Genomic DNA, 113,541 nt, shown 5'->3' with positions numbered 1-113,541 from the left:
ACCAGGTACCGACCGCTGCCGTCGGGCTGGTGCTGATGACCGCGGCGCACGCCGTCGGGTGGCCGTTCGCGAGGGGCGGGTCGCAGCACGTGGTCGACGCGATGACGTCCTACCTCCGCTCACTGGGGGGCGAGGTGGTGACCGGGCACCGGGTCGAGCGGATCGAGGAGCTCGACGGGGCGGGGGTGGTGCTCCTCGACGTCGCCCCGCGTCAGCTGCTGGCGATCGCGGGTGAGCGGTTCTCGCGCCCCTACCGCCGCGCCCTGCGCCGGTACCGTCACGGGCCCGGCGTCTTCAAGGTCGACTGGGCGCTGTCCGGCCCGATCCCGTGGCGGGCGGAGGGAGCGCGACGCGCGGGGACGGTGCACCTCGGCGCGACCCTGGAGGAGCTGCTGCGCTCCGAGGACGACGTCAACCGGGGCCGGATCCCCGAGCGGCCCTTCGTGCTGCTCACCCAGCCCACGGTCCACGACCCCAGCCGGGCCCCGGCGGGCGGCCACGTCGGCTGGGCCTACTGCCACGTCCCCGCCGGCAGCGACGTCGACATGACCGATCGGATCGAGGCGCAGGTCGAGCGGTTCGCGCCCGGTTTCCGCGACCTGGTGCTGTCCCGGTCCACGAGGAACGCCCCCCAGATGGAACAGGGGAACGCCAACTACGTGGGCGGTGACATCAACGGCGGCGTGCAGGACCTGCGGCAGCTGTTCACCCGGCCCGCGATCCGCCCCAACCCCTACACCACGCCGGACGGGCGGCTGTTCCTGTGCTCCTCCGCCACCCCTCCTGGCGGCGGCGTCCACGGCATGAGCGGGTACTTCGCGGCGCAGGCCGCGCTACGGCGGCTGGGGGGCCGCTGAGGCGGACACCAAGCCCGCCGAGGCGCGACCCGCTGATCGCTCCCGTTCGTACCGCGGTTCATCCGGCCGGGCCAAGGAGGTGGACCTGGAGGCGGGACCTGTCCGGGTCGCCCGTGGGCACGATGCGGACCTGGCCGGACGCCCCCTCGTGGGCACCCGTGCCACCGGTGATCGATGCGGTGATCGGTGCGGTGAGGTCGGTCGTGGTGCCGAGCTCGATCGTGGAGTCGGGGAGCAGGAGCGTTCCTCGGCACTGGTACAGCGCTCCGGGCACCTGGGTGCAGCTGCTGGCGAACCGCCCGGCGTTCGCGGTGTCGTCGCGGGTGCGCAGACGATTGGTGAAGAACACGACGTCACCCGGGCTGGCACCGGGGTCGCCGACGTCGAGCTCGAAGACCTGGTCCCGGACGTCGAGGAATCGCAGAGACGTCGCGTCCCGGGAGCGGTGCGATGCGGTCTCGGAGGGCGTCCCGAAGTCCGCCGGCGTGGCGGGCTCGGCCGGTGCAGCGGCCTCGGTCGGCGTCGTGAAGTCAGCAGGCGTCGGGCTCGCGGTGGCGTCACCGCCGAGCAGCGCAAGGGCTGTCAGCGGGAGGGTCGCGACGACGAGGTGTTTCCTGTACATGGTTCCCATCTCCTTCGGTCGGCTGCCGGCTTGTCCGGCCCGTCGAACGTAGGAGGCGGCAGGGGCGGCGAGCATCGGTGAACTCCCTCATCCCCGCGGACGGGCGTATCGTGAGGTCGTGTCCGCGCATCCGTTTGTCGGGCGGGACACGGAGTTCGCCCGGCTCGGCGACCTGATCTCCCGCAGCCATGCGAGGTCGCGGCTCGCGGTCGGTCTGGTTCGCGGAGAGATGGGGGTCGGCAAGTCCCGGCTCCTGGCCGCGATCCCGCGGTTGGCGGGTTCCTCCCTGGTGTTGACCGTCGACGGGTGCGAATGGGAGCGGATGGTCCCCTTTGCCGGCGTAGCCACCATGCTGCGCACGCTCGGTGAGGTCGATGGGGAGCGGTCGAGGGTGTCCGAGCTCCTGGAGGAGCCGGTCCGGCAGCTCGAGCCGGTGCAGGTCCTGGAGGCGACCCGACGCTGTGTCGCGGACGCGGGTCCGGTCGTCGTGCTGGTCGACGACCTGCACTGGGTGGATCGCCTGAGCCTGGCGTTGCTCCACTACCTGCTGCGGGACGCGGAGGCAGCCGGGCGCCCGCTCAGCCTGGTGGTGGCGTCGCGGCCGGGGCCCGCGATCAACGGCTTCGATCTGACGGTACGGCGCCTCCTGGACGATCCCGGGCGGATGTGCGACCTCGAGCTCAGACCGCTCGGGCGTGACGACGCCCTGCGGCTGGTGTCCTCCCTGCGCCCGGACCTGGCCCAGGAGGCGGCGGCGGCGCTGGTGGCGCGCGCCGGGGGCGTTCCGTTCTGGCTGACCGAGCTCGCTCGTGCCGAGGACCCGGAGGTGGAGACCACGAGGCTGGTCCAGGCACGACTGGCCCAGCTGCCGCCGGATGCGCTGCGGTACGCGGCCGTGCTGGCACTGTGGGCCTCACCGGCCGACATCGAGACCATCGCTCAGCTGCTCGGCTGGACGCCCGGCAGGTGTGCGACGGCACGCGGTTCGGTGGTCGACCTCGGGCTCGTCATCGAATCCGGAGGCACCTCGCGGCTGGCCCACGACGCGTTCGGGGACGCCGTACTGTCCGGCACGTCCGCCGAGCTCCTGCGTGAGCTGCACGCCGCGGTGGCCTCCCACCTCGACGCGGATGCCGGGGAGGACACCGTGCGGCTGCGGCGGATCCTGGTACACCGCCAGGCAGCGGGGCAGTCCGGCGTCGAGCTGACCCGACGGCTGCTGCGGTCGCCGCATCGACGGCTTCTCGGACCGGAGGACGTCGAGGAGTGCGCCGAGATCGCCCGGTCCGCGGCGGACCCGGACGATGCGCGCAGCCTGCTGAGGGCGGTGGCGCGGCTCGCATCCGAGATCGGCCATCCCGCCCTTGCCCTGCAGTACTGGACGACGCTCATGGTGGAATCGAACACCTCCCCGGAACGCGCAGTGGCGCGGCTTCGGGCCTCCCAGTGCGCACTTGCCAGCGGCGATCCCGACCATGCACGAGCCCTGCTGCACGACCCGGCTCCGGCCGGGCTCGACCTTGCCGCGCGCATCGAGTGGGAGGCACACGCGTCCGAGGTCGCCGCGACCAGCGGAGCCGAGTCGCGAGTACCGATGCAACGTGCAGGTCGCCTGAGCCGCACCCTGGTCGACCTCCGGGGCGGGGAGCAGGAACTGAGCCCGGACGAACGGGCCGCGCTGGTGTCCGCTCTGCATGCGCAGTTCTACTACGCCCTGCGGACCGAGAAGACAGACCTGATGCTGAGCACGGCCGAACGGATCGCCATCTCAGCGCTCGCCAGCGAGGATCGCCTGCGCAGCGCCCTGCATGCCGCGATCGCCCATCGGCTGCTCGGGCAGTACCTCGAGGCCGAAGGAGAGGCACGTGCCGTGCGGTTGGCCGCCGTGCGCGAGCCGCTGCCGGCCATCGCCTTCGAGTCAGGCTTCATCCTGGCGGTCACCCTGTACTCGTTGGGTCGGCTGACGGAGGCCCGCGCTGCCGCCGAGGAGCTGTCGGCGGTGGCAGACCGGGCCCCGGTCGTCGTACCGAGCTGGCTCTCAGCGCCATGGGTGGACGCGCTGGGACCGGAGATCGACGTGTCGTTGCGTGGGTGGTTGGCCGGTCGCAACCGCCTCATCGACCTGATCCACGCCGAACCGCACCCGCACTCCCGGCTCCACATTCGGCTGGCCCACGCACAGTGGTCGGCCCGACTGGCCCATCCCTCGGGTGACGACGACGTCGTCGCCGGCATGGCGGCCGCACGTGAGGACGCCGACAGGGCCGGCTGCGATCGGTGCCGAGCCGAGGTCGACCTCCGGATGGCCGAGGCATACGCCCGCATCGGACACCGCGAGGCGGCATCCGAGGCACTGCTGCGCTGGGAGGCCACCCACGTCTCCGCGAACGGGCAGAGCCGACTCTGGCGAGATCGGGCGCGGGCGTTGATCCTCGGCTCCGAGGACGCCGACGCGGCGGCTGCTCAGATGGCACAGGTAGGCACGCTCGCCCGGTCGATGCACGCCGGGCTGGAGAGCGTCTGGGCGGACCTGGACCTGGGGCTGCTCCTGAGCCACACCGACCGCGCGCGTGCGGTGCCGGTCCTCCGGCGCGCCGCCGAGAGCGCCCACGAGATGCACGCAACCGCCGAGCGGCAGCGCGCCCTGCAGCTGCTCCGGGCGTGCGGGGCACGAACCTGGCATCCGGGCAGGCGACCGGCCGACGACGGTGACCAGCTGACCGAGCGCGAACGCGCCGTCGTGGAGATGATCCGGGCCGGGGCCAGCAACCCCGAGATCGCTGAAGCGCTCTTCATCTCCCGCAAGACCGTCGAACGCCATGTCTCGAACGCACTCGCCAAGACCAGCACCCGCAACCGCGCTGAGCTAGCCGTCCGCGCCGCCGCAGATCTTCCTGTGCCCCTCGAGTCCGCCGACACTTAGTCCGCGCCCGACCTCCTGGTCGCACGGCACGGCCGGCACACCTCAGTCGTCCGTGGTCGTCTCGTCATCCGACCGGATGTCGATCCGCCAGCCGGTGAGCCGGGCTGCGAGCCGGGCGTTCTGGCCCTCCTTGCCGATCGCCAGCGAGAGCTGGAAGTCGGGCACCACCACGCGGGCCGAGCGCTCGGCCTCGGAGACGACCTGGACCGAGGTCACCTGGGCCGGCGAGAGCGCGTGCGCGACCATCTCGGCGGGGTCGTCGGACCAGTCGACGATGTCGATCTTCTCGCCGTGCAGCTCCGACATCACGTTGCGGACCCGCTGCCCCATCGGCCCGATGCAGGCACCCTTGGCGTTGACCCCCGAGACCGTCGAGCGCACGGCGATCTTGGTGCGGTGGCCCGCCTCGCGGGCGATCGCGGCGATCTCGACCGAGCCGTCCGCGATCTCGGGCACCTCGAGCGCGAAGAGCTTCTTGACCAGGCTGGGGTGGGACCGGGACAGGGTGATCTGGGGACCGCGCATGCCCTTGCGGACCGACACCACGATGCACTTGATCCGGGTGCCGTGGTCGTAGCGCTCCCCCGGCACCCGCTCACCGAGGGGCAGCAGCGCCTCGAGCTTCCCGAGGTCGACCATCACGTCGTCGGGGTTGCGGCCCTGCTGGATCACCCCGGAGATGATGTCTCCCTCCTTGCCGGAGAACTCGCCGAACCTGATGTCGTCCTCGGCGTCACGGAGCCGCTGGAGCATGATCTGCTTCGCCGTGGTCGCGGCGATCCGGCCGAAGCCCTGCGGGGTGTCGTCGTACTCCCCGACCTGGGTGCCCTCGTCGTCGAGCTCGGCCGCCCACACCGTCACGTGCCCCGAGCGCCGGTCGAGCTCGACCCGCGCCTCCTCCCGGGCGCCCGGCGTCTTGTGGTAGGCGGTGAGCAGCGCCTGCTCGATGGCCTCCACGAGCACGTCGAAGGAGATCTCCTTCTCACGCTCGAGCATCCGCAGGATGTTGAGGTCGATGTCCATCAGGCCTCCTTCGCGCCGGGACGGTTGAACTCGATCTGGACCATCGCCTTCTTCACCTCGGCGTAGCCGACTGCGCGACGCCGTCCGCTGACGTCCAGCTGGGCGGCCGTGTCGTCGCACTCCACGATGCGGCCCGTGAGCACCTCGCCGGAGGCGAGGGTCACCTTGACCAGCCGTTGGGCGTTGCGCCGCCAGTGGCGAGGGAGGGTGAGCGGCCGGTCGACACCGCGCGAGGTCACCTCGAGGGTGTAGGGCTGCTCGCCCATGACGTCGGACTCGTCGAGCACGCGGGAGACCTCACGGGTGGCCTCGGCGACGTCGTCGAGGGTGACGCCGCCGTCCTTGTCGACAGCGACCCGCAGCATCCGGCGCTTCGCGACCGGGGTGATCTCGACGGCCTCGACGTCGAGGCCCTGCGCACTCAGGGGTCCGGTGAGCTCCGCCTCGATGCGGTCACGGATGGCGTCGGGTGTGCCGGTGCTCACGGGGGGCGACCTCCTTGTGCAGTTGGAAGGTGGCCCACGATACCGGCTGGTCCGGGGCGGGCCACCCCGGCGATAGGGTCGCGCCGTGACCCGACGCCTCGTGACCCACGCCTCCCGGCGTGGGCTCCTCGGAGGCGCCCTGGTCGGGCTCACGGCTGCCGCCGGGTGCGAGGTGGACCCGGCCGCTGACGAGCCGACGGATCCCACGCCCGGGCCCGACGCGGCGGAGTCCGCGTCCGCCGAGGACCCCGATGCCGAGCTGGTGCGGCGCGTCGTCGACGACCTGGGCGGCGCCCTGGCGCTGGTCACGGGGGTCGCCCGGGCGCGCCGCCCGCTCGCGGCGGAGGTCGCCCCGTGGCGGGTGCAGCACGCCGCCCACCTCGAGGCCCTCGAGGCGCCAGCCCGCGCACAGCCGCTCCGGGTGCGCGGCACGGTCCCGGAGCTGCAGGCCCAGGTGCGCCGCCGTGAGGCCGCCCTCCAGCGCAGCCTGGCCGGCGCCGCGGTCTCGGCCCGCAGTGGTCCGTTGGCCGCGCTGCTCGGATCCATGGCGGCCGCCGTCGCCCAGCAGCTCGCCGCCGACGCCGAGGGGAGGGACCGATGAGCCCGGTGACCGCGCTGCAGCGGGCCCTGGCCGCCGAGCACGCCGCCCTCCACGTGTACGGCACGCTGGGAGCCCGTACGTCGGCCTCGGCGACGCCGACGCTCTTCACCGACGTGACGGCTGCCTACACCTCGCACCGCGCCCGCCGTGACCAGCTCACGGCCCTGTTGCGCGACCACGGTGCCGAGCCGGTGGCGGCCGAGGCCGCCTACGAGCTCCCCTCGCCGCTGGACACCCCCGCCCAGGTGACCGGGGCGGCCCTGGACGTGGAGCAGTCGTGCACGGCGACGTACGCCTGGCTGGTGGGCCAGACCAGCGGGGCCGACCGGCGGTGGGCGGTGACCGCCCTGACGGACACAGCGGTCCGCGAGCTCACCTTCCGGGGAAGTCCCGAGATCTTCCCCGGACGAGGCGAGCACACGGACCGCTGAGGGCCGTTCTCACGGCGAGGAGCCGGAAGCCGAGGGGTGGGGGACGGCGTCCGTGCTTCCCTGTTGCACAAGTGTGCAGGCCGGGTCCGGCGAGCGCGAGCGGACGGCTTCCCCACCTTTGTGCATTGCAGGTTTCTGCAGCGCCTGCCGGCGGTCAGGCCCACCGGCCGATGACGTCGGCCACCTCGGCGAGCGACTGGACGACGGCGTCGGGCGTGCCCTCGGTGTGCCCCACCTGGCTGCCGGGGATGGTGCTGTGCGGGATGTGCACCGTCCGCATCCCGACGTTGCCGGCGCCCCACACGTCGTCGAACAGCCGGTCACCGACGTAGACGCACCGGGTGGGGTCGGCCACCCCGACCGCGGCCGTGGCGGCGCCGAACGCGCGGGGCGACGGCTTCGTCCAGGGGATCTCGCTGGTGTAGACGTCGCCGTCGACGAGGTCGAGCACGCCGTCGCGGCGGAAGAAGCCCTCGTGCCAGGACCGCGGCCAGATCGTGTTGGAGAGCACGCCGACCTTGATGCCCCTCCCCCGCAGCCGCTCCCAGAGGGGCTGGACCTCGGGGTCGGTGGCGGTGTGCGGCTCCCAGAAGGCCAGGTAGGCATCCAGCAGCGCCGGCTCGTGGGCGAGGCCTGCCTCGTCGAACAGGTCGGCGATGGTCGCGCTCTGCTGGTGGTCCCGGCTGCGGCCCCAGATGGTGTCCCCGGCCGCGTGCAGGCGCGCCGCCCAGGCGTGGTGGTCGTCGTCGTGGGACGGCGTCCGCGCGACCGCCTCGGCGAGCGCCAGCGACTCGGCGTGGAAGTCGATGTCGTGCCAGCGCGTCAGGGTGCCGCCCCAGTCGAAGATGACGGCGTCGACGGCGCGCTCAGCCACGGACGACGCCCTCGAGGTGGGCGGCGGCCTCGCCGACGGCGACGTCCTGCCGCTCTCCGGTGGCCCGGTCGCGGACCTCGACGACACCCTCGGCCAGCCCCCGGCCGACGGTCACGATGGTCGGGACGCCGATCAGCTCAGCGTCCTTGAACTTCACCCCGGGGCTGACCTTGCCGGTGCGGTCGTCGTAGAGCACGGTGAGCCCGCGGGCGGCGAGGTCGTCGGCCAGGCGGGCGGCGGCGTCGAAGACCTCGCCGTCCTTCCCCGCGGCGACGATGTGGACGTCGGCCGGCGCCACCTCGCGCGGCCAGCACAGGCCGATCTCGTCGAGGGTGTTCTCGGCGATGGCGGCCACCGCGCGGGACGGCCCGATGCCGTAGGAGCCCATGGTCACCGTGACCAGCTTGCCGCTCTCGTCGAGCACCCGGAGGTCCAGCGCCTCGGCGTACAGCCGGCCGAGCTGGAAGATGTGTCCCATCTCGATGCCCCGGGCGGCGTGGAGGGTGCCGCCGTCGGTGTGGCCGCACCGCGGGCAGGCGTCGCCCTCACGGACCTCGGCGGCCTCGATGGTCCCGTCGGCGGTGAAGTCGCGACCGGCGACGAGATCGACGACGTGGGAGCCGGCCACGTTGGCGCCGGTGACCCAGCGGGTGCCGTCGACGACGCGCGGGTCGACCAGGAAACGGATTCCCGACTTGCTCTGGGTCCCGAGCACCTCGGGGCCGATGTACCCCTTCACCAGCGCTGGGTGCCGCTGCATCTCGGTCTCGTCCATGGCCTCGACCTCGATCGGCTCGAGCTGTCCGCTCAGCCGCCTGAGGTCGACGTCGCGGTCACCCGGGACGCCGATCGCGAGCGGTTCGCGGGTGCCGTCGGGGTGGTGCAGGACGACCATGACGTTCTTGAGCGTGTCGGCGGCGGCCCAGGCCCGGTCGTCGCGGGGGAAGGCCTCGTTGAGTTGGTCGACGAGCGTCTCGATGGTGGGGGTGTCGGGCGTGTCCTCGGCGTGCGCGGCGGGGACGCCCTCGGCGGAGACCGGCTCGGGGACGTGCACCTCGACCGCCTCGACGTTCGCGGCGTAGTCGCAGCGCGAGCAGCTGACGTAGGTGTCCTCGCCGACGTCGGCCCGGGCGAGGAACTCCTCGGACGCCGAACCCCCCATCGCCCCGGAGGTGGCCTTCACGATGACGTACTCGAAGCCGAGCCGGTCGAAGATCCGGATGTAGGCCTCGCGGTGCCGCTGGTAGGACGCCTCGAGGCCGGCGTCGTCCACGTCGAAGGAGTAGGAGTCCTTCATCACGAACTCGCGCCCGCGCAGCAGCCCGGCGCGCGGCCGCGCCTCGTCCCGGTACTTGGTCTGGATCTGGTAGATCGACAGCGGCAGGTCCTTGTACGAGGAGTACAGGTCCTTGACCAGCAGGGTGAACATCTCCTCGTGGGTGGGACCGAGGAGGTAGTCGCCGTCCTTGCGGTCGGTGAGCCGGAAGATGTTGTCGCCGTAGTCGGTCCATCGGCCGGAGGCCTCGTAGGGCTCCTTGGGCAGCAGCGCCGGGAACAGCAGCTCCTGGGCGCCGATCGCGTCCATCTCCTCGCGGATCACGTTCTCGATGTTGCGCAGCACCCTCAGCCCGAGCGGCAGCCAGGTGTAGATGCCCGGGGCGGCGCGGCGGATGTAGCCCGCGCGGACCAGCAGCCGGTGGCTGGGCACCTCGGCGTCCGCCGGGTCGTCGCGGAGCGTGCGCACGAAGAGGCGGGACATCCGCAGGACGCCGTGGGGTGCGGTCATGCGGGGAAGGCTACTTGTGGGCCGTCGGGGTCCGCGAACCAGTTGCGGCGCCGTCGAGCAACCCCCTGGGCGCCACCGCCCCGGCCGCTCGACCCGCGCCGCCGTCAGAACATCACGGTGGCGAAGGTGGCGGTGCGGGTGAACCCGACCCGCTCGTAGACCCGCCGCGCCGCCCGGTTGTAGTCGTTGACGTACAGCGACACGACGGGCGCCAGGTCTCGGAGCACGTGGTCGACCACGGCTGCCATACCGGCGACCCCCAGCCCCTGGCCGCGGCGTTCCGGCGCCACCCAGACGCCCTGCACCTGCGCGGCATGCGGCGACAGCGAGGCGACCTCGGCCTTGAACACCACCTCGCCGTCGTCGATCCGGGCGAACGACCAGCCCCGCGAGACCAGCTGGTGGACCCGGGCACGGTAGAGGTCGGGCCCGCCCCCCGCCTCCGGCGAGATGCCGACCTCCTCGGTGTACATGGCCACGCACGCCGGGTAGAGCACGTCGGCGTCGGCCATCGACGTGGTCCGCACCCGCGGGTCGGGCTCGACCAGCGGCGCACAGCCGATCTCGAGGTGCGGCTGCCCCCAGCGCTGGTCCCGCGGGGTCCCCCACGCCTCCGCGACGGTCTCCCAGAAGGGGCGGACCGCGTCCTCGGGGCCCACGATCGTGGTGACGGTGCGCCCCCGGGCCAGCGCCCGCTCGGCGAAGACCCGGGCGTCGTCGGGCGTCGCCTGCACGGGGACCAGGTTGGCCCCGACGTGGCAGGCGGCTGCCAGCTCGCCGTCGACGAAGCGGCCCCACACCTCTCCCCCGAGCCAACGCGGCTCGAGGTTGGTGGTCCGGGCCCGGTAGGCCGCGAACACGTTGACGACAGGGTCCTGCGCGGCGAGCCGCTGGAACGCGTCCAGGTCGGACGCGCCGAGCACCCGGACACCGTGTCGCGTCGTCAACACACCGGGAGCCTAGGACACTCCGGCGCGGCGGCTCCGCGAGTGCGGCTACGGGCGGACATCGACCCGCACCCCGTCCTCCTGCTCGGGCAGCAGCACCAGGACGGCCCCGTTGTCCCGGCGCCAGCCCACCGGGAGCAGGATCCACCGCTCGCCCGTGTGGGCGAGCACCCGCAGGCCCGTGTGCCGGAAGTGGAAGCCCGCACCAGGGGGCAGCCGCTCCACCTCGACGCCGTACCCCGACACGGCCAGCGGCCTCGTGCTCAGCACGACGGCCTCGCTGCGCACCACGAGCGACCCCTCGATGGCCCGGGCCGTGGCCAGCCCGTTGGAGTTCGCCACGTTGGCGGTCCACCAGAACAGCGCGAGCAGCACCACGGCAGCGAGCACGCCGCCGCGCAGGAAACGACCCTGGTGGAGCGTCGCCCGGACGGGCTCCGGGACCTTCTCGTCGGCGGCGAGCATCCAGACGGCGTACTCGAGCAGCGCGGCACCGGCCCCGAGGCTCAGCGCGCCGGCCACCGGCTGGAGGGGTGGGAGCCGGGCGAGCGCGGCGACGCCGAGCGCGAGCAGCACGAGGGCGACCACCGCGGTCGCGACGGTGGCACGCCGCCACCAGGCGGGGTGTCGGGCGGCGGCGCGGCCGAGCACGAGCTGGTGGGCCAGCACCACGACCAGCGTGACGACGAGCAACGACGCCAGGGGCGTGAAGATCGCCTGGGTGCTGCGGAGCACGTAGTCGGTGGTGGTGAGGTCGAGTGTCCCGACCGGCACCCCGAAGTACGCGTAGAGCGCCCGTTCGCGGACGTACCCGAAGTAGTAGAGGACCCCTGTGACCGCCCCCAGCGGGACCAGGACCTGACCGACGACGCCGGCAGCACGGGCCAGGAGCCCCTTCGCGTCGGCTGAGCTGGTCGTCGCCACGGCGCTACTGGGTCGTGGCCTCGGACGTCGCCTCGTCCGTCGACGTCGGTGAGGCCGGTGACGACGACTCCGTCGGGCTCGGGGTGTCGGTCGTCGTGGTCTCGGTGGGGGTCGGGTCGGTCGTCGTGGGCTCCGTCGGGCCGGGGTCCACCACCCGGGTCAGCGCCTCGGAGCTCAGCCCGACCCGCAGGCACACGCCGTCGGGTCCCTCCTGACACAGCGACCGGTCACTGTCACCCTCCACGACCTCAGCCCAGCCGGCGAACGGCGCGTCGGCGCTCTCCGCGTCGTAGACCCGGACGCAGAACTCGAACGGCGGCTCGCAGTCGCTGAAGCGGAGCTCCATCAGCGTCACGCACGACTCGCCACCCTCCAGCGGGACCGCCTCCGCGTCGCCGCACTCCTCCTCCAGCCGGCGCAGGTCCTCCTCGGTGACGGCGTACTCGCCGACCACCGTCGCGTTCGCCCGGACGTCGTCCTCGACGACCACGGCGGACTCCTGCAGCGGGAGCGGCTCGGTCTCGGAGGTGGACGCACAGGCCACGGCTGCCGTCAGGGAGACGGCAACGATCACACCCCGGCCACGACGTCTCATGGCACCCTCCGCCACCAGTGTGCTCCCGAGGCGGGGCCGCCGCCACCGCGGCGCAGGTGCTAGGACACGGTGACCGTGGGAGCCGCTCCGTCGACGGGCTCGTCCATCTCGTCGGCGATCCGCATCGCCTCCTCGATGAGGGTCTCCACGATCTGGCTCTCGGGGACGGTCTTGATCACCTCGCCCTTGACGAAGATCTGTCCCTTGCCGTTGCCGGAGGCGACGCCGAGGTCGGCCTCGCGGGCCTCGCCGGGACCGTTGACGACGCACCCCATGACCGCCACCCGGAGCGGGACCTCGAGGCCGTCGAGCCCGGCCGTGACCTCGTCGGCGAGCTTGTAGACGTCGACCTGGGCCCGCCCGCACGAGGGGCAGGAGACGATCTCGAGGCGGCGGGGCTTGAGGTTGAGGCTCTCCAGGATCTGGATGCCGACCTTGACCTCCTCGACCGGTGGCGCCGACAGGCTGACCCGGATCGTGTCACCGATGCCCTGGCTGAGCAGGTGGCCGAAGGCCACCGCCGACTTGATGGTGCCCTGGAACGCCGGGCCGGCCTCGGTGACCCCGAGGTGGAGCGGCCAGTCGCCGGCCTCGGCGAGCATCTCGTAGGCGCGGACCATCACGACCGGGTCGTTGTGCTTGACCGAGATCTTGAAGTCGTGGAAGTCGTGCTCCTCGAACAGGCTCGCCTCCCACACCGCGCTCTCGACGAGCGCCTCCGGGGTGGCCTTGCCGTACTTCTCCAGCAGCCGCTTGTCGAGGCTGCCGGCGTTGACGCCGATCCGGATCGACGTCCCGTGGTCCCTGGCCGCCTGGGCGATCTCCTTGACCTGGTCGTCGAACTTCCGGATGTTGCCGGGGTTGACCCGGACGGCGGCGCAGCCGGCCTCGATCGCGGCGAACACGTAGCGCGGCTGGAAGTGGATGTCGGCGATGACCGGGATCTGGGAGTGCTGGGCGATCGCGGGGAGCGCGTCGGCGTCGTCCTGGCTGGGGCAGGCCACCCGCACGATGTCGCAGCCGGACGCCGTCAGCTCGGCGATCTGCTGGAGGGTCGTGTTGACGTCACTGGTGAGCGTCGTGGTCATCGACTGCACCGAGATGGGGTGGTCGCTGCCCACGCCCACCTTGCCGACCTGGATCTGACGGGTCGGGCGGCGCGGCGCCAGCACCGGAGGCGGTGGCGCGGGCATGCCCAGGTCGACGTCGGTCATGGCGCCAGTCTAGGAGCCCCGAGCGGGAGCGCCGAACCCGTGCCGGACCCGGCTCGCGGCACCGATGAGTTCCCGCCGGCCACACGGTCTCTCCTCACGAGCGGCCCCCACGGGGAGGGTCCCCGGAGGCGAGGAGTGGTCATGGCATCGGTACGCACGCACCTGTGGTTCGGCAACGACAAGGCCGTCGAGGCGGCCACCTTCTACGCCGAGCACATCCCGGACTCGTCCGTCGGCCGGGTGATCACGGCCCGCACCGACCCCGACAGCCGTGTCGCCGACGTCGTGGAGTTCACCGTCGCCGGTCACGACGTGGTCGGGCTCAATGCCGGACCGGAGCTCCACCTCGACGAGGCGTTCTCGTTCTACCTCCGCGTCGACGGGCAGGAGGAGGTCGACCACTACTGGGAGATCCTGACTGCCGACGGCGGCGAGCCGGGGCCGTGCGGCTGGTGCAAGGACAAGTTCGGCGTCTCCTGGCAGGTCATCCCCCGGGAGCTCGAGGACCTGTCCGGCGACTACTCCACCGCGGCCAACCAGCGTGTCTGCCGGGCGATGCTGACGATGGGCAAGATCGACGTCGCCGCCCTGCAGGCCGCCCACGACGGCACCTGAACCCGCCCCTAGGGTGGGGGCATGGCGACCGTCAGGGAGTTCCAGGTCACGTTCGACTGTGCCGAGCCCGAGCGGGTCGCCCGCTTCTGGTGCGAGGTGCTGGGGTACGTCGTGCCGCCGCCGCCCGAGGGGTTCGCGAGCTGGGCGGAGCTCGATCGCACGCTGCCGCCCGAGCAGCAGGGGTCGGCGTTCGCCTGCGTCGACCCGACGGGGGTCGGGCCGCGATTGTTCTTCCAGCGCGTCCCTGAGGGCAAGGTGGTCAAGAACCGGGTGCACCTGGACGTGCGGGTCGGCACCGGGCTGGTGGGAGAGGAGCGCCTGGCCGCCCTCGAGTCGGAGTGCGCGCGGCTGCTCCCGCTCGGGGCGCAGCGCGTCCGGCTGCTGGTGGCCGACGAGCACAACGAGTCGTGCCTGGTGATGCAGGACGTCGAGGGCAACGAGTTCTGCCTGGACTGAGGGGCGACGCGGCGCGACCTCAGAAGGGGAGCTCCACCGGGACGAAGATGTCGGCCAGGATCAGCACCACGCCCATGACCAGGAGGCCGCTCGCCACCACGTAGGCCACCGGCAGCAGCCTGGCCGCGTCGACGTAGCCGGGGTCCGGCCTGCCGCGCAGCCTGGCGACGCCACGCCGTACCGCCTCCCACAGGGCGCTGGCGATGTGTCCGCCGTCGAGCGGGAGCAGCGGGATGAAGTTGAACAACCCGATGAACAGGTTGAACGTCGCGATCGCCATCGCCAGGCTCGCGGCCTTCTCGGACACGACGAACTCGTCGGACGACGCGATCTCACCTGCGATCCGGCCGCCGCCGACGACGCTCACCGGACCGTTGGGATCCCGCTCCTCCAGGCCGACCAGCGCCTGCCCGACGTTCCAGACGCTCACGGGCAGCTTGCCGATGGCCACGACCACGTGGGCGGTGCTCTCGGCCATGAAGTCGGTCGTGTAGAGCGGGCCGCCGGTCGCGTAGACCTCGTTCTGCACCGGCATCACACCGAGGAAGCCCACCGGCGTGAGCTCACCGGGGTTGTCGGCGTCGAGCGGCCGCGGCGTGACCTCGGTGACGACCTCGACCTGGCGGACCTCGCCGTCCCGCTCGATCCCCAGGGTCGCCGGCTCGGAGCCGTTCCCGCGGATCGCGGAGCGGATCTCCTCCCAGTCACTCACCGGCTCGCCGTTGAACGAGACGAAGCGGTCGCCCGGCTCGAGCCCGGCCACCCGGGCCGGCGTCGGGTTCTCGCGCAGCTCGGCGGCCGTGCAGGCGCGGCCGTCCTCGTCGGCGGGGACGATGCAGGGGATCACCTCGTCGACGACCGGCCGGGTGTCGACGCGCTCGACGTAGCCGATCGTGGAGAAGACGCCCCAGAACAGGAAGAACGCGATGAGGAGGTTGACCGTGGGGCCGCCGGCCATCACGATCACCTTCTTCCACCACGCCATCCGGTAGAAGAGCCGGTCCTCGTCGCCGGCCTTGACGTGCTCCCACTCCGCGGCCCGGGCGTCGGACACCATCTGGGCGAAGAGCCCGGTGTTGGACCGGCGGAGCCGGATCACCCGCTCGCCGTCCTCGTCGAAGATCGGGTGGTCGCGGTCCTCGTCGAGCTGCTCGGCGCCCGGCGGGAGCATGCCGACGATCTTCACGTAGCCGCCGAGCGGGATCGCCTTGAGGCCGTACTCGGTCTCACCGATCTGCTTGCTCCAGACCGTGGGCCCGAAGCCGATGAACCACTGGGTGACCTTCCCGCCGAACTTCTTCGCCGGGATCATGTGGCCGAACTCGTGGAGCCCGATCGACGCCAGGATCGCGACGAAGAAGATCACCACACCCAGGGTGTAGTAGACGGCGGTCATGCGGGGTCCCCGCGGAATCGTGGCCCGGAGGAGCGCAGCGGGGGAAGGCTGCGATTCCGTGGGGTGCTCATGCGGTGTCGGGTCCTTCGATCATGGCGGCGGCGGTGGCACGGGCCCACGCGTCGGCGGCGAGGACGTCGTCGACGGTGAGCTGTTCCTCCGAGGGTACGTCGTGGGCCGCGAGGGCGCGGGCGACTGTGGGGACGATCTCCACGAAGTCGAGCCGGCCGGTGCGGAACGCCTCGACGCACACCTCGTTGGCGGCGTTGTAGACCGCCAGCGCGGTGCCGCCCCGCCTGCCGGCCTCGCGGGCCAGCGACACGGCCGGGAAGGCCTCGTCGTCCAGGGGCGTGAACTCCCAGGTCTCGGCGCGCGTCCAGTCGACGGCGGGCGCGGTGCCGGGCACCCGCTCCGGCCAGGCCAGTCCGAGCGCGATCGGGATCAGCATCGTGGGCGGGCTCGCCTGGAGCAGCGTCGAGCCGTCGACGAACTCCACCATCGAGTGCACGACGCTCGTCGGGTGGACCACCACCTCGATCGCGTCGAACGGGATGCCGAAGAGCAGGTGGGCCTCGATCACCTCGAGTCCCTTGTTGACCAGGGTCGCGGAGTTGATGGTGACGACCGGGCCCATGTCCCACGTCGGGTGGGCCAGTGCCTCCTCGACGGTGACGCCGGCGAGCTGGTCGCGGGTGCGGCCGCGGAACGGCCCGCCGCTCGCGGTGAGCACGAGTCGGCGTACCTCCTCCGGCGCGCCGCCGCGCAGGCACTGGGCCAGCGCGGAGTGCTCGCTGTCGACGGGCACGATCTGGCCGGGCGCGGCCCGCCCGGTGACCACCGGCCCGCCGATGATCAGGCTCTCCTTGTTGGCGAGCGCGAGCGTCGTCCCGGCCTCGAGCGCGGCGAGGGTCGGCCGCAGCCCGACGGCACCCGTGATCCCGTTGAGGACGACGTCGGCCTCCATGCCGGCCGCCTCGACGCTGGCCTCCTCCCCCAGCCCGGAGTACGCCGGACGCAGCTCGGCGACCTGCTGCTCGAACAGCTCGGCGTTCGAGCCGCCGGCGGTCAGCCCGACGACCCGGAACCGGTCGGGATGGGCCCGCACGATGTCCAGCGCCTGGGTGCCGATGGACCCGGTCGAGCCGAGCACCACCACGTCGCGTCGTGTCACCCGGTCATCCTCGCAGTCCGGACCCGGCCGTCCCGAAACGCCGGGGACACTACGATCGGGGCGTGCGGCTCGAGCCCTTCCCCGCTGCGCAGGCGGCGCTGGTCAGCGGCTGGGCACCGACGCCCGGCGAGGTCCGGTCGTGGTGCGCCCGCAGCGAGGCGCCGGTTCCCCCGGAGGTCGTCGCGTCGTGGGGTGAGGCGGACGACGTCGAGGCCTTCCTGCTGGTCGACGACCACGGCGTCCCCCTCGGGTACGGCGAGCTGTGGCTCGACGACGACGAGGGCGAGGTCGAGCTCGCCCGGCTGCTGGTCGACCCCGCCCGTCGCGGCGAGGGGGTCGGCCGACGGCTGACCCGGCTGCTCGCGGAGCAGGCGCGCGACGCGCACCCCGACCTCCCGACCGTCTGCCTCCGGGTGCTGCCCGACAACGTCGCCGGCCACCGCGCCTACGAGGCCGCCGGGCTGGCCTTCGTCGACCCCGACACCGAGGCGGCGTGGAACGCCGGCCAGCCGACGGCGTACCGCTGGATGGTGCTCCGCTAGCTGGTCGAGCCGGGCGCCTGGGGCTCCCCACGCGTGAGCTGGTCCTCCTCGGCCGCGAGGTCGGCGTCGACCCGCGGGTCGCCGGCGTCGGCGAAGTAGTCACCGGGCCTGGTGGAGTCGCGACCGTTGGGCACCCTGAGCGCGTTCAGCGCCAGCGTGATCACGACGGCCACGGCGATGTTGAGCGCGAACGCGGTCATCGCGATGTAGCCCATCTCGCCCAGGCCCGGGATCTCCGCGAGCGAGCCGCCGAACCGCTTCCCGGTGACCGGGTTGATCACGTTGTAGGCCGACCAGGTGCCGTAGGCCATGCCGACCGCCCAGCCCACGAGCAGGCCCCAGCGGTGGAACCAGCGGGTGTAGAGGCTGAAGACGATCGCCGGGAAGGTCTGCAGGATCCAGATGCCGCCGAGGAGCTGGAAGTTGATCGCGTTCTGCTTGTCGAGCGTGAGCACGAACACCAGCGCGAACGCCTTCACGACCAAGGAGGCCAGCTTGGAGACCTTCGCCTCCTGGGCCGGGGTGGCGTCCTTCTTCAGCCACTCCTTGTAGATGTTGCGGGTGAAGGTGTTGGCCGCCGCGATCGACATGATCGCCGCCGGCACCAGCGCTCCGATCGCGATCGCCGCGAAGGCGACGCCCGCGAACCAGCTCGGGAAGGAGTCCTCGAACAGCTGAGGGATCACCAGCTGGGGATTGGGCTCACCGTCGACGCCGATCGGCTCGGTGCCGGCCGCGATCGCTACCCAGCCGAGGAGGGCCAGGAGGCCCAGCACGAAGGAGTACGCCGGCAGGATCGCCGCGTTCCGGCGGATCGTGTTCCGGCTGCCGGAGGAGAGGCTGGCCGTGACCGAGTGCGGGTACATGAACAGCGCCAGGGCCGACCCGAGGGCGAGGGTCGCGTAGGCCCACCCGGTGCCCTCCCCGGGGATGAACGACCCGGTGGGCTCACCCGTGGCCTCGTTGGTCGTCGCCATCTTCTCCTGCGCCGCGCCGAAGACCGCGTCCCAGCCGCCGACCTGCGAGGGCAGGTAGACGATCGCGACGATGATCACCAGATAGATCAGGGTGTCCTTCACGAACGCGATGATCGCCGGGGCGCGCAGCCCCGAGGAGTAGGTGTAGGCCGCCAGCAGGGCGAACGCGATGAACAGCGGCAGGTCCTTCGCGAGCAGGCTGTCGCCGCCGCCGAGCCCGACGACCTCGAGCACCGCCTGGATGCCGACCAGCTGCAGCGCGATGTAGGGCATGGTCGCGACGAAGCCGGTCACCGCCACAGCCAGGCTGAGCCCGCGGTCGTCGTACCGACCACGGACGAAGTCGGCGGTGGTGACGTAACCGTGCCGGTGGCTGACCGACCAGAGGCGGGCCATGAAGATGAAGATGATCGGGTACAGGATGATCGTGTAGGGGACGGCGAAGAAGCCGGCCACCGATCCCAGGGCGAACATCGCCGCCGGGACCGCCACGAACGTGTAGGCCGTGTAGAGGTCGCCGCCGAGGAGGAACCAGGTGACCCAGGTGCCGAACTTGCGACCGCCCAGGCCCCACTCGTCGAGGCTGTCGAGGCTCTCGGCGCGACGCCAGCGCGAGGCCAGGAACCCCATGACCGTGACGAGCAGGAACAGCGCGACGAGGACGGCGAGCGCGACGCCGTTCACCCCGCTCATCTCCGCGCCGCCAGGACCAGCTTGTAGGCCGCCCAGGTCATCCCGGAGCAGAGGAAGACCCAGAGGAACTGGTACCAGAAGAAGAAGGGGAAGCCGAACAGCTCGGGCTCGTCCCGCGCGTACGACGGCACCCACATCAGCGCCACGATCGGGATCAGCAGCAGGATGCCCGCCGCGACCAGCTTGCCCTTGTCGGTGTGGGGGACCTCCGGGTCAGACCGGTGGTCCTGGGGGTTCCCGAGACTCATGGTGCGGCACGTTACCGATGCCGGCCCCTCTCCGCACTAGGCAGTCGCGTCGAACGCCTCCGCGACCACGTCGAAGGCCTCCTCCAGCAGCGCGTCGGAGATCGCCAGCGGCGGCAGGAACCGGAACACGTTGCCCCAGGTGCCGCAGGTCAGCGTGACCACGCCCTGCCGGTGGCAGTACGCCGACACCGCCGCCGCCCGGGCGGCGTCCGGTTCGATGGTCCCGGGGGCGGTGAGCTCGATCGCCTGCATCGCCCCGCGGCCGCGCACGTCGCCGACCACCGGGTGCCGCTCGCGGAGCTCGGCGAGGCGACGTCCGATGAGGTCGCCGATCGCGGCGGCCCGCGAGACCAGGTCGTGTGTCCGCATCTCCTCGATCGCCCCCAGCGCGGCCGCGCACGCCACGGGGTTGCCGCCGTAGGTGCCGCCGAGGCCGCCGACGTGCACGCTGTCCATCAGGTCGGCCCGACCGGTGACGCCCGCGAGGGGCAGCCCGCCGGCCATCCCCTTGGCGGTGGTGACCAGGTCGGGGACCACGCCCTCGTGGTCGCAGGCGAACCAGTCGCCCGTGCGGCAGAACCCGGACTGGATCTCGTCGGCCACGAACAGGACGCCACGCTCGCGGCACCACTCGGCCACGGCCGGCAGGAACCCGTCGGCCGGCACCACGAAGCCACCCTCGCCCTGGATCGGCTCGACCACCACGCAGGCCAGGTTGTCGGCGCCGACCTGCTTGTCGAGCACGTCCACGGCCCGCGCGGCCGCCTCGGCGCCGGACAGGCCGTCGCGGAACGGGTAGGACATGGGTGCCCGGTAGACCTCGCCCGCGAACGGCCCGAAGCCGTGCTTGTAGGGCATGTTCTTGGAGGTCATCGCCATCGTGAGGTTGGTGCGCCCGTGGTAGCCGTGGTCGAACACGCCCACCGCGTCTCGCCCCGTCGCGACCCGGGCGATCTTGACGGCGTTCTCGACCGCCTCGGCCCCGGAGTTGAACAGCGCCGACTTCTTGGCGTGGTCGCCCGGGGTGAGCTCGGCCAGGGTCGCGCACACCTCGACGTAACCGTCGTACGGCGTGACCATGAAGCAGGTGTGGGTGAAGGCGTCGACCTGCTCGTGCACCCGCCGGGTCACCTCCGGCGCGGCGTTGCCGACCGTGGTGACCGCGATGCCGGACCCGAGGTCGATGAGCGAGTTGCCGTCGACGTCGACCAGGACGCCGCCGCCCGCCGCGGTGACGAACACCGGCAGCACGGTCCCGACGCCGTCCGCGACGTGGGCCTTCTTCTGCTCCAGCCGCGCCTGCGAGGCGGGCCCCGGGATCTCGGTGACCAGTCGCCGCTCCTGCGGCAGGGCCGGCCCGCCCGTCGCGGCGCTCACGGCTGCAGCTCCTGGATCCCCCAGGGCGAGCCGTAGTCCGCGAGCAGGTCGAGGAACGGTACGGCGTCGAACGCCTCCGGGCCGAGCACGCCCGCGCCGCTCCAGGCGCCGGTGGCCAGCAGCTCCAGTGCGACGACGGGGTTGACGGCGGTCTGCCACACCACGCACTGGTGGCCGTACTCCGCCATCGACCACTCGTTGTCGACCACGTGGTGCAGGTACGTCGACCGCGGCCGGCCGTCCTTGCCGGTGCCGGTCACCCAGAGGCCGGCGCAGGTCTTGCCCTTCATCCGCGGCCCGACGGTGGCCGGGTCGGGCAGCACCGCCGCCACCACGTCGCGCGGGCTCACCTCGACGCCCTTCACGGAGACCTTCTCGGTCGAGTCGAGGCCGAGGGTGTGCAGCACCTTGAGGACGGTGATGAACTCGTCGCCGAGGCCGTACTTGAAGGTCGCCCGCTGGCAGTCCACCCAGCGGGGCATGAGGAGGACCTCCTCGTGCTCGACATTGACGCACTCGACCGGCCCGATCCCCTCGGGGAAGTCGAAGACCTCGGGCTCGCTGAACGGGGGCGTGGTGAACCAGCCGCCGTCGACGTCGGCGCGGGCCCGCTCGTAGATCACCGGCGGGTTGAGGCACTCCTCGATCGTGGTCCACATCGAGAACGACGGCGCGAAGATCTCGTTGCCGGCGTCGTCGGTCACCACGAGGTTGGCGCCGTCGCGGGTGCCGAGCTCGTCGATGTCGGAGAAGAGGTGATCGGCGGCGTAGCGCGCGAACACGTCGGACAGCCCCGGCTCCACGCCGATCCCCACCAGCGCCAGGCGACCGGCCTCCTCCCACTGCGGGGCGACCGCGAACTGCTCGTCGCCGAGCTTGACCCCGCACTTGGAGTACGGCGCGTCGGGGTGTGGCTTGCTCAGGGACATCGCCATGTCGAGGTAGTCGGCACCCGCCGCGAACGCCCCGTCGAACACCGGCATGTCGAACACCGGGTCGACGGCGTTCATCACGTGGGTGATCGAGTGCTCGCGGCACAGGGCGGCGACGGACTCGGCGTCGGACGCGTCGATCCGCGCCGCGACGTACCGCTCGTCGGCCGCGGCAGCCTTCTCGGCACGCGCGAGGTCGTAGTCGGCGACCACGATCGTCTCGAAGAAGTCGCGGCGCGCGGCGATGGCGGTGAACGCACCGCCGACGCCGCCGGCACCGACCAGGAGGATCCTCACGTCACTCGCCGATGTAGCTCATGACGTGCTTGATCCGGGTGTAGTCCTCGAGCCCGTAGATCGACAGGTCCTTGCCGTAGCCGGAGTGCTTGAACCCGCCGTGCGGCATCTCGGAGATGAAGGGGATGTGGGTGTTGATCCAGACGCAGCCGAAGTCGAGCCGCTTGGACATCCGCAGCGCACGGGCGTGGTCCCGGGTCCACACGCTGGAGGCGAGGCCGTACTTGACGCCGTTGGCCCAGCGCAGCGCCTCCCCCTCGTCGGTGAACTTCTGGACGGTCATCACCGGGCCGAAGATCTCGTCCTGGATCTGCTCGTCGTCCTGCTGGAGGCCGGCGAGGACGGTCGGCTCGTAGAAGTAGCCCTTGTCGCCCCAGCGCGAGCCGCCGGTCTCGACCCGGGCGTGGTCGGGCAGCCGGTCGACCATGCCCGAGACCCGGTCGAACTGGTTCTGGTTGTTGAGCGGCCCGTAGTAGGTGTCCGCGTCGGCCGGGTCACCGGTCGGCATCCCCTTGGCGGCCTCGCTGAGAGCGGCGACGAAGTCGTCGTGGACCCCAGGGCCGGCGAGCACCCGGGTCGCGGCGGTGCAGTCCTGGCCGGCGTTGAAGAGACCCGCCCCGGCGATGCCCTCGGCGGCCTTCTCGACGTCGGCGTCGTCGAAGACGATGACGGGTGCCTTGCCGCCGAGCTCGAGGTGGACCCGCTTGAGGTCGTGGGCGGCCGAGCCGGCGACCTCCATGCCCGCGCGGACCGACCCTGTGATCGCCACCATCTGCGGGGTGGGGTGCTCGACGAGGGTGCGGCCGGTGTCGCGGTCGCCGCAGACGACGTTGAACACGCCCGGCGGCAGGAACTCCTGGGCCAGCTCGGCGAACAGGGTGGTGCTGGCCGGCGTCGTGTCGCTCGGCTTGAGGACGATGGTGTTGCCGGCGGCGAGGGCCGGCGCGACCTTCCAGACCATCATCATCAGCGGGTAGTTCCACGGCGTCACCTGGCCCACCACGCCGATCGGCTCGCGACGTACCCAGGAGGTGTGGTCGGCCATGTACTCACCGGCGGACCGACCCTCGAGCACCCGGGCCGCCCCCGCGAAGAACCGGAAGTGGTCGGACGCGTAGGGCATCTCCTCCTCCATGGTCAGCCCCCGCGGCTTGCCGGTGTCACGACACTCCACCTCGTTGATCTCCTCGACGCGCGCCTCGACGGCGTCCGCGATCTTGAGCAGCGCTGCGGCGCGGTCCTGCGGCGTGGACTCGCCCCACGTCTCGAAGGCGCGCGCGGCCGCCTCGTAGGCGCGGTCGACGTCCTCGGGCCCGCTCATCGGGGCGTGGGCGTAGACCTCGCCGGTCGTCGGGTCGATGACGTCGTAGGTCTCGCCGGACGCCGAGTCGACCAGCTCGCCGTTGATCACGTTGCGGAAGGTGGTGTCAGCCATGTCGGCACCCTAAGGCTGGGACGACGGAATCGGTAGGCCCTCGGGTGGTGGAGTGCCGGATTTCGTCGCCACGACCCCCTTCGGGGGGTGAGGTGCGAGGCGGGCCGCCCCTCCCCACCGGAGGTTGAGGTGCCAGGCCGGCCCTACCGGAGGTTGAGGTGCCAGGCCGGCCCTACCGGAGGTTGAGGTGCCAGGCCGGCCCACCGGAGGTAGAGGTGCCAGGCCGGCCCACCGGAGGTAGAGGTGCCAGGCCGGCCCCACCGGAGGTAGAGGTGCCAGGCCGGCCCACCCGGAGGTTGAGGTGCGAGGCCGGCCACGGCCGAGCCTCGAAACCGCCGCATCGCCCGCAGGGCCTCGACCACCGGAGATCGAGGCCCTGCATCGGTCCCGGGGTTTCGAGGCTCAGGCGCAGAGCGCCTTCGCACCTCAACCTCCGCCGGCAGGGGCTTCGAACCTCAACCTCCGGCAGCACCTCGACCTCCGCCGGCAGGGGCTTCGAACCTCAACCTCCGGCAGCGCCTCAACCTCCGGGGGTGCCGTGGACGCACTCGCCGTCGATCCACGTGGAGACGACGCGCGCCGCGCCGATCTCCTCCGGCGGACCGGCGAAGGGGTCGCGGTCCAGCACGGCGAGGTCGGCCACGAAGCCCGGCCGCAGCACGCCGGCGTCCTCGCGGTGGTTCACCCACGCGCTGCCGGAGGTGTACGCCGCGAACGCGGTGGCGAGGTCGACGGCCTGCTCGGGCAGGAACGGCTCGGTGCCGGCCCGGCCGGGTTCGCCGTACGCCGTGCGGGTGACGGCGGTGTGGATCGCCGCGAGCGGGTCGGGCGTGCTCACCGGCCAGTCGCTGCCCATCACCAGCCGCGCACCCGACCGGTGGAGCCCGCCGAAGGGGTACTGCCAGCGGGCGCGCTCCCCGCCGAGGAACGGAATCGTCAGGTCGGTCATCTGGTCGTCGTGGCACGCCCACAGCGCCTGCGCGTTGGCGGCCACGCCGAGGGCCGCGAACCGCGGCACGTCGTCGGGGTGCACCAGCTGCAGGTGGGCGATGTGGTGGCGCCGGGCGGGGTCGGTGCCCTCGAACGCGTCGAGGGTCTCGCGCGTCGCCCGGTCGCCGATGCAGTGCACGTGGACCTGGAAGCCGGCCGCGTCGAGGGCCCGGACCGCCTCGCGCAGCGCGGCGGCCTCGACGAAGGAGTGGCCCGTGTTGGAGGTGGGCCGCCCGTCACCGTCGAGGTACGGCGAGGTCATCGCGGCCGTGAAGTTCTCAGCGACGCCGTCCTGCATGATCTTCACGCTCGTGGCCCGGAACCGTCCGCCGGTCATCGCCTCGCGCCGCCCGACCAGGTCGGCCACCTGCTCGACGCCCTGCCGCCGCTCCCACCAGAGCGCCCCGACCACGTGGGATCGCAGGTCGCCGTTCGCGGCCGCCGTGACGTACGTCGACGCCGGGTCGTCCATCCCGGAGTAGGCGCCGACGATCGCGTCCTGCCAGCCGGTGACGCCGAGGGAGTGCAGGTACGCCTGCCCCTCCATGAGCGCCGCGTGGTAGTCCTCCCCCGTCGTGCGCGGCAGCAGCCGTGCGACCAGGGACGTCGCCGCCTCGTGGAGGGTGCCGCTCGGCCGCCCGTCCGGGTCACGCTCGAGGCGCCCGCCGGCGGGATCCGGGGTGTCACGGTCGACGCCGGCCAGCTCGAGGGCCCGCGAGTTGACCCACGCCCCGTGGTGGTCGCGGTTGGGCAGGTACGCCGGCCGGTCCGGGACCACCGAGTCCAGGTCGGCCGCGAGCGGGGTGCCGCCGGGGAAGGCGGCCATCGCCCATCCGCCGCCGACGATCCACGGCAGCTCGGGGTGGTCGGCGGCGTACCGGCCGATCGCCTCGAGGTAGTCCTCGCGGGTGCTCCACGGGGTGAGGTCGCAGCGCAGCCGCTCCAGCCCGCCCTGGATGGGGTGCACGTGTGCGTCGGTGAACCCGGGCGACACCAGTCCGCCCGCGACGTCGACCACCTCGGCGCCCCGCGCCCGCTCGGGGGGCACCTCGCCGACGGCGGCCACCCGGCCCTCCTCGACCAGCACCGAGGCCGCGCCGAGGTGCCGGTACCCGTCGAACACGGAGCCGCCGGTGAGCAGGAGTGCCGTCATGGCGACTTCCTATCAGGAGGTGGGAGGGCGCCGCCACGACGGAATCCGAACAAGGGACGCGCCGTTGGCGACGGATTCGCTTGCCAAGCCCCCGATCGCCCGCGCATGATGACGCCATGGCGCTCGACCACGACCAGCTGCAGAAGTCCGCCCACGACCATCTCTGGATGCACTTCGCGCGCCACTCCACGTACGACCAGTCCGACGTGCCGGTCATCGTGCGCGGCGAGGGTGCCTACATCTGGGACTCGAAGGGCAAGCGCTACCTCGACGCACTGGCCGGGCTCTTCGTGAGCCAGCTCGGCCACGGGCGGACCGAGCTCGCCGACGCCGCCGCCGCCCAGGCGAAGGAGCTGGCGTTCATGCCGCTGTGGTCCTACGCCCACCCGTCGGCGATCGAGCTGGCCGACAAGGTGGCGTCGTACGCCCCCGGCGACCTCAACCGGGTGTTCTTCACCAGCGGCGGCGGCGAGGCCGTCGAGACCGCGTGGAAGCTCGCCAAGAACTACTACAAGCTCGTCGGCAAGCCGATGAAGCACAAGGTGATCAGCCGCGCGATCGCCTACCACGGCACTCCGCAGGGCGCGCTGTCGATCACCGGGCTCCCGCTGCTCAAGCAGCAGTTCGAGCCGCTGGTCCCCTCCACCTTCCGGGTGCCCAACACCAACTTCTACCGCGCCCCCGAACGCGCCGACGACCTGGAGGCCTTCGGCCGCTGGGCCGCCGACCAGATCGCGGTCGCCATCGAGAACGAGGGACCCGACACGGTCGCGGCCGTGTTCCTCGAGCCGGTGCAGAACGCCGGCGGGTGCTTCCCACCGCCCCCGGGCTACTTCCAGCGGGTCCGCGAGATCTGCGACGAGTACGACGTGCTGCTGGTCTCCGACGAGGTGATCTGCGCCTTCGGTCGGCTGGGCCACATGTTCGGCTCCGAGCGCTTCGACTACCAGCCCGACATGATCACCTGCGCCAAGGGCATCACCTCCGGCTACGCCCCGCTGGGCGCGATGATCGCCACCGACCGGCTGATGGAGCCGTTCCTCAAGCCCGGGGCGATGTTCGCGCACGGCTACACCTTCGGCGGCCACCCGGTCTCGACGGCCGTGGGCCTGCGCAACCTGCAGATCTTCGAGGACGAGAAGGTCCTGGAGCACGTGCGCGACACCGAGGCGGCGTTCCGCGCGACCCTCGACCGGCTCCGTGACCTGCCGATCGTGGGCGACGTCCGCGGCGAGGGCTACTTCTACGGCATCGAGCTGGTCAAGGACCAGGCGACCAAGGAGACCTTCTCCGACGAGGAGTGCGAGCGGATCCTCTACGGCTACGTGTCCAAGGGTCTCTACGAGGAGGGGCTCTACTGCCGTGCCGACGACCGGGGCGACCCGGTCGTACAGCTGGCCCCGCCCCTAATCTGCGAGCAGGAGCACTTCGACGAGATGGAGCAGGTGCTCCGGGTCGTGCTCGACAAGGCGTACTCGATGCTCTGAGCCCAGCCGACGCGGCGCAGCCGCGGTGGCGTGGGGCGAAGAGGTTGAGGGATCGCGGCAGACCCGAGCCCGCGAGGGACTGCCGACCGATCGTCTCGAGACCTGAGCCAGGTGGGCGCGTCGAGCCCGGGAGGGGGCTCACTCACGCCGGGACCCGTGCTCTCGCGCGGTCTTGACCTCACGTGCACTTCAACGAGCACGATCTCCGGCATGACCACCCACGACGAGGCCACCGGGCATCTCCCGCCCGACCCTGAGGAGGCGATCGCCGCCCTGCGCGAGCTGGTCGCGGCCGTGGAGCGTGCGCAGCAGCGCGAGCTCGTCGACGACTTCATCGCCCTGTTCCGCGAGGACGCGATCTGGACCACCGGCCACGGCCGTCGGCTGTTCGGCCGCGACGCGATCGCCGAGTTCACCGCAGGGGTGCTGCCCGGCTCCAGCAGGCAGGGCAGGACGACGTACGAGCTCGAGCACGCCCTGTTCATCCGACCCGACGTGGCAGCGGTGAAGGTGCGCCAGCGCTCCTTCACCGACGACGGCACACTCGCGAGCGAGGGGTCGCCGATGTACGTGGTCGCCCACGAGGACGGCCGCTGGCTGCTCACGGCCAACCAGAACACCCCGGTCCTCAGGGCGTGAGCCGTCCGGGGCCTCCTACCGCGCGCCGGAGCGGGTACGGCCGGGCGTGGCCACGGGGACCGTGGCGCCGTCCGGCACGCGGAACAGGACCCAGGCGAAGGCGAGCAGCCATGCACACCAGAGCACGTAGCCGGCGAAGTTGCTGAGGCTGGCCGGCTCGAACAGCGGGACCAGGATGCCGGTCGCGATCAGGCCGGCCGCGGCGTACCCGAGCGTCCCCATCCATCGGGGCATCAGGGTGCCGCGCAGCGCCGTCACCACGAGGATCGTGAAGGTCGCGGTCAGGGCGTAGCCCACGGTCTCGCCGATGGCCTTGCCCAGCACGACGTGGAGGAGCTCGAACCGGTGCTCGGCGGCAGCCCTGGTCGCGGGGTCGAGCGCGTCCTCGCTCACTCCCGGGACGAGGGTGATCCACCTCTGCAGGCCGATCACCTGGACGGCGGCCGCAGCCACGCCGACGCCGGTGATCCAGTGGCCGAGCCGCCCTCCCACCAGCCGCCCGAGCCAGTACCCGGCAGGAGCGAGCAGGGCCGCGCTGACCACGAGCACCCCGAACCAGGCCATCACGGTCGACTGGTGCTCCCGGTAGAGCGCGAGGATGTCGGCGGTGGGGTCCTCGAGGACCTGCGGGTACTCGAAGACGCTCCCCAGGACGGTGAAGCCGGCGATGGCCAGTCCCGAGGCGAGGGCGAGGGCGGCGCCCGCGAGCCGGGCGGTGCGGCGGTGGGGCGTGGCGGTGGTGGCGTCCATGGTGATTTCCTCCGGTTGTCGCGGGTTCAGTGGGCAGGAGCCGGGGCGCGGTCGGCGTACCACCTGACGGTGGTCGCGAGTGCCTCGTCCAGCGGGGTCGCCGGGTTCCCGAAGGCGGCCCGGAACTTGCCGTCGTCGACGACCCAGTGGTCGGTGAACTGGTAGAGGGTGTGGAGGTACTCGCGCATCTCGGGCTTCAGGATCCCGAGCGCCCGCAGGGTGACCCGGCCCGCGGCCACGATCCGGGGGGTGGTCTCGGCCAGCCGGGAGACCTGCTCGATGACCTGGCGGGTGGTGCGCGCCTCCGCGACGGGCAGGTGCCAGACCTGCCCCGCCGCCTCCGGCCGGGTGCCGAGGACGATCAGACCAGCGGCGACGTCCGGGGTGTAGGAGTAGCTGTGGGACCGGTCGGGGTTGCCCATGACCTGCGCGGACCTGCCGGCGAGCGCGCGACCGAACACCGACTCCCCCAGGGCGGATCGGGTGGCCCCGGGTCCGAAGTAGTCCGAGGCTCGGCCGATGGCGACCTCGACACGACCGCGGCGATGCGCCTCGAGCAGCTCCTCGGTCATCGCGGCCCGGGTGGCGGACTTCGACGACGTCGGGTTCGGCTCCATGGACTCGACGAGCACCCTGCCCCGGGGCGGTCCGTAGGAGTAGAGGTTGTCGAGCACGACCAGGCGCGCCCCGGCCCCGGCGGCCCCGGCGACGACACCACGCTGCAGGGGCGGGAACTCCTCGCTCCACCGCTCGTAGTTCATCGCGTTCAGGCAGAAGTGGACGACGTCGGCGCCCGCGCACACGCGGGTGGTGAACGCCGGATCGGTGGCGTCGCCGCCGACGACCTGCGCCCCGGGGAAGCTCCCCCGTCCGTCGCGGTTGACGGCGATGACGTCGAACCCCTGTGCGACGAGCTGCTCGACGAGCGGGTGCCCGACCTGGCCTGTTCCGAAGACGACGTGGCGGCTCATGACTGGTGCTCGTTGGCGGTGGTGGCGGTGCGGGCGAGCTGCAGCGGGAGGACGGCGGTGAGGAGGGCGACGGTGAGGGCTCCCGCCGATCCGAACACCGTGAACTGCTCGTCGACCCGGACACCGATGGCCGTGGTCACCGCCCAGCCGAGGGCCCACGTCGCGGCCAGGTAGGCAGGCCATCCGAACGCGAACCGACCGAGTCGTGACCAGAGCACGACGCCCTGCGCCGCCCCGACGGCCAGGCCCGACACGGCGCCCTGGACGACGAGGTCGCCGAGGCCGGTCCGGAAGTCGACGAGGGACCCGCCGACCGCCAGACCCGTGGAGAGTCCGACCACGGTCGCGGCCACCCACCGGACGGCGAAGCGACGTCCGACGCGCAGTCCCCACGACTGGACGAGTCCGAGGACCGCACCGGTGGCGAGGCCGCCGCCGATCGCCGCCGCGAGGTCGTCCACGGGTCCGGTCAGCACCATGGCAGCGACGCCGCCGAGCGGGAACCCCGCGAATGTCAGCAGCCAGCGGAGCAGGTTGCGGAGGGCCGAGGACGCGTCGCTCGCGGCCTCCGGCCGGGTGTCGAGGTGGGACATGGTGCTACTCCTTGGTTCGGGCGGCGATCCAGGCCGCCAACAGGTGGTCGGGGTGGTCAGCGAGGTGGTCCCGCACGAGCACGTCGAGGAGCTCGGCGTCGCCGCGCAGGTGGGCGTCCGCGAGGGAGACGAGCTGCCGCTCGCGGACGGTTCCGGCCCGCGCCGTGGCTCGCGCGACGTACGTCGCGTCGCCGGACAGCAGGGCGGCGGCGACCAGCAGCGACGCGCTCTCGGAGCCGGGGGCCAGCGCGAGCACGCGGTCGACCGCACCCGGGTCGCCACCGACGAGCCTGCGCAGCAGGAGCGCCTCGGATACGTCCCGGTGGTGGGTTGCCTCGTGGTCGGTCACGGGACGACGGTGGCGCAGCACGCTGACGCGACGCTGACGGCGGCTGACGAAGGCTGACGGGCCGCCGGTCCTGGACCTACGCTCGACGGGTGCTCACCGTCTCCCTTCTGGGACCGGTCGAGGCTCGGCTCGACGACCTGCTGCTCGACGTGCCCGCGGGCAAGACGACCGAGCTGCTGGCGCGGCTCGCGCTGGACGCGAGTGTCCGGGTGCGTGCCGACACCCTGCTCGAGGAGCTCTGGGGCGGGCCGACCGGACGCAACACGCTCCAGTCCAAGGTCTCCCAGCTCCGTCGGGCACTTCGTGACAGGAGCCTCGTCGCCGGCAACGCCGACGGCTACCTGCTCGCCGTCGCACCGGAAGCGGTCGACGCCTCCCGAGCCGTGGCCCTCGCAGCGGAGGCAGGAGAGGCACGGAGGACCGGGGACGCCGCCGCGGCAGAGATCTGCGCGCGGGAGGGCCTCGCGCTCTTCCGGGGCGACGTGCTGGTCGACGCCGGCGCCTGGGCCGAGGTCCACCGGGCGCGGCTGGAGGAGGTCCGGCTCGGCCTGCTGGAGGACCTGGTGGCGGCCCGTCTCGACCTCGGCGCCGGGAGCGAGCTCATCGCCGAGCTGGAGTCGGAGGTCACGCAGCACCCGTTGCGCGAGGGGCTGTGGGCGTCGCTGATCACCGCGCTCTACCGGGCCGGCCGGCAGGCAGATGCCCTGGCCGCGTACGCGCGCGTCCGTCGGCTCCTGGTCGACGAGCTCGGCATCGAGCCCGGCCCCGAGCTCCGGCACCTCGAGGACCAGGTGCTCCAGCAGAGCGTCGAGCTGGGCGAGCCCGCCCGCCGCGGGGTCGCCGTCCCGGGCAACCTTCCGGAGGAGACCGGTGCGCTGGTGGGCCGGGTCGAGGACCTGTCCCGGCTCCAGCGTCTCGTCACGGAACGGCGGCTCGTGACGCTCACCGGCCCGGCGGGCGTGGGCAAGACCAGGCTGGCCACCGAGGTCGCCCGTGGCGTGGAAGCCGCCGGCGGCGTCTGGCTCGTCCGCCTGGACGCGGTCGACGCGGATGCCGACCTGGCGCAGGTGGTGGCGGAGGCGCTGCACGTCACCGGCGGCGCACCTGCCCTGCTCGAAAGGCTCGGCGGTGCGAGCACGCTGCTGGTCCTGGACAACTGTGAGCACCTGGTCGGCCCTGTCGCGGGGTTCGTCCACCAGCTGCTCGCGGAGGCACCGGCCGTCAGGATCCTGGCGACCAGCCAGGTCCCGCTCGGGGTCGAGGAGGAGCAGGTGCACCCGCTCGAGCCGCTGCCCCGGGACGAGTCGGTCGACCTGTTCGTCCTGAGAGCCCGGCAGTCACGCCGTCACCTGTCCCTGGACGCCCGGACCACCACCCTCATCGAGGAGATGTGCGGCTCCCTGGACGGGCTGCCCCTGGCCATCGAGCTCGCGGCCGCCCGGGTGCGGTCGATGTCCGTGCCCGACATCGCCCGCCGGCTGGACGACCGCTTCAGCCTCCTCCGCGACCCGTCGAGCCAGGGGCCGGAGCGTCGTCGTGCCCTCGCCGGTGCCATCGCCTGGAGCTACGAGCTGCTGTTCCCCGACGACCAGCGCGGGCTGTGGGCGCTGTCCGCCTTCGCGGGGAGCGCCGGCCTGGACGCGATCGAGGACGTCCTGGCCGCGCTGGGGGTGCCGTCCGGATCCGTGCCGGACACCATCACCCGGCTGGTGGACCGGTCCCTGGTCGCGGTCGACGCGGCCGCGAACGGCGACGTCCGCTACCGACTGCTCGACAGCATCCGGCTCTTCGCCGGCGCCCGACTGGAGGACGCGGGCCTCGCGCCCGTCGTCGCGCGGGCCCACGCGCAGTGGTACGCCGAGACCGCCGAGTGGTGCGACGAGCACGTCCGGACCGCTCGACAGCCCGAGTGCGTGCAGACCGTCCGCAGCGAACGGGCCAACATCGACGCCTCGCTCACCTGGGCCACCGCGCACGCGCCGGAGCTGGCCGCCCGGATCGCCCTCGGATTCGGCTGGACCTGGGTGGTCCTCGGCGACGGGACGGCCGGAGCGTCACGCGTCCGGGGGGCGATGACCTCCTCGGCGTCCGCAGCCCAGCAGCTGACCGGGGCCCTGCTCGCAGGATGGCTCGAGGCGTCGGCCGGGGACGTGACCCTGGCCCAGGCCGACCTCGACCACGCCCGTTCGCTCGCCGGTGAGGTCGGGGACGAGGTGCTCGTGGCGGACGTCGACCGGCACCAGGCCTTCGTGGCCATCCAGCAGGGCCGGGCCGAGCTGGCTCGGTCCAGCGCCGACGCCAGCCTGGCGACGTATGGGCGGCTGGAGCTCCCGTGGCGCACCGCGGGCAGCCTGTTGCTGGGCGCGTACGGATCGCTGATGGATGGTGACACGGCCACGGCGACGCGGGACGCGGGAGAAGCGCTGCTGCTGCTGACTCCGCTCGGCGACGGGTGGGGCCTGGTGCACGCGAACGCGATGCTCGGTGGGATCGCCCAGGCCGAGCACCGCTTCGCCGAGGCGGCGCGAGCGCTCGAGGACGCCGCCGACACCTCACGGCTGCTGGGCTTCCCGGGGCAGGCGGCGCTGCACCGGGCGACGCTGGCCCGCGTCCAGATGCGCGCGGACGACCCGACGGCCGAGGCGTCCTTCGAGCGCGCGATCGACGACGCCCAGGCGGTCGGCGACGGACGCCTGGCCGCGACGGCGCGGCTGCACCTGGCGCGGCTGCACCGCGCGCGTGGTCACCACGCCGCAGCCGTCGCGCTGCTCCAGGAGAACAGTCGGTGGTACGCCGCGGCCGGGGGCGGGGACTACGCGCTGCTCACCCGCTGCGTCCTGGACGCGGAGCTCGACGACGCCGACGGGCTGGCCGACGTGCTCGCCGAGGCCCGCCGGACCGGCAACCTGGAGGTCCAGGTGTACGCGCTCGACGCCCTGGCGCGCCTGGCAGCGCAGGTGGACGACGTCGCGGCCGCCACTGCCCACCTCGCCGAGGCCGACGCGATCGCGGAGGGGCTGCGCCACGTCGTGGACGAGGCGGACCGGCTCGACGCGGCGGCCGCGCGCGGACGCTGGCCGTGATGCCCGGCCTGGCTCAGCTGTGGCGAGGGAACCCGAGGTCCACGCCCCCACGCTCGGCAGGGTCCGGCCACCGGGAGGTGACCACCTTCTGGCGGGTGAAGAACGAGATGCCCTCGGTGCCGTGGGCGCGGGTGTCGCCGAACAGCGACGCCTTCCAGCCGCCGAAGGAGTAGTAGGCCATCGGCACGGGGATCGGCACGTTCACGCCGATCATGCCCACGGTCACCTCGCGCTGGAACCGGCGGGCGGCACCGCCGTCGGTGGTGAAGATCGCCGTGCCGTTGCCGTACGGCGAGTCGTTGACCAACGCCACGGCGTCGTCGTACGTCTCCGCCCGCACCACGCTGAGCACCGGCCCGAAGATCTCGTCGTCGTAGACCGACATCCCGGGCCGCACGTCGTCGAAGAGCGTCGGGCCGAGCCAGAACCCGCCCGCGGCACCCTTGGGCTCCACGTCGCGCCCGTCGACGACCAGCCGCGCGCCGTCGCGGACGCCCGCGTCGAGGTAGGAGGTGACCTTGTCGCGGTGGGCCCCGGTGACCAGCGGCCCCATGTCGGCGCCCTCGCGGCCGTCGCCGGTGGTGAGCCCGCCCATGCGGGAGGCGATCGCCTCGACCAGCTCGTCGCCGACCGGGTCGACGGCGACCACGACGGAGATCGCCATGCACCGCTCCCCCGCCGAGCCGAAGCCGGCCGAGACCGCGGCGTCGGCCGCGCCCTCGAGGTCGGCGTCGGGCAGCACGACCATGTGGTTCTTCGCGCCCCCGAGCGCCTGCACCCGCTTGCCGTGGGCGGTGCCCGTCTCGTAGACGTAGCGGGCGATGGGGGTGGAGCCGACGAAGGACACGGCGCCCACGTCGTCGTGGGTGAGCAGCGCGTCGACGGCGACCTTGTCGCCCTGGACGACGTTGAACACGCCGGGCGGCAGGCCGGCCTCGGCCCAGATCTCGCCGAGCAGCAGCGAGGCGGAGGGGTCCTTCTCCGAGGGCTTCAGGATGACGGCGTTGCCGCAGGCGATCGCGATCGGCACGAACCACAGCGGCACCATGGCCGGGAAGTTGAACGGTGAGATCACCGCGACCACGCCCACCGGCTGACGGAACGAGTAGACGTCGACGCCGCCCGACACGCCGTCGCTGAAGCCACCCTTGAGCAGGTGGGGTGCGCCGCAGGCGAACTCGGCGACCTCCAGCCCGCGCTGCACCTCGCCGAGCGCGTCGTCGAGCACCTTGCCGTGCTCGGCGGTGATCACGGCGGCCAGCTCCTCGCGTCGCCGGGAGAGCACCTCGCGGAACGCGAACATCACCGACGTACGGCGGGTGAGGGACGTCTCGCCCCACGCCCGGCCCGCCACGACGGCCCCGGCGACGACCGTGTCGACGTCGTCGCCGTTCGCGAACGCGACCCGCCGGGCGACGGCGCCCGTCGCCGGGTCGTACACGTCACCGAACCGGTCGGCGGAGCCCTCCCAACGCGCTCCGTCGCGCCAGTGCCCCACCACGTCGATCTGCTCGGTCATCTCGTCTCCTCCTCCGCGGATCGGGTCGTCCACCCATCCTGACCACCCACCCGGCCCGCGGCGCCGCCGGGTGGGCCGTGGTCAGACCCGCTGGCGTCGGGCGCGCAGCTCCGCGCCCAGCACGATCACGATGGAGATCGCGAACATCAGCGTGCCGATGACGTTGACCTGCATCGGCACCCCGCGTTGCGCGACGCCCCAGACGTACATCGGGAAGGTCGTGGTGGTGCCGGCGTTCAGGTTGGTGATGATGAAGTCGTCGAAGGACAGCGAGAAGCTGAGCAGCGCCGCCCCGAGGATGCCGGGGAAGACCAGCGGGAAGGTGACCCGCCAGAAGGTCTGCGACGGCGTGGCGTAGAGGTCCATCGCGGCCTGCTCCAGGTTGTCGCTCATGCCGGCCAACCGCGCCCTGACGGTGACGACCACGAAGGACAGGCAGAACATGATGTGGGCGATCAGGATCGTCAGGAACCCGAGCTGTCCGCCGTAGCCGGCGGCGACGAACAGCGCGAGCAGCGAGGAGCCGAGCACGATCTCGGGCACCGCCATCGGCAGGAAGATCACCAGGTTGGTGGTCGAACGGCCGGCGAACTGGTGCCGCACCAGCGCGAACGCCGCCAGGGTGCCGAGGATGGTCGACACCAGTGTCGCGAGCAGCCCGATCTCGATGCTGCGCACCACGGCCTCGCACATGGAGGGGTCGGCGCACGGGTTGAGCCAGTTGTCGAGGGTGAAGGCGTCGAAGCGGTAGACCACCCGGCTGGCCGGGTCGTTGAAGCTCATCAGCACCACGACGGCGATCGGGATGAAGGTGTAGGCCAGCACCAGCAACCCGAGGATGAGCACGAGGTGCTCTCGCAGCCACCTCATGATGCCTGCCCTCCTGCCGGGTGGGCGCTGTCGCGGGGTGTCCTCACAGGAGGTCCTCCGTCCCGGCTCGTCGGACGTAGAACAACACCATCACCACGACCAGGACCACCAGGATCATCGACATCGCCCCTGCCGCGGGGTAGTCGTTGGCGTCGGTGAACAGGTTCTGGATGACGTTGCCGATCATCCGCTGGTTCGGACTGCCCAGCAGCTGGGCGTTGATGTAGTCGCCGGCGGCGGGAATGAAGGTGAGCAGCGTCCCCGACACCACGCCGGGCAGCGAGAGCGGCCAGGTGACCTTGAAGAAGCCGACGATCGGCGAGGCGTAGAGATCGCTGGCCGCCTCGATCAGCCGGTGGTCGATCCGGTCGATGCTGGCGAAGAGCGGCAGCACCATGAACGGGAGGAAGTTGTAGGTGAGACCCGCGACGACCGCGACCGGCGTCGCCAGCAGCCTGCCGTCGTCGCCCAGGATCTGGAGGAACTGCAGCGTGTTCACGACCAGGCCGTCGTCCTCGAGGATCAGCTTCCACGACAGGGTCCGGATCAGGAAGCTGGTGAAGAACGGGGCGATGACCAGCACCAGCATCAGGTTCTTCCAGCGTCCCGCCTTGAAGGCGATGGCGTACGCCAGCACGTAGCCGAGCACGAGGCAGAACAACGTGGCGATGGCGCCGTAGACCAGGGATCGCACGAGCGGCACCCAGTACTCGGCCAGGGCGTCGGGGTAGTTCTGCCAGGCCCACGACATCTCGTAGCCCCGGAAGATGGAGCCGTCCGGGTCGTAGAGGCTGGTCGCGACCAGGGAGTAGAAGGGGACGACGAAGAACAGGGCGAGCCACACCAGCGCCGGGAGCAGCAGGATGTAGCCGATCGTTCCCCGCCGGCGCGTGGTCTCACTCACCGGGCGCGTCCTCCTGCTCCGCGCCCGCCCGGGCGTCCTGGCTGTGGTCGAGGAGGAAGGCGTACTCGGGGCGCCACGAGAGCTCGACCCGGTCGCCAGTGGTGAAGATGCGTCTCCGGCCGGTGTTCTGCTCGAAGACCTGGAGCTCCTGCCCCCACGGCATCCGGACGAGGTACTGGGTGCTGACGCCGAAGAAGCTGACGTCGGTCACCACACCGCCCGGCACCGTGTTGCCGGGGGCGTCGAGGGCCTCGCCCTCCTCGCCGATCAGCACCTTCTCGGGACGGATCCCGATCCAGCCGCGGTCGCTGTCGGCATGGGCGCGCTCCGAGGGGATGGACACCGAGGTGCCGTGCATGTCGACCGTGACGAAGTCGGACGCCCGGTTGGTCACCCGACCGTCGATCAGGTTCGACTGGCCCAGGAAGTTCGCCACGAACGTGGTGCGCGGGTTCTCGTACAGCTCGGCGGGCGCCCCCATCTGCTCGATGACCCCCGCGTTCATGACCGCCACGGTGTCGGCCATCGTCATGGCCTCCTCCTGGTCGTGGGTGACGTGGATGAACGTCAGGCCGACCTCGGTCTGGATCCGCTTGATCTCCAGCTGCATGGAACGGCGCAGCTTCAGGTCCAGGGCGCCGAGCGGCTCGTCGAGGAGCAGCACCTGCGGCTGGTTGATCAGGGCCCGGGCGAGGGCGACCCGCTGCTGCTGGCCGCCGGAGAGCTGGGCCGGCTTCTTGCGGGTCTGGGCGCCGAGCTCGACGAGGTCGAGCATCTCGGTCACCCGCCGGTCGACGTCGGACTCCTTGCGACGGCGCAGGCCGAAGGCGACGTTCTCGAACACGTCGAGGTGGGGGAAGAGCGCGTAGTTCTGGAAGACCGTGTTGACCGGACGACGGTACGGCCGGGCGTAGGTGATGTCGGCCCCGCCCAGCGTGATCGACCCCGAGGTGGGCGTCTCCAGCCCGGCCACCATCCGCAGCGTCGTGGTCTTGCCGCAGCCCGAGGGGCCGAGCAGGGCGAAGAAGGCCCCGCTCGGGACGTCGAGGTCGAGCGAGTCCACGGCCGTGAAGGCGGCGAACCGCTTCGTCAGGTCGCGGAGCCGCAGCCCCTCGTCGGCCCCGTCGGCGTCGCGGGCCTGCGCCTCGCGGTCAGCCACCTGTGACATCGGACCAGTCTCCTTCGTACTGAGTTGTCTGCGCGTCGTCGAGCGGCATGAAGTCGAACGTGTCGGCGAGGATCTCCTCGTCGGGGAAGATGAGGGTGTTGTCGACCAGCGAGGGGTCGATCTTCTCCATCTCCTCGCGGGCACCCTCGACCGGGCAGATGTAGTTGACCCACGCGGCGAGCTTCGCCGCCACGACGGGGTCGTAGTAGTAGTTGATCCACTCCTCGGCGTTGGCGAGGTGGGTCGCCTTGTTGGGCACGATCATGTTGTCGCTCCAGAGCGACAGGCCCTCCTCGGGGGCGACGAACCGGATGTCGTCGTTCTCGAACTGCGCCTGGATCACGTCGCCCGACCAGGCCTCGCAGGCGGCGATGTTGCCCGCCGTCAGGTCCTGGATGTACTCGTTGCCGGTGAACGCCCGGACCTGGCCGTTGGCGACGACCTCGTCCAGCCGGTCGATGGCCTGGGCCCACTCGGCGTCGGTGAACTCCTGCGGGTCGGCGCCGACCACCCGCAGCATGAAGCCCATCGTGTCGCGCATCTCCGACAGCAGGGTGATCCGACCCTTGAGGTCGGACCGCTCGATCAGCTCGGTGAAGCTCTTGACCTCGCCGGTCTCGGCCGCGTTGTAGGCGATGCCGGTGAGCCCGCTCTGCCACGGCGCGTGGAACTGGAGGTCTGGGTCCCACTGCCGGTTGCGCAGCGGCTCGATCAGGTTGTCGTGCAGGTTGGGGACCCGCTGGGGGTCGATCGGCTGGATCCAGCCCAGGTCGATCATCCGGGCCGCCATCCAGTCGGTCAGCATCATCATGTCGCGCCCGATCGGCTCACAGGCGCCGAGCTGGTTGCGGACCTTGGCGAAGAACTCGGCGTTGTCGTTGACGTCGTCGGTGTAGTCCACCGTGATACCGGTCTGGTCCTGGAACACCTGCAACGTGGAGTCGGCCTGGCGGCGAGGGTCGATGTACGCCGGCCAGTTGGAGATCACGAGGCGGCGCTCGGACTCGGACACGTCCTGGGCGAAGCACTCGGCCGGGTCCTGCTGCGCGCCGGGGATCCCGAACCTGGGGAGCACGGCCGCGCTGCCGACCACGAAGGCGGCGATGCCGGCACCTTGCAGGACCGTCCGCCGGGACATCCCACGCTGCTGAGCCATCGAGCTCCCTTCCACCACCCCCGGTCGGCTCGGATCGTGTCACGATTGCCGACGCCGGACAAGGGATTCCGCAGCACGTCGACCGCTTCACGACGGAAATCGTTACCTCGCTGTGGCCCACGAGTTGGTTTCTGTGGAACCATGCGCGCCATGGGCCGCAGGCAGGAGCGCAACGGGGCGGTGCTCGACGACGTCGCGAAGGCCATCATCGAGCAGCTGCAGCAGGACGGACGTCGTTCCTACGCGGCGATCGGCAAGGAGGTCGGCCTGTCGGAGGCCGCCGTCCGACAGCGGGTCCAGAGACTCATCGAGAACGGCGTGATGCAGGTGGTCGCGGTCACCGACCCGCTCCAGCTGGGCTTCGCCCGGCAGGCCATGGTCGGCATCGAGGTGAAGGGGCCGCTGGAGCCGGTGGCCGACGCCCTGGCCGCGATGGAGGAGGTCGACTACGTGGTGATCACCGCGGGCTCCTACGACGTGCTGGCCGAGGTGGTCTGCGAGAGCGACGAGGCCCTCCTGCAGCTGATCTCGGAGAAGATCCGCAGCATCGAGGGGATCACCCGGACCGAGACGTTCATGTACCTGACGCTGCGCAAGCAGACCTACTCGTGGGGTGTGCGCTGAGGCACTCCGGCTCGCTCTGGGCTGACACCGCTCCGGCCGCGGCGACGTACGCCGCCCTCCCCGGTGACACCTCGGTGGACGTCGCGGTCGTCGGCGCGGGCTTCACCGGCCTGTGGACCGCCTACTACCTCGCCCGCACCGACCCCTCGCTGCGGATCGCCGTGCTGGAGGCGGACACCGTCGGCTTCGGCGCCTCCGGCCGCAACGGCGGCTGGTGCTCCGCGCTGTTCCCGGCCTCGCTCGACAAGCTGGCCCGGCTGGGCGGCCACGACGCCGCGCTCGCCCTGGACACCGCCATGCGCGAGGCCGTGGACGAGGTCGCGCGGGTGGCGGAGGACGAGGGCATCGACGCGCAGCTCGCCAAGGGCGGGACGATCGCGCTGGTCCGCAACCGCGCACAGCTCGCCCGGGCCCGGGACGAGGTCGACCACGCCCGTCGCTGGGGCCTCGGCGAGGAGCGGCTCCGGCTGCTGGACGCGACCGGGGCGTGCGAGCGGCTCGCCGGGACGCGGACGCTGGCCGGGCTCTACACACCCGACTGCGCCGCGATCCACCCGCTCCGGCTGGCCCGCGGCCTCGCCGCCGCCGTGGCCGCCCGCGGTGTCCGCGTCCACGAGCACACGCGGGTCACGCGGATCTCTCCCGGCCGGGTCGACACCGCGGCCGGGACGGTGCGGGCGGGGACGGTCGTGCGGGCGACCGAGGGCTACACCGCGGGCCTGGTCGGCGAGCGCCGGACCCTGGCCCCGGTCTACTCGCTCGTGATCGCGACCGAGCCGCTGTCCGCGGAGACCTGGGCGCAGATCGGCCTGGCGCGGCGGGAGACGTTCACCGACCTGCGCCACCTGATCATCTACGGCCAGCGCACCGCCGACGACCGGCTGGTCTTCGGCGGCCGCGGGGCGCCGTACCACTTCGGGTCGCGGGTCTCCCCCGGGTTCGAGCACGAGGGGAGCGTCTTCGCCGCGCTGCGCGCGACGCTCGTCGACCTGCTGCCGGTGCTGCACGACGTCCGGGTCACCCATACGTGGGGCGGTGCCCTGGGCATCCCGCGCGACTGGTGCGCCTCGGTGGGCCTCGACCGGGCCACCGGCCTGGGCTGGGCCGGCGGCTACGTCGGCGACGGGGTGACGACGACCAACCTGGCGGGCCGCACGCTCCGTGACCTGATCCTCGAGCGCGACACCGCGCTGACGACGCTGCCCTGGGTCGGGCATCGCTCCCGCCGCTGGGAGCCCGAGCCGCTGCGCTGGCTCGGCATCAACACCGGGCTCCGGGCGATGGCGTTCGCCGACGCCGAGGAGCGGCTGACCCGACGCCCGAGCGTGGTGGCACGTGCGGTACAGCCCCTCATCGGGGGTTGAAACCTCCGGCAGCAGGGCCATGCTGGGTCCATGCCACGCGCACTCGTCCGACGACCGGGCCCCCGTCTCGCCGACGGACTGCTGACCCACCTCGAACGCACGCCGGTCGACGTCGACCTCGCCCAGCGGCAGTGGGCGGCGTACGTCGACGCGTTGCGGGCCGAGGGCTGGGAGACGGTGGAGGTGCCCGCGGCCGACGACTGTCCGGACGCGGTCTTCGTCGAGGACACGGTGGTCGTCTACGGCGACCTCGCCGTGATCACCCGGCCCGGCGCCGACGAACGGCGTCCGGAGACGGCGGCCACCGAGGAGACCTTGCGCGACCTCGGGTTCCGGATCGCCCGGATCGAGCCGCCGGGGACCCTCGACGGCGGCGACGTCCTCAAGTACGGCGGCACCGTGTGGGTGGGGCTCGGCGGCCGGACCGACCGCGACGGGGCCGACCAGCTCGCCGGACACCTCGGTCCGCTCGGTGCCCGGGTGGTGCCGGTCCCGGTCACGAAGGTGCTGCACCTCAAGACCGCGGTCACCGCGCTGCCCGACGGGACGGTGGTCGGACACGAGCCCCTGGTCGACGACCCGACCGTCTGGGAACCGTTCCTGCCCGTGCCCGAGGAGTCCGGCGCCCACGTCGTGCTGCTCGGCGGCGACACGGTGCTCATGGCCAGCGACGCGCCGCTCACCCGGGCGCTGTTCGAGGAGCGGGGGCTGCGGGTCGTGGCCGTCGACATCTCCGAGTTCGAGAAGCTCGAGGGCTGCGTGACCTGCCTGTCGGTGCGGCTGCGCTGAGCGTTACGGGACCACAAGCCCGTTCTCGACGGTGCGTTCGGGCCGGGTCCTGCTGTGGATCCAGGCGTCGAAGAAGCCGTCGAGGTCCTCGTCACTGACGTCCTCGGCCATCTGCTCGAACTCCGCGGTCGTGGCGGTGCCGTTCTCGTGCTCGCTGACCCACTGCCGGAGCAGGGTCCAGAACTCGTCGTCGCCGATCCGGTTGCGCAGCGCCTGGAGGGTCATCCCGCCGCGGTAGTAGACGGCGCCGGCGAAGATCCGGGAGGCGCCCGGGTCGGCGATCTCGACCTTCCAGAACCCGCTGCGGGGGCCGCGCCGCTCCCACTGCCGCTGCAGCCACGCCCCGGGGTCCAGGTCGCGGTTGAGCTCGCGGTGGCGGACCTCCATGAACGTCGCCGGCCCCTCGTTGAGCCAGATGTCGCTCCACCGCTCGATCGCCACCGAGTCGCCGAACCACTGGTGGGCCTGCTCGTGGACGACGAGCCAGTCCCAGTTCCCGCCGCCGACCCAGAAGTACGTCGGGATCGTCTGGTTCTCGAGCGCGAACCCGACCGGGAGGCTGGTCACCAGTCCGCCGGCAGCGGAGAACGGGTAGGCGCCGAGGTCCTGCTGCAGCTCACGGAGCAGCGCCGGCGTACGACGGAGCATCCGCAGGCTGGCCCGGTAGCGGGAGCCGGACAGCCGCTTCGACACGGCGAGGCGCACGGGCAGGTCGCCGACCTGTCGGCGTACGACGTGGAAGGGACCGGCCGCGAACATCGCGAGGTAGGTCGCCATCGGCTCGTCGGCCCGCCAGTGGTGGGTGGTCAGACGGCCCCGGCGCTCGCGGTTGACCGGCGACCCGTTGGCGAGCACCGTCTTGCCGCGCGGGACCGTGATCGAGATGTCCATCCGCGCCTTGTCGGAGGGGTGGTCGTTGGAGGGGAACCACCAGGGCGCCATGTGGGGCTGGTTCATCGCCACCACCTCGTGGTCGTCGGCGAGCCAGTTGCTCTCCCCGGCGTAGGAGTACCGACCTGGACGTCCTGAGTAGGACACCCACACCGTGAAGCGCTGGCCATCGGTGAGCGGCTCGTCGGGCACGATCCGGAGCTCGTGCCGCCGCGGGCGCGACACCCGGGCGCGCTCGCCGTCGACACGGACCTCCCGCACCGGCAGCAGGAAGTCGAGGTGGAACGACGAGAGGTCCCGGGTGGCGACCACCGTCAACCTGGTCCGGCCGGAGAGCTCGCCGCTCCCGAACCGGTAGCGGTCGTGGACGGCGTAGCGCCGGACGTCGATGCCGCGGTTGCCGTCGATCGGGAAGTAGTCGTCGCCGATGCCCGGGCCGCCGGGTGCGGGTGCGGAGCTCGCCGCCGGGGCGACGAGGACGGCCGCCACGACGGTCGCGAGGACGGTCGCGAGCAGGGCGACCAGCGCGGCTCGGGCCTGTGTGATCACGGCCACGAATCTAACCGACACGGCGTGGGTGGTTGGACAAGGTCCGGGTCATGTGGTCAAACTCTACTGACTTACTATTCTTAGATGCAGGAGTGCCCGTGCGGATCGTGACCATCCCCCTCCCCCAGCTCGGCAACCGTTGCCACCTGCTCCACGACGGCAGCCACGGCGTCGTCGTCGACCCGCCACGAGACCACGCCGTGGTCGAGAGCGCGGTGGAGGAGGCCGGGGTGGTCCTGGCAGCCGTCGCGGACACCCACGTCCACAACGACCACGTGTCGGGAGCGCCCGGCCTGGCTCGTCGGCACCGGATCGACTACCTGGTCTCGGCGTCGGAGACCCTGGCGGTGCCCCACACCGGGGTCCGCGGAGGCGACGTGGTCGAGCTCGGCCACCTGCAGCTCGAGGTGCTGCACGCCCCGGGCCACACCGAGCACCACCAGGCGTTCCTCGTCGGCGACGTCACCGGGCCGGCCGCCCTGCTCTCCGGAGGCAGCCTGCTCCACGGGACCGTCGGTCGCACCGACCTGGTGTCCCCCGCCCGGACCGCCGACCTGGCCCGGGCGCAGTGGTCGACCGCGCGCCGGCTCGCGGAGCTGCCACGGAGCACGGTGCTGCTGCCCACCCACGGGTTCGGCAGCTTCTGCGCGAGCGGGGTCGCGGACCAGAACGACGAGGGCACGGTCGGGGACGAGCACCTCGTCAACCCGGCCCTCGCGCTGGACCTCGACACCTTCGTCTCCGACCTGCTGGCGGGCTACGGACCGGTGCCCTCCTACTACCGGCACATGGCCGACCTCAACCGGGCGGGCGCGGGGGACTCGCCCGGCAGGCCGGCCGTGCCGGTCACCGTCGAGGGGGTCACCGATGCCGTGCTCGCCGGACAGTGGGTGATCGACGTACGCCGACGCCCGGCGTACGCCGCCGGGCACTTCGCCGGCAGCCTGAACGTCGAGCACGGCGACCAGTTCGCGACGTACGTCGGGTGGCTGGTGCCGTGGCAGGACGACATCGTGCTGCTCGCGGACGACCGGACCCGGCTCGAGGACGCGGTCACCGACCTCGCGGCCATCGGCATCGAGGGGGTGGGGTCTCACCTGCTCGCGCCGGAGACCATGCTGCCCGCGCGACACCGGCGGGTGACGTGGGAGACGCTGCGCGAGCTCGACGAGGCCCCGACGCTGCTCGACGTGCGTCGCCACGACGAGTTCGACTCCGGCGCGGTGCACGGCGCGCGCCACGTGCCGCTGCACGAGCTCGAGGACAGGATGGACGAGCTGCCTGCGGGCGAGATCTGGGTCTACTGCCGCTCGGGATTCCGCGCCGGCATCGCCGCCAGCCTGCTCCAGCGCGCGGGACACCCCGTCGTCCACGTCGACGACGACCTCTCGCGCGCCGCCGAGCTGCAGCTCCCCGTACGCGGCGTCGTCGCCGCCTGAGCCCACCCACGTCCCGCGCGACGGAAGGAGCCGCCGGCCACTGACAGCGCCACTTCGCAACCTGGTCCGGGCGAGAACTCCCGGGCCGGGGCCGGCCCTCACGCAGGGCAGCACCGAGGGCTCCCCCGACAACAGAGGGGGCGGTGCTCGTGGGCACGAGCGCGGGGAACGCTCGCCTGCCCGGCTCCGGCCCGGGAACTGACACCCGGGTGCGACAAATCGCTTGCCGTCGCGCGGCCCCACCGTCACCATGGTGGGGCCGCGCGGCGTTCCGCCGTGGTGTGCTCGACGAGAGGAGGCGTGTCGTGACGACCACTGTCGTTGGCCTGTCCGCAGACCACACCCCTTCTCTCACCCGGAGCACCGTTGACCTTCCACGAGTCACTCTCTGACACCCACCCCTACGAGGGCATCGACCCTCGCTTCGTCTTCGACTTCCAGTCCTACGACGACCCCGACGACGAGTCGCAGCGCTGGACCACCTGGTACGACGTCGAGCCGCTGTGCCGCGGTCCCGAGCCACGCCCCGACTGGGTCGTGACCTCGCGCGGGGCGATCGACACCGAGCTCGGCGTCCTCAAGACCGGCAAGGAGGCCGACGTCTTCCTGCTCGAGCGCGCCGACCCCCACGTCCCGGACTCGGGAGTCGTCATGGCCGCCAAGCGCTACCGCGGCGAGGAGCACCGCAGCTTCCACCGCTCCTCGGCCTACACCGAGGGCCGCAAGGTGCGCCGCTCCCGCGACAACCGGGCCATGGCCAAGAAGACCGCCCACGGCCGCGCCGTCGCCGCCGGCCAGTGGGCCTTCGCCGAGTGGTCGGCCCTGGTCCGCTGCCACGAGCTCGGGCTGCCGGTCCCCTACCCGGTCCAGATCGACGGCACCGAGCTGCTGATGGAGTGGATCACCGTCGACGGCGACTCGGCACCACGGCTGGCCCAGACCCGACCCGACGGCGAGCTGCTGGCGTCGTACTTCGACCAGCTGCGCGACGTGCTGGCCGAGCTGGCCCGGCACGGACTGGTCCACGGTGACCTGTCGCCGTACAACGTCCTGGCAGCCGGCGAGCGGCTGGTCGTGATCGATCTGCCCCAGATGGTCGACCTGGTCGGCAACCCCGCCGGGATGGACTTCCTGCTGCGCGACTGCACCAACGTGTGCCGCTGGTTCCGGGCCCGGGGGCTCGAGATCGACGAGCACGCGCTCTTCGGCGAGCTCGTCGCCCACGCGTTCTGACGGTGGCACCCGAGGGCGGACTGTGGCTAGGGTGTGAGGCGGCTCACGTATCTCGGGACCGGCCCGTGCTGCTGGGCTCGGGAGGCAGCGACCATGAAGGCACGACTCGGAGTCGCCGTGGTGACGGCACTCGCGGCGGCAGCGGTGGGCATCGGGGTGTCCTACGGCGGCGGAGACGACCGGAACAACAACCGGCACACCGCTGCGGGATCCGAACAGGCCAAGGAGTTCCGTGAGGTCGCGGGCCAGGACACCCGGGCGGCCAAGCGCGTCGACAGCACCGCCGAGAAGTGCAGGAACGGCCAGGCAGGTGAGTTCGAGTGTGACGGCATCGACATGCTCAGCCACGTCCCGCGGGAGGACCTCGGGCTCAGCTTCGTCAACGACATCTGGGGCTGGAGCGACCAGGTCCGCGGCAAGGGCAAGGGCAAGGGCGGGACCCACCACTACGCCCTGATCGGCGGCACCGAGGGCACCGTGTTCGTCGACATCACCAAGCCGAAGCGCCCTGACATCATCGGGACGCTGCCCAGCAACTCGCTCGAGGGCGGTGGGTTCTGGCGCGACATCAAGGTGTACGACGACCACGCCTTCATCGTGTCCGAGCACGACGGCCACCAGATGCAGGTCTTCGACCTCACCCAGCTGCGCGGTGTCACCGGCGCACCGGTGACGTTCGACGCCACGGCGGTCTACGACGTCGGCGGTGCCGGCAACACCCACAACCTGAACATCAACGAGGACACCGGGTACGCCTACCTCGTCGGCACCAGCACCTGCAACAGCGGGCTGCACATGGTCGACATCAACGACCCGGCCAACCCGGAGTTCGCCGGCTGCTTCGAGGACCACGGCTACATCCACGACGCCCAGTGCGTGATCTACAAGGGCCCGGACCGCGAGCACCGGGGCCGGGAGATCTGCTTCAACGCGAACGCAGAGTTCGTCGGGCCTACCATCGAAGACATCGAGAACACGCTCTCGATCGTGGACGTCACCGACAAGGAGAACCCCGAGCCGCTCTCGCGGGTGTTCTACGGCGAGGACGGCTACAGCCACCAGGGGTGGACGGACTCCAAGCAGGAGTTCTACATCCACGGTGACGAGCTCGACGAGGACCTGCGGGGCATCAACACCCGCACCCGGGTCTGGGACGTCCGCGACCTCGACGACCCGTCGGTGGCTGGGGTCTTCACCAACGAGACAACCTCGATCGACCACAACCTCTACACGAAGAGCGGGAAGTCCTACCACTCCAACTACACCTCCGGGCTGCGGATCTACGACAACAGCCGGCTCGACCAGGGCAAGTTGTCCGAGGTCGCGTACTTCGACCTCTACCCGGAGAACGACGCCCCGACGTTCGAGGGCGGGACGTGGAGCAACTACCCGTACTTCAAGGGCGAGAGGTTCGTGGCGGTGAGCTCGATCGACCGGGGCCTGTTCGTGCTCAAGCCGACGGGCTCCTCGCGCGGGTAGCCGAGACCCGGCGCCGACCACGTCACGCGGCCCGTAGGAGGATCCTCTCCTACGGGCCGTGGCCTGTCGGCCGACGTGGCCGACCCACCGGTGACCCAGCCAGGAGGAGCCCTGTCCGACCAGTCCGTCCTCGCCCACGGCATCGGTGGCGCGAAGGACCTGCCCATCCCGCTGTCGTTCATGCTGGTGGGGGCGGCCGTCGCCCTGGTGGTCTCCTTCGTCGTGCTGGCCTTCGCCTGGCGGACGCCCCGGCTGGACGGCGCGCACGCCGGCCGGGAGCTGCCGGTGTGGGTCGGCGACGCCGTGGACTCGGCCTGGGTGCACTGGCCGCTGCGCCTGTTCGGGCTGGCGGTCACGGCCTACACGGGCTGGGCGGCGCTGGCAGGCGTGGACGCGGCGGCGAACCCGACCCTGGGCGTGTTCTACATCTACCTGTGGGTGGGTCTGGTCCCGCTGTCGCTGGCGCTCGGCAACGTGTGGCCTCTCCTCTCCCCCGTCCGGACCCTCCACGAGGTGACCTCCCGTCTGCTCGGCAGCCCAGCCGACCGGGGCATGCTGGGCTACCCGGCCTGGCTCGGCCACTGGCCCGCCGCCCTCGGCTTGTTCGCGTTCGTGTGGACCGAGCTGGTGAGCCCCGACGCCGAGCTGGTCACGACCGTCGTGCGGTGGTTCCTCGTGTACGCCGGGGTGATGCTCGTCGGGGCCGCCGTCTTCGGCGACACGTTCCTGGCCCGGGCCGATCCGTTCGAGGTGTGGTTCGGCCTGGTGGCCCGGCTCTCACCGTGGGGCCGTCGCCCGGACGCGCAGGGACGCCACCGGGTGGTGCTGCGCAACCCGCTCCAGAGCCTCGACACCGTCCAGCCCACTCCCGGCCTGCTCGCCCTGGTCGCGGTCCTGCTGGGGTCGACGGCGTACGACAGCTTCAGCACCTCGATCTACTGGCTGCGGGTGACCGCCACCCCGGGATCACTCGACCCGACGCTGCGGGAGTCGATGGTGCTCCTCGGCTTCATCGCCTTCGTGCTGCTCACCTTCACCGGCGCCTGCTACATCGGCGCCGGCCTCCCCTGGCGCGAGCGACGCCTGCTCCCTCGGCTGCTCGCCCACTCGCTCGTGCCGATCGGTGTCGGCTACGTCTTCGCCCACTACCTCACCCTGCTCCTCGAGTCGGGCCAGGCCTACCTCGTCTTCCTCTCCGACCCCCTGGTGACCGGTGAGGCCGACTACCTCGGCACCGGCTCCTGGACCGTGGTCTACTTCCTCTCCACGCGGGCCGAGCTGCTCGCCGTCCTCAAGGTCGGCTTCGTGCTGCTCGGGCACGTCGTGGCCGTGGTCGCGGCCCACGACCGGGCCGTGAGGGTGCTGCCCGAAGGCCACCGAATGTCGGGGCAGGTCGGGATGCTGGGCCTGATGCTGGTGTACACCGTGGGCGGCCTGCTCCTGCTGTTCAGCGCGTGAGGTCCGGGGCTCGGGTCCCCCTCCCGAGGGACGGCCGACCCTAGGCTGCCGCCATGAAGCACCGCCGTGGCCGGGTCGTGGAGGTCGACGACCTCGACGACTTCGACCGGCGGCTCGATGCGGGCGCCCTCGACCTGGCCGGCTGGCGGTGCCGGTCGCTGGACCTGCGCGACCGCGGATCCCGGCTCCGGTCGTGCCGTGTCGCCGGCGCGGTGTTCCTCGGCTGCCGGTTCGCTGACGGCGTCGAGGCCGACATCGAGGCGCGGGGGGCCGTCGTCTTCCCGACCCTGCCCGACGTCCCGCTGTCGACCTACCGGGGCGACCTCTACACCGCGTCGGAGCTGTACGGCGACGGCGACTACCCGGAGAGCCCGGACGCGCGGGCCTACGCGTGGACGCAGTCGGGTCTCGGCCCCGACGGGCTGCTCGCCGCGACCCTCCACGACCACGCGATCGACCGCGCACTCGCCCGCTGGCTCTCGGGCCGCTCGGTGGTGGGCGTCATGGGCGGCCACGCGCTCGCCCGTGGCACGGACGGCTACGGGGACGCCGCCCGTCTGGGCCGACTGCTCGGCGGGCGGCACGTCGTCGCCACCGGCGGCGGGCCCGGCGCGATGGAGGCGGCGAACCTCGGGGCACGGCTGGCGGGCGCGGGCGACGACGACGTGGCCCACGTGCTGGCCGCCGTGGCGCAGGTGCCGGACTACCGGGGTGACGTGGACGCGTGGGCGCGCGCGGGGCTGCGCGCCCTCCAGCACCTCCCCACGACCGACACGCTCGGCGTCCCGACGTGGCACTACGGGCACGAGCCGTCCAACGTGTTCGCCTCGGCGATCGCCAAGTACGTCCGCAACGCGGTGCGCGAGGCCGTGCTGCTCGACATCTGCGATGCCGGCATCGTCTTCCTGCCGGGGGCGGCGGGCACCGTCCAGGAGGTCTTCCAGGACGGGTGCGAGAACTACTACGCCGACCCCGCGTCGGTGGCGCCGATGGTGCTGGTCGGACGTCGCTACTGGACCGAGGAGCTGCCCGTCTGGCCGCTGCTGGAGCGGCTCGCCCGGGACCGCGCGATGTCGGGCCACGTCCACCTCGTCGACACGGTCACCGAGGCGGTCGGCGTCGTCGGCGGCTGACCGGGCGTCGTCAGGCGTCCGAGGCGGCGAGCTGGCCGCAGGCGCCGTCGATCTCGCGGCCGCGGGTGTCGCGCACGGTGGTCGGGATGCCGCGCGCCTCGAGCCGGCGTACGAACTCACGCTCGTCGGCCGGGTCGGAGGCGGTCCACTTCGATCCCGGCGTGGGGTTGAGCGGGATCAGGTTGACGTGGACCCAACCCCGGTCGCCCGCCGCGAGCAGCACGTCGGCCAGCAGCTCGGCCCGCCACGCCTGGTCGTTGATGCCCCGCATCATGGCGTACTCGATGGAGACCCGGCGCCGGGTGACCTGCGCGTAGTTCCACGCCGCGCCGACGGTCTCGGCGACCGAGAAGCGGGTGTTGATCGGGACCAGCTCGTTGCGCAGCTCGTCGTCGGGTGCGTGCAGGCTCAGGGCCAGCGTCACGGGGATGCCCTCGTCGGCGAGCTGGTGGATCCGGGGCACCAGCCCGACGGTCGAGACCGTCACGCCGCGGGCCGACATGCCGAGCCCGGCGGGGGTCGGGTCGGTGAGGCGACGTACGGCGCCGATCACGGCGCGGTAGTTGGCGAGTGGCTCGCCCATGCCCATGAACACGACGTTCGAGACCCGGCCGGGACCGCCGGGGACCTCGCCGCGGGCCAGCGACCGGGCGCCCGCGACGACCTGCTCGACGATCTCGGCGGTCGACATGTTGCGCTGCAGCCCACCCTGGCCGGTCGCGCAGAACGGGCAGGCCATGCCGCAGCCGGCCTGGCTGGACACGCACATCGTGGCCCGGCCGGGGTAGCGCATCAGCACCGACTCGACCAGGGCCCCGTCGAAGAGCTTCCACAGGGTCTTGCGGGTGGTGCCGCGATCGGCCTCGAGGGTGCGCAGCGGGGTCATCAGGGGCGGCAGCAGGGTCGCCACCAGGTCCTCGCGCTGCGAGGCCGGCAGGTCGGTCATCTGGGCCGGGTCGTCGACCAGGCGTCCGAAGTAGTGGGTCGAGAGCTGGCGGGCCCGGTAGGCGGGGAGGCCCGCGTCGGTCGCGGCCTCCGCGCGCTCGGCCTCGGTGAGGTCGGCGAGGTGCCGCGGCGGCTTCTTCCGGCCGCGCGGCTCGGCGAGGACGAGCGGCAGCGTCCTGGTGGGTTCGGTGCTCTCGGACATCGGTCGACGATTCTCCCACGCGCCGGCCGGGGCGCCGATTCGCCGACGAGCCGCGGTCAGCCCTGCTGCTGGCGGACCATCACGTAGAGGACCAGCGAGGCCACGGCCACGACCACGAGTGCGGTCAACGCCATGCCGATGACCATGTAGATCCCGAACCGGCGGGTGCGGGCGTTGGCGACCAGCACCGCGGGCACCACCAGCATGACCGCCACGATCGGGAACAGCCGCTCGGCGGTCTCGAAGGTGAACAGCAGCCGCAGCACCCCGATGAACCCGCCGGGGACCACCGTCACGAACAGCATCCCGGTGAAGAAGCCGGTGAGCGCGGTGAACGTCGGGTGGTCGCGGTGCCACCAGTCGGTCGACGACCCGGGTGTCTCGTCGACCATGCCGGCGGGTCCCGAGTCCTCGGTGGTCTCCGTGGTCATGCCCTCAACGGTACGCCGGGCCGGGCGGTCGGTCAGGCAGGCACCACCGGTGGGCTGGACCGCTGTGACGGGCGACACCGTCGCTCAGAAGACGGTGTAGTGCAGCAGCAGCCAGACCGGCGCGATCGTGGCCAGCAGGGAGTCGAGGCGGTCCATCAGCCCGCCGTGGCCGGGGATGACCTGGCTCATGTCCTTGACGCCGAGGTCGCGCTTGATGACCGACTCGCACAGGTCACCCAGGGTCGCCATGACGGCGGCGATGAGGCCCAGCACGACGCCGACCCACCAGGCGCCGTCGAGCAGCTGGACCACCAGCACGGTCCCGACCGCGACGCACGACACCACCGAGCCGGCCAGGCCCTCCCAGGACTTCTTCGGCGAGATCACCGGCGCCATGGGGTGCCGGCCGAACAGCACGCCGGCGGCGTACCCGCCGATGTCGGAGGCGATGGTGACCAGGATGAACACCAGGATCCCGCGGACCCCGTCGTCCCAGCGGTCGAAGTCGGTCGCGCCGCCCTCGGCGAGCAGCAGGGCGACGAAGGACCCGAGGAACGGCACGTAGACGAGGGTGAAGATCGATGCCGTGGCGGTCTCGACGTAGCCGGGTACGCCGCGCCGCAGCAGCCACAGCATGGTCACCAGGCCGGTGACCGCGGTGGCGGTGACCAGCGCGGGGGCACCCCAGAAGTAGGCCACCACGACCATCACGACGCCGCCGACCATCAGCGGCTGCTCGGGGAGGTCGATGTCGCGGGTCAGCAAGCCCTGCCGGAGCTCCCAGATCGCCACCACGACGGCAGCCGCGACGATGAGGAGGAACGCGGTCTTCCAGAACGCCAGCGAGGCGCCGATCGCGGCGAGCAGGACGGCTGCGGAGCCGATCGCCGCCGGGAGGTTGCGGCCGGCGCGACCGTGGTCCTTCGGCGGGGCGGGGGTGGAGGTCATCTAGACCTCCAGCAGCTCGGCTTCCTTGTGCTTGAGCAGCTCGTCGATCGCGTCGGTGTGCTTCTTCGTCGCACCGTCGAGCCGCTTCTCGGCACCGGTCACGTCGTCCTGCCCGACCTCGCCGTCGTGTCCCAGCTTCTCGAGGTGCTGCTTGGCGGTGCGGCGCAGGTTGCGGACCGCGACCCGCCCGTCCTCCGCCTTCGCGCGGGCCACCTTGATGTACTCCTTGCGGCGCTCCTCGGTGAGCTCGGGGAACACGCACCGCAGCACCTTGCCGTCGTTGGCGGGGTTGACGCCGAGGTCGGAGTCGCGGATCGCCTTCTCGATGTTGGCCATCGCGCCCATGTCGAACGGCGCCACGATGATGGTGCGCGCGTCCTGGGAGGTGAAGGAGGCCAGCTGCTGGAGCGGCGTCTGGGTGCCGTAGTAGTCGGCGGTGAGCTTGGCGAACATGGCCGGGTTGGCGCGCCCCGCCCGGATCGCTGCGAACTCCTCACGTGTCGCGTCGACCGACTTGTCCATCTTCTGGTCGGCCTCGGCGAGGATGTCGTTGATCACGGAACGCTCCTGTGTCTCAAGTTCTCACGCTGGTCAGCTGACCAGCGTGCCGATCTTCTCACCAGCCACGATCTTCGCGAGCGCGCCCTCCTCGGCGCCGAACACGATGAGCGGCATCTTGTTCTCCATGCAGAGGGCGAAGGCGGTGGCGTCGGCGGCCTTCAGTCCCTGCATCAACACGTCCTGGTAGCTGATCTCGTGGTACTTGGTGGCGGTCGGGTCGAGCTTGGGGTCCGCGGAGTAGAGGCCGTCGACACCCTGCTTGGCCATCAGGACCACCTCGCACTTGGTCTCCAGCGCCCGCTGGGCCGCGACGGTGTCGGTCGAGAAGAACGGCATCCCGGCGCCGGCGCCGAAGATCACCACCCGGCCCTTCTCCAGGTGGCGCATCGCGCGGCGCGGGATGTACGGCTCGGCGACCTGGCCCATCGCGATCGCGGTCTGGACCCGGGTCTCGATGCCCTCCTTCTCCAGGAAGTCCTGGAGCGCCAGGCAGTTCATCACCGTCCCGAGCATGCCCATGTAGTCGGCGCGCGCCCGGTCCATGCCGCGTTGCTGCATCTCCGCGCCGCGGAAGAAGTTGCCTCCGCCGACCACGATGCACACCCCCACGCCCTGCCGCGCGACCTCGGCGATCTCGCCCGCGATCGAGGCCACGACGTCGGGGTCGACGCCGACCTTGCCCCCACCGAAGACCTCGCCCGAGAGCTTGAGCAGGACACGCTTGTACCTGGTCACGCGGCTCCTTCCGCCGTCGCTGCCGACCTGCGCGACCCTACCTTGCTCGCGACGGCCCCCGTGAGCCGTCCTCCCGGGCTCTGGCGACCCAGCGCGCTCAACAGCACGGACCGGCCGGATCTGGTGATCCGGCCGGTCCGTGCGGGTGAGGTGCGCGTCAGGCGCCGACCTCGAAGCGTGCGAAGCGGCTCACGCTGGTGCCGGCCTCGTCGAGGACCGCCTGGACCGACTTCTTGCTCTCGGTCACCGACGGCTGCTCGAGGAGGACGACCTCCTTGAAGAAGCCGTTGAGCCGGCCCTCGGTGATCTTGGCGATGGCCTGCTCGGGCTTGCCCTCCTCGCGGGAGGTGGCCTCGGCGATCTCGCGCTCCTTGGCGACCTGGTCGGCGGGGACGTCGTCCCGGGTGAGGAACTTGGGACGCATCGCGGCGATCTGCATCGCGGCGCCCCGGGCACCCTGCTCGTCGCCGTCGTACTCGACCAGCACGCCGACAGCCGGAGGCAGGTCGGCCGCACGCTTGTGCATGTAGGAGACGACGTTGCCGCCGAAGTAGGCGACCCGGCCGAGCTCGATCTTCTCGCCGATCGTGATCGCGAGGCTCTCGACGACCTCGCCGACGGTCTTGCCGTCGAGCGCGACCGCCTTGAGCGCCTCGGTGTCGCCGGCCTGCGCCCGGGCGGCCGCCTCGGCGATCCGCTGCGCGGTGGCCACGAACTCGTCACCCTTGGCGACGAAGTCGGTCTCGCAGTTGAGCTCCACGAGCGCACCACCGGACGTGGCGACCAGCCCGGCCGAGGCCTCGCGCTCGGCACCGCGGGCCGCCATCTTCTTGCCCAGCTTGATCCGGATCAGCTCTGCGGCCTTGTCGAAGTCGCCGTCGGCCTCCTCGAGCGCCTTCTTGCAGTCCATCATCCCGGCGCCCGTGAGCTCCCGGAGCTTCTTGACGTCAGCGGCTGAGACAGCCATGTCGATCCTCTTCCCTCGTGCTCGTCAGTGGTGGTGATCCGTGCCGGGGCCCCACTCGGGCCCCGACCGGCGCAGGCCTCAGGCCTTCTCCTCGGCCTTCGCCTCGGCGTTGACGAAGCCGGCCGCCTCGGCGTCCTCGGCGGTGCGGAACCACACCTCGGCGTTGGTCCGGTCGTACCAGGGGCTCGACGGAGCGTGGAACTTCTTCGAGGACTTGTTGCCCTTGATCTCGAATCCGGCCGGCGCGTCACCACTCTCGAGGGGAGCAGCGGAGCCGGGGCCGAACTCGCCCTCGACACCCTCGACGGGGGCCGCGGGGGCCTCCGCCGTAGCGGTCTCGGTCGCAGCCGTCTCGGTCGCGGCCGTCTCGGTCGCGGCGGTCTCGGTCGGAGCCTCGGTGACGGCCTCCGCAGCGGCCTCGGCCGCCGGGGCCTCGGTCGCGGCACCGGTCGCTTCGGCAGCCGGGGTGTCCTCGGTAGCCGTGTCGCCGCCGGTCGCTGCGACGGCCGCCTTGTCGGCGTCGCCCTGCAGGAGCTCGCGCTCCCACTCGGCCAGCGGCTCGTCAGTGGCGACGTCGTCGCCGGAGGCGGCGGTGTCGGACTTGGCGCCCGAACGGGCCATCAGGCCCTCGGCCACGGCGTCGGCGACCACCCGGGTGAGCAGGCCGACGGCGCGGATCGCGTCGTCGTTGCCCGGGATCGGGTAGTCGACGAGATCGGGGTCGCAGTTGGAATCGAGGATGCCGATGATCGGGATCCTCAGCTTGCGGGCCTCCTCGACGGCGAGGTGCTCCTTGTTGGTGTCCACGATCCACACGGCCGACGGGGTGCGCCCCATCTCACGGATACCGCCGAGCGACTTGTTGAGCTTGTCGCGCTCGCGACGCATCTGCAGCAGCTCCTTCTTGGTGCGGCTGCTGCTGGAGACGTCCTCGAAGTCGATCTCGTCGAGCTCCTTGAGGCGGTTGATCCGCTGGTGGACGGTCTGGAAGTTGGTGAGCATGCCGCCCAGCCAGCGCTGGTTGACGTAGGGCATCCCGACCCGGGTCGCCTGCTCCGCGATGGCCTCCTGGGCCTGCTTCTTGGTGCCGACGAACATCACGGTGCCGCCCTTGGCGACGGTCTCCTTGACGAAGGCGTAGCAGCGGTCGATGTAGGCCAGCGACTGCTGCAGGTCGATGATGTAGATGCCGTTGCGCTCGGTCATGATGAAGCGCTTCATCTTCGGGTTCCAGCGACGGGTCTGGTGCCCGAAGTGCACGCCGCTCTCGAGAAGCTGGCGCATGGTGACGACTGCCATGTGATCTCCTGTGGTCGCAGAGCGCTCTCCCCACGTGCCCGACCTTGGACAAATCGCTGCAGGTCGAGCGGGGTCACGCGCCGCATCGGGGTTTTCAGTTGCTGCCTCGGGCGGGTGCCGTCGGCCCTGACGCTCGCGCGCGACCCGACCCGACCGGTGTCGGGACCGAGGATCGACGCCCACGGGCGACCGGAGCCAGGGATGCACTCCGTCGTGGTCTGCGAACGTGCGAAGTCAGCCCGCACGGGGCTGCTCCGCACAGGATAGTCGACGTCCGCGCGGGGCCGCCAATCGACCGTGACCGGCCACGATGCGTCCACAGACAGGCGTGGGGACGGGGCCGTCCACAGCCCGCTCGGCGGGGCTCGGCACGGACGTCGGTGCGCCTGATGCTGACCGGGTGACGTCTCCTTCCCGCCTGTCCCTGTCGACCCTGGTCGCGCTCACCCTCGCACTGGTCCTCGCGCTCCCCGCGACCGCTGCGGTCGATCCGGTCGGCGAGTGGCCGCTGGAGCCACCCGAGGTGGTGGCGGGCTTCGATCCGCCGGAGACGACCTGGGGGGCGGGACACCGGGGTGTCGACCTCGCCGGCAGGCCCGGCCAGCCGGTGAGGACAGCGCTGGCCGGCCGGATCGCCTTCGTCGGCACGATCGCTGGTCGCCCGGTGGTGACGGTGAGCCACGGGGACACCCGCACCACCTACGAGCCGGTCACGACCTCACTCCCCCGCGGCACGCGGGTCGCGGCCGGCTCGGTCATCGGCAGCCTGGGGGTCACCGGCTCCCACTGCTTCCCGGCCGCCTGCCTGCACTGGGGCTGGCTCCGCGGCGAGACCTACCTCGATCCACTCAGGCTGGTCGGCGGCGGGCCGGTCCGACTGCTCCCGCTCGAAGGCCTCGGCCCGGCTCCCGGTGACCTCGGGTCGCAGACCGCGCTGCCACGCACCTCGCCGTACGCCGGGTGGGTCCCGCCGGCCACGGGGCTGCGGCTGTGGCCGTGACGTGTCAGGCCCGAGGGTGGGCCTGCTGGTAGGCCTTGCGCAGACGGTCGGTGCTCACGTGGGTGTAGAGCTGCGTGGTGGCGAGCGAGGCGTGGCCGAGCAGCTCCTGGACCGACCGCAGGTCGGCCCCACCCTCGAGGAGGTGGGTGGCAGCGGTGTGACGGAGCCCGTGGGGTCCGAGGTCGGGGGCGCCGGGGACGTCGGCGATGCGCCGGTGCACCAGGCTGCGGACGGCGCGCTGGTCGATGCGGCGGCCCCGGGCGCCGAGGAACAACGCCCCGCCGGCACCCTCGGCCAGGAGCGCGGCGCGTCCGTCGGCCAGCCAGCGGTCGAGGGCGCGTGCCGCGGGACGGCCGTAGGGCACGGTCCGCTCCTTGCGGCCCTTGCCGAGCACGCGCACCACCTGGCGCTCGCGGTCGAGGTCGTCGACGTCGAGTCCGACCAGCTCACCCACCCGGACCCCCGTCGCGTAGAGCAGCTCGAGCATCGCGACGTCGCGGAGCCCCACCGGTGAGCCGTCGTCGGCGAGCCGGGCGGCCGCCTCGACGAGGGCGCGGGCCTCGTCGGCCCTGAGGACCGACGGCAGGGTTCGGTGGGCCTTCGGGGAGCCCAGGCTGGCGCCCGGGTCGGCCGGCACCCGTCCCGTGCGGGCCAGCCAGGCGGTGAACACGCGGGCGGCCGTGGCTCGCCGGGCAAGCGTGGTCCGGGCCCGGCCCCGGGTCTGCTGATTGGCCAGCCAGCTGCGCAGCGTCCGGAGGTCCAGCTCGTCGAGCCGGGCCAGGCCGAGGCGGTGGGCGTGCTCGAGCATCGACTCCAGGTCGCCGAGATAGCTCCGGACGGTGTGCGAGGAGACGTCCCGCTCGGCGCGCAGGTGGCGCTCGTAGTCGCCCAGGGCTCGGACGAACTGCTCCGGGAGGGCCTCGGCCACGGGCTCCTCGGTCATGGGCCGATCGTAGGCGGCTCATCAGTCCGATCCGGGGAGCTCCGGGCGGGCGGTGTCCCCGAGTCGCCACCCACCGCCGTCGCCCACGACGTAGCCGCGTTCGGAGAGATAGCCGAGGGCTCGCTGTGCGTCGAGCAGCGCGATGCCGGCCGTCGCGGCGATCGAGTCGAGCCCGGCCGGCCTCCGGACCGGCACGGCCTCGAGCACCTGGCGGTGACGTCGGCTCAACCGGTCCCGGGCTCGTTCGGGGCCGCGGGGCACCTCGGCGAGGTGGTCACCCGCCGCCCCCACCATCTCCAGCACCTCGGCGGCACTGGTGACCAGCGTGGCCGCTCCGCTGCGGATCCGCTGGTGGACGCCCTGGGACGGGGCGCTGGTCACCGGGCCGGGCACTCCCATCAGCGGTCGGTGGAGGCTGGTCGCCCAGGTCGCCGTGTTGAGGGCGCCACTGCGGGCCGCGGCCTCGACGACGACGGTCCCGCAGGTGAGGCCGGCGATGAGCCGGTTGCGCGCCAGGAACCGGATCCGGAGCGGCGCACACCCCGGTGGCAGCTCGGAGACCACCGCCCCGACGGTCGCCATGTGGTCGATCAGGGTGCGGTGCTCGGCGGGGTAGGGCCGATCGACTCCGCAGGCGAGCACCGCGACCGAGGGGCCGTCGAGGGCCAGGGCTCCCCGGTGGGCTGCCTGGTCGATGCCGAAGGCCGCGCCGCTGACCAGGCACCGCCCGGCCCGGGCGACCCCTGCCCCCAGCTCGCGGGCGACGCCCTCGCCGTAGCTGGTGGCGGAGCGGGACCCGACCACGGCGACCGACTCGGCGACCTCGTCGAGGCGGAGGGGTCCGCGCACCCACAGGCCGAGGGGTGGACCGCCCAGCTCGGAGACCGGTGTGGCGCGGCCGAGGTCGTCGAGCTGGACCGGCCACTCCTGGTCGCCCGGGATGACGAACCGGATGCCGAGCCTGGCGGCCTGCTCGAGCTCGCGCTCCGGGTCGAGCCGGGCGAGCCTGCCCGAGGCGTCGGCCACCAGCTCGGCATCACCGCGGTGGCCGAGGACGTCGTCGTAGAGGCGGAGCGCCCCCACCTGGGCCAGCGCCCCCGCGACCCTGAGATCGGCCGGCTCGGTGAGGCGGCTCAGCGCCGCGCGGGCCAGCCGCTCGTCGGTCACGACGCCGCGCGCCGCAGCGCCGAGGACAGCAACGGCTCGCCGGTGCGGAGCCGCAGCGCCGTGCGGGTGTCGTCGACGGACGGCGCCGCTGCGCCCCTCAGGTCGGCGACCGTCCAGGCCATCCGGTGCACGCGGATCGCTCCCCGCCGACTCAGCTTGCCGTCGTACATCCGGTCGTCGACGACGGCCTGCGCCTCGGCCGTGAGCGGCCAGTCCTGCGCAAGCGCGGGACCCGGCGCCTGCCCGTTGAGGCGCCAGCTCCGGCCGGCGAAGCGCTCCTGCTGACGCGCCCGGGCAGCCGAGACCCGTTCGCGGACCGCGGCCGACGACTCGGGCGTCGCCCACCGGTCGCGAGCGTCGTGGGGACGCAGCGGCTCGAGGTGGCGGGTGATGTCGATCCGGTCGGTGATCGGGCCACGGACCCGGCGTCGGTAGTCCTGGCGCTGGACCTCGCGACAGCTGCACCGGTTGCCACCGGGATCGGCCCGGTAGTCGCCGCAGGGGCACGGGTTGGCGGCGAACACGACCAGCCCCCGGGCGGGGTAGGTCACCGCGTCGTCACCCCGCGCGATGGTCACCTCGCCGCTCTCGAGCGGCTGGCGGAGCGCGTCGATCACGTCGGTGCGCAGCAACGGGAACTCGTCGAGCAGCAACACCCCGCAGTGGGCGCGGCTCACCTCGCCGGGCCTCACCCGGCCCGATCCGCCACCCACGATGCTCGCCTTGCTGGCGTCGTGGTGCGGGGCCGAGAACGGTGGGCGGCTGATCAGCCGGTCGCCCTCCTCGAGGGCGCCGGCGAGGGAGTGGAGGGCGGTGACCTCGATCGACTCGTCGATGGTGAGGTCGGGCAGGATCGACGGGATCCGTTCCGCGAGGGTGGTCTTGCCGCACCCCTTGGGGCCGCTGAGCAGCAGGTGATGGCCTCCGGCGGCCGCCACCTCGGTCGCGAACCGGGCGTCGGCCATGCCGAGCACGTCGACCATGTCGACCTCGTCGAGCCGCTCCTGCCCCCGCCACGAGAGCAGGTGGCTGCCGGACATCGGGGCGACGGGTGGCGCCTCGGGGACCTCGCCCCCCTCGAGCTCGGCGACGACCTGCCCGAGGGAGCGGACGCCGAGGACCTCCACGTCGGGGACCAGTGCCGCCTCGTGGGCCTGGGGCTCGGGCACGAACACCCGCCGGTAGCCGCGCCGGGCGGCCGCGAGGGTCATCGGCAGCACCCCCGGCACGGACCGCAGGCCGCCGCTGAGGGTCAGCTCCCCGATGAACACCGACCCCTCCACCTCGGCCGCGGGCAGCCGGCCGTCCGCCTTGAGCACGGCCAGCGCGATGGCGAGGTCGAAGTGCGTGCCGCGCTTGGGCAGGTCGGCGGGCGAGAGCAGGATCGTGACCCGCTTGCTCGTGGGCCACGGCAGGTGGGTGTTGTGGACGGCCATCTGGCAGCGGTGGTGGGCCTGGTTGAGCGAGACGTCGCACCGGCCGACCATCGTCAGCCCTGCCTGGCCGGGCGAGACGTCGGCCTGGACGTCGACGAGGTGGCCGATCGCACCGTCGAGGGCGATCGTCGAGGTCACGGAGACGGGCATCAGCCGATCCCCCTCACGTGGTCGACCTCGGACCTCCCCTTGCGAGGGCGCAGCACCGCCACGAGGTCGACCCGGGTCTCGGGGGGACGGACCCCGTGGTCGTCGACCCAGCGCACCACCAGCCGTCGCAGTCGAGCGAGCTTGGCGTCGGTGATCGCCTCGTGGGGGGTGCCGTGGTCGAGGCTGGTGCGGGTCTTGACCTCGCACGCCACCAGGGTCGGTCCGTCCTTGAGCACCAGGTCGAGCTCGCCCTCGTCACACCGCCAGTTGCGGTCGAGCACCACCATGCCCTGGGCGACCAGGTGGTCGGCGGCGAGCCGCTCGCCGTAGCGCCCGAGGGCCTGGTGGTGGGTCATGGCCGTGTCCGTCATCGCAGGTGAACCTCCTGCGCGACACTCTGTCCGGAGCCCCCGACGTCAGGTCGGGCGTGGCGGGACACCTGTGGAGAAGTCCCGCCCGACGAGCGCTGTGGACGACTCGTGGTCGGCGGTCACTCGACCAGGCGGAGCGGGTCCCCGATGACCGCGGCGTCCCAGGTGGTCACGTCGTTGACCGTGCCGGTGCCGAAGCCCACCTGCACGCGGTACCAGCAGCCACCGGCGCTGGCGTAGTTGCAGGTGTAGTCGGCCGGCACCGGGATGTCGATCGTCTGCTGCTTCCCGTTGTTCCGGGAGACGCCGCCGGACTGGGTGAACGGTGCGGTGCAGTTGCTCAGAGTGATGGGCGAGGTGTCCGACCCGCCCGCGGAACCACCGAAGGAGCGGCAGTTGCCCGGGAACGGCGTGCTCGTGATGGACCCGGTCGCGTCGGTGGGAGGCAGCACCCTCACCGACCCGTTCGAGGCCGCGTCGCCGGCGTCGAAGTAGCTGAACCGGATGAACTGTCCCGCCGCACCCGGCAGCACCCTGATCAGGTTGAACGTCGGCGACGCCGTGTCGGCGTTCACGAAGATCGGCATGTGGTTGTAGCCGGACACCGAGACGTGGTCGGCCATGCCGCTGGCGGTCCGGGCCCGCATCGCGAACGAGTTGCTGCCGCCGCCCGTCGTGGTGTTCCCCGTGGTCGCGGCCACCGCGGTGTTGCCGCGGCAGACGTAGCCCGTGCAGCTGCCGCCTGCGCTCACGTTGGTGCGGACCTGCAGGTAGTAGTCGCCTGCCCGGGTCGGCCGGAAGGTGCAGAGGTCGGCCCAGTTGTGGAAGTAGGGCACCAGGTTGGCGTCGTAGCCGCTGCGGCCCTCCTTGAACGTGTTGGCCGAGACCGAGGAGCCGGTGTCGTCGCCCGTGTACTGGCGGATGCAGGGGGAGCCGGAGGTGTCGTTCTGGACCGGCGCCTCGGTCGGGTTCTGCGAGTCGACCTGCTGCCGGAGCACGAACGAGGTCGTCGGCACGTTGCGAGGGCTGGCACCCGGGTAGGAGTCACCGGTGCAGTAGAGCCGTGAGCTGGAGTGGTCGTCGGAGTAGCGGACCCGGCCGTCGGCGTTGGTGACGTAGGGGTTCATCATGGAGGAGTTGTTGTCGTAGCTGCCCGTGCCGGGCAGCTTCTCGCAGCGCTGGCCGACCTCGTAGAACGTCGGGTCGAACAGCTGGAGCGTGATGTCGGTGTTCACCGCGCTCGGCCGGACCTGCACCAGGAAGACGTACCCGAACTCGTCGTACTCGGTGTTGGTGAGTCCCGAGCAGCCGTCGACGCCGGAGTCCTCGCAGTTCTTGGTCTGGTAGCGGTCGCCCTGCACCTTGCCGGTCTGCGGCCCCTCCAGGGTCGCCCAGAACTGCGGGGTGGACGTGCAGTTCGAGAAGCTGCCCCGCACGGAGGTCGCGCCGTGCGGCGTCGCGGACGATCCAGTGCCCGACGGGGGCTCGTTGCCGAAGGTGTTGCACGGACTGCCCATCGGGGCGGGTCCCTGGTAGTCGGCGACCGCGGTGCGGCTGACGGTCGTGCTGTCGACGCCGAACATGGAGCCCCACGTGTTGCCCACGTCGGTGGTGATCGTCACCTCGAGCCGGCTCGGCAGGTCGCCCCGCCTCACGTCGACGGTGACGTCGGAGGCCAGGTCGTCGAAGCCGTTGCGTGCGGCCACCTGCCGTGCCCGCACACCGGCGTTGGTCAGGTCCTGGGGCAGGTAGGGGACGCCGGCCAGCGCGGCGGCGTCAGCGGCGCGCTGCACCTGCTCCATGCGGTTGTACCAGTTGCTGACGTCCACCGAGAACGCCGCGAGCACGAAGAAGGTGCCCGAGGCCAGGACCGCTGCGGTCAGGATCGCGGCGTACCCCTCCTCGGCGCGCTGCCTCCGGCGGCGCCAGGCACGTGAAGCTCTCTCTCCGACGTTCATTGGTGCTGGTTCGCCTTGCAGCTCTGGGTGGGCAGGGGCTCGAAGTTCATGGTCGTGTACTGCCGGAGGGTGATCCCGTCACCGAACAGCCCGGTCGTCATCGGGTGGGTCGCCTGCATCGCGACGCCCACCCGGTGCAGGGGTGCGGCGGCGGTGCCCGGGAAGCAGGCGCTGATCTGGGCAGAGGGCCAGGTACCGCTGGTGTAGCGGAACCGCCCGGTGGTCGCCGGGGCGGGGTCGGGCCGCCACGTGTACGTCACGCAGTTGGCCGCGCCCTGGCAGAGGTCATCGGTCGTGGCCATCTGGGTGGCCGTGCCGGGGAGCCCCCGGTCGTTCGCCTGGTAGACCGCGATCCGGTCGATGTTCTCGGCCGGCATGGCCGAGCCGGACCGCTGGATCGCGTCCGCTGCCATCTGGGCCAGGGCGGGCACGGTGTTCGGGGAGCACGGCGCCGTCGTGTCGCCGGTGCAGTCGACCGCCGGGCCGGCCGCGGCCCCGGTGGCGGCGACACGGGCGCCGGTCCGGGTGTTGGAGGTGACCACGGCGTAGTCACGCAGCAGGAACGCCATCTCGATCATGCCGAAGACGAGCAGCACCAGCAGCGGGGTGACCAGTGCTGCCTCGACAGCCGTCGCGCCCCGCTCGTCTCTCCTGCGTCTCCTCACCGGCCCAGCGTGATGGGTGGGCAGGTCCGCGGGGAGGCAACTCCGGAAAAGTGACCCGTTCTGACTACGCGGGTCTAGCCCTTCGGAGGGTCGATCTCCTGAGGCGAGAGCTCCTCGACGTTGACGTCCTTGAAGGTCAGCACCTTGACGTTGCGGGCGAACCGCGCAGGTCGGTACATGTCCCACACCCAGGCGTCGGTCATGGTCACCTCGAAGAACACGTCACCGGACTCGGTGCGCGCCTTCACGTCCACCTGGTTGCACAGGTAGAAGCGCCGGTCGGTCTCGACGACGTACTTGAAGATGCGGACGACGTCGCGGTACTCGCGGTAGAGCGTCAGCTCCATCTCGGTCTCGTACTTCTCGAGGTCCTCAGCGCTCATGACGTCTCCCTGTACGGCGTGTCGACCAGCTCCCCCACCGGCTCCTCATTCTGCACATCGGGCAGCGGCTCGAGGCCCGCGGCCCGCCGTACGTTCACGAAGCGCATCCGGTGCTCCGGGCAGGGCCCGTGGGCGGTCAGCGCCGCTGCGTGGACGTCGGTGATGTACCCCTTGTGGGTCTTGAAGTCGTACGCCGGGAACCGGTCGTGGAGGCCCGTCATGATCCGGTCCCGGGTCACCTTCGCCAGCACGCTGGCCGCCGAGATGCATGCCGCGACCCGGTCGCCCTTCCACACCGCGAGGCCGGGGACACCGAGCCCGTCGACGGGGAACCCGTCGGTCAGCACGTACGCCGGCGGCAGGTCGAGCAGCGCGACGGCCCGTCGCAGCGCCTCCACGTTGGCGACGTGCATGCCCAGCCGGTCGCACTCGTCCGACTCGATGACGACGACCGACCAGGCGAGCGCCCGTCTCACCACCTGCGCGTAGCAGCGCTCCCGTGCGCGCTCGGTGAGCAGCTTGGAGTCGGCGAGACCGGGGACGATCCCGGCGCGCCCCGCGGGCAGCACCGCGGCCGCCGCGACGAGGGGACCGGCGCAGGCGCCGCGGCCGGCCTCGTCGACACCGGCGACCGGGTCGATGCCGACCCGACGCAGGGCGCGCTCGTAGCCGTAGAGCCCGGCGTCACGCCGGACGGTGAGACCTCGGGGCAGGTGCGACACCGGAGCGTCCTAGGAGGGGTCGGGCACGTCCGCGAAGGACTCGGGGCGTTGCGTCAGGTCGAACCGCTGGAGGGGCCAGAGCAGCACGAACACCTTCCCGACCACGAGGTCGTTGGGGACGAACTCGTCCCCCGGAACGCAGTCGGTCTGGTCGGGCCGGCAGATGTGCACCGAGGAGTCGGCGGAGTGCCCCCGGTTGTCGCCCATCACGAACACGTGCCCCTCGGGGACCGGACCGGCCTCCCAGTCGCAGTTGCCGACCATCGGCCCGTTGCAGCGGATCCCCTGCTCGCGGATGTAGGCGTCCTCGTCGAGCGGCTCACCGTTGACCAGGATCCGGCCCTGGTCGTCACAGCACGTGATGGTGTCGCCGGCGACGCCGATCACCCGCTTCACCAGGTGCCCGCCCTCGGGGTAGAGCCCGACCGCGGCCATCGCCTTGGCCACCGGGTTGTCGGGGCCGGCGGCCTCGGCGTCGGTCAGCCAGCCGCCGGGGTCCTGGAAGACGACGATGTCGCCCCGCTGGGGCTCGCCGCCGAACCAGTAGGAGACCTTCTCGACGAGGATCCGGTCGTTGCGGATCAGCCCGGGCTCCATCGACTCCGAGGGGATGTAGAACGCCTGGGCCAGGAACGCCTTGATGCCGACGGCGAGCACGAGCGCCAGGAGGAGCAGCAGGATGGTCTCCTGCCACAGGGGCAGGTGCTTCTTCTGCTTGCCCGACCGGGTGCGCGACCTCCGAGGTCCGTCCCCGTCGGAGACGGGGGACGCGGCGGTGCCGCGGTCGTCAGAGGTCACTGGCAGAGCCTAACCAGAGCCCGAAGCACGGGTCTCAGGACTCCCGGCGCTCCTTGATCTTGGCGGCCTTGCCGCGCAGGTTGCGCAGGTAGTAGAGCTTCGCCCGGCGGACGTCGCCGCGGGTCACGACCTCGATCTTGTCGAAGATCGGGGAGTGCAGCGGGAAGGTCCGCTCGACACCCACGCCGAAGGAGACCTTGCGGACGGTGAAGGTGCGGCCCACGCCGGAGCCCTGGACGCGGATGACGACGCCCTGGAACTGCTGGATGCGGGACCGGTTGCCCTCGACCACCTTGACGTGGACGTTGACGGTGTCACCGGCGCGGAAGTCGGGGATGTCGTCCCGCTTGACCTGGGCGCCCAGCTCGGCGATCACGTGGTTCATGTCTCTCCTCGCGAGTGCCACAGGTCAGCCGCGGAATCGAGGGTGTCGACTCAGGTTGGCCCGGTCGTGGTGGCCGGCGGCGTCCGGCTCCCCCTGTGGCAGGAGCAAGACGCAGGCCTCCCTGCCGGACTGACGTCCTCGAGGAGACCCGGTTCTGGCCGACGGGGCCGAGGGGCAAGTCTGCCAGAGCCTCGCGCCTCCGCGAAATTCGGCGTCGCAGGGCGCCTCACCGCACCGGCTTGGTCAGCCTCACCGCACCCGGGACGTCGGGGTCCTCGCCGCGGAGCCGGTAGCCGGCGCGCCGGTAGAAGCGGTGGTTGTCGACGCTCTGGGACCCGGTGAAGAGGGAGTACGTCGTGGCGTCGGCCGGCGCCGCTGCCTCGATCGCCTGCAGCAGGACCCGGCCGAGCCCCTGGCCCTGCAGGTCGGGCGCGACCATCAGTCGACCGACGTCCCACTCCTCCCCCTCGAGCCGGGCGCGGGCCGCGCCGACCAGCCGACCGTCGCGGCGTAGGACCAGCACGGTCCACTCCGGCAGCCAGCGGCGCACGTCGTCGAGGGTCTCGTGCAGGGCCGGGACCCAGGTGTCGGGGTTGGCCTGCTGCTCCTGCACCCAGCACGCGCGCTGCAGGGTGAGCAGCTCGCCGGCGTCGGCCGGCACCGCCGGCCGGAGCTCCTCGCCCGTGGGCAGGACCGTGGGAGGGAGCAGGTCCGGACGCCGGGTCACCGTGCGGCGCACCGACTCCGCGTGCCGCCAGGCCGCGATGGCCGCGTGGTCGCCGGACAGCAGCACCGGCGGTACGTCGTGCCCCCGCCAGCGGGCGGGCTTGGTGTACCCGGGGTACTCGAGCAGGCCCGCCTCGTGGGACTCCTCCAGCAACGACTCGGCGTTGCCCATGAACCCGGGCAGCAGCCGGGCGACGGCCTCGACCACGACGAGGGCCGCCACCTCTCCCCCGTTGAGGACGTAGTCGCCGATGGAGAGCTCACGGACGTCGTGGGTGTCGGCGTAGTGGTCGGTGACCCGCTGGTCGATGCCCTCGTAGCGACCGCAGGCGACCACCAGGTGCTCGCGCGCCGCGAGCTCGCGGGCGAGGGCCTGGGTGAACGGGGCTCCTCCGGGCGTCGGGACCACGAGGGTGGCGCCGGGCGTGAGCACCGCGTCGAGGGCCTCGCCCCACGGCTCCGGCTTCATCACCATGCCGGCGCCGCCTCCGTAGGGGGTGTCGTCGACGGTGCGGTGCCGGTCGTGGGTCCACCCGCGGAGGTCGTGGACGTGGACGTCCAGCAGGCCCCGATCGCGCGCCTTGCCGGGGAGCGAGAGCCCCAACGGCGCCAGGTAGTCGGGGAAGATCGTGACGACGTCGACCCTCATCGCTAGAGCCTGATCGCGTCCACGTCGCGGACGTCGCGCAGCGGGTTGAGCGCGCACCCCCCGATCGCGAAGATGGCGTCACCGACGGTGACGTAGCCGAGCCCGTGACGCGGCAGCGGGAGCGCGTTGGCCTCCTCCCAGCGGCCCGTCCGGAGGTCGAGGACGTAGGACAGCTCGTGGTAGGAGACCCAGACGCTGCCGTCGGCGACCGTGACGCCGGCACGCGAGACCGGTCTCGGCAGCCGGGGTCCGGGGCTCCAGGTGTCGGTGCGGGGGTCGTAGAGGTCGACCAGATCGGTGGGGCCGTAGCCGCGCCACCCGCCGACGACCATCAGCCCCTCGGGCGTGGCGACCGTGTCGTGGGAGTCACGGGCGTGGGCCATCGGCGTCTTCGTGGTGGTCCAGGTCTCCGTCCGTGGGTCGAACACGTCGGTGGCGGTCACCCGCCCCTCGTCGTCGCGCCCACCGATCACGTAGAACCTGCCGTCCCACGCGGTGACGGTGTGGGCGTAGCGGCGGTGCGGCAGCGGCGGCAGCTCGCGCCACGTCCCGGTGCGGGTGTCGAGGACGCCGGAGAAGTCGGTCGCGTCGTTGTCGTGGTCGAGCCCGCCGAAGGAGTAGATCCTCGGCCCCACGGCGACCGACTCGAACGACGCGATGCCGACCGGCATCTCGACATCGGAGGTCTCCCACTCCCGCGTCCGGGTGTCGAGGACCTCGATGGAGAGGAGCCGGTTGCCGCGCTCACCGGTCATGCCGCCGAGCACCCACACGTCCCGCCCGACGACCGCGGAGCCGAAGTCGTCGCGCGGCACGTACAGCCCCTCGACGGGGTCCCACTTCGGGTGGTCGTCGGAGCGCGTCGGCGGACCGACGACCTCGCCGGGAGGCGCCGAGCTCTCCTCACCCGTTGCCCCCGACCCGGAGGTCGGGGGTGCCGCCGGCTCCTCCTCGGAGGCACAGCCCGCCAGGAGCCCGCAGAGCAGGAGCAGCGCCCCGGCCGGTCCACGCCACCGGATGCGAAGACTCACCCCTAGAGGTCCTCCACCTGGTCGGCGTGGATGACGTCCCGCGGCGCGGCGAAGTGACAGGCCGACGGGTGGTCGGAGCGGTCCCGGATCTGGAGCAGCGGCTCCTCCTCGGCGCAGACGTCCTCGGCCTTCCAGCAGCGCGTACGGAACCGGCAGCCCGACGGCGGGTTGGCCGGGCTCGGCACGTCGCCCTGCAGGACGATCTGGTCGCGCCGGTCCTTCATCCGCGGGTCCGGCACCGGCACCGCCGAGAGCAGGGCCTGGGTGTAGGGGTGGGTCGGCGTGCCGTAGATCTCGTCCTCGTTGCCGAGCTCGACGGCCTTGCCGAGGTACATCACCATCACCCGGTCGGAGATGTGGCGCACCACCGAGAGGTCGTGGGCGATGAACACGTAGGACAGCCCGAACTCCTCCTGGAGGCGCTCGAAGAGGTTGACCACCTGCGCCTGCACCGACACGTCGAGCGCCGAGACGGGCTCGTCGCAGACCAGGACCTTGGGACGGAGCGTGAGCGAGCGCGCGATGCCGATCCGCTGCCGCTGCCCGCCCGAGAACTGGTGGGGGTAGCGGTTGATGTGGTCGGGGTTGAGGCCGACCACGTCGAGCAGGTCCCTGACCGCCTGGCGCTCGTCGCGGCCCTCCAGCGCATCCTTGTGGATGCGGAACGGCTCGCCGACGATGTCGCCGACCGTCATCCGCGGGTCGAGCGAGGAGTAGGGGTCCTGCAGCACGATCTGGATGTCCCGCCGCATCCGCCGCATCTCGCTGGGCTTGAGCCCGGCCATCTCGCGGCCGAGCAGCTTGATGGAGCCGTCGGTGGGGGTCTCCAGGCCCATCAGCAGCCGGCCCAGGGTCGACTTGCCGCAGCCGGACTCCCCCACGACGCCCAGGGTCTCGCCCTTGTGCAGCTCGAAGGAGACGCCGTCGACCGCCTTGACGTGGCCGATGGTGCGCTGGAAGACGATCCCCTGGGTGAGTGGGAAGTGCTTCTTGACGTCGCGGACCTCCAGGACGACGTCGTCGTGAGCCGCAGGACCCTGCTGACCCTGGACCTCGGTCGTGGTGCTCACCGGGCGAGCACCTCCTCCCAGTAGTGGCAGGCGCTGGAGCGGCCACCGGGGACGGTGTACAGCTCCGGCTTCTCGGTCCGGCACCGGTCACGCGCGTAGGTGCAGCGTGGGTTGAAGGCGCAGCCCGGCGGCGGGTCGACCAGTGCCGGCGGCAGCCCCTTGATCACCATGAGCTCCTGGCCCTTCTGGTCGACGCGCGGGATCGACTCGAGCAGCGCCTTGGTGTAGGGGTGGGCCGGGCTCTCGTAGATCTGGTAGACGTCGGCCTGCTCGACCGCGTTGCCGGCGTACATCACGCAGATCTTGTCGGCCACGTCGGCGACCACGCCCATGTCGTGGGTGATGAGGATGAGGCCCATCTTCATCTCCTGCTGGAGGTCGGCCAGCAGCTGCATGACCTGCGCCTGCACGGTGACGTCGAGCGCCGTGGTCGGCTCGTCGGCGATGATCACGTCGGGCTTGAGGGCCAGTGCCATCGCGATCATCACGCGCTGCCGCATGCCTCCGGAGAACTGGTGCGGGAAGTCGTTCACGCGCGCGGAGGCCGCGGGGATGCCGACCATCTCCAGCATCTCGATGGCCCGGGCCTTCGCCTCCTTGCGGCTGGCGCCGTGGTGGACGCGGAACAGCTCGCCGAGCTGCCAGCCGACGGTGAAGACCGGGTTCAGCGACGACAGCGCGTCCTGGAAGATCATGGCGATCCGGTTGGCCCGCACGTGGCGGCGCTTGTCCTCATCCATCTGGAGCAGGTCGACGCCGCGGTAGCGCACCTGGCCGCCGGCGATCTGCGCCGGAGGGGTGTCGAGGATGCCCATGATGGCCTGGGCGGTCACCGACTTGCCGCAGCCGGACTCGCCGAGGATGCCCAGCGTCTCGCCCTCGCGCAGGGTGAAGTTCACCCCGTTGACCGCCTTGGCGACGCCGTCGCGGGTGTGGAACTCGACCCGGAGGTCCTCCACCTCCAGCAGCGGCGCCGACTGGTCGAAGCTGATGCTGCTGAGCGGCGACTTGGCGGGTCCGGTCGAGGTCTCGGTCTTGGTGTCTGTCACAGGTCAGTCCTCACCGGGTCCGGGGGTCGAGTGCGTCACGCAGCACGTCGCCGAGCAGGATGAAGGCGAGCACGGTGATCACGATGAAGCCACAGGGATAGACGAGCAGGTGCCAGAAGCCCGCCAGGGCCTGGGTCTGGCCCTCGTTGACCAGGAGGCCCCACGACACCGTCGGTCGTTGGTAGCCCACCCCCAGGAAGGTCAGCGTCGCCTCGACGCTGATGAAGGTTCCCACGTAGATGGTCGCGAGCACGATCACCGGCGCGATGCTGTTGGCCAGGATGTGCTTGCGGATGATGAAGAGGTCACCCGCACCGAGCGCGCGGGCGGCGTCGACGTAGTCCCGCTGCTTGGTGGCGATGACCGATCCGCGCATCACGCGGGTGATCGTGGTCCAGCTGAGCACGATCAGCACCGCGGAGATGGTCCACAGGTTGCGCTTCGGGAAGATCGCCAGGAACACGATCGCGCCGAGGATGAACGGCAGCCCGAAGAACACGTCAGTGATCCGGCTGACGATCGAGTCGGTGAGGCCGCCGTACCAGCCGGAGACCGTGCCGGCGACGACGCCGATGATGACGACCCCGGCGGTGGCGAGGATGGCCACGAGCACCGACTTGCTGGTGCCCCAGACCAGGGAGGCCCACATGTCGCACCCGGCGACGGTGTAGCCGAACGGGTGCGAGGCGGTGGGCTTGACCCGGGCGTTCTCGAGCTGGCAGGCGCCGCTCTCGGTGGGCGAGGTGGAGGCGAAGATCTGCGGGAAGAACGCCATCAGCACGATGATCACGACGAGCACTGCGGAGAACCAGAAGATCGGGTTGCGGACCAGCTCGTGGCGGACGTCGCCCCACAGGGTGCGCCCGGCGTCCGGGCCGGAGTCGGGACCGGGTTCGACAGGGGTCACGGCCGGTGCCGCGGTGGTTTCACTCATAACGGATCCTCGGGTCGAGAGCGGCGTAGAGGATGTCGACGACCAGGTTGGCCACCAGGAACACGACGACCAGGATGGTCACCACACCGATGATGACGGGTGTGTCGTTGGCCTGGACGCTGAGGAAGATCAGCTGTCCGATGCCGGGCACGTTGAAGATGCCCTCGGTGATCAGCGCGCCGGCGATCAGCCCACCGATGTCGATGCCGATGAACGTCACGACGGGGATGAGTGAGTTGCGCAGCGTGTGGATGCCGATGGTGCGGCGGGTGGTGAGGCCCTTGGCACGTGCGGTGCGGACGTAGTCGGACCGGAGGTTCTCGATCAGGCTGGTCCGGGTCAGTCGCGCCACGGCCGCCAGGGAGAACGCACCCAGCACCATGCCGGGCAGGAACAGGCTGAGCCACGGGTAGTCGGGGTTGTAGCCGATCTGGAACATCTGGCCGAGCCACTCCGGCGCCCAGTCGCTCTCGCGCAGGTAGAGGCCGAACTGGAGGCCGAGGAACAGCAGCATCAGGGTTCCGAAGACGAAGGTCGGGAACGCCACCAGCACCGAGGTGAGGACGCGGACCAGGTTGTCGACGAACTTGTCCTTGTTCAGGCCGGCGAGGACGCCCATCAGGATGCCGATCACGCTCTCGAACAGGATCGCGAGGGCGGTGAGCCGCAGGGTGACCCCGATCCGCTCCATGAACAGCTCGGTCACCGGACGTTCGCGGAAGTTGACGCCGAAGTCGCCCTGGGCGTACTGGCCCATCCGGTCGAAGAACAGGCCGAAGCAGGGGTTGCCCGTGGTGTCGAGGCACGGGTCGTCGAGCCCGTAGCGGGCCTGGAGGGCCGCGATGACCTCGTCCGGCGGGGCGTTCTCGCCGAAGAGGGCCCGGACCGGGTCGCCCACGATCTGGATCGTCAGCACGCTGAGCAGGTGGAGAAGGAACAGGGTCCCGATGATCACGGGGATGAACTGGATGAGTCGACGGGCTATGTAGCGCCCCATACTGATCCCTTTCGGCGACGCACGGTGTGAGCAACCAAACTGCGGGGGCCGAGCCGCTGGCCCGACCCCCGCTTTGGTCGCCTGTGGCAGGTTACCTCAGGCGCTGTGTCACTGGGTGACCGAGATCTCCTTGTAGGCGATCTCGCCGTCGCCCTGGTCGTACCGGACGTCACCGACGTTGTCGGAGTGGATGATCGAGGTCGAGCCGCTCCACATCGGGATGATCGGCATGTCCTCGAGCGCCACGTCTCCGGCCTGCTGGTAGAGGCTGATGGCCTCCTCCAGGTCGGTGGCCGCGTCGCCCTGGGTCACCAGGTCGTCGACCTCGGGGTTGGAGTAACCGGTGTAGTTGGAGTCACCGCCGGTGCCGACGATCGGCCGGATGTAGTTCTCCGGCGACGGGTAGTCCAGCGACCAGCCCAGCCGGAACGGACCGGTGAAGGACTCGCCGTCGAGGAACTCCAGGTACTGAGCCCACTCCTGCGCCTCGAGCTTGTAGTCGAAGCCGAGGTTCTCCTGGACCTGACGCGCGGCGGCCTCGACCCACTGGTCGTGGCCGGCGTCGGCGTTGAAGTAGAAGGTGATGGTCTCACCCTCGGGGTCGACGCCGGCCTCCTCGAGCAGCGCCTTGGCCTGCTCGGGGTCGTAGGTGCAGTAGTCACAGGCGTCGTCACGCGAGCCCGGGATGGGCGGGGTCACGATGTCGGTGGACGGGTAGGGCAGGCCGTTGAGGACCTGGTCGACGATCAGCTGGCGGTCGATGGCCATCGAGATGGCCTGACGCACCTGCGGGTTGTCGAACGGTGCCTTCTTGGTCGGGAAGCCCAGGTAGGTCAGCGAGGCCGTCGGGTCCTCGATGATCTCGTCGCCGAACTGACCCTTGGCCTCGAGGTAGAGCTCGGGGGCAGCGGCCAGGTCGAAGACGTCGAGGCCACCGTTCTGGACGTCGCGGAACGCGGCGTTCGGGGTCGCGTACATCGCGAAGGTCACCGTGTCGGCGGTGGCCGGCTGGTCTCCGGCGTAGTCGGGCCACTTGGTGACCGTGATGCTCTCGTTGTGCTGCCACGGACCGTCCATCATGTAGGGACCGGTACCGATGGGCTCCTCGTTGCAGGCCTTGACGTCGTCGAGGCACTCCTGGGCGATCGGCACGAACGCGGGAGCGTAGGACATCTGCTGGCCGAACTGCGAGAACGGCTCGCTGAGCGTCACCTCGAAGGTGCGCTCGTCGACGACCTCGAACCCGGACAGGGACTTGCCCTCGCCCGCGCCGTCGATGCGGGCCATGAAGCCGGCGGTCGCCATCGCGTTCTTCGGGTCGGCGGTGTAGGTCCAGGCGCGCTCGAACGCCTCCGAGTCGACCGGCTCGCCGTTCTGGAAGGTGCGACCCTCCTTGAGGGTGACCGTCCAGACGGTGTTGTCCTCGTTGGGCTCGATGCTCTCGGCGAGACCGTCGTAGATCAGCTCGCCGTTCTCGAAGTCAGTGGTGACCAGGGGGTCGTTGATCATGTCGAGCACCTTGGAGCACTCGGACTCGTAGCAGTTGGAGCTGGGGGCGAGGAACGTCGGCTCGCTCACGTAGGCGGTGTACTCGCCGCCGGGCTGACCGGTCGGCTCGCCGCTGCTGCTCGAGCTGTCGTCGTCGCTACTGCCGCCACCGCAGGCGGCGAGCCCGAGCGCGAGCGCCGCGGCTACGGCTGTCGCGCGCAAAGGCATGGTGACCTTCATAGGTCCTCCTTGGAAGGGGTGCGCATGATGAAACGCTTAGCGGCGCCAACCTTGGCCTCTGTAACAAGGGAGGGCAAGAACCCACACCGGCATCGTTATCGGACCGTATCCATCGGTTTCCGACCGTGACCTGACCGTCACCTGGCGTCGTCACACGCGCCTCACGGGGCCTCATTCGTCGCCGGGGAGCGGGGACACCAGGCCGGGGCGGTCGTCGATCACGACCCGTCGGCCGGTCAGGTCGACCTCGGGCACCAGGGCGGCGACGAAGGGGACCAGCGCCTCGCGACCGTCGGGCGTGCGGACGCTCAGCAGGTCCTGCGCTCCGCCGTGGACGAGCGCGACCACCTCGCCCAACGGGACCCCGGCGACGTCGACGGCGGCCAGCCCCACGAGCTGGTGGTCGTAGAACTCCTCGGGGTCCTCCGGGCGCGCGTCGGCGTCGATCAGGGCGTGCAGCACCGTCCCCCGGGCGGCCTCGGCGGCGTCCCGGTCGGACAGCTCCTCGAAGCGCGCGAGCAGGACGCCTCGGTGCCAGCGGGTCCCGGCCACCGTGAGCGCCGTCGGGCGCCCGGCCGCACCCCGCGGGGGCTCGGCGCGCAGCGTGGCGCCCACCGTGTAGCGGCGGTCCGGCTCGTCTGTGCGGACGTCGACGGTGACCTCGCCACGGATGCCGTGCGGCTTCCCGATCCGCCCGACCACGACCTCGATCTCAGGCATGGTCGGTGGATGGGGGTGGGGCCGTCGGTTTCCCCGCCTGAGCGGGGAAACCGCCGCCTGGCGCGGGAAGCTTCCCGCGCCAGGCGGCAGACTCGCGCACGAAGCCCGGTCGCGACACTGAGGTCAGCGACCGCGGTCGACGTCCACGAAGTCGATCCGTGCGCCGCCGCGGCCGGCGAGCGCGGACACGACGGTGCGGAACGCGGTCGCCGTACGGCCGCCGCGGCCGATCACCTTCCCGAGGTCCTCGGGATTCACCCGGACCTCGAGCAGGGAGCCGCGCCGCAGCTGCTTGTCACGGACGGTCACGTCGTCCGGGTGCGCGACGATCCCGCGCACCAGGTGCTCGAGTGCGTCGGCGAGCACGGCGCTCAGGCCTCGCTCTTCCCGGCGTCCTCGGCGGTGACCTCTTCGGAAGCCTCAGCCTGGTCGGCCGCGCCCTCCGGGGTCTCGGCGGCCGGGACCTCGGCCTTCGGCTCCTCGGCCTTCGGCTGCTCGGCCTCGGGCTCCTCGGCCTTGGGCTCCTCGGCCTTGGGCTCCGCCTTCGGCTCGGCCTTCTTGGACGCCTTCTTGGTGACCGCCTCGCCCTTGGGCTCCTTGGCGACGTCCTTGAGCGCCTCGTTGAAGATCTCGGCCTTGTCGCGCTTGGCCTCGGCGGTCTTCAGGGTGCCCTCGGCGCCCGGCTCGCCCTTGAACTTCTGCCAGTCGCCGGTGACCTTGAGGATGGCGGCGACGGCGTCGCTCGGCTGCGCGCCCACGCCCAGCCAGTACTGCGCCCGGTCGGAGACCACGTCGATGTAGGACGGGTCCTCCTTGGGGTGGTACTTGCCGATCTCCTCGATCACGCGACCGTCGCGCTTCTTGCGCGAGTCGACGACGACGATGCGGTACTGCGGCACCCGGATCTTGCCCAGGCGCTTCAAACGGATCTTGACGGACACGTCTGTGGTGTCTCCTCGGACGTTGTGTGGTGGTGAGGACCGGTACGCCGGGTGGGGTACCAGGCCCGGATCCTCGCTGGGCGGGCGGGCACCGGGTGAGAGGGTCCGGGGTCCGCACGACTCAGCTGGGCATTCTGCCAGACGCAGCGCGGCCGGGGTGAATTGAGCGGCTCAGGGTCGCTGTCGTTCCCACGTGCCGCCGTCGAGCAGTGCCTGCATCGCCGGTGAGCGGGCTTCGGCTGTCGCGTCGAGGATCAGCCGGTTCTGCTGGAGGGACCAGTCGAAGTGGTAGACGCAGCCGAAGCACTCGATCGACAGGCTGGTGATGTCCAGCTCGCCGTCGTCCCCAACCTGGAAGTCGCCGCCGTCACGGACCCGGCGCTCGCCGTCCCCGCCCACGAACCGGACCACCCACGCGTTTCGTCGCGGCTGGCTCTCGGATGGGCTGCGGAAGGTCATGAGGACCGTCACCTGCTCTCCCCCGCCGAACAGGTGACGGACCTCTGCCCGCCCGAACCCCGCAGCGCGCGCCTCATCGGCGGCCAGGTCGCGGGCGTAGGTGCCGAGCGGGAACGCCCTGGCCGGTGGGTCCTCGCGGTGTGCGGGGGGCCCGGCCGGCTCCGGCTGCTCGAGCGGCCGCGCGACCAGGACCGCCGTGGTCGCGACCACCGTGACGAGGGCCGCAGCGGCCCCCGCCGCCCAGCCCGTCAGCCGGCGGTTCCGGCGACGTCGTACGAGCGCGAGCGGACCCTCGGCCTCGGCCCGGACCGTGGCCGCCTGGTCGGCGAGCGCGGTGCGGAGACGATCCTCAACCAGCATGGTCGGTCACCCCTTCGCTCAGCAGGTCCGCGAGCCGGGAGCGGGCGCGGTGCAGGTGCTGCTTCACCGTGGCGTCGGAGACCTCGAGCAGGTCGGCGATCTCGGCGACCGGACGGTCCTCCCAGTAGTAGAGGACGACGGCGGTGCGCTGCATGGGCGAGAGCTGGCGCACGGCGCGGGCCACGTCAGGGTCCGGCAGGTCGTCGTGCTGGACGACGATCTCGCACCGCTCCTTGATCGCCCGCGCAGCCGACCGTTGCACCTCGCGCACCGCGATCCGGATCGCGACCCGGCGGATCCACGCCTCGGGCAGCTCGTAGGTGGAGACCGAACGCCAGTGCTTGAGCAACCGGTAGAACGCCTCCTGGGCAACGTCTTCAGCGAGCGCCCTGTCGTGGACGATCAGGAAGACGGTCCGCACGACGGGCAGGTAGCACGCGCGGAAGAATCCGTCGTAGCCCTGCCTCTCCGTCGTGCCCATCGCTCCCCCGTTGCGGTTCGACGTCCCACCTGGAGACAGACACGAGCCGCGGTCGCGGTTGACACCACGGTCCCACTCTTTGGTCGAGGCCGTCGTTCAGGCAACGACCCGGCCGCGGAGGACGATCCGGGACGGCGAGCGGAGCACCTCGAGGTCGGCGAGGGGGTCACGGGGGTAGACGACGAAGTCGGCCGTCGCTCCCTCCTCGAGCACGGGGTTCCAGCCGAGCCAGCCGCGGGCGCGCCAGCTGGCGGCGCCGAGCGCGTCGTGGGTGGGGATGCCGTAGGCCGCGAGCTCCAGCACCTCGCCGGCGATGCCGCCGTGCGGCAGCACCCCGCCGGCGTCCGTGCCGGCGTAGATCGGGACCCCCGCCTCGTAGGCCGCCATGATGGTGTCGCGACGGCGGGTGTGCAGGTCGGTCATGGTCGTGGCGTAGTCGGGGAACTTGCCGCCGGCCGCGGCGGCGTACTCGGGGAAGTTGTTGAGCTGCATCACGGTCGGCACGAGTGCGGTTCCACCGGCGACCATCGCGTCGACGAGGTCGGGGGTGAGGCCGGTGCCGTGCTCGATGCAGTCGATGCCGGCGTCGATCAGGCCGGGCAGCACCTCGGCCCCGAAGCAGTGCGCGGTGACCTTGGCGCCGTGGGCGTGCGCCACCTCGATGGCCGCTGCGAAGGCCTCGGGCGGGAACGACGGCGTGAGGTCACCGGCGTCGCGGTCGATCCAGTCGCCGACCAGCTTCACCCAGCCGTCGCCGCGCTGCGCTTCCTGGGCGACGTACGCCGGGAGCTCGTCGGGCTCGACCTCGTGTGCGTAGTTGCGGATGTAGCGCTTGGTCCGGGCGATGTGCCGGCCGGCACGGATCAGCCGCGGGAGGTCCTCCCGGTCGTGGATCCAGCGGGTGTCGACCGGGGAGCCGCAGTCACGCAGCAGCAGCGCACCCGCGTCGCGGTCGGCGGTCGCCTGCTCCTCCTGGGTCGCCTCGTCCACACCGCCGTCGGGATCAAGGCCGACGTGACAGTGGGCGTCGACCAGGCCGGGGACGATCCACCCCTCCCCCGCTGACTCGGCGCCGGGCTGCTGCTCGAAGGTGACCAGCCCGTCGACGACGTAGACGTCGCGTGGCTCGCCGTCGGGCAGGACCGGGCCGGAGAAGCGCAGAGCCGTCATGCGACCCGACCCTAGCGAGCGCGACTCCGGCACGAGGGCGACCGCTCAGCGGGTGGCCGCCTTCCGGGCGCGGTAGGCGCGGGTCTTCACCTTGTTGCCGCAGCCGTACTCGCACCAGTGCCGGGACCGGTTCTTCGAGTGGTCGTAGTAGGCCCACTCGCACTCGTCCCACGAGCAGATCTTCAGTCGCGGCCAGGTGCCGTCGGTCGTCGCCGTGTGTGCCGCGATCGCGATCCGGGCCAGCGCGCCGCGGATGCCGGCCGCCTCGGTCGTGAGCGCAGCGCCCTCGGTCGTCCAGGTCAGGGACACCGGCTGGTCGGCCAGCACGGCAGCCAGCTCGGGCAGCGCTGCGGGTCCGCCGTCGTGGTTGACCTCGAGCGCGCGGCGCAGACCCGCCCGGAGCCGGAACGCCGCCTCGTGGTCCGCGGCCGTCGCGCGAGAGGCTCGGGGCATCAGGTCACGCGCGACCAGCCAGCGGGTCAGCTCGGCCTGGGACGCGATCTCGTCGACCCCGGTCTCGCGGTCGGTGGTGTTCACGAAGTCGCGGACGACGGCGATCGCCGGCGGCGCATCGGGTGTGACCGGCTCCACGTGCGACTCCCTCCGACGGACGACACCAGCATAGCGCGATTGGTGGTTGCATCAGTTGCGACACCAGCGTAATGTCATGAGTGGTGTCGCGCTCGGCGGCACGCAGGAGGCGAGAGACATGCAGTACATCGGACCGGTCTTCCAGAGGCTGTGGACCGCGGAGCAGCCCGGACGTTCCCGGGCCCGTCGTCACCGCAGGCCTGAGGTCGAGCCGGGCTCGGTCCGGCGGCGTACCGCTCCGAAGCGTCCGCAGTCCGACTGACCGTGGACCGTCAGGCGCCGGCCGGGAACTCCCCACAGGTTTGCCGGTACGGCTCGTCGCCCAGGTAGGTCGTCCACTCCGCCTGGGTCAGGTTGCGACCGGCCAGCTCGCACGCGGCGTCGGCCATGACCTCGGGGTCCAGGTCCCACTCGACGACGCCCAGCCGGCCGTTGGCGAGCAGCGCGTCGCCGTCGGACCGCAGGAATCCCTCACGCACGCTCCCGGGACTGTCGGCGGGAATCGCGCCGATGCGGGTCCAGGTGTCGGAGTCGAACAGCTGCGCGACCCGGTTGCCTCCGGCCGCGAGCAGCCGGGACCCGTCGTCGCTGAACTCCAGGTACTCGATCTGGCCGACCGATCCGGGCAGGACCGCGCTCGCCTGCAGGGTGTCCGGGTCGACCTCCTGCAGCCCACCCATGACGTCGGCCAGCACCACCGGCCCCATGCCACCATCGGTCTCGGGGACGGACGCCACGAAGCCCGGCGTGTCCCGACCCACGGGGCCCTCGTCGACGTCGACGAGCTGTACCCGGAACCGCTGTCCCTGGTCCATCGACAGTGGTGTGACCGGCGTGGAGTACGAGACCACCAGCTTCTCACCGGCGTCGGTGTTGGCCACGAACCAGGGCGAGCCACCGGGGACGCGGACCACGCGTCCTGTCGTCGCCCCCGTGCGTACCTCGAACTGGACGAGCAGGTTGCCGCGACCCCGCGTCGAGACGGCCCACGCAGTCGTCGGGTCGTGGTCGGGGTAGAGCCAGTCGGCGTCCCGCACCGCCCGGGACTCGGGCCGCACAGGCGTGTCCGAGCCCACGCGCCCCAGCAGGGTGCCCTCCTGGGTCGAGAAGGCGATGGTGTCGTCACCGACCCACGACGACCACCAGGTGTCGAGGTCGAACCGGCTGGCCTCCTCACCGGTGCTGAGGTCGACCAGTCGGTAGGGCCGTCCGTACGTCCCGACGGGGATGACGTCGGCCAGGCGACCGGTCTCGTCGTAGCCGCCCAGGGTCGTCGCGCCCGGCACGACCATCGTGGCCACCGGACCGGTGCCGTCGAGCCGCCAACGCGACATTCCGTTGCCCTCCCCGAAGGCGACCAGCTCGTTGCCGTGGGCGACAGCCAGGTCGCCCACCCGGCCGCCCTGCGGGTCCCGTCGCACGCCCGTGAGCTGGCCGGAGTGCAGGTCGCGTTCCTCGATCTCGCCGGCATAGTTGCCGCAGTAGAGGCGGTCCATCGCCGGCGCCACCGCAGTGGTCGGGCACTCCGAGGCCTCGGTGTCGTCCCGCAGGTCGACCCGCCACTGCTGGCGACCGTCGTCGAGGTCGACCGCGACAAGGAACTGGTCACCCGCGCCGACCAGGCCGCGCGGGGTCACCGCCAGGAAGTTGTGGGTGGACATCGGGGGCGCCGGGTAGGTACGTCGGACCTCGAGCGAGCCTGGGTCGACGACCCGCACCGGGCCGGCCATCGACCCGAGGTAGAGGCGGCCGGACCGGTCGAACGCCACGGCGCCGGTGTCGCGGTAGGTGTAGACCTCCTCGGGCCGCGGCAGACCCGCCAGCAGGCCGAGGCGTACGCCGCGGTCGACGTCGTACGTCGTCAGGTCGCCGTCGAACCCTCCGGTCACCGCGACGTGAGTTCCGCGTTGGTCGATGGCCAGGTCGCCCCCCTGGAACGGCGTCGGGACGGGGCCGAACACCGGGCGGCGCGATTCGATGTCGAACACGGTCAGCAGGGTGCAGCCCCGCCCGTCGTCCCGCTCGAGTCGCTCGTAGGAACCGCACACGTCGGTGTTCGCGGGGTCGAAGACCAGCTGTGCCACCCGGCGACCGTCGCCGCTCACCCGCAGAACCTGCATGTTGGCGTTGTCTCCGAGGGAGTGGTCGAACACCGGTCCCAGCTCGCCGGTGTCGAGGTCGACGACGTGGAGCCGGTTGCCGCTCGAGACGATCGCGTTCCTCGTACCGGGAATGGTCGCCCCCTGGACGGTGGGGTAGGGCATCGACCGCGTCCCGAGGAAGCCCGGTGCGCTGGTGAACGTGCCGAGCAGTGCCGACTCCGCGAGTGGGTCGCCTCGGGCGCGCCACGCCTCGACGGCGAGGAGCGCCGCCGCGGCCCGGTTTGTCGCGCGCAGGGTCAGCGACCGACTGACCAGGGCCTCGTGCTGCACGAGGGTGCGCGACTCCTGCGCAGCATCGCGCTCCGCCGCGGCACTGCGGCCCCGGTCGACGGCCAGGAAGGCCGCGCCCAGCGCGAAGGCGAGGAGCACGCCGAGGCCGACGAGGAGGCCTCGCAGCCGTCGGTTCTGGGTCCGCTCGTGCCGGGCCTGCTGCTCGAGGGCCCGTTGCTCGGCCTCGGCGTGGTCCACCGACCGGCTCAGGAACTCCTGTTCGAGCGGCGCCGGCTGGGCGTCGGGGCGTGCGGCCCACTCCCGGGCGGCCGCCAGTCGGACGCCGGTGTAGAGCTCGCTGTCGGGCCGGCCCAGACGGTCCCACTCGGCGCTCGACGCCGCCAGGTGGCGCCACACCCGCTGCCCCTTCCGGTCCTCCTCGAGCCAGCCCCGCAGCCGCGGCCAGGCCCGCACCAGCGACTCGTGGGCCAGCTCGATCGAGCCCTCGGCGGAGGTGACGAGTCGCGCGCGCACCAGCAGGTCCACTACCCGGGCACGCTCCACGCCGTCGGTCGCAAGGGACCGGTCGACGGGCATCCGCACCGGCTCCCCCTGGTCGGCCAGGCCCGCCATCCGGAGCATCAGCCAACGCAGCTGGGTGCGGCCCTCGTCGGAGAGGCTGGTCGAGAGCCGGTCGGCCGACGCCGCCACCGCACCACTGATCCCCCCGGTGGCCTGGTAGCCCTCAACCGTGAGCAGCGCCCCCTCCCGCCGCTTCCACGTCTCGGCGAGCGCGTGGGACAGCAGCGGGAGCGCGCCGGGCTCGTCGGCGGCCTCGCGCATCAGCAGGTCCACGAGACCCGGCTCGAGACGCAGCCCGGCCACCTGCGCCGGTCCCTCGATGGTCGCGCGGAGCCGGTCTCCGGTCAGCGGCACCACCAGGTGCATCCCCCGCTCGGCCAGGGCCGCGAACCCGGGATCGCCGACCAGGCCGGCGACGTGGTCCGAGCGCAGCGTCAGCACGACGGGGCGGGTGCGCGCACAGTCCGCCACGGCGGCGAGCCACTCGGCGACGACCGCATCGGGCGAGCCCGTGAACGCCTCCTCGAACTGGTCGATGCACAGCACGGGGTGGTCGCCCGCCTCGGCGCGCGCCGCCGCCAGGCTGGCGAGCGGGTCGATGCCGGGCGTCAGCACGACCACGTCGTACCCCCGCGCCCGGAGCGCCGGCACGATGCCCGCGCGCATGAGCGAGGACTTGCCGCACCCGGAGGGGCCGACGAGGGCGAGGAGCGGGCTGTCGTCGAGTCGACGCAGGCACTCCTCGACGTCCTCGCGCCTTCCGAAGAAGGTGTCCCGGTGCTCGTCGTCGTACGGCACCAGACCCATCCAGGGGCAGGACCCGGTGGCGACGCCGGCGTCGTGGTCGGCGGCCAGCGAGGGGTCCTGCGCCAGGATCGCCTGCTCGAGCTCGGCCAGCCCGGACCCGGGGTCGAGACCGAGCTCGTTGCCGAGGGCCCGGCGCGCGGTCCGGATCGAGGCCAGCGCGTCGCGCTGCCTCCCGCAGCGGTACTGGGCCAGAGCGAGTAGCTCCCACCGCCGTTCACGCCAAGGCTGCTCCCCCGCGAGCACCACGGCCTCGGGGACGACGTCGTGGTGCTGTCCGGCGTCGAGCCGGGCCCGGAGCAGGTCCTCCTCGGCATCGCGTCGGAGCTCCTCGAGGCGCGTCGCCTCGAGCCTCCCGGGCATCCAGTCCACCAGGTCCACCATCGGGTCGCCGCGCCACAGCGCCAGCGCCCGCTCGAAGGCGACCACTGCGCGCTCGGGCGCACCGGTCCGGAGGTGGTCGTGGCCCTGGCGCACCAGGTCCTCGAACTCGTCACGGTCCAGGTCCAGCCGCCCCGGCACCAGCCGGTACCCCCGGTCGGTGGTCTCGATCGCCTCGGGACCCAGCACGGCACGTAGCCGGCTGATGCATCCCTGGACGACCTTCGCCCAGGAGGCGGGGCGACCGTCCGGCCACAGGGCCTCTGCGAGCCCCTCGGCGCTGATCGGGCTCCCGTGACGCACCGCGAGGGCGTCCAGCACCACCCGGTCCCTCGGCCCCGGCTGCCCGTCGGCCGAGTCGACCTCCACCGGCCCGAGCAGCCGCACTCGCATCCTTCGATTGTGTGAGTGCCCCCGAGGGCCGTCAACGGGGCTGATACCCGGCTGATACCGGCTGGGCACGTGTCCGGTACCGCGTCTGCCGACCGTGGGTACGAGGGCCGGAAAGGCCGGCCTCGACACCAGGGAGACCACCATGAACAACCACACCTTCCGCACCACGGTCGCCGCCGCGACCCTGCTGCTGATGGCCGGCTGCGGCACCGCGGTCAGCGACCAGGCGAAGGCGCCGCGCCAGACCCAGGCTCAGGCGCAGGTCGACGCCGGGGCGACGTACGACGGTTGGCAGGCCCGGCTGCGCCGCGACTCGGCTCCGCCCGCCTGCGCGTACTCGCCCGACCTGGTGCAGCGGATGCTCGAGGCGGGCCGGCCAGTGCCCCGCTGTGTGCAGCGGCAGGAGCGCTGGTTCAGGGACTTCGACGTGACCGGTGCGCGCAACGGCCGGACCGGCCGCAAGTGAGGCCCGGTCAGCCCAGGCGGTCGAGCAGCCAGCTCGGACCGACCACCCGGGCGGGCGCCACGTTGGCCGCGAGGGCCCGGTCGGCGGTCACGACGGTGACGTCGTGGCCGGCGTCCACGGCCAGCGTCGCCTGCCGTCGGATCTCGGAGTCGCCGTCCTTCGCTGCGTGCACGACGCGCAGCGAGGGCGGCCCCCCGGCCCGCACCCCCTGCTTGGCCTGCCCCTCCAGCACCAGCACGATCTCCTCGTGCGGCACGTCGGCGTGGAGCAGCGCGTCGTGGAGCCGCGCGGCGGCCCCGGCGCGGTCCTTCCACCAGCCGTCGGGACGGGCGCCGACCACGTTGGCGCCGTCGACGACGAGCGTCGTCGTCACTTGAGGTACTTCGAGAAGTCCTTCGGCAGGTCGAGCGCCGCGGCCGCCCGCTCGTAGTCCACCGGCTCGCTGTCGGGGTTGCCGAACGGGTTGGCAGGGGACGACGCCTTCTCCTGCTGCGCCTTCCGCTGGGCCGCGGCCTTGGCCGGGTTGCCGGAGACCCGCTTGCCCTTCCCCTTCTTGGGCTGCTGCTTCGCCTTCGAGCGCTTGCCGCCGCCCACGCCCGGCATCCCCGGCATCCCGGGCATGCCGCCGCCCCGGGCGAGCTGCTGCATCATCTTGCGGGCCTCGAAGAACCGGTCGACCAGCTGGTTCACGTCGGAGACCGCCCGGCCGGACCCCTTGGCGATCCGCGCCCGGCGCGACCCGTCGATCATCTTCGGGTTGGCCCGCTCGTCCGGGGTCATCGAGCGGATGATCGCCTGGATCCGGTCCAGCTCGCGCTCGTCGAAGTTGTCGAGCTGCTCGCGGAACTGCCCCATCCCGGGGAGCATCCCCATGATCTTCGACAGCGACCCGAGCTTCTGGACCTGCTGCATCTGCTCGAGGAAGTCGTCGAGGGTGAACTCGCCGCCCTCGCCGCTCAGCTTCTGGGCCGCCTTGAGCGCCTGCTCCTGGTCGAAGGCCTTCTCGGCCTGCTCGATCAGGGTGAGCATGTCGCCCAGGTCGAGGATTCGCGAGGCCATCCGGTCGGGGTGGAACAGGTCGAAGTCGGTCATCTTCTCGCCGGCGGAGGCGAACATGACCGGCTTGCCGGTGACCTTGGCGATGGACAGGGCGGCGCCACCACGGGCGTCACCGTCGAGCTTGGTGAGGACGACGCCGTCGTAGCCGACGCCGTCGAGGAACGCCTGCGCCGTGACGACGGCGTCCTGGCCGATCATCGCGTCGACCACGAACAGGACCTCGTCGGGGTCGACCGCGTCGCGGATGTCGGCGGCCTGCTTCATCATCTCCGCGTCGACGCCCAGCCGGCCCGCGGTGTCGACGATGACCACGTCGTGCAGCTTGCGGGTCGCCTCGTCGATCGAGCCGCGGGCAACCGCGACGGGGTCGCCCACGCCGTTGCCGGGCTCGGGCGCATAGACCGGTACGCCGACCCGCTCGGCGTTGACCTGCAGCTGGTTGACCGCGTTGGGCCGCTGGAGGTCGGCCGCCACCAGCAGCGGCGTACGGCCCTGGTCCTTGAGCCAGAGCGCCAGCTTGGCCGCCAGCGTCGTCTTGCCGGCTCCCTGGAGCCCGGCGAGCATGATGACGGTCGGCCCGGACTTGGCGAAGCGCAGCCGCCGGGTCTCGCCCCCGAGGATCTCGACGAGCTCCTCGTTGACGATCTTCACGACCTGCTGGGCGGGGTTCAGCGCCTGGCTGACCTCCTCGCCCCGGGCGCGCTCCTTGACCGCCGCGACGAACTCCTTGACCACGGGCAGCGCGACGTCGGCCTCGAGCAGGGCGATCCGGATCTCGCGCGCAGTCGCGTCGATGTCGGCCTCGGACAGCTTCCCCTTGCCGCGAAGGTGCTTGAAGGTGTCGGCGAGCCGGTCGGAGAGTGTGGCGAACAAGTGTCTTCCCTGGCACTGGTGACGGGTGGTTCCGGCTGCCAACCCTAGCCTCCGGGCCGCAGCGGACCCTACTCGTGGCCGATGGTGACGAGCAGCCGCAGGTCGCCACCCAGCACGTCGCGGACGGCATGGGCGGCCTCCGCGGCCCGTGGCTCGGAGAGTGAACCCGCACCTGACTCCTGCACGTAGAAGACGTCGACCGCCTGCGGCCCGAGGGTGTCCACGTGGGCCGAGCGCACGCTGAGGTCGAGGGTCGCGAGGGCGGCGAGCGTGAGATGGAGGACCCCCGGTCGGTCGGCCGCGCGCACCTCCAGCACCGTGGCCCCGCGGGAGGCCTCCGGCCGGACGACGACGGTCGGGTCGAGGCCGAGCCGGTCGGCGGGGCGCAACCGCGCGGTCGGGTCCACCCGGCGTTCGACGACCGCGTCGAACCGCTGCCGCAGCACAGCGGCGTCCACCACCGCATCGGCGACCTCCCACACGGACACACCCAGGTCGTCCTGCGCCCATGCGCGGGCCGCCCGCACGGGGGCGCGCTGCAGGGCGAACACCGCCGCCACGTCGGCCAGCAGGCCGATCCGGTCCGGCGCCACGACCGTCACCCGGACGCCGTCGCCGGTCTCCTCGACGGCGAGCCCGACCGGGGCGTCACCCAGCAGCGCCGACGCGTCGACCTCGGGCTCGTCGGGCGCCGCGGCAGGACCGTCGCCGCCCAGCGACGCGAGCACCCGTGCGGCCAGGTCCCTGACCAGGCTCGCCCGCCACGTCGACCACGCCTTCGGAGCCGTCGCGCGCGCGTCGGCCTCGGTGAGCGCGAGCAGGAGCGTCACCGACTCGGCATCCCGGAGGTGGCCCGCGACCAGGTCCACCGTGGCCGGGTCCTCGGGATCCCGCGTGGTCGCCGTCGTCGACAGCAGCAGGTGCCACCTGACCAGCCGCGCCACCAGCTCGACACCATCGGCGTCGAAGCCCATCCGGGTCGCCACCGTGCGCGCGACGGGCTCGCCGGCCACGCTGTGCTCGACCAGCCCTCCCTTGCCGATGTCGTGGAGCAGCGCCGCGACCAGCAGCACGTCGGGACGGGCGACGTCACGGATCAGCGTGGAGGCCTCGATGCAGGTCTCGACGACATGCCGATCGACGGTGTAGCGGTGCACGGCCGAGGCGTGCGGGAGCAGCCGGACCCGCTCCCACTCCGGGAGCACGGCCGTCAGCGCGCCGGTCTCCTCGAGCGTCTCCCACACCGGGAGCAGGCCGCGCCCGGACGCCAGCAGCCGCACCAGCAGCTGCCGGGCGGCATCCGGCCAGGGCTCCGGCAGTGCCGCGCCCTCGCGCACCAGCCGAGCGGCCGTCGCCGGGGCCAGCACCGCGTCGCGCTCGGCTGCCTCGGCCGCCGCGCGCAGCAGCAGGAGCGGGTCCTCCGCGGGGCGGGCCCAGGAGGCGAGCACCACCTCGCCACCCGAGAGCGCGAGCACCGGACCGATCGGCGCGAGGTCCGGCGTCCGGGCCCGGCGTCCGGTCCGGGGTCGCGCCAGCACCGCGTCGACCCGGCGCCAGGTCAGCCGGGAGATGTGCCCGATGCGGCGGCCGAGCTCCCGGACGTGCACCTGCGCCGACCGTTCGTCCTCCAACCCGAGACCCGTGGCGAGGTCCGGCCACGTCTCCGGGGCGATCCGGTCGGTCGCCCGGCCGGTGGTCGCGTGGAGGACGTCGCGGACGTCGAGCAGGGCCTGCCGCGAGCGCTCGAGGTCGGTGTGCGGCACGTCGACCAGCCACGAGGCGACCAGGGCGTTGAGCACCGTGGCGTCGCGCAGGCCGCCCTCCGCCTCCTTCAGGTCCGGGACCGACAGGTGGGCCAGCTCCCCCAGCAGCTCGTGCCGCGAGGTCACCAGCCGCTGCAGGTCAGGGAGCCGGTCGCGTGCGTCACGTCGCCACGCCGTCAGCACCGCCCCCCGCAGCCGCAGGGTCAGGTTGGGGTCACCGGCCACGTGCCGGACGTCGAGCAGGCCGAGCGCGACCTTGAGGTCGCCGGCGCCCGCAGCCACCATCTCCGGCAGGCTCCGGACCGAGTGGTCGAGGCGGGTCCCGCTGTCCCACAGCGGGTACCAGACGTCGGCGGCCACCGCTCCCGGGTCGACACCCTCCTCGTGGACCAGCACCACGTCGAGGTCCGAGCACGGCGCCAGCTCGCCGCGGCCGTAGCCACCCACCGCCACCAGCGCCAGGCCGGTGGTGGGAGCGTCGGCCTTCTCGTATGCCGCCGTGCAGAGTGCGTCTGCCTCGGTCGTGCGTCGCTTCCTGTCACCTGCGGTCACTGCCGCCACCCGGGTGCGGGGGTTTCGAGACTGGTCACGCACCCCCGAGCCAGCTCGGGGGTGCGTCGACCCTCCTCAACCTTCGCGGCCATTCCGGGCCTCGCAGGCTCGGCCCGCGCCGCTCAGAGGGCGGCGCCGTCCTGCTCGCCGGTCCGGACCCTGGTGACGGACTCCACCGGACTGACCCAGACCTTGCCGTCGCCGATGCGGCCGGTCTGCGCGGTCTTCACCACGATCCCCACCACGTCCTCCGCGTCGGCGTCGTCGACGACGATCTCGATCCGGATCTTCGGCACCAGGGCGATGTCGTACTCCGCGCCCCGGTAGACCTCGGTGTGGCCCTTCTGCCGGCCGTAGCCGCTGACCTCGCTGACGGTCATCCCGGTCACCCCGAAGGTCTCGAGGGCCTCACGGACGTCGTCCCACTTGTGCGGCTTGATGACCGCGGTGACGAGCTTCATGCGTTCACACCCTCCTTCGTGTCGGTGCTGTCCTTCGTGGTGCCCTCCAGCACGCCGGTGCTGGGCGCGAGCGCCGCGCCGCCGCGCCGGCTGCCGGTCCCGGTGAGGTCGTACGCCGACTCGCCGTGCTCGGCGAAGTCCATGCCCTCGACCTCCACATCCTCCTCCACGCGGAGCCCGATGAGGAGCTTCACGACGGAGGCGACCACGAACGTGGCCACCGCCGACCACAGCATCGCGCCCAGGGCGACGAGGACCTGCACGACCAGCTGGGCGGCGCCCCCGCCGTACAGGAGGCCGGTCGAAGTGGCCAGGAAGCCGACCCCGATGGTGCCGACGAGTCCGCCGACCAGGTGGACGCCGACGACGTCGAGCGCGTCGTCGTAGCCGAAGCGGTACTTCAGGCCGACCGCCAGGGAGCAGAACACGCCCGCGAGCACGCCCAGGACGATCGAGCCGACCGGCGACAGGGCGCCGCACGCCGGGGTGATCGCGACCAGGCCGGCCACGACACCGGAGGCGGCGCCCAGGGAGGTGGCCTTGCCGTCGCGGACCTTCTCGACGAGCAGCCAGCCGAGGATCGCCGCACAGGTCGCGACGGTGGTGTTGAGCCAGACCAGGCTGGTCTCGCTGAGGAACTGCGCCGCGTCGGCCTCGGCGCTCTCGCCGCCGAAGACGATCGAGCCGACGTTGAAGCCGTACCAGCCGAACCACAGCAACCCGGCGCCGAGCATGGTCAGCGTCAGGTTGTGCGGCTTGATCGGCTCCTTGCCGAACCCCAGCCGCTTGCCGAGCATCAGGGCGAGCACCAGCCCGGCCACACCGGCGTTGATGTGGACGACCGTGCCGCCCGCGTAGTCGATCGGCAGCGGGTCACCGTCGAACAGCAGTCCGGAGATGCCGTTCGCCGCCGAGCCGAGGAAGCCGCCGCCCCAGACCATGTGGGCGATCGGGAAGTACGAGAGCGTGAGCCAGAGCGGCACGAAGAGCATCCAGGAGGAAAACTTCAGGCGATCGGCGACCGCGCCGCTGATGAGCGCCGCCGTGATCACGGCGAACGTGAGCTGGAAGCCCACGAAGATGTAGTCCTGCCCGGAGACACCGGCCAGGCCGAAGGTCTCGAACGGGTTGTTGATGATCATCGCGATGTCCTCGGTGCCGAAGGACATCGACCAGCCCCACAGCACGTAGACGATGCCGGCGATGCCGATGGTGCCGAACGACATCATCATCATGTTCAGGACGCTCTTCGAGCGGCTCATGCCGCCGTAGAAGAGCGCCAGGCCGGGCGCGGTCATCAAGATGACGAGGGACGCCGCTACCAGCATCCAGGCGTGATAGCCGTAGTCCATGGGACCTCCAGGGAATCTTCACGTGGCAGGGCCGGGAGGTCGGACGGCGTTGTCCGCAGCCACCTGGACCCATTGACCGGGACTCTGGTCGGCCCAGATTTCGGTCCGCGGTGGCCCGTGTTGCGGGCAGGCAACGGATGGCCGCCCCGTGTTACGTCCGCGTTACGGGTGCCGCGCGGGGCGACGGTAGTCCAGTGGAAAGTGGCCCCTGAGACGCCGACCGCAGGGGCCACTTCTCACTGGAGTACCGCGTCTAGCCCAGGAGTGCGTCGACGAAGGCGCGGGGGTCGAAGGGGGCGAGGTCGTCGGGGCCTTCGCCGAGGCCGACCAGCTTGACGGGTACGCCGAGCTCGCGCTGGACGGCGACCACGATGCCGCCCTTGGCGGACCCGTCGAGCTTGGTGAGCACGATCCCGCTGACGTCGACCACCTCGGAGAACACCCGCGCCTGGATCAGGCCGTTCTGGCCGGTCGTGGCGTCGAGCACGAGCAGCACCTCGGTGACGGGTGCCTGCTTCTCGATGACCCGCTTGACCTTGCCGAGCTCGTCCATCAGCCCGGCCTTGTTCTGCAACCGGCCGGCCGTGTCGACGATCACGGTGTCGGCACCGGTGTCGACCCCGGAGCGGACCGCCTCGAAGGCGACCGAGGCGGGGTCGCCTCCCTCGGGTCCGCGGACGACCTCGACGCCGACGCGCTCGCCCCACGTGGCGAGCTGGTCGACCGCCGCCGCCCGGAAGGTGTCAGCGGCACCCAGGACGACCTGCTTGTCCTCGGCCACCAGGATCCGGGCGATCTTGCCGACCGTCGTGGTCTTGCCCGAGCCGTTGACGCCGACCACCAGCACCACGCCCGGACGGCCGTCGTCCCCGGTGATCTGCAGCCGCCGGTCCAGGGACGGGTCGACCAGGGCCACGAGCTCCTCGTGGAGGACGGCGCGCGCGTCCGGCGCCTGACCCCCCTCGACCCGCAACCGCGTGCGCAGGTTGTCGACGACCTGCTGCGTGGGCGCCACCCCGATGTCGGCGGTGAGCAGCACGTCCTCGATCGACTCCCACGTGTCCTCGTCGAGCCGGTCCCGGGAGATCAGCGCCAGCAGCCCCCGCCCGAAGCCGCCCTGCGAGCCCGCGAGCCGCTGCCGCAGCCGCTGCATCCGGGACGCCGTGCCCTCGGGGCGCTCGATCGTCGGCGCGGCCGGCTGGGCGGGCGCCTCCACGGGGGGCGCGGCCGGCGCCTCGGCCTCCGGCGTCGGCTCCGCCGGCGGCCGGGTGATGACGTCGGTCCCGGCGTCAGGCGTATGGCCCCCGCCGCGCGCCCGCACCAGCAGGCCGACGACCAGCAGGACGCCGAGGACGGCGATGCCGACGATCAGGTAGAGCAGGTCACCCATGGCTCCATCCAACCAGCCGGAGTCCGGGTGCCGGCATCCGCGCTCCTCGGCTGCTGGACGCCACAGCCGTCACAGGGCGCAGGCAGTTCCTGCGGTCCCTCAGGCGCTGCGCTTGTCGGCCTCGGCGGTGTCGTCGCTCGAGGTGTTGTCGAGGGTCGGGAGGATGTCGACGGCGCGGCTCATGCCGTCACCGAGCCAGGGCGCCCCCGGCACCTCCGCGCCGCGGTGGGGGAAGGCGACGAAGGTGACGACGACACCGGCGACGACGACGATGACGACCATCGAGATCACGATCGAGAGCACGTGAGTTCCTTACGAGGGGTGGGGGGCGTGCCTCCACCGTTCCACACCGGCGGGCCTGTGCGCACGTCGGCACCCGGGCGGGTGAGCCATCTCACCGGACCAGGGTCGAGACGGCGTCCCGGATCTCGTCGGGGAGGGGGACCACCGGCCGGGCCGGGTCGGTGTTGTCGACGTAGACGTGGACGAAGCGCCCCTCGGCCGCGGCCTCGTCGGAGCCCTGGAACAGCCCCACCCGGTAGCTGACCGACGAGCGGCCGACCCGGTCGACGACGATGCCGAGGTCGACCGGGTCGGGGTAGCCCACCTCCGCGAAGTAGCGGCAGCCGACCTCGGCGACCACGCCGATGGCGGGCAGCTCACGGATGTCGACCCCGGTGGCCGCGACGAGGTGGTTGTTGACGACCGTGTCGATCAGCTCGAAGTAGCGGGCGTTGTTCATGTGCCCGTAGACGTCGATGTCGGCCCAGCGGGTGGTGACGGTCTCCCACGACACGTACTCGTCGCGGGTCGGTCGGCCGGCGGGCATGCGGCGATCATGGCAGCCCCCGCCGTCGGGTCAGTGGGCGCCCGCCAGGTTCAGGCCCACGACGCCCAGCACGATCAGGCCGAGCGAGACCCCCTTGAGCCAGCCCATCTGCTCGCCCAGGAACAGGTAGCCCACCACCGCGACCAGGGCGGTGCCGAGCCCGGCCCACACGGCGTACGTCGTCGACACGGGCAGGGTGCGGACCACCACCGCGAGCAGTCCGATCGAGACGACGTAGCCGGCGACGACCACCACGGACCACAGGGGGTCGGTGAAGCCGTCGGTGCGCGGCAGCAGCGCGGTGGCGAAGACCTCCACGACGATGGCGAGCAGCAGCAGCGCGACGGCCCCGGCCATGAGTTCCCTCCCAGGTACGGCGACACTCGACGTAGCGAGTGCTACATCGCAACTGTAGCACTCGCTACACTGCGCGAGTGGGTCGTCGCGAGGAGCTGCTGGACCGGGTCACCGACCACGTGCTGTCCGACGGACTGATCGGGCTGACCCTGCGCCCGCTCGCCGCGGCGGTCGGCACCAGCGACCGGATGCTCCTCTACCACTTCGGCAGCCGCGACGCCCTGGTCTCGGCCGTGGTCGCCGAGTCCACGGCCCGCGCCGCCCGCGTCGTCGGCGCCCTCCCGCCGGCTGCGTCGGTCCGCGACGCCGTCAACCGGTTGTGGGAGACCTACCGTCAGGAGCCGCTCCGGTCCTGCCTCACCCTCTACGTGCAGGCCGCCGCCAGCGGGCTGATCGGCGAGGAGCCCTACCGCTCAGACGCGCGCACCAGCAACCAGCAGTGGGCCGCCGTGCTCGGCGACCACCTGGTCGCGAGCGGGGCACCGGCTGAGCGGGTGGGGCGCCTGGTGACCCTGGTCGACTCGGCGCTCTACGGATTCCACCTCACCCTGATCACCGACCGGCCCGAGGAGCTCGCCCAAGGTGTCGACGACCTCGCGGTCGCGGCGGAGGCGCTCGCCACCTCGTGACCGGGCTCAGCCGGTGGCCACCTCGCGCAGCCGCTGGCTGATCACCGTCGTCACGCCGTCGCCGCGCATGCTCACGCCGTAGAGCGCGTCCCCGACCTCCATGGTCCGCTTCTGGTGGGTGATCACCAGCAGCTGCGAGCTCTCGCGCAGCTCCTCGTAGATCTCGAGCAGGCGGCCGAGGTTGGTGTCGTCGAGGGCGGCCTCCACCTCGTCGAGGATGTAGAAGGGCGAGGGGCGGGCCTTGAACAGCGCCACCAGGAACGCCACCGCGACCAGCGACCGCTCACCCCCCGACAGCAACGAGAGCCGCTTCACCTTCTTGCCCGGCGGCCGGGCCTCGACCTCGACCCCGGTCGCGAGCATGTCGCCCGGGTCGGTGAGCACCAGCCGACCCTCGCCGCCGGGGAACAAGCGGGCGAACGTCGCGTCGAACGCCGTGGCCACGTCGGCGTACGCCTGGGTGAAGACGTCCTCGACCCGGGCGTCGACCTCGCGGACGATGTCGAGGAGGTCCTTGCGGGTCTTCTTGAGGTCCTCGAGCTGCTCGGTGAGGAACTTGTGGCGCTCCTCCATGGCGGCGAACTCCTCGAGCGCGAGCGGGTTGACCCGCCCGAGCATCGCCAGCGCCCGCTCGGCCGTCTTCAGCCGCTTCTGCTGCTCCTCGCGGACGAAGGGCACCGGGGGCGGGGGGTCGGCGTGCTCGTCGGCGTCGTCGGCCGGCTGCTGCGGCACCGGCTGCTCCGGCCCGTAGTCGGCGACGAGGGCGTCGCCGTCGAGGCCGAGCTCCTCGAGCGCCCGCTCCTCGAGCTGCTCGATGCGCATCCGCTGCTGGGCCCGGGCCATCTCGTCGCGGTGGACCGAGCTCACGAGCTCGTCGTGCTCGCGGGCGAGGTCGCGCAGCGCGCCCCGCACCGTGAGCAGCTGCTGCTCGCGTTCGGCCCGGCTGGCCTCGACCGCCGAGCGGGCCTCGGCCGCGCGGTGGATCGACACCTCCAGGCGCTGCAGGACGACGCCGACCGCGACGCCGACGGCCTCGGCGGCCCGGCCCTCGCGCAGCAGCCGCTCGCGCCGCTCGGCCGCGCGGGCTCGCGCCTCGCGCTCGGCCTGCGCGGCCCGGGCGAGCTGGTCGGCGCGGCCGTGGAGCGCACGCGCCCGCTCCTCGGAGGTGCGCAGGGCCAGCCTGGCCTCCATCTCGCCCTGGCGGGCCTCACGCGCCGACTCGGCCAGCCGCTCGCGGGCCGCGGTGTCCGGCTCCTCCTCCGGGGCCTCCTCCGCCGCGGTGAGCCTGGCCTCGAGGTCGGCGAGCCCGGCGAGGTCGGCGTCGCGCGCCTCCTCAGCCTGGGCGATCGCGGCCACCAGTCGGTCGGCCTCGCCGCGCGCGGCGCGCGCCTGGGAGCCGTACTGCCCGAGCTCCTCGGCCACCGCAGCCAGCGTCGCGTCGGACTCGTGGAGCTTGGCGAGCGCCACGTCGACCCGCTGCTGGGCGGCCAGCCTCTCCGACTCGAGACGCGAGATGTCGAAGCCCAGCCGCTCGGCGGTGGCCGTGGCCTCGGCGAGCTGGGCGGTGGCGTCGTCGACGGCGGCCTGGATCTCGATCAGGCTGGGCTGGTCGGACGAGCCGCCGGAGGCGAAGTGGGCGCCCAGCACGTCGCCGTCGCGGGTGACCGCCGTGAGGTCGGGGGCCTCGGCGACGAGCGCCCGCGCGGCCGCGAGGTCGTCGACCACCACGGTCTTGTGGAGCAGCCGGGTCAACGCAGCTGCGTGGTCGTCGGGCGCGTCCACCACGTCGACGGCGTACGTCGCCCCGGCGGGCAGGCCTGGCCAGTCGCGGTCGGTCGTGGGAGCGCCGCCGAGCAGCAGCCCGGCCCGGCCCAGGTCGTCGGCCTTGAGGTGGCCGAGGGCGCCGACCGCCGCGTCGGCGTCGGCGACCACGACGGCGTCGGCGGCACTGCCGAGGGCGGCCGCGACGGCGGTCTCGAAGCCGGCGCGGACCGAGAGCAGGGCGGCGACCGAGCCGAGCAGTCCGGAGACGTCGTCGGTGGCGGCCAGCAGCGCGCCGGCGCCGTCCTTGCGGGCGAGGCCCAGCTCGAGGGCGTCCTTGCGGGCCATCAGCGAGGCCCGCTCGCGATCGGCGTGGAGCACCTCGTCACGGGCCTTGGCGAGCCGCTCGTCGAGGTCGTCGAGCTCGGCGCTCGCGGCCTCGTGCTCGGCGTCGAGGCCCTCCTCCCCCGCGTCGAGGCCGGCGATCCGGGTCTCCAGGGAGGTGAAGTCACGCTGCGCGCGCGCGGCACGCGACTCGGCGTCCTGGCGGGCCTGGGTCAGCCGGCCGAGCTCGTCGTCGGCGGCGGCGGCCCGCGACCTGAGGGCGTTGACCTGCCCGTGCAGCCGGGCCAGCCCCTCGCGACGGTCGGCGGCGGCGCGCTGCACCCCGGCGACTCGGCGCTCCTCCTCGGCCGCGGCGTCCTCGGCGGCCCTGCGTGCGGCGACGGCGTCCTCGAGCGCCGTACGCCGACCGGCGACCTCGGTCCCGATGACCCGCTCCTGCTCACGGACCTCGGCCGCCTCGGCCTCGAGCTGGTCGGGGTCACGACCGGTCTCGGTGTCCTCCTCGACGCCGCCCGCGTTCCGGACCCGCTCCGCGGCCAGCGACTGGGTGCCGCGCAGCCGCTCGCGCAGTCCTGACAGCGTGAACCAGGTGTCCTGGGCGCGGGACAGCTCGGGGAGCTGCTCGCGCAGTGCCGCCTCGAGCCCGGCCTCCTGCTGCTGGGCGTCGGCGATCGCCGCCTCGACCGAGGAGCGCCGCTCGACCAGCTGGCTCTCGTCGGCGAGCTCCTGCTCCAACGCGCCCCGGGCCGTGGCGAGGTCGTCGGCCATCAGCCGGGCCCGGGCGTCGCGCACCTCGGCCTGCACCCCGGCGGCCCTGCGGGCGACCTCCGCCTGCCGGCCGAGCGGCTTGAGCTGGCGCCGGATCTCGGTGAGAAGGTCGCCGAGCCGGTTCAGGTTGCCCTCGGTCGAGTCGAGCTTGCGCAGCGCCTTCTCCTTGCGCTTGCGGTGCTTGAGGACGCCAGCGGCCTCCTCGATGAAGCCGCGGCGGTCCTCGGGCGTCGCGTGCAGGATCGAGTCGAGCTGGCCCTGGCCCACGATGACGTGCATCTCACGGCCGATGCCGGAGTCGGAGAGCAGCTCCTGGACGTCGAGGAGCCGGCACGGCGTGCCGTTGATGGCGTACTCGGAGCCGCCCGAGCGGAACATGGTGCGGCTGATCGTGACCTCGGCGTACTCGATCGGGAGCGCCCCGTCGGAGTTGTCGATGGTGAGCAGCACCTCGGCCCGGCCCAGCGGCGGCCGGCCGGCGGTGCCGGCGAAGATGACGTCCTCCATCTTGCCGCCGCGCAGGCTCTTGGCGCCCTGCTCGCCCATCACCCACGCCAGGGCGTCGACCACGTTGGACTTGCCCGAGCCGTTGGGGCCGACGATGCAGGTGATGCCGGGCTCGAGCTTGAGGGTCGTGGAGGAGGCGAAGGACTTGAACCCCTTCAGGGTCAGGCTCTTCAGGTACAACGCAGGCTCCTCGTGTGGTCCGTCACCGTCGCGCAGGCTGCTGGCACAGGGGGAAGCGCAAGCCGCGGCTCACCCTACCTGCGGCCGCGCCCGGGACGCGGGAGGCGGGTGCGTGGCGGTCCTAGGGTGGTCACGTGCACACCCGGCGTCCGCACGCCGCGCTGCGGCCCTACGTCGCCTCGATGGTCGGCTACCGAGAGGCGGTCGACCCGCGGGCGGTGCACCACGGCCTGCCGTCCCCCACCGTCACGGTGGTGCTGGCCTTCGACGAGCCGCTGGACGTCGGCTGGCTCGCCGACCCGGCCAGCAGCGGCCGGTTCTGGACCTGCGCGTCCGGACTGCACGCCGCACCCGCCCGAATCACCACACACGGGTGGCAGCACGGCGTGCAGCTGGCCCTCACCCCGCTCGGCTCCCGGGTCCTCCTCGGGCTGCCCGCGGGGGCCCTCGGCGGCGCGCTGGCCAGCCACGACGACCTCCCCCTCGGCGTACCGGCGGACCTGCACTCGGCGCTGGCGACGGCGGTCGGCTGGGAGGCCAGGTTCGACCTCCTCGAGGGCCACCTGCTCGCCCTCGTCGGCCGCGGCGCCGGTGACGTCCACCGGGTGCGGCCCGAGGTCGCCGAGGCGTGGCGGCTGACCGTGGCCGGGCGGGGGACCCTGCGCGTCGCCGCGCTGGCCGAGCGGGTCGGCTGGAGCCGGCGGCGGCTGCTGTCCGGGTTCCGGAGCGAGCTCGGCGTCACGCCCAAGGAGGCGGCGCGGATCACCCGCTTCGACCACGCCCGCCGGCTGGTGGCCGGTGGGGCCGACCTCGCCGAGGCAGCCCACGACGGCGGGTACGCCGACCAGGCTCACCTGTCGCGGGAGTGGTCCGCCCTCGCCGGGCGCACCCCGACCCAGCTGCGCGCGTCCGCGTACCACGTCGAGCACCCCGACGGCTGACCGCCGGAGCGCCCATTCGTCCAAGACGGGGCCCGCCCCGTACGCCACGCTGGACCCATGAGCCAACGCACCCTGTTCCACTCCCTGCAGTTCGAGGACGTCGACCGCGCCATCGCGTTCCTGCGCGCGGTCGGGTTCACCGAGGCCGCCTGCTTCCGTGACGAATCCGGGGCCGTCGTGCACGCCCAGTACGACTGGCGCGACACCGGCGGCGTGATGTTCGGGTCGGTGACGCGGGACGAGGACCCCGACACGGGCTGGGCCCGTTCGGCGGGACACGGCCAGTGCTACTGCGTCGTGGAGTCCGACGAGCGCGTCGACGAGGTGCACGCGGCGGCCGTCGCCGCCGGCGCGACCTCGATCCGCGCGCCGGAGAACCCCGACTACGGCGGTCGGACGTGCGCCGTCCGCGACGCCGAGGGCAACCAGTGGAGCTTCGGCTCCTACGGGGGCGAGTGATGGCCGGCGGGCTGACGCCGTACCTGTGCGTGCCCGACGCGCAGGCGGCGATCGCGTGGTACGCCGAGGCGCTCGGCGCGAGCGTCGTCGTCGAGCCGATCGTGATGGACGACGGCGCCGTGGGCCACGTGGAGCTCGCGGTGGACGGCAGCCGGTGGATGATGAGCGACCCGTTCCCGGAGATCGGCGTGGAGCCACCCGACCGCGACCGGGGCGCGGCGGTCACGCTGCACCTCGCCGTGGCCGACTGCGACGACGCCGCCGCCCGGGTCGTCGCCGCAGGCGTCGGGCTCGACCGCGGACCGGAGGACGCCGGGCCGGCAGGCCGGGTGGCCGTCTTCCGTGACCCGTTCGGCCACCGCTGGTTCCTCGGCCAGGAGTAGCCGCGGGCTCAGAGGATGGCGCCGGGGTTGAGGATGCCGTCGGGGTCCAGCGCGTCCTTCACCCGCTTGTTGAGCGCCATCACGTCCTCGCCCACCTGCTCCGGCAGGGCCGACTTCTTGGTGCGGCCGACCCCGTGCTCGCCGGTGATGGTGCCGTCGAGCCGGATCGCGGCCTGCATGATGTCCTCGAAGGCCTGCAGCGCCCGGAGATGGGCGGCGTCGTCGTCGCGCGGCACCACGATCAGCGGATGGGTGTTCCCGTCGCCGGCGTGGGCGATGACCGGGATCAGCAGGTCCTGCTCGCGGGCCACCTCCGCCACCGCCTCGATCAGCTCGGGCAGCCGCGGCACCGGGACACCGACGTCCTCGAGCATCAGGGCACCCATCTCCTCGACCGCCGGGATGACCAGCCGCCGCGCCTGCACGAACATCTCGCCCTCGTCGGGGTCGTCGGTGACGAAGACCTCGGTGGCGCCCTGCTCGTGGCACGCCTTCTCCATCAGCGCGATCTCCTCGCTGCGTGAGCTGCCGGGGGCGTCGCTCTGGGCGACGAGCATCGCCCCGGCGTCGGTGTCGAGACCCATCGACCGGCTCTGCTCCACCGCCTTGATCGAGGGCTGGTCCATCAGCTCGAGCATCGAGGGCCGCAGGCCGGAGCGGATCGCGACCACGGCCTCCGCGGCGACCGTCGGCGTCGTGAAGGTCGCCACCAGCGTGGAACGGTCGGGCTGGGCGGGGACCAGCCGCAGCGTCGCACGGGTGACGATGCCGAGCGTGCCCTCGCTGCCCACGAACAGCTTGAGCAGCGGCAGCCCGGCGACGTCCTTGATCCGCTTGCCGCCGAGGGTGACCAGGCTGCCGTCGGCCAGCACGACGTCGAGCCCGAGCACGTAGTCGGTGGTGACGCCGTACTTCACGCAGCACAGGCCACCGGCGTTGGTGGCGACGTTGCCGCCGATCGAGCAGAACTCGTACGACGACGGGTCGGGCGGGTACCACAGCCCGTGCTCGGCCGCGGCGGCCTTGACGTCCTTGTTGAACGCGCCCGGCTCGACGACGGCAACCTGGCAGGTCGGGTCGATCTCGACGGCGTCCATCCGCTCCAGGCTGATCACGATGCCGCCGTCGACCGCGCTGGAGCCGCCGGACAGCCCGCTGCCGGCGCCGCGGGGGACGACGGGCACCCGGTGGGAGGCGGCCCACCGGACCGCGGCCTGCACCTGGGCGGCGTCCTGGGCGCGCACCACGGCCGCGGGGGTGCCGGTGTCGGGGTCCTGCGAGCGGTCCCAGCGGTACTTCTCGATCCGCTCGGGGTCGGTGACGACCACGCCCTCGGGGAGGGCGTCGACGAGCTCGTCGAGGGGGGCGGTGGAGGGTCCGTCGTGGGGGGCCATGTCCCCCATCGAACCATCGCCGTCAGCGCGAATCACCCCGCACACCGGTCCAAGGCTGCGATCAGCCGCGTCCGGGTGTCGTCGCCGGCGCCGTGGGCATCGGTCTCGACGACGTCGAGGGTGGCCCGCGGCAGCCGCCGCGCCACCTCGTGGGCGGCGCGCAGCGGTGAGGCGATGTCCAGGCGGCCGCGAAGCAGGTAGGCCGGCAGGTCGGCGACGCGGTCGAGGCGGCCGGTGATCGCCTCGTCGGGTTGGAAGGCGTGATGTCCCCAGTAGTGGGTGACCAGCCGGGCGAAGCCGAGCCGGAACCTCGGGTCGTCGAAGCGTGGGTCCGGGACAACCGGCCCGCTCAGGGTGGCGATGCGCTCCTCCCAGGCGCACCAGGCGCGGGCTGCCCGGTCCTGGACCTCCGGATCTTCCGAGCGCAGCAGTGCGTTGACGGCCAGCGGGACATTGCCCCCGGGCTCCAGCCCCGGCACGACGGAAAGCAGCTGGTCGAACTCCTCGGGGTAGACATCGCCCATGCCGTGGGTGGCCCAATGAACGTCACGGGACCGGGTCAGCACCACCGCCCACAGCACCATCCCGGAGATCCGCTCGGGATGCCGCACGGCGTATGACAAGGCGAGCGTGGAACCCCACGACGCACCGAACAACAGCCACCGGTCGATGCCGAGCATCGTGCGGAGTGCCTCGAGGTCGCCGACCAGGTGGCCGGTCGTGTTGTGGTCGAGGCCGGCCAGGTCCTCACCAGCATGGGGACGGCTGCGGCCGCAGCCTCGCTGGTCGAACAGCAACGTGCGGTAGCGATCGGGATCGAGGTACCGCCGCCAGGACGGCGTCGCCCCCGACCCCGGTCCCCCGTGGAGCACGACCGCAGGCTTGCCCTCCGGATTGCCGCAGACCTCCCAGTAGATCTCGTGGCCGTCGCCGGTCGAGAGCATGCCCGTGTCAACGGGGTCACCCACGTCGTACGGCATACCCCGAACCGTAGCCGTCACGTCACCCCGCACTCCGGCCGTGGCGAGCAGGGCGCACATGCCGGACCCGACGAGCGGCCCTCGCGGGGGGGCACGGTGCTGCCACGGCGGGTGCCGTCAGGCAGGCTGCAGGTCAGACTCCCGCTCGAGGAGCTCGTCGGCACGAGCGGCGACGAGCGCGTCGTTGTCGCGCTTGAGTCGGGTGGTGAGTGCTTCGAGATCGGCCACCCGGGCGCGCAGCCTGGCGTTGTCGGCTGCGAGACGAGCGGTGGTCCGAGGGTCGCTGTGGAGGTGACCGATCAGCGCCTTGGCCATGGAGGAGCCTTCCGGGAAAGGAGGAGAGCCCGGGATGTGGGCTGTCTTCAAGAGTCTCACTCCGAGCCCGCGGGTGCAAGCGCTCCGAGCGCGACGGGCCGGAGCGGAGCGACGGGCCGTCGGAGCAGCGAGGAGGTTGAGGAGCGTCGGCTCGGACCCGAGCGCAGCGAGGGAACGACCGACGCGTCTCGAAACCCCGTGAGAGGCGCGCCTAGCGCAAGCTTCGCCGCCGCGGAGCCGGCTGGCAGCGCGGGCAGAAGTACGACGACCGGTTCATGAACGCGACCCGTCGTACGGGCGTGCCGCACCGGTGGCACGGCTCCCCTTCCCGCCCGTACACGTGCAGCGACCGGTCGAAGTAGCCCGAGGAGCCGTTCACGTCGACGTAGAGGGAGTCGAAGGACGTGCCGCCCTGGTCGAGCGCGGCCCCCATCACCGCCCGCGCCTCGGCGAGCAGGAGCCGGACCTGCGCGGCCGAGAGCCGGTCGCCGGGACGCTCCCCGTGGAGGCGCGCGCGCCAGAGGGCCTCGTCGGCGTAGATGTTCCCGACGCCCGACACCAGGCCCTGGTCCAGCAGCAGCCGCTTCACGCCGGCCGCCCGTCGGCGCACCCGGCGCACCAGCTCGTCGTCGTCGAGCGCGGGGTCGAGCGGGTCGCGGGCGATGTGGGCGATCTCGGGCGGGAGGTCGGCCCCGCCGGCCGAGTAGAGCAGCCCGCCGAACATCCGCTGGTCGACGAAGCGGAGCTCGGTGTCGCGGTCGAGCCCGAACCGGACCCGCAGGTGCCGCTCGGCCGGCGCCTCGGGCGGTTGCACGAGCATCTGACCGCTCATCCCGAGGTGACCGAGCAGCGCGTCACCTCCGTCGAGGGGCAGCCAGAAGTACTTGCCGCGGCGGCGGGCGGCGGTCACCGTCCGACCGGTGAGCGCCGTGGCGAAGCCCTCCGGTCCGCGCGGGTCGCGCCGCACCGGCCGGGGGTGCAGCACCGAGACGGAGGTGATCGTGGCGCCGACGACGTACCGTTCGAGGCCGCGGCGGACGACCTCGACCTCGGGGAGCTCTGGCACCGCCGGGCCTAGGTCTGCGGGGAGGCCGGCTCGGCGCCGACGCGCTCCACGATCTCGCCGTACGCCGTCTCGGCGGCGGCCTGCTCGGCCTCCTTCTTCGAGCGGCCGACGCCGTTCCCGTAGACGCCCTCACCGACCCGGACCCGGGCGGTGAACGTCTTGGCGTGGTCGGGGCCCTCGTCCTCGATGAGGTACTCGGGGACGCCGAGGCCGTGCTCGGCGGACAGCTCCTGCAGGGAGGTCTTCCAGTCGAGGCCGGCGCCGAGCGACGACGCGGCCGCGATCAGGGGGTCGAAGAGGTGGTGGACCACCGGCGCGGAGACCTCGAAGCCCCCGGACAGGTGGACGGCGCCGAGCACGGCCTCGACGGTGTCGGAGAGGATCGAGGCCTTGTTGCGGCCGCCGGTCGACTGCTCCCCGCGGCCGAGCTTGATGTGCTCGCCCAGTCCGATGCCGCGACCCACCTCGGCGAGGGCTCGCGCGTTGACGACGGCGGCCCGCAGCTTGGCCAGCCGGCCCTCCGAGAGGTCGGGGTGGATGCGGTAGAGGGTCTCGGTGACGACCACGCCGAGGACGGAGTCACCGAGGAACTCCAGGCGCTCATTGGTCGGCAGGCCGCCGTTCTCGTAGGCGTAGGAGCGGTGCGTGAGGGCGCGCTCCAGCAGCTCGGGGTCCAGGACGGGGTCCCCGAGCGCCGCGCGCAGGTCCGCGTAGTTGGTCACCCCGGCGGGCGCCGTTGACTCAGAGGACCTGACGACGGGCGGCGCGGGCGCCGTACTGGCCGCACTCGCCGCAGGCACGGTGCGGGAGGTGCTTGGCACCACAGGCGGGGTTGGCGCAGGTCACCAGGGTCGGCGCGACGGCCTTCCACTGCGAGCGACGGTGACGCGTGTTGCTGCGCGACATCTTCCGCTTCGGGACAGCCACTTCGTTCTCCTCTTGCCTTCGGCCGGCGTTCCGGCCCGGATCTTCCCGGCCGGGGCCCCGGCCGGGTCTCACTCGTCGTGCTCGGTCTTCAGCTCCGCGAGACCCGCCCACCGCGGGTCGATCGGCGCCTCGTGCGCGTGGCCGGGGTCGTCCGCCAGCCGTGCACCACACTCGGCGCACAACCCCGGACAGTCGTCCTCGCACAGCGGCTGGAACGGCAGTGCGAGCACCACCGCGTCCCGCAGCAGTGGCTCGAGGTCGACCAGGTCGCCCTCGAGCCTGCGGACCTCGTCGTCCTGCTCGCCGTCATCGTCGGAGGCGTGGTCGTCGTAGACGTAGAGGTCCTGGAACTGCACGTCGAGCTCGTCGTCGATCGGTTCCAGGCACCGTACGCACTCGCCCTCGAGCGCCGCCGTGGCGACGCCCGTGACCAGCACCCCCTCCATGACCGCCTCGAGCCGCAGGTCGAGGTCGACCGGCGAGCCCTCGGGGACGTGCAGGACTTCGATGCCCAGCTCTGACGGAGCCGGCACCTGAACGGCCACCTGACGCTGGGACCCCGGGCGGCGGCCGAGCTCGCGGGTGTCGAGCACGAGCGGCGCTCTCGGGTCCAGGCTTGTCAGGGGGTCACTCCGGTTCCGGGCACGACAGAACTTGGGGTTCAGCGTAACCGTGGGGATGGAGCCCCTGCAAAACGCGCGCTGTCACGGGCCGGGCCCGGTCTGTCCGTCGCGCTCGCCGAGACGCGCCGACAGCGCCTCGTGGACGAAGTCGGGCACGAGGCCCGAGACGTCGCCTCCGAAGGACGCGACCTCCTTGACCAGGCTCGAGGCGAGGAAGGACCACTCGGGGCTGGTCGGGACGAAGACCGTCTCGACGTCGGTCAGGGAGGCGTTCATCTGGGCCATCTGCAGCTCGTAGTCGAAGTCGCTGACGGCGCGCAGCCCCTTGACGATGGCCTGGACGTCGTGGTCGCGGCAGAAGTCGGTGAGCAGGCCCCCGAAGGAGTCGACCCGGACGTTGTCCCACGGCCGGCACGCCCGTTCGAGCATCGCCATCCGCTCCTCGGGGGTGAACAGCCGCTTCTTGGAGGAGTTGACCCCCACCGCGACGACGACCTCGTCGAAGAGCTGCGCGGCCCGGCCGACGATGTCGAGGTGTCCGTGGGTGACGGGGTCGAACGACCCGGGGCACACGGCACGACGCACGGCTTCCTCCGGTCGGGTCAGTCCGCCGCCGCGGCGGCGTCGCTGGACGAGGCGGCGTGACCGTACCAGAGGGTGGTCTCGCCGTACTGCTTCTCACGGAGCTCCGAGAACCCCGTCGGAAAGCTGGGCGCCGTGCTGCGAGACGACCGCTCCACGGCCACCAACGCACCAGGCACCAACCAGCCGTGGTCGGCCAGCGCCTGCAGGTCGGAGTCGACCGAGTCGGTGTCGAGGGGGTAGGGCGGGTCGAGGAACGCGAGGTCGTACGGCGCGGCCGGTGGACGCCGCAGGGTGAGGGCGACGCTGGCGGTGAGCACCTGGGGGGTGCGGAAGCCGACGGCACGGGCGTTGTCGCGGATCAGCGCGGACGCTCGCCGGTCCTGCTCGACCAGGGTGACCACGCCGGCGCCGCGCGACCAGGCCTCGAGGCCGACGGCCCCGGACCCGGCGTACAGGTCGAGGAACCGCAGCCCGCTCAACGACCCGCACCACGACTCGATGGTGGAGAACAGCGCCTCGCGCACCCGGTCGCTGCTCGGCCGGGTGTGGGATCCCCGCTGGGTCTGGAGCCTCCGGCCGCCGGCGTGGCCGCCGATGATCCTGGTCACTGCCCATCAGCTCCCGAGCCGGTGTCACGTGGTCCCCACCGGTCTCGGGCCGGCGGGGCGGTGCGGGGAAGGCCGCCACGTCGTGGGGCGCTCATGCCTTCTCCATGAAGTCAGAGTGCCCCGAACGCTCCAGGTCCGCCACCGCTGCGGCGAGTCCCGGCGCTCCCGAGAGCCCGGGGTCGGCGGCCAGCAGCGCCTCGGCCGCCTCACGCGCCGCGACGATCGTCTTCTCGTCGCGGAGCACCCGGAGTGTCCGCAGGCTGGACCGGTAACCGCTCTGGGACGCACCGAGGACGTCGCCCTCGCGTCGCTGCTCGAGGTCGACCCGGCTGAGCTCGAAGCCGTCGGTGGTGGCCGCCACCGCGTCGAGGCGCTCCCGCGCCTGGGAGCCCGCCTCGGCGCGGCTCACGAGCAGGCACAGGCCCGGGAGCCCGCCCCGACCGACCCGTCCGCGCAGCTGGTGGAGCTGGGAGACGCCGAACCGGTCGGCGTCCATGAGCACCATCGTGGTGGCGTTGGCGACGTCGACCCCGACCTCGACCACGGTCGTCGAGACCAGCACGTCGACGTCCCCGGCAGCGAAGGACCGCATGGTGCGGTCCTTGTCGTCGGGGGCCATCCGGCCGTGCAGCTCGGCCACCCGCAGCCCGGCCAGCGGGCCGGACGAGAGCTCCTCGACCAGCTCGGTGACCGCGGTCAGCGCGGCCTTCGCCGGCACCGGGTTGCCGTCGTCGTCGAGGTCGAGCTGGTCGGTCTCCCCCTGCTCCTGGACGTCGCCGCTGATCCGGGGGCACACGACGTACGCCTGGTGGCCGGCCGCGACCTCCTCGCGGACGCGCTCCCACACCCGGTCGACCCAGTGGGGCTGCTCGGCGAGCGGCACCACCGTGGTCTGGATCGTGGCCCGGCCGGCGGGGAGCTCGGAGAGCACCGACACCTCGAGATCGCCGAACACCGTCATGGCGACCGTCCGCGGGATGGGGGTCGCCGTCATGACCAGGACGTGGGGCGGCGTGCCGGCCTTGTCGGTGAGGGCAGCCCGTTGCTCGACGCCGAAGCGGTGCTGTTCGTCGACCACGACCAGACCGAGGTCGGCGAACTCGACGCCTCCTTCGAGGAGGGCGTGGGTGCCGATGACGATGCCGGCCTCTCCGGTGGTGGCGCGCAGCAGCGCCTCCTGGCGCTGGGCCCTGGTCAGCGACCCGGTCAGCAGGGCCAGACCTGTGGCCTCGGCCGCCCCGCCGAGCATCCCGCCGCCGGCCAGGTCACCGAGCATCGCGCCGATCGAGCGGTAGTGCTGCTGGGCCAGCACCTCGGTGGGGGCGAGCAGCGCCGCCTGTCCCCCGCTGTCGACGACCCGGAGCATCGCGCGCAGCGCCACCAGGGTCTTGCCGGACCCGACCTCGCCCTGCAGCAGCCGGTGCATCGGGTGGTCGCGCGCGAGGTCGGCCTCGACCTGCTCCCCCACCTCGCGCTGCCCGCGGGTGAGCTCGAAGGGCAGCCGGGCGTCGAACGCGGCGAGGAGCCCGCCGCCGCCGGTGCGGGCGCGTGCGCCCTGGGCACGCTGCTCGGCGCGGCGGCGCGCGAGCACCAGCTGGGTGACCAGCGCCTCCTCGAAGCGGAACCGCTTCTGCGCCGCTCCGACCTGCTCGAAGTCGTCGGGGCCGTGGATCCACCGCAGCGCGGTCATCACGTCGAGCAGCCCCTGGTCGCGGCGTACGTCGTCGGGGAGGAGGTCGGGCACCTCCTCGACCAGGTCGAGCGCGGTCTGCACCACCTTCTGGACGTCCCAGGAGTAGAGCCTGGCGGTCACCGGGTAGACCGGCAGCAGCCCCCGCAGGCTGGCCGCGAGGCCGCCGTCGTCGTCGGCCACGTCGGCGTCGAACACGACCGAGTGGGGTTGGGCGATCTGCCACGTCCGGCCGAACCGCTTGGCCTTGCCGGTGAACATGCCGAAGCGGCCGACGCCCATCCGGGCGGCCTCCTTCTCGGCCTGGCCCTGGTGGGGGGTGAAGAAGGACATGGAGAAGTCGGGCCCGTCGGTGGTGATCCGGACCTCGACCCGGTAGCTGAGCCGGCGGGTGCGGCGGTCCCGGAAGGTCTTGACCTCGCTGGCCGTGATCCGGCCGACCACCGACAGCGACTCCCCCTCGACCGGCTCGGCGACCGCGCTCAGCTCGTTGGTCTTCACGTAGCGCCGCGGGAAGTGGAACAGCAGGTCACCGACCGACTCCAGGCCCAGGCCGTCGTGGACGAGCTTGCGCTTCTGGTGGGACTTCCCGAAGACACTGGCCACCGGGCTGTCGACGCTGATCACTCGACCGCCACCAGCACCGGGTAGCGCTCCTGCCCGCCGTCGTAGAGCACGACGTCGACGTGGGGATGGTGCTCCTCGACCCAGGCCGCGCACCGCTCGGCGAGGTCGGCCGGCCCGTCGGCTCCGCGGACCACGGTGACCAGCTCACCGCCACCGGCCAGCAGCCGGTCGAGCACCTCGACCGCGACCGTCGCGAGGTCGTCGCCGACGACCGCGAAGTCGCCCGCGACCACGCCCAGGACGTCGCCCGGCTGGCAGGGGCCGGCCATCGTGATCGCCCGGCGGGCCGCCACGGTCACCGCGCCGTCGCGGGCGTGCCGGGCGGTCGCGGTCATCTCGAGGACGTCGTGGTCGAAGGTGCGGCCCGGCTCGTGGACCGCGAGCGCGGCGAGCCCCTGGACCTGGGCCCGGGTCGGGATCACGGTCACCCGGATCCCGGCATCGACCTCGGCCGTACGGGCGGCGACCTCGGCCACCGCCACCGAGTCACCGTCGTTGGGCAGCACGATCACCTCCCCGGCGCGCGTCGCGAGGATCGCGTCGAGCACCTGCTGGGTGCTGGGTCGTCGTCCGGGGCCGCCCTCGACGACCTCGGCGCCGGCCTCGGCGAACAGCGCGGCCAGCCCGGGGCCGGCCGCGACCGCGACGACGCCCCGTCCGCTGCGCGCCTCGGCCCGCCGACGGTGGGCCGCGAGCTGCTCGGCGAAGTGGGTCACCTGCACCCGGTGGGGTCGCCCCGCCCGGATCCCGGCCTCGATCGCCGCGCCCACGTCGTCGGTGTGGACGTGGACGTTCCAGAGCCCACCTCCCCCCACCACGACCAGGGAGTCGCCGAGCGGAGCCAGCGCCCGGCGCAGGTCGGGCACCCGGTCGTCGGCGGCGTCGAGGAGGTACATCACCTCGTACGCCGGGCCTTCGGCCGTCAGCGGGTGGTCGGCAGGGTCGACCGGGACCGGGATGGAGTGGCCGCGAGCGGGGACGGGGCCGGGCGGCGGCCGGCGGCCGGTGAGCACCGTCTCGGCGGCGTCGAGGACCACGCACAGGCCGCGGCCACCGGCGTCGACGACGCCGGCGTCGCGCAGCGCGGGGAGCTGCTCGGGGGTCCGGGCCAGGGCCTCGCGAGCGGCCGCCGCCGCGGCGGCGAGCACGTCGCGGGCGCGGGCGTCGGCGGGTCGGGCGGCGTCCCGAGCGGCGTCGGCCGCTGCCCGGGCGACGGTGAGGATGGTCCCCTCGACGGGCTCCCCGACGGCGGCGTAGCTGGCGTCGGTGGCCTCGCGCAACGCGTCGGCGACGACGCGGGCGGTGCGCTCCTCGGGCGCGGCCCGGGCGATCCGCCCGGCGAGCGCCCCGAGCATCTGGCTGAGGATGACACCGGAGTTGCCGCGGGCACCGAGCAGGGCGCCCCGGGCCAGGGCGGGCAGGCCGTCACCGAGGTCGTCACCCGCGTTGCGCAGCGCGTCGCGGGCCGCCGAGACGGTGAGGAACATGTTGGTGCCGGTGTCGCCGTCGGGGACCGGGAACACGTTGAGGGCGTCGATCTCCTCGCGCGCCGCGGCCAGGTCGTCGGCGGCGACGTCGACGAAGCGCGTGACCGTCTCCAGCGTGAAGGTGCCGCCGGTGGGTGCCAACATGTCCTTGTCTCGTGGTGCTCAGGGACCTCCGAGGCGGAGGCGGGCTCTGCGATGCCGCCCTACCGTAGTCGGCCGTCCCGACGATTCGCTCGTCCGCGCGCCCATCGGATACGCTCTCCCGGTTGCCCGCTTCGTCGGGCCGACCAGACTTTGATCTCGACTCATCCAGGAGCATCCGGTGGCCGCCGTCTGTGACATCTGCGCCAAGAAGCCCGGCTTCGGCAACAACCGTCCGTGGTCGCGCAAGATCACGAAGCGTCGCTTCGACCCCAACATCCAGCGGGTCCGCGCCAAGGTCAACGGCGCCCCGAAGCGTCTCAACGTCTGCACCAGCTGCCTGAAGGCCGGTAAGGTCACCCGCTGACCCGAGCCCGGCTCACCACGAGGCCGTCACCCGACCGGGGTGGCGGCCTTCGTCATTTCCGGACCCCCGCCGAGCCGTCAGGTGTGCAGGTCGAGAATCGCTCGAGCCGTCAGTTGTGCAGCCCCGAACCTGCCGAGGTGACGGCTCACCCCCTTCTGGACCTGCACGAGTGACGGGTCGCCAAGGGCTGGTTCCTCAGAAGTGGGTCCAGCCGGTCGGGCCGTCGTAGTCGTCGCCGTCGACGGTGACGCCGCTGCCCTCCGCCACGGTGCCGACGGCCAGCCAGCCCTCCGGGACCGAGCCCTGGTCCGGGAACGTCGCGAGCAGTGCGTGGTCGTCACCACCGCCGAGGATGAAGCCGAGCGGGTCGGCGCCGAGCGCCGAGCCCACGGCCACCAGGGGCTCGGGCACCTCGAAGGCGTCCCGTCGTACGTCGACCGCGACTCCCGACGCCTCGGCGAGGTGCCGGGCCTCGGCCAGCAGCCCGTCGGAGATGTCGATCATCGACGTCGCGCCCGCCTCGGCCGCCACCGCGCCCGCGTCGTACGGCGGCTCCGGACGCCGGTAGGCCTCCACCAGCACCCGCGGCGAGCGGAAGCCCCGACCGAGCACCGCGAGCCCACCGGCCGCCCAGCCCTGCCGGCCGCAGAGGGCGAGGACGTCGCCCGGTGACGCCCCGCTGCGCAGCACGGGCGCGACCGTGCAGCCGCCGATCACGGTCACCGCCACCACCACCTGGTCGCTGCGGGTCAGGTCGCCCCCGACGACGGAGGCGCCGACGAGCGCGCACTCGTCGGCGAACCCCCGGGCGAAGTCGAGCGCCCACTGGGCGGGGAGGTCGCCCGGCGCCGCCAGCCCGACGGTCAGCGAGGTGGCCCGACCGCCCATGGCGTTGACGTCGGAGAGGTTCTGCGCCGCGGCCCGGTGCCCGACGTCGTCGGCCGAGGCCCACTCGCGCCGGAAGTGCCGTCCCTCGACCATCAGGTCGGTGGACACGACGACGTGGCCGTTGCGGACCCGCAGCACGGCGGCGTCGTCGCCGGGCCCGACCAGGACCTGGTCACCCTGCTCGAAGACCCCCGCCAGCTGCTCGATGAGCGCGAACTCACCCACGTCGGCCACGGTCGCGTCGGGAGGGAGGGCCATGCCTCCATCCCACCAGACGGCGCGCGGCGGGCACCACGGACGTGGCCTACCGGCGCGTGTCGGGCGCACGATAGGTTGACCCGGTCAGCGCCCCCGCAGCAGATGAGGAGTCCCGATGGTCGTCCAGGCCTACATCCTGATCCAGACCGACGTCGGCAAGGCCGCCGAGGTGGCCCGCGAGATCGCGCAGGTCAAGGGCGTCACGCTGGCCGAGGACGTCACCGGGCCCTACGACGTCATCGTCCGCGCCGAGGCGCGCAACGTCGACGAGCTCGGCAAGCTGGTCGTGTCGAAGGTGCAGAACCTCGACGGGATCACCCGCACGCTCACCTGCCCGGTGGTGCACATCTGATCCGCCGGTCGGCCTGCGCGCGCCCCGGGAACCTCGTCGGCTCCCGGGGCGCCGTGTTGTGCGCCCTCCTGGCCCCGCTGCTGCTGGCGGGCTGCGGGGCCGACCCGCTCGCCGTGCAGGTGCCCGACCTGCCGGACGACGAGGCCGCCGCGTGCCGCGACCTGGTCGCGGCGCTGCCCGACGAGGTCGACGGCCAGGACCGGCGCGAGATCACCGGCGCCGACGGCCGGGCCGCCGCGTGGGGGGACCCGGCGATCGTGCTGCGGTGCGGAGTCCCGCAGCCCTCCGACTTCACCGACACGGCGACCTGCATCGAGGCGAACGGGACCGGGTGGTACGTCCCCGACGCGGTCCTGGAGTCCGACGACCAATCGCTGGACGTCACCATGACCGCGGTCGGCTTCCGGCCCCGGGTGGAGGTGTTCCTCCCCGGCGACTACCGCCCCGACGGCTTCACCAACGTGTCCGGCGCGATCGGCACGGTCGTGGCCGAGCAGCTGGACGAGGTCACCCCGTGCCGGTGACGAGGGCGCTAGCCTGACGCCCGTGACCAAGGTCGTCGGCTGGGCGCTGCTCCTGGCGGCCGGGGTCGTGAGCCTCTCGCTCGCCGCCTCGGTCCTGGACGGCCAGGGCACCGAGAACTGGATCCTGCCGGCCCAGCTCGCCTCGGTCGCCGTCCTGGGCGGGATCGTCGGCGCGGTCCTGCCCGGCTTCGTTCGTGGTACGACGGGCCGCAGGGTCGCCCTCGGGGCGGCGTACGGCGTCGCCGCCGGCCTGGTCGGGGTGCTGGTGTTCTTCCTGCTGCTGAGCGGCTTCGACGGCGCCTGAAGGTTCAGCGCAGGCCGGTGTCGCGGGTGAGCGCGAGCTGCAGCAGCCGGTCGACGAGGGCGGGGTAGTCGACGCCCGTGGCGGCCCACATCCGCGGGTACATCGAGGTGGGCGTGAACCCCGGCATGGTGTTGATCTCGTTGAGCACCAGCGAGCCGTCGGGCATGACGAAGAAGTCGACGCGGGCCAGGCCCTCGCACCCGACTGCCTCGAACGCGCGGGCGGCGTACTGCCGCAGCAGGGTCGCGGTCCGGTCGGGCAGGTCGGCGGGGACGTCGAGCTCGGTGAACTCCTCGGGGAGGTACTTCGCCGCGAAGTCGTAGAACTCGTGGTCACCGCCGATCCGGATCTCGGCGGGCACGCTCGTCTCGGCGGTCCCGTCGAGGGCCTGCAGCACGCCGCACTCGACCTCGCGGCCGCCCTCGGCCGACACCTCGACCAGCGCCTTGCTGTCGTGACGGAACGCCTCCTCGAGGGAGTCGTCGAGCTCGGAGGGCTCGTGCGCCTTGGAGATGCCGATCGAGGAGCCCCCGCGGGCCGGCTTCACGAACAGCGGGTAGCCGAGCTCCGCCGCCCGCTCGCGGCAGCCCTGCGGGTCGGCCTCCCACGCGCGACGGGTCACCGTCACCGACGGCATGACCGGCAGCCCGGCGTCGCGCAGCACGATCTTCATGTACGCCTTGTCCATGCTCACCGCCGAGGCCAGCACGCCCGCGCCGACGTAGCGGACCCCACTCATCTCGAGCATCCCCTGCAGCGTCCCGTCCTCGCCCCACGGGCCGTGGAGCAGGGGGAAGACGACGTCGACCTCGCCCAGGGTCCGTGGCGGCTGCGACGACTCGTGCACGACCAGGTCGGTGGTCTCGGCCTCGCGGGCCAGCATCAGCGCGGCCCGGTCGCCGTCGACCTCCGGCAGCTCGCGCCCGTTGATCTGCAGCCGCTGCGGGTCGTCGGCCTCGAGCACCCACCGGCCGTCGGTGGCGATGCCGACCGGCACCACCTCGTAGCGGTCCCGGTCGATGGCGCGGAGCACGCTCCCGGCCGTGACGCAGGAGATGGCGTGCTCGCTGGAGCGGCCCCCGAAGACGACAGCGACCCGGGGCTTGCGGCTGGACTGGCTCATCGCGGACGACCCTAGCCGCCTACTGTGGCGGGCATGCCCGACGACTCCCCGCTGAAGCCGAGCACGATCGCCGTCACGGCCGGGCGACCCCCGCACGAGCCGGACCGGCCGCTCAACGAGCCGCTGACCATGGCCTCGACGTACGTCGCGGGGGGCGACCTCGAGTACGGCCGCTACGGCAACCCGACGTGGGCCGCCTTCGAGGCGGCCCTCGGCGAGCTGGAGGGTGGCTCGTGCCTGGCCTTCGCGTCGGGCCTGGCGGCGGTGTCGACCGTCCTCGACCTGGTCGGCCAGGACGCGACCGTCGTCGCGCCGCGCCACGCCTACAACGGCAGCATCATGCAGCTCGCCGACCTCGAGGCGCGGGGTCGGCTCCGGGCCCGGCTGGTGGACGTCACCGACACCGACGCGGTGGTCGCGGCCTGCGCGGACGCCGCCCTGGTCTGGCTCGAGTCGCCGACCAACCCGGCGCTCGAGGTCGCCGACCTCGAGACGATCACCCGGGCCGCGCACGACGCCGGGGCGTACGTCGTCGTCGACAACACCTTCGCCACCCCCCTGCTGCAGCGCCCGCTCGACCTCGACGCCGACCTGGTCGTGCACTCGGCGACCAAGTTCCTGTCCGGCCACGCCGACGTGCTGCTCGGCGCGGTGGTGACGCGCGATCCGGAGCTGCTCGGCGTCCTCAAGA

The 113,541-nt window shown here is 72.3% G+C and carries 109 protein-coding genes and 2 pseudogenes (2 of these 111 cut by a window edge); 29 read left to right on the top strand and 82 right to left on the bottom strand.

Annotated features, from left to right (window positions below):
• Window positions 1-857: the 3' portion of a phytoene desaturase family protein gene (locus tag ACQ1X7_RS15070; protein ID WP_432479031.1), read on the top strand. 598 nt of this gene lie to the left of the window's left edge; the window shows 857 of its 1,455 coding nt (coding positions 599-1,455); the start codon falls outside the window, past its left edge; it ends in the stop codon at window positions 855-857.
• A gap of 58 nt (window positions 858-915) precedes the next feature.
• On the opposite strand, the gene ACQ1X7_RS15065 is transcribed toward ACQ1X7_RS15070, so the two are convergent.
• Window positions 916-1,479, bottom strand: coding sequence for a hypothetical protein (locus ACQ1X7_RS15065; protein WP_432479030.1), 564 nt, complete (start codon window positions 1,477-1,479; stop codon window positions 916-918).
• Window positions 1,480-1,597: 118 nt separating this feature from the next.
• On the opposite strand from ACQ1X7_RS15065, the gene ACQ1X7_RS15060 reads away from it, so the two are divergent.
• Complete coding sequence (locus ACQ1X7_RS15060; RefSeq protein WP_432479029.1) at window positions 1,598-4,402, top strand: AAA family ATPase; 2,805 nt, start codon at window positions 1,598-1,600, stop codon at window positions 4,400-4,402.
• Between the two features lie 42 nt (window positions 4,403-4,444).
• Here the strand turns inward: ACQ1X7_RS15060 and nusA are convergent, their stop codons facing one another.
• Both nusA and rimP read right to left on the bottom strand, forming a co-directional pair.
• Entirely contained in the window at window positions 4,445-5,425 is a 981-nt protein-coding gene (gene nusA / locus ACQ1X7_RS15055) for a transcription termination factor NusA (protein WP_432479028.1), read from the bottom strand.
• Entirely contained in the window at window positions 5,425-5,910 is a 486-nt protein-coding gene (rimP, locus tag ACQ1X7_RS15050; RefSeq protein ID WP_432479027.1) for a ribosome maturation factor RimP, read from the bottom strand. Before rimP ends, nusA begins: the two co-directional genes overlap by 1 nt.
• 85 nt (window positions 5,911-5,995) lie before the next feature.
• On the opposite strand from rimP, the gene ACQ1X7_RS15045 reads away from it, so the two are divergent.
• Window positions 5,996-6,511, top strand: coding sequence for a hypothetical protein (locus ACQ1X7_RS15045; protein WP_432479026.1), 516 nt, complete (start codon window positions 5,996-5,998; stop codon window positions 6,509-6,511).
• Complete coding sequence (locus ACQ1X7_RS15040; RefSeq protein WP_432479025.1) at window positions 6,508-6,942, top strand: ferritin-like domain-containing protein; 435 nt, start codon at window positions 6,508-6,510, stop codon at window positions 6,940-6,942. The genes ACQ1X7_RS15045 and ACQ1X7_RS15040 overlap by 4 nt, the downstream gene beginning before the upstream one ends.
• Before the next feature lie 154 nt (window positions 6,943-7,096).
• Here the strand turns inward: ACQ1X7_RS15040 and ACQ1X7_RS15035 are convergent, their stop codons facing one another.
• The 6 genes from ACQ1X7_RS15035 to ispG form a co-directional block, all read right to left on the bottom strand.
• Window positions 7,097-7,816: an HAD family hydrolase gene (locus ACQ1X7_RS15035; RefSeq protein ID WP_432479024.1), complete on the bottom strand. Its 720-nt coding sequence runs from the start codon at window positions 7,814-7,816 to the stop codon at window positions 7,097-7,099.
• Window positions 7,809-9,602 (bottom strand): proline--tRNA ligase, encoded by a 1,794-nt coding sequence (locus tag ACQ1X7_RS15030; RefSeq protein ID WP_432479023.1) that lies wholly within the window; start codon window positions 9,600-9,602, stop codon window positions 7,809-7,811. Before ACQ1X7_RS15030 ends, ACQ1X7_RS15035 begins: the two co-directional genes overlap by 8 nt.
• 104 nt (window positions 9,603-9,706) lie before the next feature.
• On the bottom strand, window positions 9,707-10,552 hold the full coding sequence (locus ACQ1X7_RS15025) for a GNAT family N-acetyltransferase (protein WP_432479022.1): 846 nt from the start codon (window positions 10,550-10,552) through the stop codon (window positions 9,707-9,709).
• A 45-nt stretch (window positions 10,553-10,597) separates the two neighbouring features.
• A complete protein-coding gene (locus ACQ1X7_RS15020) occupies window positions 10,598-11,473 on the bottom strand; it encodes a hypothetical protein (RefSeq protein WP_432479021.1) in 876 nt (291 codons plus the stop codon).
• Between the two features lie 4 nt (window positions 11,474-11,477).
• Window positions 11,478-12,068 carry a hypothetical protein gene (locus ACQ1X7_RS15015; protein WP_432479020.1) on the bottom strand — a complete coding sequence of 197 codons (591 nt, stop codon included), beginning with the start codon at window positions 12,066-12,068 and terminating at the stop codon, window positions 11,478-11,480.
• A gap of 59 nt (window positions 12,069-12,127) precedes the next feature.
• A complete protein-coding gene (ispG, locus tag ACQ1X7_RS15010; RefSeq protein WP_432479019.1) occupies window positions 12,128-13,282 on the bottom strand; it encodes a flavodoxin-dependent (E)-4-hydroxy-3-methylbut-2-enyl-diphosphate synthase in 1,155 nt (384 codons plus the stop codon).
• 141 nt (window positions 13,283-13,423) lie between these two features.
• On the opposite strand from ispG, the gene ACQ1X7_RS15005 reads away from it, so the two are divergent.
• Window positions 13,424-13,897, top strand: coding sequence for a VOC family protein (locus tag ACQ1X7_RS15005; RefSeq protein WP_432479018.1), 474 nt, complete (start codon window positions 13,424-13,426; stop codon window positions 13,895-13,897).
• Between the two features lie 21 nt (window positions 13,898-13,918).
• Complete coding sequence (locus tag ACQ1X7_RS15000; RefSeq protein ID WP_432479017.1) at window positions 13,919-14,353, top strand: VOC family protein; 435 nt, start codon at window positions 13,919-13,921, stop codon at window positions 14,351-14,353.
• Window positions 14,354-14,372: 19 nt separating this feature from the next.
• Here the strand turns inward: ACQ1X7_RS15000 and ACQ1X7_RS14995 are convergent, their stop codons facing one another.
• Window positions 14,373-15,749, bottom strand: coding sequence for a M50 family metallopeptidase (locus ACQ1X7_RS14995; protein ID WP_432479016.1), 1,377 nt, complete (start codon window positions 15,747-15,749; stop codon window positions 14,373-14,375).
• Between the two features lie 67 nt (window positions 15,750-15,816).
• The gene (locus ACQ1X7_RS14990; RefSeq protein WP_432479015.1) at window positions 15,817-16,920 is read right to left on the bottom strand and encodes a 1-deoxy-D-xylulose-5-phosphate reductoisomerase; all 1,104 of its coding nucleotides are present in this window, start codon (window positions 16,918-16,920) and stop codon (window positions 15,817-15,819) included.
• Window positions 16,921-16,982: 62 nt separating this feature from the next.
• On the opposite strand from ACQ1X7_RS14990, the gene ACQ1X7_RS14985 reads away from it, so the two are divergent.
• Window positions 16,983-17,462: a GNAT family N-acetyltransferase gene (locus ACQ1X7_RS14985; protein WP_432479014.1), complete on the top strand. Its 480-nt coding sequence runs from the start codon at window positions 16,983-16,985 to the stop codon at window positions 17,460-17,462.
• On the opposite strand, the gene mctP is transcribed toward ACQ1X7_RS14985, so the two are convergent.
• The 6 genes from mctP to ACQ1X7_RS14955 form a co-directional block, all read right to left on the bottom strand.
• Complete coding sequence (gene mctP / locus ACQ1X7_RS14980) at window positions 17,459-19,132, bottom strand: monocarboxylate uptake permease MctP (protein WP_432479013.1); 1,674 nt, start codon at window positions 19,130-19,132, stop codon at window positions 17,459-17,461. The genes ACQ1X7_RS14985 and mctP overlap by 4 nt on opposite strands.
• Entirely contained in the window at window positions 19,129-19,380 is a 252-nt protein-coding gene (locus tag ACQ1X7_RS14975; protein WP_432479012.1) for a DUF3311 domain-containing protein, read from the bottom strand. Before ACQ1X7_RS14975 ends, mctP begins: the two co-directional genes overlap by 4 nt.
• 36 nt (window positions 19,381-19,416) lie before the next feature.
• Window positions 19,417-20,757, bottom strand: a complete 1,341-nt coding sequence (gabT, locus tag ACQ1X7_RS14970) for a 4-aminobutyrate--2-oxoglutarate transaminase (protein ID WP_432479011.1) — start codon at window positions 20,755-20,757, stop codon at window positions 19,417-19,419.
• Window positions 20,754-21,986: a saccharopine dehydrogenase family protein gene (locus ACQ1X7_RS14965; RefSeq protein ID WP_432479010.1), complete on the bottom strand. Its 1,233-nt coding sequence runs from the start codon at window positions 21,984-21,986 to the stop codon at window positions 20,754-20,756. The genes gabT and ACQ1X7_RS14965 overlap by 4 nt, the downstream gene beginning before the upstream one ends.
• A 1-nt stretch (window position 21,987) precedes the next feature.
• Window positions 21,988-23,421, bottom strand: coding sequence for a gamma-aminobutyraldehyde dehydrogenase (locus ACQ1X7_RS14960; protein ID WP_432479009.1), 1,434 nt, complete (start codon window positions 23,419-23,421; stop codon window positions 21,988-21,990).
• Between the two features lie 520 nt (window positions 23,422-23,941).
• The gene (locus tag ACQ1X7_RS14955; RefSeq protein WP_432479008.1) at window positions 23,942-25,564 is read right to left on the bottom strand and encodes an amidohydrolase; all 1,623 of its coding nucleotides are present in this window, start codon (window positions 25,562-25,564) and stop codon (window positions 23,942-23,944) included.
• Between the two features lie 116 nt (window positions 25,565-25,680).
• On the opposite strand from ACQ1X7_RS14955, the gene ACQ1X7_RS14950 reads away from it, so the two are divergent.
• Window positions 25,681-27,051, top strand: coding sequence for an aspartate aminotransferase family protein (locus ACQ1X7_RS14950; protein WP_432479007.1), 1,371 nt, complete (start codon window positions 25,681-25,683; stop codon window positions 27,049-27,051).
• A gap of 210 nt (window positions 27,052-27,261) precedes the next feature.
• Window positions 27,262-27,690, top strand: coding sequence for an SgcJ/EcaC family oxidoreductase (locus tag ACQ1X7_RS14945; RefSeq protein ID WP_432479006.1), 429 nt, complete (start codon window positions 27,262-27,264; stop codon window positions 27,688-27,690).
• A gap of 15 nt (window positions 27,691-27,705) precedes the next feature.
• Here ACQ1X7_RS14945 and ACQ1X7_RS14940 read toward each other — a convergent pair whose 3' ends face one another.
• From ACQ1X7_RS14940 to ACQ1X7_RS14925, 4 genes are read right to left on the bottom strand one after another with little or no spacing between them, the layout of a single operon-like run.
• A complete protein-coding gene (locus ACQ1X7_RS14940) occupies window positions 27,706-28,440 on the bottom strand; it encodes a DUF4386 family protein (protein ID WP_432479005.1) in 735 nt (244 codons plus the stop codon).
• Window positions 28,441-28,466: 26 nt separating this feature from the next.
• Window positions 28,467-29,411: an NAD-dependent epimerase/dehydratase family protein gene (locus ACQ1X7_RS14935; RefSeq protein ID WP_432479004.1), complete on the bottom strand. Its 945-nt coding sequence runs from the start codon at window positions 29,409-29,411 to the stop codon at window positions 28,467-28,469.
• The gene (locus ACQ1X7_RS14930) at window positions 29,408-30,004 is read right to left on the bottom strand and encodes a hypothetical protein (RefSeq protein WP_432479003.1); all 597 of its coding nucleotides are present in this window, start codon (window positions 30,002-30,004) and stop codon (window positions 29,408-29,410) included. Before ACQ1X7_RS14930 ends, ACQ1X7_RS14935 begins: the two co-directional genes overlap by 4 nt.
• 4 nt (window positions 30,005-30,008) lie before the next feature.
• Window positions 30,009-30,353, bottom strand: a complete 345-nt coding sequence (locus ACQ1X7_RS14925; protein ID WP_432479002.1) for a hypothetical protein — start codon at window positions 30,351-30,353, stop codon at window positions 30,009-30,011.
• An 89-nt stretch (window positions 30,354-30,442) separates the two neighbouring features.
• Between ACQ1X7_RS14925 and ACQ1X7_RS14920 the strand changes: the two genes are divergently transcribed.
• A complete protein-coding gene (locus ACQ1X7_RS14920) occupies window positions 30,443-33,436 on the top strand; it encodes a BTAD domain-containing putative transcriptional regulator (protein ID WP_432479001.1) in 2,994 nt (997 codons plus the stop codon).
• 13 nt (window positions 33,437-33,449) lie between these two features.
• Here the strand turns inward: ACQ1X7_RS14920 and ACQ1X7_RS14915 are convergent, their stop codons facing one another.
• The 5 genes from ACQ1X7_RS14915 to ACQ1X7_RS14895 all read right to left on the bottom strand — a co-directional run bounded on the left by ACQ1X7_RS14915 (window position 33,450) and on the right by ACQ1X7_RS14895 (window position 39,053).
• A complete protein-coding gene (locus ACQ1X7_RS14915; RefSeq protein WP_432479000.1) occupies window positions 33,450-34,955 on the bottom strand; it encodes a CoA-acylating methylmalonate-semialdehyde dehydrogenase in 1,506 nt (501 codons plus the stop codon).
• Between the two features lie 81 nt (window positions 34,956-35,036).
• Window positions 35,037-35,825, bottom strand: a complete 789-nt coding sequence (locus ACQ1X7_RS14910; protein ID WP_432478999.1) for an ABC transporter permease — start codon at window positions 35,823-35,825, stop codon at window positions 35,037-35,039.
• A 43-nt stretch (window positions 35,826-35,868) separates the two neighbouring features.
• A complete protein-coding gene (locus ACQ1X7_RS14905) occupies window positions 35,869-36,729 on the bottom strand; it encodes an ABC transporter permease (protein WP_432478998.1) in 861 nt (286 codons plus the stop codon).
• On the bottom strand, window positions 36,722-37,897 hold the full coding sequence (locus ACQ1X7_RS14900) for an ABC transporter ATP-binding protein (RefSeq protein WP_432478997.1): 1,176 nt from the start codon (window positions 37,895-37,897) through the stop codon (window positions 36,722-36,724). Before ACQ1X7_RS14900 ends, ACQ1X7_RS14905 begins: the two co-directional genes overlap by 8 nt.
• Window positions 37,881-39,053 (bottom strand): polyamine ABC transporter substrate-binding protein, encoded by a 1,173-nt coding sequence (locus tag ACQ1X7_RS14895; protein ID WP_432478996.1) that lies wholly within the window; start codon window positions 39,051-39,053, stop codon window positions 37,881-37,883. Before ACQ1X7_RS14895 ends, ACQ1X7_RS14900 begins: the two co-directional genes overlap by 17 nt.
• 150 nt (window positions 39,054-39,203) lie before the next feature.
• Between ACQ1X7_RS14895 and ACQ1X7_RS14890 the strand changes: the two genes are divergently transcribed.
• From ACQ1X7_RS14890 to ddaH, 3 genes are read left to right on the top strand one after another with little or no spacing between them, the layout of a single operon-like run.
• Window positions 39,204-39,677, top strand: a complete 474-nt coding sequence (locus tag ACQ1X7_RS14890; RefSeq protein ID WP_432478995.1) for an Lrp/AsnC family transcriptional regulator — start codon at window positions 39,204-39,206, stop codon at window positions 39,675-39,677.
• A complete protein-coding gene (locus ACQ1X7_RS14885; RefSeq protein WP_432478994.1) occupies window positions 39,662-41,041 on the top strand; it encodes an NAD(P)/FAD-dependent oxidoreductase in 1,380 nt (459 codons plus the stop codon). Before ACQ1X7_RS14890 ends, ACQ1X7_RS14885 begins: the two co-directional genes overlap by 16 nt.
• A gap of 30 nt (window positions 41,042-41,071) precedes the next feature.
• The gene (gene ddaH, locus ACQ1X7_RS14880) at window positions 41,072-41,830 is read left to right on the top strand and encodes a dimethylargininase (protein WP_432478993.1); all 759 of its coding nucleotides are present in this window, start codon (window positions 41,072-41,074) and stop codon (window positions 41,828-41,830) included.
• Window positions 41,831-41,833: 3 nt separating this feature from the next.
• On the opposite strand, the gene ACQ1X7_RS14875 is transcribed toward ddaH, so the two are convergent.
• The gene (locus tag ACQ1X7_RS14875) at window positions 41,834-43,270 is read right to left on the bottom strand and encodes a M1 family metallopeptidase (protein ID WP_432478992.1); all 1,437 of its coding nucleotides are present in this window, start codon (window positions 43,268-43,270) and stop codon (window positions 41,834-41,836) included.
• A gap of 98 nt (window positions 43,271-43,368) precedes the next feature.
• Here ACQ1X7_RS14875 and ACQ1X7_RS14870 point away from each other — a divergent pair, with 98 nt between their 5' ends.
• The 5 genes from ACQ1X7_RS14870 (at window position 43,369) to ACQ1X7_RS14850 (ending at window position 50,012) form a co-directional block, all read left to right on the top strand.
• Window positions 43,369-44,709 (top strand): rhodanese-like domain-containing protein, encoded by a 1,341-nt coding sequence (locus ACQ1X7_RS14870; protein WP_432478991.1) that lies wholly within the window; start codon window positions 43,369-43,371, stop codon window positions 44,707-44,709.
• A gap of 366 nt (window positions 44,710-45,075) precedes the next feature.
• Complete coding sequence (locus tag ACQ1X7_RS14865) at window positions 45,076-45,942, top strand: serine protein kinase RIO (RefSeq protein ID WP_432478990.1); 867 nt, start codon at window positions 45,076-45,078, stop codon at window positions 45,940-45,942.
• A gap of 93 nt (window positions 45,943-46,035) precedes the next feature.
• Window positions 46,036-47,421 carry a choice-of-anchor B family protein gene (locus tag ACQ1X7_RS14860; protein ID WP_432478989.1) on the top strand — a complete coding sequence of 462 codons (1,386 nt, stop codon included), beginning with the start codon at window positions 46,036-46,038 and terminating at the stop codon, window positions 47,419-47,421.
• Window positions 47,422-47,511: 90 nt separating this feature from the next.
• Window positions 47,512-48,879, top strand: coding sequence for a hypothetical protein (locus tag ACQ1X7_RS14855; RefSeq protein ID WP_432478988.1), 1,368 nt, complete (start codon window positions 47,512-47,514; stop codon window positions 48,877-48,879).
• A 53-nt stretch (window positions 48,880-48,932) separates the two neighbouring features.
• Window positions 48,933-50,012, top strand: coding sequence for an LOG family protein (locus tag ACQ1X7_RS14850; RefSeq protein ID WP_432478987.1), 1,080 nt, complete (start codon window positions 48,933-48,935; stop codon window positions 50,010-50,012).
• A gap of 10 nt (window positions 50,013-50,022) precedes the next feature.
• Here the strand turns inward: ACQ1X7_RS14850 and rlmN are convergent, their stop codons facing one another.
• From rlmN to rpsB, 7 genes and pseudogenes are all read right to left on the bottom strand, one after another.
• Entirely contained in the window at window positions 50,023-51,159 is a 1,137-nt protein-coding gene (gene rlmN / locus ACQ1X7_RS14845; RefSeq protein WP_432478986.1) for a 23S rRNA (adenine(2503)-C(2))-methyltransferase RlmN, read from the bottom strand.
• Window positions 51,160-51,215: 56 nt separating this feature from the next.
• Window positions 51,216-51,590: a hypothetical protein gene (locus ACQ1X7_RS14840; RefSeq protein ID WP_432478985.1), complete on the bottom strand. Its 375-nt coding sequence runs from the start codon at window positions 51,588-51,590 to the stop codon at window positions 51,216-51,218.
• Between the two features lie 84 nt (window positions 51,591-51,674).
• Window positions 51,675-52,538 carry a phosphatidate cytidylyltransferase gene (locus ACQ1X7_RS14835; protein ID WP_432478984.1) on the bottom strand — a complete coding sequence of 288 codons (864 nt, stop codon included), beginning with the start codon at window positions 52,536-52,538 and terminating at the stop codon, window positions 51,675-51,677.
• Window positions 52,539-53,093 (bottom strand): ribosome recycling factor, encoded by a 555-nt coding sequence (gene frr / locus ACQ1X7_RS14830; RefSeq protein WP_432479077.1) that lies wholly within the window; start codon window positions 53,091-53,093, stop codon window positions 52,539-52,541.
• A 36-nt stretch (window positions 53,094-53,129) separates the two neighbouring features.
• Window positions 53,130-53,834, bottom strand: coding sequence for a UMP kinase (gene pyrH / locus ACQ1X7_RS14825; RefSeq protein WP_432478983.1), 705 nt, complete (start codon window positions 53,832-53,834; stop codon window positions 53,130-53,132).
• Window positions 53,835-53,991: 157 nt separating this feature from the next.
• On the bottom strand, window positions 53,992-54,801 hold the full coding sequence (gene tsf, locus ACQ1X7_RS14820) for a translation elongation factor Ts (RefSeq protein WP_432478982.1): 810 nt from the start codon (window positions 54,799-54,801) through the stop codon (window positions 53,992-53,994).
• 375 nt (window positions 54,802-55,176) lie between these two features.
• Window positions 55,177-56,100, bottom strand: a pseudogene (rpsB, locus tag ACQ1X7_RS14815) (30S ribosomal protein S2); the annotation flags it as partial.
• Window positions 56,101-56,500: 400 nt separating this feature from the next.
• Between rpsB and ACQ1X7_RS14810 the strand changes: the two are divergent.
• Entirely contained in the window at window positions 56,501-57,100 is a 600-nt protein-coding gene (locus tag ACQ1X7_RS14810; RefSeq protein WP_432478981.1) for a M23 family metallopeptidase, read from the top strand.
• A gap of 4 nt (window positions 57,101-57,104) precedes the next feature.
• Here ACQ1X7_RS14810 and ACQ1X7_RS14805 read toward each other — a convergent pair whose 3' ends face one another.
• The 25 genes and pseudogenes from ACQ1X7_RS14805 to ACQ1X7_RS14685 form a co-directional block, all read right to left on the bottom strand.
• Window positions 57,105-58,043: a tyrosine recombinase XerC gene (locus tag ACQ1X7_RS14805; protein WP_432478980.1), complete on the bottom strand. Its 939-nt coding sequence runs from the start codon at window positions 58,041-58,043 to the stop codon at window positions 57,105-57,107.
• A gap of 21 nt (window positions 58,044-58,064) precedes the next feature.
• Window positions 58,065-59,210 carry a DNA-processing protein DprA gene (gene dprA, locus ACQ1X7_RS14800; RefSeq protein WP_432478979.1) on the bottom strand — a complete coding sequence of 382 codons (1,146 nt, stop codon included), beginning with the start codon at window positions 59,208-59,210 and terminating at the stop codon, window positions 58,065-58,067.
• Window positions 59,207-60,796: a YifB family Mg chelatase-like AAA ATPase gene (locus ACQ1X7_RS14795; RefSeq protein WP_432478978.1), complete on the bottom strand. Its 1,590-nt coding sequence runs from the start codon at window positions 60,794-60,796 to the stop codon at window positions 59,207-59,209. The genes dprA and ACQ1X7_RS14795 overlap by 4 nt, the downstream gene beginning before the upstream one ends.
• Entirely contained in the window at window positions 60,796-61,167 is a 372-nt protein-coding gene (locus tag ACQ1X7_RS14790) for a YraN family protein (protein WP_432478977.1), read from the bottom strand. The genes ACQ1X7_RS14795 and ACQ1X7_RS14790 overlap by 1 nt, the downstream gene beginning before the upstream one ends.
• A gap of 119 nt (window positions 61,168-61,286) precedes the next feature.
• Entirely contained in the window at window positions 61,287-63,125 is a 1,839-nt protein-coding gene (locus ACQ1X7_RS14785) for a pilus assembly protein TadG-related protein (RefSeq protein ID WP_432478976.1), read from the bottom strand.
• A complete protein-coding gene (locus tag ACQ1X7_RS14780; protein WP_432478975.1) occupies window positions 63,122-63,790 on the bottom strand; it encodes a TadE/TadG family type IV pilus assembly protein in 669 nt (222 codons plus the stop codon). The genes ACQ1X7_RS14785 and ACQ1X7_RS14780 overlap by 4 nt, the downstream gene beginning before the upstream one ends.
• Before the next feature lie 74 nt (window positions 63,791-63,864).
• Window positions 63,865-64,173, bottom strand: coding sequence for a DUF2469 domain-containing protein (locus ACQ1X7_RS14775; RefSeq protein WP_432478974.1), 309 nt, complete (start codon window positions 64,171-64,173; stop codon window positions 63,865-63,867).
• Window positions 64,170-64,895: a ribonuclease HII gene (locus ACQ1X7_RS14770; protein WP_432478973.1), complete on the bottom strand. Its 726-nt coding sequence runs from the start codon at window positions 64,893-64,895 to the stop codon at window positions 64,170-64,172. Before ACQ1X7_RS14770 ends, ACQ1X7_RS14775 begins: the two co-directional genes overlap by 4 nt.
• Window positions 64,896-64,904: 9 nt before the next feature.
• A complete protein-coding gene (gene lepB / locus ACQ1X7_RS14765) occupies window positions 64,905-65,693 on the bottom strand; it encodes a signal peptidase I (RefSeq protein WP_432478972.1) in 789 nt (262 codons plus the stop codon).
• Window positions 65,694-65,727: 34 nt separating this feature from the next.
• Window positions 65,728-66,078, bottom strand: coding sequence for a 50S ribosomal protein L19 (gene rplS, locus ACQ1X7_RS14760; RefSeq protein ID WP_432478971.1), 351 nt, complete (start codon window positions 66,076-66,078; stop codon window positions 65,728-65,730).
• 226 nt (window positions 66,079-66,304) lie between these two features.
• Window positions 66,305-67,453: a tRNA (guanosine(37)-N1)-methyltransferase TrmD gene (gene trmD, locus ACQ1X7_RS14755; RefSeq protein WP_432478970.1), complete on the bottom strand. Its 1,149-nt coding sequence runs from the start codon at window positions 67,451-67,453 to the stop codon at window positions 66,305-66,307.
• Window positions 67,454-67,455: 2 nt separating this feature from the next.
• On the bottom strand, window positions 67,456-68,484 hold the full coding sequence (locus ACQ1X7_RS14750) for a Kelch repeat-containing protein (RefSeq protein ID WP_432478969.1): 1,029 nt from the start codon (window positions 68,482-68,484) through the stop codon (window positions 67,456-67,458).
• Window positions 68,485-68,486: 2 nt separating this feature from the next.
• A complete protein-coding gene (locus tag ACQ1X7_RS14745; protein ID WP_432478968.1) occupies window positions 68,487-69,554 on the bottom strand; it encodes an ABC transporter ATP-binding protein in 1,068 nt (355 codons plus the stop codon).
• Entirely contained in the window at window positions 69,551-70,546 is a 996-nt protein-coding gene (locus tag ACQ1X7_RS14740; protein WP_432479076.1) for an ABC transporter ATP-binding protein, read from the bottom strand. Before ACQ1X7_RS14740 ends, ACQ1X7_RS14745 begins: the two co-directional genes overlap by 4 nt.
• A gap of 67 nt (window positions 70,547-70,613) precedes the next feature.
• Window positions 70,614-71,537, bottom strand: coding sequence for an ABC transporter permease (locus ACQ1X7_RS14735; RefSeq protein WP_432478967.1), 924 nt, complete (start codon window positions 71,535-71,537; stop codon window positions 70,614-70,616).
• The gene (locus ACQ1X7_RS14730) at window positions 71,530-72,534 is read right to left on the bottom strand and encodes an ABC transporter permease (protein WP_432478966.1); all 1,005 of its coding nucleotides are present in this window, start codon (window positions 72,532-72,534) and stop codon (window positions 71,530-71,532) included. Before ACQ1X7_RS14730 ends, ACQ1X7_RS14735 begins: the two co-directional genes overlap by 8 nt.
• A gap of 108 nt (window positions 72,535-72,642) precedes the next feature.
• A complete protein-coding gene (locus ACQ1X7_RS14725; RefSeq protein WP_432478965.1) occupies window positions 72,643-74,262 on the bottom strand; it encodes a peptide ABC transporter substrate-binding protein in 1,620 nt (539 codons plus the stop codon).
• Window positions 74,263-74,433: 171 nt separating this feature from the next.
• The gene (rimM, locus tag ACQ1X7_RS14720; protein WP_432478964.1) at window positions 74,434-74,982 is read right to left on the bottom strand and encodes a ribosome maturation factor RimM; all 549 of its coding nucleotides are present in this window, start codon (window positions 74,980-74,982) and stop codon (window positions 74,434-74,436) included.
• A 123-nt stretch (window positions 74,983-75,105) separates the two neighbouring features.
• Window positions 75,106-75,348, bottom strand: coding sequence for an RNA-binding protein (locus ACQ1X7_RS14715; RefSeq protein ID WP_432478963.1), 243 nt, complete (start codon window positions 75,346-75,348; stop codon window positions 75,106-75,108).
• 125 nt (window positions 75,349-75,473) lie between these two features.
• Window positions 75,474-75,923: pseudogene (rpsP, locus tag ACQ1X7_RS14710) on the bottom strand (30S ribosomal protein S16); the annotation flags it as partial.
• Between the two features lie 171 nt (window positions 75,924-76,094).
• Window positions 76,095-76,742: a hypothetical protein gene (locus ACQ1X7_RS14705; protein ID WP_432478962.1), complete on the bottom strand. Its 648-nt coding sequence runs from the start codon at window positions 76,740-76,742 to the stop codon at window positions 76,095-76,097.
• Window positions 76,732-77,223, bottom strand: a complete 492-nt coding sequence (locus tag ACQ1X7_RS14700) for an RNA polymerase sigma factor (RefSeq protein WP_432478961.1) — start codon at window positions 77,221-77,223, stop codon at window positions 76,732-76,734. Before ACQ1X7_RS14700 ends, ACQ1X7_RS14705 begins: the two co-directional genes overlap by 11 nt.
• A gap of 96 nt (window positions 77,224-77,319) precedes the next feature.
• Window positions 77,320-78,393 carry an amidohydrolase family protein gene (locus ACQ1X7_RS14695; RefSeq protein ID WP_432478960.1) on the bottom strand — a complete coding sequence of 358 codons (1,074 nt, stop codon included), beginning with the start codon at window positions 78,391-78,393 and terminating at the stop codon, window positions 77,320-77,322.
• A 45-nt stretch (window positions 78,394-78,438) separates the two neighbouring features.
• On the bottom strand, window positions 78,439-78,984 hold the full coding sequence (locus ACQ1X7_RS14690) for a CGNR zinc finger domain-containing protein (protein WP_432478959.1): 546 nt from the start codon (window positions 78,982-78,984) through the stop codon (window positions 78,439-78,441).
• 272 nt (window positions 78,985-79,256) lie between these two features.
• Window positions 79,257-83,516, bottom strand: coding sequence for a BTAD domain-containing putative transcriptional regulator (locus tag ACQ1X7_RS14685; RefSeq protein ID WP_432478958.1), 4,260 nt, complete (start codon window positions 83,514-83,516; stop codon window positions 79,257-79,259).
• 142 nt (window positions 83,517-83,658) lie between these two features.
• Here ACQ1X7_RS14685 and ACQ1X7_RS14680 point away from each other — a divergent pair, with 142 nt between their 5' ends.
• Entirely contained in the window at window positions 83,659-83,982 is a 324-nt protein-coding gene (locus ACQ1X7_RS14680) for a hypothetical protein (protein ID WP_432478957.1), read from the top strand.
• Between the two features lie 7 nt (window positions 83,983-83,989).
• Here ACQ1X7_RS14680 and ACQ1X7_RS14675 read toward each other — a convergent pair whose 3' ends face one another.
• The 9 genes from ACQ1X7_RS14675 to ACQ1X7_RS14635 all read right to left on the bottom strand — a co-directional run bounded on the left by ACQ1X7_RS14675 (window position 83,990) and on the right by ACQ1X7_RS14635 (window position 92,618).
• Window positions 83,990-84,355: a hypothetical protein gene (locus ACQ1X7_RS14675; protein ID WP_432478956.1), complete on the bottom strand. Its 366-nt coding sequence runs from the start codon at window positions 84,353-84,355 to the stop codon at window positions 83,990-83,992.
• Window positions 84,352-85,914, bottom strand: coding sequence for a signal recognition particle protein (ffh, locus tag ACQ1X7_RS14670; protein WP_432478955.1), 1,563 nt, complete (start codon window positions 85,912-85,914; stop codon window positions 84,352-84,354). The genes ACQ1X7_RS14675 and ffh overlap by 4 nt, the downstream gene beginning before the upstream one ends.
• 68 nt (window positions 85,915-85,982) lie before the next feature.
• A complete protein-coding gene (locus tag ACQ1X7_RS14665; protein ID WP_432478954.1) occupies window positions 85,983-88,229 on the bottom strand; it encodes a [protein-PII] uridylyltransferase in 2,247 nt (748 codons plus the stop codon).
• 122 nt (window positions 88,230-88,351) lie between these two features.
• Window positions 88,352-88,690, bottom strand: a complete 339-nt coding sequence (locus tag ACQ1X7_RS14660; RefSeq protein WP_432478953.1) for a P-II family nitrogen regulator — start codon at window positions 88,688-88,690, stop codon at window positions 88,352-88,354.
• Window positions 88,687-90,042: an ammonium transporter gene (locus ACQ1X7_RS14655; RefSeq protein ID WP_432478952.1), complete on the bottom strand. Its 1,356-nt coding sequence runs from the start codon at window positions 90,040-90,042 to the stop codon at window positions 88,687-88,689. The genes ACQ1X7_RS14660 and ACQ1X7_RS14655 overlap by 4 nt, the downstream gene beginning before the upstream one ends.
• Window positions 90,043-90,295: 253 nt before the next feature.
• On the bottom strand, window positions 90,296-91,432 hold the full coding sequence (gene ftsY / locus ACQ1X7_RS14650) for a signal recognition particle-docking protein FtsY (RefSeq protein ID WP_432478951.1): 1,137 nt from the start codon (window positions 91,430-91,432) through the stop codon (window positions 90,296-90,298).
• A 99-nt stretch (window positions 91,433-91,531) separates the two neighbouring features.
• Window positions 91,532-91,735 carry a hypothetical protein gene (locus tag ACQ1X7_RS14645; RefSeq protein ID WP_432478950.1) on the bottom strand — a complete coding sequence of 68 codons (204 nt, stop codon included), beginning with the start codon at window positions 91,733-91,735 and terminating at the stop codon, window positions 91,532-91,534.
• A 91-nt stretch (window positions 91,736-91,826) separates the two neighbouring features.
• Window positions 91,827-92,261 carry an acyl-CoA thioesterase gene (locus ACQ1X7_RS14640; protein WP_432478949.1) on the bottom strand — a complete coding sequence of 145 codons (435 nt, stop codon included), beginning with the start codon at window positions 92,259-92,261 and terminating at the stop codon, window positions 91,827-91,829.
• A gap of 30 nt (window positions 92,262-92,291) precedes the next feature.
• A complete protein-coding gene (locus ACQ1X7_RS14635) occupies window positions 92,292-92,618 on the bottom strand; it encodes a DMT family transporter (protein ID WP_432478948.1) in 327 nt (108 codons plus the stop codon).
• A 77-nt stretch (window positions 92,619-92,695) separates the two neighbouring features.
• On the opposite strand from ACQ1X7_RS14635, the gene ACQ1X7_RS14630 reads away from it, so the two are divergent.
• Window positions 92,696-93,247 carry a TetR/AcrR family transcriptional regulator gene (locus ACQ1X7_RS14630; protein ID WP_432478947.1) on the top strand — a complete coding sequence of 184 codons (552 nt, stop codon included), beginning with the start codon at window positions 92,696-92,698 and terminating at the stop codon, window positions 93,245-93,247.
• Window positions 93,248-93,253: 6 nt separating this feature from the next.
• Here ACQ1X7_RS14630 and smc read toward each other — a convergent pair whose 3' ends face one another.
• Window positions 93,254-96,808 (bottom strand): chromosome segregation protein SMC, encoded by a 3,555-nt coding sequence (smc, locus tag ACQ1X7_RS14625; RefSeq protein WP_432478946.1) that lies wholly within the window; start codon window positions 96,806-96,808, stop codon window positions 93,254-93,256.
• A gap of 134 nt (window positions 96,809-96,942) precedes the next feature.
• Here smc and ACQ1X7_RS14620 point away from each other — a divergent pair, with 134 nt between their 5' ends.
• The 3 genes from ACQ1X7_RS14620 to ACQ1X7_RS14610 are packed head-to-tail and all read left to right on the top strand — an operon-like array spanning window position 96,943 to window position 98,591.
• Window positions 96,943-97,749, top strand: coding sequence for a helix-turn-helix domain-containing protein (locus tag ACQ1X7_RS14620; protein ID WP_432478945.1), 807 nt, complete (start codon window positions 96,943-96,945; stop codon window positions 97,747-97,749).
• A gap of 57 nt (window positions 97,750-97,806) precedes the next feature.
• Window positions 97,807-98,208 (top strand): VOC family protein, encoded by a 402-nt coding sequence (locus ACQ1X7_RS14615; protein WP_432478944.1) that lies wholly within the window; start codon window positions 97,807-97,809, stop codon window positions 98,206-98,208.
• A complete protein-coding gene (locus ACQ1X7_RS14610; RefSeq protein ID WP_432478943.1) occupies window positions 98,208-98,591 on the top strand; it encodes a VOC family protein in 384 nt (127 codons plus the stop codon). Before ACQ1X7_RS14615 ends, ACQ1X7_RS14610 begins: the two co-directional genes overlap by 1 nt.
• An 8-nt stretch (window positions 98,592-98,599) precedes the next feature.
• On the opposite strand, the gene ACQ1X7_RS14605 is transcribed toward ACQ1X7_RS14610, so the two are convergent.
• The 11 genes from ACQ1X7_RS14605 to ACQ1X7_RS14555 form a co-directional block, all read right to left on the bottom strand.
• On the bottom strand, window positions 98,600-99,985 hold the full coding sequence (locus ACQ1X7_RS14605; protein ID WP_432478942.1) for an FAD-binding oxidoreductase: 1,386 nt from the start codon (window positions 99,983-99,985) through the stop codon (window positions 98,600-98,602).
• A gap of 32 nt (window positions 99,986-100,017) precedes the next feature.
• Window positions 100,018-100,965 (bottom strand): prolyl aminopeptidase, encoded by a 948-nt coding sequence (gene pip, locus ACQ1X7_RS14600; protein WP_432478941.1) that lies wholly within the window; start codon window positions 100,963-100,965, stop codon window positions 100,018-100,020.
• A gap of 117 nt (window positions 100,966-101,082) precedes the next feature.
• Window positions 101,083-101,280, bottom strand: coding sequence for a hypothetical protein (locus ACQ1X7_RS14595; protein WP_432478940.1), 198 nt, complete (start codon window positions 101,278-101,280; stop codon window positions 101,083-101,085).
• Window positions 101,281-101,491: 211 nt separating this feature from the next.
• Window positions 101,492-102,346 carry a bifunctional DNA-formamidopyrimidine glycosylase/DNA-(apurinic or apyrimidinic site) lyase gene (gene mutM, locus ACQ1X7_RS14590; protein WP_432478939.1) on the bottom strand — a complete coding sequence of 285 codons (855 nt, stop codon included), beginning with the start codon at window positions 102,344-102,346 and terminating at the stop codon, window positions 101,492-101,494.
• A gap of 8 nt (window positions 102,347-102,354) precedes the next feature.
• Window positions 102,355-103,068: a ribonuclease III gene (gene rnc / locus ACQ1X7_RS14585; protein ID WP_432478938.1), complete on the bottom strand. Its 714-nt coding sequence runs from the start codon at window positions 103,066-103,068 to the stop codon at window positions 102,355-102,357.
• Window positions 103,069-103,087: 19 nt separating this feature from the next.
• Window positions 103,088-103,273 carry a 50S ribosomal protein L32 gene (gene rpmF / locus ACQ1X7_RS14580; protein ID WP_432478937.1) on the bottom strand — a complete coding sequence of 62 codons (186 nt, stop codon included), beginning with the start codon at window positions 103,271-103,273 and terminating at the stop codon, window positions 103,088-103,090.
• A 68-nt stretch (window positions 103,274-103,341) separates the two neighbouring features.
• Window positions 103,342-103,896 carry a YceD family protein gene (locus ACQ1X7_RS14575; RefSeq protein WP_432479075.1) on the bottom strand — a complete coding sequence of 185 codons (555 nt, stop codon included), beginning with the start codon at window positions 103,894-103,896 and terminating at the stop codon, window positions 103,342-103,344.
• An 81-nt stretch (window positions 103,897-103,977) separates the two neighbouring features.
• The gene (gene coaD / locus ACQ1X7_RS14570; protein ID WP_432478936.1) at window positions 103,978-104,481 is read right to left on the bottom strand and encodes a pantetheine-phosphate adenylyltransferase; all 504 of its coding nucleotides are present in this window, start codon (window positions 104,479-104,481) and stop codon (window positions 103,978-103,980) included.
• Window positions 104,482-104,498: 17 nt separating this feature from the next.
• Complete coding sequence (rsmD, locus tag ACQ1X7_RS14565) at window positions 104,499-105,089, bottom strand: 16S rRNA (guanine(966)-N(2))-methyltransferase RsmD (RefSeq protein ID WP_432478935.1); 591 nt, start codon at window positions 105,087-105,089, stop codon at window positions 104,499-104,501.
• Between the two features lie 91 nt (window positions 105,090-105,180).
• The gene (locus ACQ1X7_RS14560) at window positions 105,181-107,406 is read right to left on the bottom strand and encodes an ATP-dependent DNA helicase RecG (protein ID WP_432478934.1); all 2,226 of its coding nucleotides are present in this window, start codon (window positions 107,404-107,406) and stop codon (window positions 105,181-105,183) included.
• Window positions 107,403-109,037 (bottom strand): DAK2 domain-containing protein, encoded by a 1,635-nt coding sequence (locus ACQ1X7_RS14555; protein ID WP_432478933.1) that lies wholly within the window; start codon window positions 109,035-109,037, stop codon window positions 107,403-107,405. Before ACQ1X7_RS14555 ends, ACQ1X7_RS14560 begins: the two co-directional genes overlap by 4 nt.
• 178 nt (window positions 109,038-109,215) lie before the next feature.
• On the opposite strand from ACQ1X7_RS14555, the gene rpmB reads away from it, so the two are divergent.
• A complete protein-coding gene (gene rpmB, locus ACQ1X7_RS14550; protein ID WP_432478932.1) occupies window positions 109,216-109,401 on the top strand; it encodes a 50S ribosomal protein L28 in 186 nt (61 codons plus the stop codon).
• Window positions 109,402-109,596: 195 nt separating this feature from the next.
• On the opposite strand, the gene ACQ1X7_RS14545 is transcribed toward rpmB, so the two are convergent.
• Window positions 109,597-110,547 (bottom strand): thiamine-phosphate kinase, encoded by a 951-nt coding sequence (locus tag ACQ1X7_RS14545; RefSeq protein ID WP_432478931.1) that lies wholly within the window; start codon window positions 110,545-110,547, stop codon window positions 109,597-109,599.
• A 115-nt stretch (window positions 110,548-110,662) separates the two neighbouring features.
• Here ACQ1X7_RS14545 and ACQ1X7_RS14540 point away from each other — a divergent pair, with 115 nt between their 5' ends.
• From ACQ1X7_RS14540 to ACQ1X7_RS14530, 3 genes are read left to right on the top strand one after another with little or no spacing between them, the layout of a single operon-like run.
• Window positions 110,663-110,899 carry an Lrp/AsnC family transcriptional regulator gene (locus ACQ1X7_RS14540; RefSeq protein WP_135080071.1) on the top strand — a complete coding sequence of 79 codons (237 nt, stop codon included), beginning with the start codon at window positions 110,663-110,665 and terminating at the stop codon, window positions 110,897-110,899.
• Between the two features lie 53 nt (window positions 110,900-110,952).
• Window positions 110,953-111,423 carry a DUF3515 domain-containing protein gene (locus ACQ1X7_RS14535; protein WP_432478930.1) on the top strand — a complete coding sequence of 157 codons (471 nt, stop codon included), beginning with the start codon at window positions 110,953-110,955 and terminating at the stop codon, window positions 111,421-111,423.
• A 22-nt stretch (window positions 111,424-111,445) separates the two neighbouring features.
• Entirely contained in the window at window positions 111,446-111,727 is a 282-nt protein-coding gene (locus tag ACQ1X7_RS14530) for a hypothetical protein (protein ID WP_432478929.1), read from the top strand.
• Between the two features lie 4 nt (window positions 111,728-111,731).
• Here ACQ1X7_RS14530 and ACQ1X7_RS14525 read toward each other — a convergent pair whose 3' ends face one another.
• Window positions 111,732-112,850, bottom strand: a complete 1,119-nt coding sequence (locus ACQ1X7_RS14525) for a D-alanine--D-alanine ligase family protein (RefSeq protein ID WP_432478928.1) — start codon at window positions 112,848-112,850, stop codon at window positions 111,732-111,734.
• Between the two features lie 33 nt (window positions 112,851-112,883).
• Here ACQ1X7_RS14525 and ACQ1X7_RS14520 point away from each other — a divergent pair, with 33 nt between their 5' ends.
• Window positions 112,884-113,541: the 5' portion of a trans-sulfuration enzyme family protein gene (locus ACQ1X7_RS14520; protein ID WP_432478927.1), read on the top strand. The gene runs 416 nt beyond the window's last position; only the first 658 of its 1,074 coding nucleotides appear in the window; its start codon is at window positions 112,884-112,886; its stop codon lies beyond the right edge, outside the window.

This window comes from Nocardioides sp. GXQ0305, assembly GCF_050880345.1.
Classification (GTDB): domain Bacteria; phylum Actinomycetota; class Actinomycetes; order Propionibacteriales; family Nocardioidaceae; genus Nocardioides.
The sequence above is the reverse complement of the archived record's forward strand: the minus strand, read 5'-3'. Positions and strand labels throughout refer to the sequence as shown.

Coding starts and splice junctions, on each gene's coding strand:
- nusA (WP_432479028.1), bottom strand. CDS start 5,425: ATGGACATCGACCTCAACATCCTGCGGATGCTCGAGCGTGAGAAGGAG.
- ACQ1X7_RS14790 (WP_432478977.1), bottom strand. CDS start 61,167: ATGACGGACACGGCCATGACCCACCACCAGGCCCTCGGGCGCTACGGC.
- ACQ1X7_RS14680 (WP_432478957.1), top strand. CDS start 83,659: ATGAACAACCACACCTTCCGCACCACGGTCGCCGCCGCGACCCTGCTG.
- ACQ1X7_RS15005 (WP_432479018.1), top strand. CDS start 13,424: ATGGCATCGGTACGCACGCACCTGTGGTTCGGCAACGACAAGGCCGTC.
- ACQ1X7_RS14685 (WP_432478958.1), bottom strand. CDS start 83,516: ATGCGAGTGCGGCTGCTCGGGCCGGTGGAGGTCGACTCGGCCGACGGG.
- ACQ1X7_RS14595 (WP_432478940.1), bottom strand. CDS start 101,280: ATGGCCAAGGCGCTGATCGGTCACCTCCACAGCGACCCTCGGACCACC.
- ACQ1X7_RS14635 (WP_432478948.1), bottom strand. CDS start 92,618: ATGGCCGGGGCCGTCGCGCTGCTGCTGCTCGCCATCGTCGTGGAGGTC.
- ACQ1X7_RS14950 (WP_432479007.1), top strand. CDS start 25,681: ATGGCGCTCGACCACGACCAGCTGCAGAAGTCCGCCCACGACCATCTC.
- ACQ1X7_RS14605 (WP_432478942.1), bottom strand. CDS start 99,985: ATGGCCCCCCACGACGGACCCTCCACCGCCCCCCTCGACGAGCTCGTC.
- ACQ1X7_RS14910 (WP_432478999.1), bottom strand. CDS start 35,825: ATGAGGTGGCTGCGAGAGCACCTCGTGCTCATCCTCGGGTTGCTGGTG.
- trmD (WP_432478970.1), bottom strand. CDS start 67,453: ATGAGGGTCGACGTCGTCACGATCTTCCCCGACTACCTGGCGCCGTTG.
- ACQ1X7_RS14725 (WP_432478965.1), bottom strand. CDS start 74,262: ATGAAGGTCACCATGCCTTTGCGCGCGACAGCCGTAGCCGCGGCGCTC.
- ACQ1X7_RS14805 (WP_432478980.1), bottom strand. CDS start 58,043: ATGACCGAGGAGCCCGTGGCCGAGGCCCTCCCGGAGCAGTTCGTCCGA.
- ACQ1X7_RS15015 (WP_432479020.1), bottom strand. CDS start 12,068: ATGAGACGTCGTGGCCGGGGTGTGATCGTTGCCGTCTCCCTGACGGCA.
- ddaH (WP_432478993.1), top strand. CDS start 41,072: ATGCCACGCGCACTCGTCCGACGACCGGGCCCCCGTCTCGCCGACGGA.
- pip (WP_432478941.1), bottom strand. CDS start 100,965: ATGCCGTACGACGTGGGTGACCCCGTTGACACGGGCATGCTCTCGACC.
- rplS (WP_432478971.1), bottom strand. CDS start 66,078: ATGAACCACGTGATCGCCGAGCTGGGCGCCCAGGTCAAGCGGGACGAC.
- ACQ1X7_RS14610 (WP_432478943.1), top strand. CDS start 98,208: ATGGCCGGCGGGCTGACGCCGTACCTGTGCGTGCCCGACGCGCAGGCG.
- ACQ1X7_RS14540 (WP_135080071.1), top strand. CDS start 110,663: ATGGTCGTCCAGGCCTACATCCTGATCCAGACCGACGTCGGCAAGGCC.
- ACQ1X7_RS14615 (WP_432478944.1), top strand. CDS start 97,807: ATGAGCCAACGCACCCTGTTCCACTCCCTGCAGTTCGAGGACGTCGAC.
- ACQ1X7_RS14975 (WP_432479012.1), bottom strand. CDS start 19,380: ATGAGTCTCGGGAACCCCCAGGACCACCGGTCTGACCCGGAGGTCCCC.
- ACQ1X7_RS14660 (WP_432478953.1), bottom strand. CDS start 88,690: ATGAAGCTCGTCACCGCGGTCATCAAGCCGCACAAGTGGGACGACGTC.
- ACQ1X7_RS14705 (WP_432478962.1), bottom strand. CDS start 76,742: ATGCTGGTTGAGGATCGTCTCCGCACCGCGCTCGCCGACCAGGCGGCC.
- ACQ1X7_RS14640 (WP_432478949.1), bottom strand. CDS start 92,261: ATGCCCGCCGGCCGACCGACCCGCGACGAGTACGTGTCGTGGGAGACC.
- ACQ1X7_RS14935 (WP_432479004.1), bottom strand. CDS start 29,411: ATGAGCCGCCACGTCGTCTTCGGAACAGGCCAGGTCGGGCACCCGCTC.
- ACQ1X7_RS15000 (WP_432479017.1), top strand. CDS start 13,919: ATGGCGACCGTCAGGGAGTTCCAGGTCACGTTCGACTGTGCCGAGCCC.
- ACQ1X7_RS15040 (WP_432479025.1), top strand. CDS start 6,508: ATGAGCCCGGTGACCGCGCTGCAGCGGGCCCTGGCCGCCGAGCACGCC.
- ACQ1X7_RS14960 (WP_432479009.1), bottom strand. CDS start 23,421: ATGGCTGACACCACCTTCCGCAACGTGATCAACGGCGAGCTGGTCGAC.
- ACQ1X7_RS14860 (WP_432478989.1), top strand. CDS start 46,036: ATGAAGGCACGACTCGGAGTCGCCGTGGTGACGGCACTCGCGGCGGCA.
- ispG (WP_432479019.1), bottom strand. CDS start 13,282: ATGACCGACGTCGACCTGGGCATGCCCGCGCCACCGCCTCCGGTGCTG.
- ACQ1X7_RS14940 (WP_432479005.1), bottom strand. CDS start 28,440: ATGGACGCCACCACCGCCACGCCCCACCGCCGCACCGCCCGGCTCGCG.
- ACQ1X7_RS14775 (WP_432478974.1), bottom strand. CDS start 64,173: ATGAGCGCTGAGGACCTCGAGAAGTACGAGACCGAGATGGAGCTGACG.
- ACQ1X7_RS14850 (WP_432478987.1), top strand. CDS start 48,933: ATGAAGCACCGCCGTGGCCGGGTCGTGGAGGTCGACGACCTCGACGAC.
- ACQ1X7_RS14900 (WP_432478997.1), bottom strand. CDS start 37,897: ATGTCACAGGTGGCTGACCGCGAGGCGCAGGCCCGCGACGCCGACGGG.
- ACQ1X7_RS14895 (WP_432478996.1), bottom strand. CDS start 39,053: ATGGCTCAGCAGCGTGGGATGTCCCGGCGGACGGTCCTGCAAGGTGCC.
- ACQ1X7_RS14840 (WP_432478985.1), bottom strand. CDS start 51,590: ATGACCACGGAGACCACCGAGGACTCGGGACCCGCCGGCATGGTCGAC.
- ACQ1X7_RS14555 (WP_432478933.1), bottom strand. CDS start 109,037: ATGTTGGCACCCACCGGCGGCACCTTCACGCTGGAGACGGTCACGCGC.
- rimM (WP_432478964.1), bottom strand. CDS start 74,982: ATGCCTGAGATCGAGGTCGTGGTCGGGCGGATCGGGAAGCCGCACGGC.
- ACQ1X7_RS14545 (WP_432478931.1), bottom strand. CDS start 110,547: ATGGCCCTCCCTCCCGACGCGACCGTGGCCGACGTGGGTGAGTTCGCG.
- tsf (WP_432478982.1), bottom strand. CDS start 54,801: ATGGCTGTCTCAGCCGCTGACGTCAAGAAGCTCCGGGAGCTCACGGGC.
- ACQ1X7_RS14795 (WP_432478978.1), bottom strand. CDS start 60,796: ATGCCCGTCTCCGTGACCTCGACGATCGCCCTCGACGGTGCGATCGGC.
- ACQ1X7_RS14995 (WP_432479016.1), bottom strand. CDS start 15,749: ATGACCGCCGTCTACTACACCCTGGGTGTGGTGATCTTCTTCGTCGCG.
- ACQ1X7_RS14700 (WP_432478961.1), bottom strand. CDS start 77,223: ATGGGCACGACGGAGAGGCAGGGCTACGACGGATTCTTCCGCGCGTGC.
- ACQ1X7_RS14735 (WP_432478967.1), bottom strand. CDS start 71,537: ATGAGTGAAACCACCGCGGCACCGGCCGTGACCCCTGTCGAACCCGGT.
- ACQ1X7_RS14835 (WP_432478984.1), bottom strand. CDS start 52,538: ATGACCTCCACCCCCGCCCCGCCGAAGGACCACGGTCGCGCCGGCCGC.
- ACQ1X7_RS15065 (WP_432479030.1), bottom strand. CDS start 1,479: ATGTACAGGAAACACCTCGTCGTCGCGACCCTCCCGCTGACAGCCCTT.
- ACQ1X7_RS14655 (WP_432478952.1), bottom strand. CDS start 90,042: ATGGACTACGGCTATCACGCCTGGATGCTGGTAGCGGCGTCCCTCGTC.
- ftsY (WP_432478951.1), bottom strand. CDS start 91,432: ATGGGTGACCTGCTCTACCTGATCGTCGGCATCGCCGTCCTCGGCGTC.
- ACQ1X7_RS14955 (WP_432479008.1), bottom strand. CDS start 25,564: ATGACGGCACTCCTGCTCACCGGCGGCTCCGTGTTCGACGGGTACCGG.
- ACQ1X7_RS14785 (WP_432478976.1), bottom strand. CDS start 63,125: ATGAACGTCGGAGAGAGAGCTTCACGTGCCTGGCGCCGCCGGAGGCAG.
- ACQ1X7_RS14945 (WP_432479006.1), top strand. CDS start 27,262: ATGACCACCCACGACGAGGCCACCGGGCATCTCCCGCCCGACCCTGAG.
- ACQ1X7_RS14915 (WP_432479000.1), bottom strand. CDS start 34,955: ATGACCGAGCAGATCGACGTGGTGGGGCACTGGCGCGACGGAGCGCGT.
- ACQ1X7_RS14695 (WP_432478960.1), bottom strand. CDS start 78,393: ATGACGGCTCTGCGCTTCTCCGGCCCGGTCCTGCCCGACGGCGAGCCA.
- rlmN (WP_432478986.1), bottom strand. CDS start 51,159: ATGTCCGAGAGCACCGAACCCACCAGGACGCTGCCGCTCGTCCTCGCC.
- ACQ1X7_RS14525 (WP_432478928.1), bottom strand. CDS start 112,850: ATGAGCCAGTCCAGCCGCAAGCCCCGGGTCGCTGTCGTCTTCGGGGGC.
- mctP (WP_432479013.1), bottom strand. CDS start 19,132: ATGAGCGGGGTGAACGGCGTCGCGCTCGCCGTCCTCGTCGCGCTGTTC.
- ACQ1X7_RS14930 (WP_432479003.1), bottom strand. CDS start 30,004: ATGTCCCACCTCGACACCCGGCCGGAGGCCGCGAGCGACGCGTCCTCG.
- ACQ1X7_RS15030 (WP_432479023.1), bottom strand. CDS start 9,602: ATGACCGCACCCCACGGCGTCCTGCGGATGTCCCGCCTCTTCGTGCGC.
- ACQ1X7_RS14890 (WP_432478995.1), top strand. CDS start 39,204: ATGGGCCGCAGGCAGGAGCGCAACGGGGCGGTGCTCGACGACGTCGCG.
- ACQ1X7_RS14730 (WP_432478966.1), bottom strand. CDS start 72,534: ATGGGGCGCTACATAGCCCGTCGACTCATCCAGTTCATCCCCGTGATC.